Annotated in this window: 93 protein-coding genes and 3 pseudogenes (2 of these 96 running past the window's edge); 19 read left to right on the forward strand and 77 right to left on the reverse strand. The window is 38.2% G+C overall.

The features are described from left to right. From SCALIN_RS05215 to SCALIN_RS05245, 7 genes are all read left to right on the forward strand, one after another. A protein-coding gene (locus SCALIN_RS05215) for a chemotaxis protein CheD (protein WP_096893306.1) crosses the window boundary here: on the forward strand, nt 1-250 show its 3' portion. It extends 239 nt beyond the left edge of the window; the window shows 250 of its 489 coding nt (coding positions 240-489); its start codon lies off the left edge, out of view; its stop codon occupies nt 248-250. Between the two features lie 220 nt (nt 251-470). Beyond that, entirely contained in the window at nt 471-1,121 is a 651-nt protein-coding gene (locus SCALIN_RS05220) for a hypothetical protein (protein ID WP_096893308.1), read from the forward strand. Nucleotides 1,122-1,179: 58 nt separating this feature from the next. Continuing rightward, nucleotides 1,180-1,545, forward strand: coding sequence for a response regulator (locus SCALIN_RS05225; RefSeq protein ID WP_096893310.1), 366 nt, complete (start codon nt 1,180-1,182; stop codon nt 1,543-1,545). Nucleotides 1,546-1,666: 121 nt separating this feature from the next. After that, the gene (locus SCALIN_RS05230; protein WP_096893312.1) at nt 1,667-2,500 is read left to right on the forward strand and encodes a CheR family methyltransferase; all 834 of its coding nucleotides are present in this window, start codon (nt 1,667-1,669) and stop codon (nt 2,498-2,500) included. Nucleotides 2,501-2,579: 79 nt separating this feature from the next. Next, complete coding sequence (locus SCALIN_RS05235) at nt 2,580-4,106, forward strand: GGDEF domain-containing protein (RefSeq protein WP_096893314.1); 1,527 nt, start codon at nt 2,580-2,582, stop codon at nt 4,104-4,106. Nucleotides 4,107-4,129: 23 nt separating this feature from the next. After that, on the forward strand, nt 4,130-5,236 hold the full coding sequence (locus SCALIN_RS05240) for a protein-glutamate methylesterase/protein-glutamine glutaminase (protein ID WP_203415354.1): 1,107 nt from the start codon (nt 4,130-4,132) through the stop codon (nt 5,234-5,236). Then, complete coding sequence (locus SCALIN_RS05245; RefSeq protein WP_096893318.1) at nt 5,236-5,826, forward strand: response regulator; 591 nt, start codon at nt 5,236-5,238, stop codon at nt 5,824-5,826. Before SCALIN_RS05240 ends, SCALIN_RS05245 begins: the two co-directional genes overlap by 1 nt. 2 nt (nt 5,827-5,828) lie before the next feature. Here the strand turns inward: SCALIN_RS05245 and SCALIN_RS05250 are convergent, their stop codons facing one another. From SCALIN_RS05250 to SCALIN_RS22585, 8 genes are all read right to left on the reverse strand, one after another. Then, nucleotides 5,829-6,878, reverse strand: a complete 1,050-nt coding sequence (locus SCALIN_RS05250) for a hypothetical protein (protein WP_096893319.1) — start codon at nt 6,876-6,878, stop codon at nt 5,829-5,831. A gap of 537 nt (nt 6,879-7,415) precedes the next feature. Next, nucleotides 7,416-7,844 (reverse strand): response regulator, encoded by a 429-nt coding sequence (locus tag SCALIN_RS05255; protein ID WP_162532158.1) that lies wholly within the window; start codon nt 7,842-7,844, stop codon nt 7,416-7,418. Then, nucleotides 7,810-9,561, reverse strand: coding sequence for a hybrid sensor histidine kinase/response regulator (locus tag SCALIN_RS05260; RefSeq protein ID WP_162532159.1), 1,752 nt, complete (start codon nt 9,559-9,561; stop codon nt 7,810-7,812). The genes SCALIN_RS05255 and SCALIN_RS05260 overlap by 35 nt, the downstream gene beginning before the upstream one ends. After that, on the reverse strand, nt 9,527-9,754 hold the full coding sequence (locus tag SCALIN_RS21955) for a hypothetical protein (protein ID WP_162532160.1): 228 nt from the start codon (nt 9,752-9,754) through the stop codon (nt 9,527-9,529). Before SCALIN_RS21955 ends, SCALIN_RS05260 begins: the two co-directional genes overlap by 35 nt. A 73-nt stretch (nt 9,755-9,827) precedes the next feature. Next, entirely contained in the window at nt 9,828-10,916 is a 1,089-nt protein-coding gene (locus tag SCALIN_RS05265) for a two-component system sensor histidine kinase NtrB (RefSeq protein WP_096893326.1), read from the reverse strand. Nucleotides 10,917-11,074: 158 nt separating this feature from the next. Next, the gene (locus SCALIN_RS05270; protein ID WP_096893328.1) at nt 11,075-11,848 is read right to left on the reverse strand and encodes a succinate dehydrogenase/fumarate reductase iron-sulfur subunit; all 774 of its coding nucleotides are present in this window, start codon (nt 11,846-11,848) and stop codon (nt 11,075-11,077) included. Next, a complete protein-coding gene (locus SCALIN_RS05275; RefSeq protein WP_096893330.1) occupies nt 11,845-13,758 on the reverse strand; it encodes a fumarate reductase/succinate dehydrogenase flavoprotein subunit in 1,914 nt (637 codons plus the stop codon). Before SCALIN_RS05275 ends, SCALIN_RS05270 begins: the two co-directional genes overlap by 4 nt. Nucleotides 13,759-13,770: 12 nt before the next feature. Then, nucleotides 13,771-14,088, reverse strand: a complete 318-nt coding sequence (locus tag SCALIN_RS22585) for a succinate dehydrogenase/fumarate reductase transmembrane subunit (RefSeq protein WP_203415355.1) — start codon at nt 14,086-14,088, stop codon at nt 13,771-13,773. Nucleotides 14,089-14,249: 161 nt separating this feature from the next. Here SCALIN_RS22585 and SCALIN_RS23325 point away from each other — a divergent pair, with 161 nt between their 5' ends. Then, on the forward strand, nt 14,250-14,381 hold the full coding sequence (locus SCALIN_RS23325) for a hypothetical protein (RefSeq protein ID WP_261340989.1): 132 nt from the start codon (nt 14,250-14,252) through the stop codon (nt 14,379-14,381). A gap of 324 nt (nt 14,382-14,705) precedes the next feature. Here SCALIN_RS23325 and SCALIN_RS05285 read toward each other — a convergent pair whose 3' ends face one another. Next, on the reverse strand, nt 14,706-15,905 hold the full coding sequence (locus SCALIN_RS05285; RefSeq protein ID WP_096893332.1) for a cytochrome c3 family protein: 1,200 nt from the start codon (nt 15,903-15,905) through the stop codon (nt 14,706-14,708). A 274-nt stretch (nt 15,906-16,179) separates the two neighbouring features. On the opposite strand from SCALIN_RS05285, the gene SCALIN_RS22590 reads away from it, so the two are divergent. After that, entirely contained in the window at nt 16,180-17,439 is a 1,260-nt protein-coding gene (locus SCALIN_RS22590; RefSeq protein WP_203415356.1) for an SUMF1/EgtB/PvdO family nonheme iron enzyme, read from the forward strand. A gap of 482 nt (nt 17,440-17,921) precedes the next feature. Here SCALIN_RS22590 and hflC read toward each other — a convergent pair whose 3' ends face one another. The 5 genes from hflC to SCALIN_RS05320 all read right to left on the reverse strand — a co-directional run bounded on the left by hflC (nt 17,922) and on the right by SCALIN_RS05320 (nt 22,011). Continuing rightward, nucleotides 17,922-18,884: a protease modulator HflC gene (gene hflC / locus SCALIN_RS05300; protein WP_096893336.1), complete on the reverse strand. Its 963-nt coding sequence runs from the start codon at nt 18,882-18,884 to the stop codon at nt 17,922-17,924. Further along, the gene (gene hflK / locus SCALIN_RS05305) at nt 18,881-19,876 is read right to left on the reverse strand and encodes an FtsH protease activity modulator HflK (RefSeq protein ID WP_096893338.1); all 996 of its coding nucleotides are present in this window, start codon (nt 19,874-19,876) and stop codon (nt 18,881-18,883) included. The genes hflC and hflK overlap by 4 nt, the downstream gene beginning before the upstream one ends. Nucleotides 19,877-20,369: 493 nt before the next feature. Continuing rightward, a complete protein-coding gene (locus tag SCALIN_RS21960) occupies nt 20,370-20,543 on the reverse strand; it encodes a hypothetical protein (RefSeq protein WP_162532161.1) in 174 nt (57 codons plus the stop codon). 151 nt (nt 20,544-20,694) lie between these two features. Continuing rightward, nucleotides 20,695-21,459 (reverse strand): hypothetical protein, encoded by a 765-nt coding sequence (locus SCALIN_RS05315; RefSeq protein WP_096893342.1) that lies wholly within the window; start codon nt 21,457-21,459, stop codon nt 20,695-20,697. Between the two features lie 249 nt (nt 21,460-21,708). Continuing rightward, nucleotides 21,709-22,011: a hypothetical protein gene (locus SCALIN_RS05320; protein WP_096892957.1), complete on the reverse strand. Its 303-nt coding sequence runs from the start codon at nt 22,009-22,011 to the stop codon at nt 21,709-21,711. A 161-nt stretch (nt 22,012-22,172) separates the two neighbouring features. Here SCALIN_RS05320 and SCALIN_RS21965 point away from each other — a divergent pair, with 161 nt between their 5' ends. After that, nucleotides 22,173-22,334: a hypothetical protein gene (locus SCALIN_RS21965; RefSeq protein WP_162532133.1), complete on the forward strand. Its 162-nt coding sequence runs from the start codon at nt 22,173-22,175 to the stop codon at nt 22,332-22,334. Between the two features lie 110 nt (nt 22,335-22,444). Here the strand turns inward: SCALIN_RS21965 and SCALIN_RS05325 are convergent, their stop codons facing one another. The 9 genes and pseudogenes from SCALIN_RS05325 to SCALIN_RS05365 all read right to left on the reverse strand — a co-directional run bounded on the left by SCALIN_RS05325 (nt 22,445) and on the right by SCALIN_RS05365 (nt 30,390). Then, nucleotides 22,445-23,563 carry an IS91 family transposase gene (locus SCALIN_RS05325; RefSeq protein ID WP_096892569.1) on the reverse strand — a complete coding sequence of 373 codons (1,119 nt, stop codon included), beginning with the start codon at nt 23,561-23,563 and terminating at the stop codon, nt 22,445-22,447. After that, nucleotides 23,560-24,050 (reverse strand): annotated as a pseudogene (locus tag SCALIN_RS22595) (tyrosine-type recombinase/integrase). Before SCALIN_RS22595 ends, SCALIN_RS05325 begins: the two are co-directional and overlap by 4 nt. Further along, entirely contained in the window at nt 24,043-24,468 is a 426-nt protein-coding gene (locus SCALIN_RS22600; protein WP_203415357.1) for a site-specific integrase, read from the reverse strand. Before SCALIN_RS22600 ends, SCALIN_RS22595 begins: the two are co-directional and overlap by 8 nt. 294 nt (nt 24,469-24,762) lie before the next feature. Next, on the reverse strand, nt 24,763-25,056 hold the full coding sequence (locus SCALIN_RS05340) for a class II SORL domain-containing protein (RefSeq protein ID WP_096893344.1): 294 nt from the start codon (nt 25,054-25,056) through the stop codon (nt 24,763-24,765). A gap of 17 nt (nt 25,057-25,073) precedes the next feature. Beyond that, entirely contained in the window at nt 25,074-25,631 is a 558-nt protein-coding gene (locus SCALIN_RS05345) for a hypothetical protein (RefSeq protein ID WP_096893346.1), read from the reverse strand. A 455-nt stretch (nt 25,632-26,086) separates the two neighbouring features. Further along, nucleotides 26,087-26,482: a response regulator gene (locus SCALIN_RS05350; RefSeq protein ID WP_096893348.1), complete on the reverse strand. Its 396-nt coding sequence runs from the start codon at nt 26,480-26,482 to the stop codon at nt 26,087-26,089. Between the two features lie 241 nt (nt 26,483-26,723). Beyond that, the gene (locus SCALIN_RS05355) at nt 26,724-26,969 is read right to left on the reverse strand and encodes a hypothetical protein (RefSeq protein WP_096893349.1); all 246 of its coding nucleotides are present in this window, start codon (nt 26,967-26,969) and stop codon (nt 26,724-26,726) included. Nucleotides 26,970-27,032: 63 nt separating this feature from the next. Next, a complete protein-coding gene (locus SCALIN_RS05360) occupies nt 27,033-27,413 on the reverse strand; it encodes a response regulator (protein ID WP_096893351.1) in 381 nt (126 codons plus the stop codon). 589 nt (nt 27,414-28,002) lie between these two features. Beyond that, nucleotides 28,003-30,390: a sigma 54-interacting transcriptional regulator gene (locus SCALIN_RS05365; protein WP_162532162.1), complete on the reverse strand. Its 2,388-nt coding sequence runs from the start codon at nt 30,388-30,390 to the stop codon at nt 28,003-28,005. A gap of 1,020 nt (nt 30,391-31,410) precedes the next feature. Between SCALIN_RS05365 and SCALIN_RS05370 the strand changes: the two genes are divergently transcribed. Then, on the forward strand, nt 31,411-31,992 hold the full coding sequence (locus SCALIN_RS05370) for a c-type heme family protein (RefSeq protein ID WP_096893354.1): 582 nt from the start codon (nt 31,411-31,413) through the stop codon (nt 31,990-31,992). A gap of 203 nt (nt 31,993-32,195) precedes the next feature. Here the strand turns inward: SCALIN_RS05370 and SCALIN_RS05375 are convergent, their stop codons facing one another. From SCALIN_RS05375 to SCALIN_RS05390, 4 genes are all read right to left on the reverse strand, one after another. Further along, on the reverse strand, nt 32,196-33,188 hold the full coding sequence (locus tag SCALIN_RS05375) for an AsmA family protein (protein ID WP_133111680.1): 993 nt from the start codon (nt 33,186-33,188) through the stop codon (nt 32,196-32,198). A gap of 181 nt (nt 33,189-33,369) precedes the next feature. Then, the gene (locus SCALIN_RS05380) at nt 33,370-34,974 is read right to left on the reverse strand and encodes a hypothetical protein (protein WP_096892262.1); all 1,605 of its coding nucleotides are present in this window, start codon (nt 34,972-34,974) and stop codon (nt 33,370-33,372) included. A 639-nt stretch (nt 34,975-35,613) separates the two neighbouring features. Beyond that, nucleotides 35,614-36,135: a DUF2141 domain-containing protein gene (locus SCALIN_RS23025; RefSeq protein ID WP_096893358.1), complete on the reverse strand. Its 522-nt coding sequence runs from the start codon at nt 36,133-36,135 to the stop codon at nt 35,614-35,616. Nucleotides 36,136-36,151: 16 nt separating this feature from the next. Further along, nucleotides 36,152-36,757 carry a lysophospholipid acyltransferase family protein gene (locus SCALIN_RS05390; RefSeq protein ID WP_162532163.1) on the reverse strand — a complete coding sequence of 202 codons (606 nt, stop codon included), beginning with the start codon at nt 36,755-36,757 and terminating at the stop codon, nt 36,152-36,154. 897 nt (nt 36,758-37,654) lie between these two features. On the opposite strand from SCALIN_RS05390, the gene SCALIN_RS05395 reads away from it, so the two are divergent. Beyond that, nucleotides 37,655-38,524, forward strand: coding sequence for a tyrosine-type recombinase/integrase (locus tag SCALIN_RS05395; RefSeq protein ID WP_261340990.1), 870 nt, complete (start codon nt 37,655-37,657; stop codon nt 38,522-38,524). Between the two features lie 669 nt (nt 38,525-39,193). On the opposite strand, the gene SCALIN_RS05400 is transcribed toward SCALIN_RS05395, so the two are convergent. The 11 genes from SCALIN_RS05400 to SCALIN_RS05450 all read right to left on the reverse strand — a co-directional run bounded on the left by SCALIN_RS05400 (nt 39,194) and on the right by SCALIN_RS05450 (nt 52,741). Next, on the reverse strand, nt 39,194-39,562 hold the full coding sequence (locus SCALIN_RS05400; RefSeq protein WP_096893365.1) for a leucine-rich repeat domain-containing protein: 369 nt from the start codon (nt 39,560-39,562) through the stop codon (nt 39,194-39,196). A 158-nt stretch (nt 39,563-39,720) separates the two neighbouring features. After that, nucleotides 39,721-43,302, reverse strand: coding sequence for a chromosome segregation protein SMC (smc, locus tag SCALIN_RS05405; RefSeq protein WP_096893367.1), 3,582 nt, complete (start codon nt 43,300-43,302; stop codon nt 39,721-39,723). A 358-nt stretch (nt 43,303-43,660) separates the two neighbouring features. Then, nucleotides 43,661-44,023, reverse strand: coding sequence for a histone (locus tag SCALIN_RS05410; RefSeq protein WP_096893369.1), 363 nt, complete (start codon nt 44,021-44,023; stop codon nt 43,661-43,663). 49 nt (nt 44,024-44,072) lie between these two features. Then, a complete protein-coding gene (locus tag SCALIN_RS05415; RefSeq protein ID WP_096893371.1) occupies nt 44,073-44,807 on the reverse strand; it encodes an anaerobic ribonucleoside-triphosphate reductase activating protein in 735 nt (244 codons plus the stop codon). A 37-nt stretch (nt 44,808-44,844) separates the two neighbouring features. Beyond that, nucleotides 44,845-47,238 carry an anaerobic ribonucleoside-triphosphate reductase gene (nrdD, locus tag SCALIN_RS05420; RefSeq protein ID WP_162532164.1) on the reverse strand — a complete coding sequence of 798 codons (2,394 nt, stop codon included), beginning with the start codon at nt 47,236-47,238 and terminating at the stop codon, nt 44,845-44,847. A gap of 7 nt (nt 47,239-47,245) precedes the next feature. After that, complete coding sequence (nrdR, locus tag SCALIN_RS05425) at nt 47,246-47,740, reverse strand: transcriptional regulator NrdR (RefSeq protein WP_096893469.1); 495 nt, start codon at nt 47,738-47,740, stop codon at nt 47,246-47,248. Between the two features lie 125 nt (nt 47,741-47,865). Next, nucleotides 47,866-49,299 carry a tRNA uridine-5-carboxymethylaminomethyl(34) synthesis GTPase MnmE gene (gene mnmE, locus SCALIN_RS05430; protein WP_096893374.1) on the reverse strand — a complete coding sequence of 478 codons (1,434 nt, stop codon included), beginning with the start codon at nt 49,297-49,299 and terminating at the stop codon, nt 47,866-47,868. A gap of 35 nt (nt 49,300-49,334) precedes the next feature. Continuing rightward, a complete protein-coding gene (gene yidC / locus SCALIN_RS05435) occupies nt 49,335-51,080 on the reverse strand; it encodes a membrane protein insertase YidC (protein WP_096893375.1) in 1,746 nt (581 codons plus the stop codon). 66 nt (nt 51,081-51,146) lie between these two features. After that, entirely contained in the window at nt 51,147-51,317 is a 171-nt protein-coding gene (locus SCALIN_RS05440; protein ID WP_096893377.1) for a Trm112 family protein, read from the reverse strand. 15 nt (nt 51,318-51,332) lie between these two features. Then, nucleotides 51,333-52,061, reverse strand: coding sequence for a segregation and condensation protein A (locus SCALIN_RS05445; RefSeq protein WP_096893379.1), 729 nt, complete (start codon nt 52,059-52,061; stop codon nt 51,333-51,335). Nucleotides 52,062-52,108: 47 nt separating this feature from the next. Then, nucleotides 52,109-52,741 carry a site-2 protease family protein gene (locus SCALIN_RS05450; protein WP_096893380.1) on the reverse strand — a complete coding sequence of 211 codons (633 nt, stop codon included), beginning with the start codon at nt 52,739-52,741 and terminating at the stop codon, nt 52,109-52,111. An 898-nt stretch (nt 52,742-53,639) separates the two neighbouring features. On the opposite strand from SCALIN_RS05450, the gene SCALIN_RS05455 reads away from it, so the two are divergent. From SCALIN_RS05455 to cobA, 4 genes are read left to right on the forward strand one after another with little or no spacing between them, the layout of a single operon-like run. Next, complete coding sequence (locus SCALIN_RS05455) at nt 53,640-54,143, forward strand: KdsC family phosphatase (protein ID WP_230406559.1); 504 nt, start codon at nt 53,640-53,642, stop codon at nt 54,141-54,143. Beyond that, the gene (gene lptC, locus SCALIN_RS05460) at nt 54,143-56,116 is read left to right on the forward strand and encodes an LPS export ABC transporter periplasmic protein LptC (protein ID WP_096893382.1); all 1,974 of its coding nucleotides are present in this window, start codon (nt 54,143-54,145) and stop codon (nt 56,114-56,116) included. Before SCALIN_RS05455 ends, lptC begins: the two co-directional genes overlap by 1 nt. Further along, entirely contained in the window at nt 56,113-58,254 is a 2,142-nt protein-coding gene (locus tag SCALIN_RS05465) for a HEAT repeat domain-containing protein (protein ID WP_162532165.1), read from the forward strand. Before lptC ends, SCALIN_RS05465 begins: the two co-directional genes overlap by 4 nt. Nucleotides 58,255-58,309: 55 nt before the next feature. Continuing rightward, nucleotides 58,310-59,827, forward strand: coding sequence for a uroporphyrinogen-III C-methyltransferase (cobA, locus tag SCALIN_RS05470; RefSeq protein WP_096893386.1), 1,518 nt, complete (start codon nt 58,310-58,312; stop codon nt 59,825-59,827). Between the two features lie 212 nt (nt 59,828-60,039). Here the strand turns inward: cobA and SCALIN_RS05475 are convergent, their stop codons facing one another. After that, nucleotides 60,040-60,354, reverse strand: coding sequence for a DUF1360 domain-containing protein (locus tag SCALIN_RS05475; protein ID WP_096893388.1), 315 nt, complete (start codon nt 60,352-60,354; stop codon nt 60,040-60,042). 685 nt (nt 60,355-61,039) lie between these two features. Between SCALIN_RS05475 and SCALIN_RS05485 the strand changes: the two genes are divergently transcribed. After that, the gene (locus SCALIN_RS05485) at nt 61,040-61,351 is read left to right on the forward strand and encodes a hypothetical protein (protein WP_096893392.1); all 312 of its coding nucleotides are present in this window, start codon (nt 61,040-61,042) and stop codon (nt 61,349-61,351) included. Between the two features lie 295 nt (nt 61,352-61,646). On the opposite strand, the pseudogene SCALIN_RS23795 reads toward SCALIN_RS05485, so the two are convergent. The 13 genes and pseudogenes from SCALIN_RS23795 to SCALIN_RS05550 form a co-directional block, all read right to left on the reverse strand. Then, nucleotides 61,647-61,799: pseudogene (locus SCALIN_RS23795) on the reverse strand (type II toxin-antitoxin system HicB family antitoxin); the annotation flags it as partial. A 429-nt stretch (nt 61,800-62,228) separates the two neighbouring features. Then, nucleotides 62,229-63,131 carry a hypothetical protein gene (locus tag SCALIN_RS05495; protein ID WP_133111686.1) on the reverse strand — a complete coding sequence of 301 codons (903 nt, stop codon included), beginning with the start codon at nt 63,129-63,131 and terminating at the stop codon, nt 62,229-62,231. A gap of 178 nt (nt 63,132-63,309) precedes the next feature. Next, a complete protein-coding gene (locus SCALIN_RS05500) occupies nt 63,310-63,708 on the reverse strand; it encodes a hypothetical protein (protein WP_096893398.1) in 399 nt (132 codons plus the stop codon). Between the two features lie 131 nt (nt 63,709-63,839). Next, nucleotides 63,840-64,526, reverse strand: coding sequence for a Pycsar system effector family protein (locus SCALIN_RS05505; protein WP_096893400.1), 687 nt, complete (start codon nt 64,524-64,526; stop codon nt 63,840-63,842). Between the two features lie 130 nt (nt 64,527-64,656). Further along, entirely contained in the window at nt 64,657-65,100 is a 444-nt protein-coding gene (locus tag SCALIN_RS05510; protein ID WP_096893401.1) for a hypothetical protein, read from the reverse strand. A gap of 189 nt (nt 65,101-65,289) precedes the next feature. Then, the gene (locus SCALIN_RS05515; protein ID WP_162532166.1) at nt 65,290-65,643 is read right to left on the reverse strand and encodes a tetratricopeptide repeat protein; all 354 of its coding nucleotides are present in this window, start codon (nt 65,641-65,643) and stop codon (nt 65,290-65,292) included. Between the two features lie 277 nt (nt 65,644-65,920). Further along, on the reverse strand, nt 65,921-67,189 hold the full coding sequence (locus SCALIN_RS05520; protein WP_096893405.1) for a hypothetical protein: 1,269 nt from the start codon (nt 67,187-67,189) through the stop codon (nt 65,921-65,923). Between the two features lie 381 nt (nt 67,190-67,570). Next, complete coding sequence (locus SCALIN_RS05525) at nt 67,571-68,119, reverse strand: hypothetical protein (RefSeq protein ID WP_096893407.1); 549 nt, start codon at nt 68,117-68,119, stop codon at nt 67,571-67,573. A gap of 758 nt (nt 68,120-68,877) precedes the next feature. Beyond that, nucleotides 68,878-69,180: a putative quinol monooxygenase gene (locus SCALIN_RS05530; RefSeq protein ID WP_162532167.1), complete on the reverse strand. Its 303-nt coding sequence runs from the start codon at nt 69,178-69,180 to the stop codon at nt 68,878-68,880. Between the two features lie 134 nt (nt 69,181-69,314). Next, on the reverse strand, nt 69,315-69,485 hold the full coding sequence (locus SCALIN_RS05535) for a putative quinol monooxygenase (protein WP_203415358.1): 171 nt from the start codon (nt 69,483-69,485) through the stop codon (nt 69,315-69,317). Between the two features lie 73 nt (nt 69,486-69,558). Beyond that, nucleotides 69,559-69,942, reverse strand: coding sequence for an ester cyclase (locus tag SCALIN_RS05540; protein WP_096893409.1), 384 nt, complete (start codon nt 69,940-69,942; stop codon nt 69,559-69,561). Between the two features lie 76 nt (nt 69,943-70,018). Beyond that, nucleotides 70,019-70,465, reverse strand: a complete 447-nt coding sequence (locus SCALIN_RS05545; RefSeq protein ID WP_096893410.1) for a hypothetical protein — start codon at nt 70,463-70,465, stop codon at nt 70,019-70,021. A 413-nt stretch (nt 70,466-70,878) separates the two neighbouring features. Then, a complete protein-coding gene (locus tag SCALIN_RS05550; protein ID WP_096893411.1) occupies nt 70,879-71,901 on the reverse strand; it encodes a hypothetical protein in 1,023 nt (340 codons plus the stop codon). Between the two features lie 103 nt (nt 71,902-72,004). On the opposite strand from SCALIN_RS05550, the pseudogene SCALIN_RS05555 reads away from it, so the two are divergent. After that, nucleotides 72,005-73,555: pseudogene (locus SCALIN_RS05555) on the forward strand (IS1634 family transposase). A 14-nt stretch (nt 73,556-73,569) separates the two neighbouring features. On the opposite strand, the gene SCALIN_RS05565 reads toward SCALIN_RS05555, so the two are convergent. The 24 genes from SCALIN_RS05565 to SCALIN_RS05685 all read right to left on the reverse strand — a co-directional run bounded on the left by SCALIN_RS05565 (nt 73,570) and on the right by SCALIN_RS05685 (nt 112,847). Continuing rightward, nucleotides 73,570-74,280 carry a hypothetical protein gene (locus SCALIN_RS05565; protein ID WP_133111688.1) on the reverse strand — a complete coding sequence of 237 codons (711 nt, stop codon included), beginning with the start codon at nt 74,278-74,280 and terminating at the stop codon, nt 73,570-73,572. 1,629 nt (nt 74,281-75,909) lie between these two features. Further along, complete coding sequence (locus SCALIN_RS05575; protein ID WP_096893416.1) at nt 75,910-79,641, reverse strand: glycosyltransferase family 2 protein; 3,732 nt, start codon at nt 79,639-79,641, stop codon at nt 75,910-75,912. Then, nucleotides 79,628-81,739, reverse strand: a complete 2,112-nt coding sequence (locus SCALIN_RS05580; protein ID WP_096893417.1) for a CgeB family protein — start codon at nt 81,737-81,739, stop codon at nt 79,628-79,630. The genes SCALIN_RS05575 and SCALIN_RS05580 overlap by 14 nt, the downstream gene beginning before the upstream one ends. Nucleotides 81,740-81,826: 87 nt before the next feature. Beyond that, nucleotides 81,827-82,654: a hypothetical protein gene (locus tag SCALIN_RS05585; RefSeq protein ID WP_096893418.1), complete on the reverse strand. Its 828-nt coding sequence runs from the start codon at nt 82,652-82,654 to the stop codon at nt 81,827-81,829. A 17-nt stretch (nt 82,655-82,671) separates the two neighbouring features. Continuing rightward, the gene (locus SCALIN_RS05590; protein WP_096893419.1) at nt 82,672-86,760 is read right to left on the reverse strand and encodes a DUF6519 domain-containing protein; all 4,089 of its coding nucleotides are present in this window, start codon (nt 86,758-86,760) and stop codon (nt 82,672-82,674) included. A gap of 23 nt (nt 86,761-86,783) precedes the next feature. After that, on the reverse strand, nt 86,784-88,997 hold the full coding sequence (locus SCALIN_RS05595; RefSeq protein WP_096893420.1) for a hypothetical protein: 2,214 nt from the start codon (nt 88,995-88,997) through the stop codon (nt 86,784-86,786). Then, complete coding sequence (locus SCALIN_RS05600) at nt 88,994-91,843, reverse strand: putative baseplate assembly protein (RefSeq protein ID WP_096893421.1); 2,850 nt, start codon at nt 91,841-91,843, stop codon at nt 88,994-88,996. Before SCALIN_RS05600 ends, SCALIN_RS05595 begins: the two co-directional genes overlap by 4 nt. Beyond that, complete coding sequence (locus SCALIN_RS05605) at nt 91,840-94,479, reverse strand: putative baseplate assembly protein (RefSeq protein WP_096893422.1); 2,640 nt, start codon at nt 94,477-94,479, stop codon at nt 91,840-91,842. Before SCALIN_RS05605 ends, SCALIN_RS05600 begins: the two co-directional genes overlap by 4 nt. Next, nucleotides 94,479-94,841, reverse strand: a complete 363-nt coding sequence (locus SCALIN_RS05610) for a GPW/gp25 family protein (RefSeq protein WP_096893423.1) — start codon at nt 94,839-94,841, stop codon at nt 94,479-94,481. The genes SCALIN_RS05605 and SCALIN_RS05610 overlap by 1 nt, the downstream gene beginning before the upstream one ends. Nucleotides 94,842-95,021: 180 nt before the next feature. After that, nucleotides 95,022-95,342: a PAAR-like protein gene (locus SCALIN_RS05615; protein WP_096893424.1), complete on the reverse strand. Its 321-nt coding sequence runs from the start codon at nt 95,340-95,342 to the stop codon at nt 95,022-95,024. An 87-nt stretch (nt 95,343-95,429) separates the two neighbouring features. Beyond that, nucleotides 95,430-95,975, reverse strand: a complete 546-nt coding sequence (locus SCALIN_RS05620; RefSeq protein WP_096893425.1) for a phage baseplate assembly protein V — start codon at nt 95,973-95,975, stop codon at nt 95,430-95,432. Then, nucleotides 95,972-97,111 (reverse strand): hypothetical protein, encoded by a 1,140-nt coding sequence (locus SCALIN_RS05625; protein ID WP_096893426.1) that lies wholly within the window; start codon nt 97,109-97,111, stop codon nt 95,972-95,974. Before SCALIN_RS05625 ends, SCALIN_RS05620 begins: the two co-directional genes overlap by 4 nt. Then, entirely contained in the window at nt 97,104-97,466 is a 363-nt protein-coding gene (locus SCALIN_RS05630) for a LysM peptidoglycan-binding domain-containing protein (protein ID WP_096893427.1), read from the reverse strand. Before SCALIN_RS05630 ends, SCALIN_RS05625 begins: the two co-directional genes overlap by 8 nt. A 216-nt stretch (nt 97,467-97,682) precedes the next feature. Then, a complete protein-coding gene (locus tag SCALIN_RS05635; RefSeq protein ID WP_096893428.1) occupies nt 97,683-98,339 on the reverse strand; it encodes a hypothetical protein in 657 nt (218 codons plus the stop codon). Nucleotides 98,340-99,280: 941 nt separating this feature from the next. Next, nucleotides 99,281-102,898: an eCIS core domain-containing protein gene (locus tag SCALIN_RS05640; protein WP_133111690.1), complete on the reverse strand. Its 3,618-nt coding sequence runs from the start codon at nt 102,896-102,898 to the stop codon at nt 99,281-99,283. Nucleotides 102,899-103,050: 152 nt separating this feature from the next. After that, on the reverse strand, nt 103,051-104,292 hold the full coding sequence (locus tag SCALIN_RS05645; protein WP_096893429.1) for an eCIS core domain-containing protein: 1,242 nt from the start codon (nt 104,290-104,292) through the stop codon (nt 103,051-103,053). Between the two features lie 167 nt (nt 104,293-104,459). Then, nucleotides 104,460-104,633, reverse strand: a complete 174-nt coding sequence (locus tag SCALIN_RS21970) for a hypothetical protein (RefSeq protein ID WP_162532169.1) — start codon at nt 104,631-104,633, stop codon at nt 104,460-104,462. A 254-nt stretch (nt 104,634-104,887) separates the two neighbouring features. Then, nucleotides 104,888-106,906, reverse strand: coding sequence for an ATP-binding protein (locus SCALIN_RS05655; protein WP_096893431.1), 2,019 nt, complete (start codon nt 106,904-106,906; stop codon nt 104,888-104,890). Nucleotides 106,907-106,915: 9 nt separating this feature from the next. Next, nucleotides 106,916-108,286: a Pvc16 family protein gene (locus SCALIN_RS05660; protein WP_096893432.1), complete on the reverse strand. Its 1,371-nt coding sequence runs from the start codon at nt 108,284-108,286 to the stop codon at nt 106,916-106,918. Continuing rightward, nucleotides 108,283-109,239, reverse strand: coding sequence for a hypothetical protein (locus SCALIN_RS05665; RefSeq protein WP_096893433.1), 957 nt, complete (start codon nt 109,237-109,239; stop codon nt 108,283-108,285). Before SCALIN_RS05665 ends, SCALIN_RS05660 begins: the two co-directional genes overlap by 4 nt. A gap of 3 nt (nt 109,240-109,242) precedes the next feature. Then, complete coding sequence (locus tag SCALIN_RS05670; RefSeq protein WP_096893434.1) at nt 109,243-109,983, reverse strand: T4 family baseplate hub assembly chaperone; 741 nt, start codon at nt 109,981-109,983, stop codon at nt 109,243-109,245. A gap of 4 nt (nt 109,984-109,987) precedes the next feature. Beyond that, the gene (locus SCALIN_RS05675; RefSeq protein WP_096893435.1) at nt 109,988-110,515 is read right to left on the reverse strand and encodes a phage tail protein; all 528 of its coding nucleotides are present in this window, start codon (nt 110,513-110,515) and stop codon (nt 109,988-109,990) included. A gap of 11 nt (nt 110,516-110,526) precedes the next feature. Beyond that, a complete protein-coding gene (locus tag SCALIN_RS05680; RefSeq protein ID WP_096893436.1) occupies nt 110,527-112,146 on the reverse strand; it encodes a phage tail sheath family protein in 1,620 nt (539 codons plus the stop codon). 467 nt (nt 112,147-112,613) lie between these two features. Next, complete coding sequence (locus SCALIN_RS05685) at nt 112,614-112,847, reverse strand: hypothetical protein (RefSeq protein WP_096893437.1); 234 nt, start codon at nt 112,845-112,847, stop codon at nt 112,614-112,616. A gap of 519 nt (nt 112,848-113,366) precedes the next feature. Here SCALIN_RS05685 and SCALIN_RS05690 point away from each other — a divergent pair. After that, the gene (locus tag SCALIN_RS05690) at nt 113,367-114,545 is read left to right on the forward strand and encodes an ATP-binding protein (RefSeq protein ID WP_096893472.1); all 1,179 of its coding nucleotides are present in this window, start codon (nt 113,367-113,369) and stop codon (nt 114,543-114,545) included. Here SCALIN_RS05690 and SCALIN_RS05695 read toward each other — a convergent pair whose 3' ends face one another. Continuing rightward, nucleotides 114,546-115,343 carry the 3' portion of a sigma-54 interaction domain-containing protein gene (locus SCALIN_RS05695; protein ID WP_096893438.1) on the reverse strand. Its footprint extends 315 nt past the window's final position, so only the last 798 of its 1,113 coding nucleotides appear in the window; the start codon falls outside the window, past its right edge; it ends in the stop codon at nt 114,546-114,548.

Consider the following 115,343-nt stretch of genomic DNA (forward strand, 5'->3'; position numbering starts at 1 on the left):
CAAAGCAAAATCAAAAAAGAGTGTACTTACCGCAAAGATTTTTGGCGGAGCAAAGATGTTTAATGTCAGCAGCGAAATATTTGATATAGGAAAATCTAATATTGCTGAAGCACAAAAAATTCTGGCAAAATATGGGATCAGAATAATTGCCTCAAGGTTAGGTGGTACCAAAGGGCATCAGATAACACTTGATACGGAAACCGGCATTGTTCAAAGCCGTATATTTGGAGAGCAAACAGAGAAATACTGAATCTATTGTTAATTTCAGATTTGTAAATTACTGAATTTTTTTCTTTTAGTCATGATGAATAACCGGAGAAACTGAAGAATCTCTTATCAGAATAATGTAACTATCCTTGAAAATCATTTTGTAATTCTATACAGAAACTCTTCGCTTCCTTCTCCATCAATCTGAAATTGTGTGTGAGGTAAAAATCAAAAATCTTAAATATAATGGAAGGATTTTAAAAATGCGGATATCTAATGAACATTTAAAAATGTTGGATATTATTGTGAAGATCAGCATTGACAATGCCTCTCGTTCTTTTTCTAAGTCGATTAAGCACGCAGCATTGATTGAATTAGTTAAAACCGAACTGGTGGATATCAGCGAAATTACAGAAGAGATGAATAATGATTTTCGTGAAATGGTGGCCTCGATGTTACGTCTTGAAGGTTCACTGAATGGAAAAATAATGTTCATGATCCCCCTGGATGGGGCGCTAATATTACAGGATTTCTATTTGCAGGAAACAACAGGTACGGCAAAAGAGTTTAATGAACTTACTGAAGGTACTGTGCAGGAAATCGGAAACATTCTAGCAAGCGCTATAGGCAATACATTTGCTTCGGGTATGGGTTCAATGCTGCCAACTCCGCCGCAAGTATTATGCGATTTTGCAGGATCAATATTCAACCAGCTTATTTTTGAAGAATCTATTAATAATGACAAAATACTTCTGACAGAGACAAAATTCAGACTGCATGATACTGAGATAGATTGTTACTTTTTCTTACTTCCAGACTTAAGTACATTGGAACAATCATTAAGTAAATTTGAAAACAAGGATAATCTGAATAATTATACCAGAAATAAAATAGACGTAGAGAAAATAACTTAAATAATTATCTTACTTCGAAGTAAGGAGTTATTATACAACATGCTGCAGGAGAAAAATCATGAAAAGAGTATTAATAGTAGATGATGCAAGTGTTGTCAGATTACTAATAAAAAAGGTACTCAAGGCCGGTAACTTCGAATTTGCAGGAGAGGCCATAAATGGAAAAGACGCATTATCAAAGTATAAGGAACTGCGACCTGATATAGTAACAATGGACATAACAATGCCTGAAACAGACGGTATTCAGGCGACAAAGGATATAATAGCATTTGATGAAAACGCAAAGATAATAATGTTATCCGGAATTGATCAAAAAGAGATGTTATGGAAAGCGATGAAAGCTGGAGCGACTTCTTACATCGTAAAACCATTTGAAAATGACAGAATATTGTCAGCTCTGAATGAGATCACTGAAAGTAAATAGTTCGTACTCAGAGCCTGCAAAGCAAAGAAACTACATATTATTTATATGGAAACCCTGTTTGCTTAAGTCTGGAATTTTGTAGTTTTCTTTAATTCTGAAACTTGAATAATTGGAGTTAATTATGCAATATGTTTTATCAAACCAAGAGTTTGAGTTATTTAGAAGTTTAATTTATGACACATGTGGAATTAGTTTGACTTTATCCAAAAAGGAGCTGGTAAAAGCAAGGTTAACAAAACGTTTAATCAATACTGGTTTAAACACGTTTAACGATTATTATGATTATGTTACTAAAACAGATAAAACGGGCAGAGAGTTAATCCATCTGATTGATAATATTTCAACAAATAAAACAGATTTCTTCAGGGAAAAAAAACACTTTGATTTTTTGAATACAACTCTTTTACCAGCTCTTATTTCAAACAAAGAGCAGAGAAAGGATAAGAGGTTGCGTATATGGTGTGCGGCAGCATCTTCAGGAGAAGAACCTTATACTCTTGCCATGACCGTTTTTAACCATATAAAATCTGACAGTGAATGGGATGTTAAAATCCTTGCGACAGATATCTCTACAAGAATATTACAAAAAGCCATTGACGGTACATATAAAACAGAATTGCTGAAAGATATCCCGCCCAGGATTACTTCGGCGCATTTCTCTAAAGTATCGGTTGACAATATAAACTACTATAGGGCAAAAGATCATTTGAAAAAAATAATAACATTCAGAAGATTCAACTTGATGACAGAGAAGTTCCCATTTAAAAACCCATTTGATTTTATCTTTTGCAGGAATGTTATGATCTACTTTGATCCGAAAACCCAACAACGACTTGTCGCAAAATTTTATAATTGCTTACCGAAGAGAGGTTATCTTTTCATTGGACATTCAGAAACATTATCTAAAAACGATAATAAATTTAACTATGTACAACCTGCAGTTTATCAGAAATAACAATATGCGAATGCAGATTGAGGAGAAAAAGTTATGGATACAAATTTGAATAATTGGCTATATTTATAAGGAGAAAGTAGTGAAATACATAATAATTAGTATAATATTAATAATTACACTTTTGAGTAATGCTATTTACCTATTTCACGGTCCTGCTGCTGAACAAAAAGCTAATGAGAGTGAAAATATATTTACATACAAAACGCCCGATAATGAAATATGGATTAATAAGAACAAGCTGGCGCTGGAACGTATGAGGAACCACTACATAAGTGGAAGTGACAGTATAATCGATAGTTTAGAAGCTGAAAACCAGCACGTAACACCGCTACAACAGCTGGAACCTGAGGCAAGGAAGATGTTGACAGCTTCAAAAAACAATTCACCTTATTTCTTCATTTTTAACAGCTTGATTATAGTTTCAGGCTTTATTTTCATAAGCCTTGTAACACTTAAACGTAAACAAACTGAACAATCGGAAACGTCCTCTCACCGTCAGACTGAAAAAATTATTTCCAAAATACAAACGACAGAAAAATCGGAAAGAAATCAATCATGTTATAGCGAGCAGATCCTCAACAAATCAAAAGAAATTATTTGTGAGATACTTCAAATAATTAATGAGCATTCAGATAACAATATTTCGCCAAAACAAGGCTTACTTGATAATTTTGCAAAGGAACAAGTTAAAAAGATCAAGACATCTTCAACTATAGAGGATTTACTCACAATAGAAGAGGACATTAAAAAGATAATTCCAAAACACTTCGAAACCACAAAATGTCTTGTTAATACAAAATTTAATGAATTAAGAGCAATGTTAAATGAATTAGCTGAAGACTTTGGATCAATAACGGAAGACAACACAGACTTTTCAGAACAGATTAAAGACAGTATGTCACATATTGAAAAAGCTATGAAATTGGACGAAATAAAGCAGATAAGAAAAAAGATAACACTGGAAACATCCTCAATGCGAAAAGTAATCGCTAAAAAGCAGGAGAAAGATGCCATCATTATTGACTCATTAACACATAAAGTTAAAGCGATTAAAGAGGAGCTTGCCTCAGCGAAGAAAGAAGTATTGATAGATGGTTTAACTCAAATTTACAATAGAAAGGCATTTGATAAAAAAATAGGTGATTTCTTTAAAAAGAAAACGAACATGAAGCGCCCATTCACCCTTGCCATGGTTGACATAGACTATTTTAAAAAAGTAAATGACGAATTCGGGCATACAGTAGGTGATGAGATACTGAAAAAGGTTGCCAGAACAATCAAAGAAACTTTCAGGTTAAATGATTTTGTAGCAAGATATGGTGGAGAAGAATTCTCAGTTATGATTGACAGGATTGATAGTCACTATATCATGGACGTATGCGAAAGACTACGCGTAGCAATTGAAGAAATAAGTTTTATGGTTGACTCTGAAAGAATACCAACTTCTGCAAGTATTGGAATTGCGTTCAGCAAACATTCAGATACTCCAAAAACATTAATAGACAGAGCTGATAAGGCTTTGTATTTCGCAAAAGAGAGCGGTAGAAATACAATCAAATCAGAAGTTGATCTGTCTGAAACCCTACTGGAGACAGTTTCAAACTGAAATAGTATCTATTTGAGAAACTGATGATGAATAATAAAATTAAAGTATTAATTGTTGATGATTCTGCTGTTGTCAGAAAAATATTATCCGGCGGTTTAAGCAAGTATAATGATGTCGAAATAGTCGGAACAGCACCGGATCCGTTTATAGCCAGGAATAAAATTATTAAATTCAAGCCGGACGTACTTACGCTTGATGTTGAAATGCCAAAAATGGATGGAATCACATTTCTTAATAAACTGATGACACACTATCCTATACCCACAATCATGGTAAGCTCACTTACTCAGGAAGGTTGTGATGCGGCATTAAAGGCGCTGGAAGTTGGCGCTGTAGACTTTGTCGCAAAGCCGACAAACCACTTGGGCAGTGATGTTGAAAATGTAATAGATGAGTTATACACCAAAATAAAACATGCATCCAGGAGCAATGTAATAAGACTCAATCAAAAAAGAATATTAGGGTGCAATGGAAATAATAACCGTTCACAAATAAACAGATCTCAAATACATTCCGGATCTCGACCTGATAATGGAAAAAATTATACGGTTTTTAAAGGCACTAACAAAGTTATATTTATTGGTGCCTCAACCGGAGGTACTGAAGCCTTGAAGGATGTCTTAATAAAGATGCCTCCCGACTCTCCTGCCATAGCTATTGTACAACACATGCCGCCAATTTTTACAAAGGCATTTGCGGAAAGAATGGACTCATTATGCTCTATCACTGTTAAGGAAGGTAAAAATGGTGACAGCCTTTTACCGGGGCAGGCAATAATAGCGCCAGGAAACTATCATATGAGCATAAAAAGAAACGGAGCTATGTACAGCATTGCAACAAATCAGGATGCGCCCATACATCACCAAAGACCCGCGGTAGACGTTCTCTTCGATTCAGCATCAAAATATGTTGGGCCTAATGCAATAGGAGTTATTATGACCGGAATGGGATCTGATGGTGCAACCGGACTGTTAAAAATGAAAGAATCAGGAGCAAAAACTATTGCTCAAGATGAAGATAGTTGTGTTGTGTTTGGTATGCCAAAAGAAGCCATCAAATTAGGAGCTGCTGATAAAGTCGTACCATTACACAAAATCTCAGAGAATATACTATCTTTCTTAAAAAACTGATGAAAGGCCATAATCAATACCGCAGTGAAGTTGAGATCATAAAAGATGCACAAGTGAATATCACTGATGCTAACACCAATAATGACAAAACTTTGATAAGCCTTTTAAGGCATGAAATCTCACAACTCAAAGCAACTAACGCCTCTCTGAATGTAAAATTACAAAGCCTTCGTGAAAAGCACTTACCCCATGTCTTCTTAGTTGAAGATGATTATGACACTTCACAGATCATTGCTGAAATCCTTCATGATGATTACAACGTAATTGATGCTGGAAATGGAATTGAGGCACTAAGTATCTTACGCAAAGTAGGTAACGCTGGTAGTAGCGTCAAAAAAATTGATACAATATTATTAGATATTAATTTACCCGGCATGTGTGGGTTTACATTATGCCATGAGGTAAAAAAGAAAATGAAATTGAACATCCCCATCATTGTATGTACGGCAAGAAATACTAAAAAGGATGTAATAAGGGCAATCAGTTCTGGAGCAAATGACTATATTATCAAACCATTTCAGGAAAAAACTTTAGTAAGTAAAGTTAACAAATGGACAAAGGTAAACAAAAGATTACATATCAAATTATAATCCTACATTCTAAAAGGAATTAGCGAAGGTATAGTCTCAATAATTTTCCTGAAACTGGTATTCCTTACATATTTCCATTCCTTCTCATCTTGCTTTACTTCCGGTGTGGTAATATTATTTATAATTGGCAAACCTTTAAAACCCTTTGACAACTTAAAGGAACGGGTTCTCATAGACGCATCACCCCCGGGAATAACATCCATGACAAAGTCCATAACCACCTGGGTATTGTCAAAAAGTGCGGTTGTAACCTTTCTACCGGCTTTAATATTCCCTATTGTTGCATCAGGTACAGCCTCAACCGCGTTTAAACCCGCAAATATAATATCTTCTCCTACGTGTATAGCGCTCTTTGGTACTCCCTTAACAATATCACCAACTAACGCGTCTTTAAAAATCTTCTTAAACAGATGCTTAATTCTACCAATACCACCATGAGGCTTCGGCTCTCCGTCGGGGTTATATAGACCAAAGGACAAACCACTTGCAACATCTTTAAAGAAGTTAACTACTGTCCCTGCCAAGCCGACCTTTCTACCATCTCTTATATTACCATGTTTATCTACATACTTAATCTTTGCTCCAATACCTAAATCCTTGACCGCGTTCAGAAGGTTATTACCGGCATCCGCCAAATCTTTTCCAACCCTCATTGTAATACTTGAATGATCAAAATTTTTATCAATTACTTCATCTGACTTATTTAAAAAGAAATTATCACCACCCGGATTGGATAATAGCTGATCCTCTTTATACATCTTATATTGTTCAATTACTGAAGACTTAGATGGTTCGTTTACACCTTTACTTTCAAAAAAATTTTCTGGGAACGGATTAACTTTATATTTATTTAGTGGCATAAAGTGTTTTTGAGGATGTTTTAATGCACTACTATTTTTTACCCCTACTGTTTCATCGTAAAGAGCTTTACCGAATGGCAATTTCTTTGATGTGTTATTAAAAGCCAGAACATCAGAATTGTTAAGCTTAGACACTCCCTTTGTAAATGCTTCCGTGATAAACTGTGAGTTATTAATAGTATTAATATTCATAATAGTTTTTCTTATAAATTAATTACAATGCTGTGTTGGTTAATAAAAAAGATCCTCTCTCTAAACAGCCAAGTCTATTTAATGTCACATCAATACTGCCAGCACATACTAAACACAAACATATTTTTCGCAAATATTGTACCTCTTATACAACAAACTTGTCAATTTTCAAGTACCGTGTAAAGCATGAGATAATAACACATTACGAACAGATATCTCCAATTTCTTTATATTCTATGAAGAACAGCGCTGTATAGAGGAAGGGATTAACCAGCCAAAAGGCAATAATAGCTTATAGTATCATGATCAGTACATCTCTTTTTCAGATAATTTATAGTTGATTTAGCCTTTTATGTGAGAAAAAGTACAGTTTTTTTGTTTTTGCGTTTACCCGGCAAACCTATCTTGATGCAATTCTAAACATATTGCAGATAATTTAAATAGAATTTCCCAGCTGCTGTTGATTGCTTGGAATGATATAATTTGATAACGCCACAACATCTCAAAACTTCGTATCGAACCGTTTTAAGACTATTCTCATTTAGATATGTTTTCAGTTGAGCAGTCACTGATGATTTTATGTAGCTTATCAAGCTCAATTGGTTTATTTAAAATGAAATCTACACCTTCCTTCTTATAGTCTATATTATCCGCATCCAGCTCATAACCGGTAATCAGAACAACCGGAGTTTTAGTCCTTTTCCTTACGGCATCATACTCTTTAATGAATTTGGCTACCTGCCAACCATTTAGCTTTGGCATTGCCAGGTCACATAAAACAATATCGTATATATGATTTTCATACATCTCGATACCAACACTTGAATCCTGTGATACAAATACATTATGCCCTCTTGACTCCAGGAGAATTTTCATCATGTCCAATATTACTTCTTCATCTTCTATAACAAGTATGTTTGCATTATGAGCATCAACAACCCTGGTCTGAACATTTAGCTTTGGCATTGCCAGGTCCATAAAACAATATCGTATATATGATTTTCATACATCTCGATACCAACACTTGAATCCTGTGATACAAATACATTATGCCCTCTTGACTCCGGAGAATTTTCATCATGTCCAATATTACTTCTTCATCTTCTATAACAAGTATGTTTGCATTATGAGCATCAACAACCCTGGTCTCTTCCGCGTCGGATTGTTCTATTTCTGCATCAAACAGTGGTATTTTTAATAGTATCGTAGTCCCTTCACCAACGTAACTATCAACCAGGATTTCACCATCATGCCTGGCAATAATGCTGTATGACAAGCTCATACCCAATCCAGACCTTTTTACACCTTTAGTAGAAAAAAAAGGATCAAATATCTTATCTTTAATATCATCCTTTATGCCAATGCCATTATCCTTGATTGTAATTATCGCATTATTCTCATCTGTTTTTATTGACGTCTCAATCTTACCTCCATTTGGCATAGCATCAATACTGTTATTAACTATATTGATAATAACTTCACGTAATTCTGAAGGATTACACCTGGTGCGGTACTTTGACGAGGTAAAATTATTTTTAATAATTTCATATTCAATTCCTTTCGATTGAGCTTCGGTCTTCCATCTTGGCATGGTAAATTCCAATGCATCATTAACGACATCTATCAGATCAATAAGCTTCTCTTCTTTTTCATGTTCTTTCTTAATCCTGGAGAATTGCTGAATTTTATCAACAATTTCTGATCCATCGCGTGCTGCCTTTTCAATTACTTTAAGAGCATCCAAAACCTTTTCGCTAACGTCCCCAAGGTCCTGCTTCACTATTTCCAGGTATCCAAGTATTATCCCGAGAATATTATTGAATTCATGTGCAACTCCGCTTGACTGTAATCCTAATGCATTCAATTTGTCTATTTGAAACAACTTCTGCTCAAATTCTTTTCGTCCTGTAATATCCCTTACAACACCTTCAAAACCGGTTACATTACCACTACTATCATAACCAACATTGGCGTTCAGCTGGACATCTTTTACTCTACCATTGCCGGTCATTATTCTAAACTCAAACCCTTCCAGGAGTTCTCTATTACCGGCAAAAGACCCTTTGATACAATCTATAATTTTTTCTCTATCCGCTTCATATATTAAATCGTAAAAGTTCAAACCTTTAATTGCTTCGCATGAGTATTCAAAAACTCTCTGGCCGGCAAGATTAATTGAAATAATCTTTAACTCTTTGTCAGTTGTAAAGACCACATCAATCATATTATCAATCAATGTCTTGTATTTTAATTCAGACATCCTCAAATCATTTTCAACCTTTTCTTTTTCTTTTTTCAGCTTTGGTTCCTGAATCGCTCTATGTACAATTACTGACAATCTCTGTAAATAGTCTTCCGATTTAACAACATAATCAAAAACACCAAGTTTCATCGCTTCAACAGCAACGTTTTCATCTCCAAATGCTGTTACCATCACGACCGGAATATTATATTTTTTACAATGCATGCTTCTTAACACTTCTAATCCATTCATATCAGAAAGGCTAAAATCAATAATAACCGTATCATATTTTCCTTTTGACAATAAAAGTAGACACTCTTGGCCAGTACCTGCAAACACAATATTTGCCTCCTGAACAGATTGCATCAGAGCTTCTTTCATCAGTATTTGATGGTCCTCATTGTCATCAACAATTAATATGTTTGATTTCTCGATACTCACTACCACAACTCCTTCCATTACTTTTACTTCCATTCGTCGTCTGAAGTGTATCCAGAATAACCTGTTTCTCAATATCCTTCATCATTGTGCCTGATGGAATCAGGAATGCATCTTTTCTCGAACCCTTAGTATCGATTAATTGTAAAGCCTCATCACCCGTATAAACACAACTGATTCCATAACCATCCTGCAAAAAAAATTTCCATAAACCATTAGCTGCATTCTTGTCGTAATCTACTAATAGAATTTCCGGTTTGTTAATTTTATTAAGCTAAAGGTAATTCAATTATAAATTCAACACCCTTTTCCAGTTTTTCAAATCTTATATTACCACCATGTGCATGAATAATATTTTTTGTAATAGCCAGGCCCACTCCTGTACCACCGCTCTTTGTAGAATAGAAAAGATCAAAAATCTTACCACTCTGTTCATCCGGAATACCCGGCCCGGAATCTTTTATAGATATATTAAAATATCCAGTTCTCTTTGAAACATTTATTAATATAACACCCCCACTCATCATTGCCTCAACCGCATTCAATATAATGTTTAATAACGCCTGCTTGAGTTTATCCCTGTCCACTAAAATTTGTGGACAACCACTCAGTATTGTTAAGGAAATATTAACCCCGCTCAACTCCGCATGCGGAGTTATGAGAGAGAGCAGTTCTTCAAATATTTGAACAATATCCACCTTTGTACATTGTAAATCACCTGACTTTGAGAAACTTAAACAATCCTTAGCCAATTTATTTAGCCTGTTTATCTCTTCCTTAACCACTTTAACTACTTCAGTAAGCTCTTCCACAGAATCCCAATCATGTTTACCAATCTCCCTTTCTAATAGCGACATCTGTATGTTAATAGCATTTAAAGGATTCTTTATCTCATGTGCCAACTCATTGCTATATTGTCCAAGAGTTGAAAGTGTCTTCGTTCTGACCAATTCTTCGTTAAATTCCCTCTCTTCTGTTATATCATGCATTACACCAACCACAAATTCAACCATGCTGTTATCATCCCTAATTATAGAATAGTTGGTAATTACCCGTTTGCGTTTCCCGTCCTTAGTCTTGATAAAGTATTCGCGTGCTATTTTAGTACGTTTTTCTTCAAAGAGATCAAGCCCCGGACACACCGCAAGGCAATTCCCGTCTGAAGAGTGACAACTAAATATGTCTAAGCAGTTGTACTCATTATTTCTGATTTCTTCCGCAGAAAATCCTACAATTTGTTCACAAGCAGGATTAAACAGTACTATTTTTCTATCCTTATCAAAAACAAACACACCGTCATTCAGGTATCGTAACGCTATTTCCTGAATATTCTTCTTACCATTAATTACACTGTTCATTTTAGTACTAAAAGTGATCTTCTATCACTGATAAAAGGAAATTATGATTATTTCAGTTTTCAAGAACTGGAATAATTGAACTAAATATCGGTAGGAATTCAGTCATTATGTATATTTGAGAATTCAGGAAATTTGTTTAAATCTGTTTACCGCCGTAATTATTGTGAGAAGAGACCTGATTTTATAAACTCCCGGTTCATACGGGCGATGTTTGACGTTGAAATCTCTTTAGGACACTCTGCTTCACACTCTCTTTCATTCGTGCAATTTCCAAACCCCAGTTTGTCCATTTTTTTTACCATTGCAAGTGCCCGCTTTCTTGCCTCAGGATGTCCCTGAGGGAGCAGGGCAAACTGAGAAATTTTTGCACCGGTAAAGAGCATAGCAGACGCGTTAGGACATGCGGCTACACAAGCGCCACAACCGATACATTCAGCGGCATCCATCGCTTTCTCCGCTGTTATCTGAGGGACAGGTATAGTGTTTCCATCAGGTGCCCCACCGGTATTAACCGATATATAACCACCGGCTTGAATGATCTTATCTAATGCGCTTCTGTCTACAACAAGATCCTTAACAACTTTAAAGGCCCTTGAACGCCACGGTTCAATAACAACAGTATCATTGTTCGAAAAGTGGCGCATATGTAACTGGCAAAGGGTTGTTCCTTTTTCAGGACCATGAGCACGGCCATTTACCATAGCGCCGCACATACCACAAATGCCTTCCCGGCAATCATGATCAAAAGCGATGGGGGCTTGGCCGGAATGAATTATTTTCTCATTAACGACATCAAGCATTTCAAGAAAAGACATATCTTTAGATATTTTTTCTGCCTTGAATGTTTCGAATCTCCCTTTTGAACTCCGTGTTTTCTGGCGCCATACTTTTAATTTAAGATTGATACACTTTTCTCCATTTGCCTGTTTCATTTATAGCTCCTTTGTGTCAATTTTACATTCTCAAAAGTCAGTGGTTCTTTGTGGAATTTTGGTTTACGGTTGCCTCCACGATACTCCCAGGCAGAAACATGACAGAAAAGCTTATCATCACGCAGGGCCTCATGCTCCTTTGTCTGATAATCTTCATTAAAGTGTCCTCCACAGGACTCTTGCCTTTCAAGCGCGTCTATAACCATGAGTTCACCAAATTCCAGAAAATCTGCTAACCTCCAGGCCCTTTCAAGACTCTGGTTGAAATCCTGTCCAGAACCTCCAACTAAGACATTTTCCCAATACTCTTCACGGAGCTTTTTAATAAGTTTTCTTGCTTTTTTAAGGCTATTACTATTCCTTGACATCCCACAATATTCCCAGACAATGTGACCGAGTTCACGATGGAAATTATCTACTGTTCTCTTGCCTTCTATGGAAAGAATTTGCTTTATCCGTGCTTCCACTTTTAGAGAAGAAATATTGAACTCTTCATGATCTTCATTAACTTCCCCGGGAGCAACCTCCGCAAGATAACTGCCTATAGTGTAAGGAATAATGAAATATCCGTCTGCAAGGCCTTGCATCAAAGCACTTGCTCCAAGACGGTTTGAACCATGATCGGAGAAATTTGCCTCTCCCAATACAAAAAGTCCGGGTATAGTACTCATCAGGTTGTAATCCACCCAAAGCCCCCCCATTGTATAATGAACAGCAGGATATATCTTCATTGGAGTCTCATATGGATTATCAGCAGTTATCTTTTCATACATCTCAAAAAGGTTACCATATTTCCTGCTTATAACATTGTGACCGTGCTTCTCTATTGCACCTTTAAAATCAAGATACACTGCGCGCTTGGTCTCCCCCACACCCTTGCCAATATCACATTGAAACTTGGCATTTCTCGATGCCACATCCCTGGGTACAAGGTTTCCAAAGCCGGGGTACTTTTCTTCAAGATAATAATCCCTCTCTGATTCAGGGACCAGTTCCGGCAATCTATTATCTCCCTCAGCTTTGGGTACCCACACACGACCGTCATTTCTGAGGCTTTCACTCATCAGTGTCAATTTTGACTGATATGTACCTTTAACAGGAATACATGTGGGATGGATCTGTGTAAAACATGGATTTGCAAAAAAAGCACCTTTTTTGTATGACGCAAAGGCTGCTGAAACGTTTGATGTCATGGAATTTGTTGACAGATAGAAGACATTTCCGTAACCACCTGTCGCCAATACAACGGCATCAGCTGAATATTTCTCAAGATCACCATTTACTATATTTCTAACTATGATACCCTTTGCCTTCCCGTCTATCACCACAAGGTCAAGCATATCTCTTCTTGTAAAGAGCGTGATCTTTCCTGCTGCTATCTGGCGTGACAGCGCTCCATAAGCACCTAACAGGAGTTGCTGTCCGGTCTGACCCCTGGCGTAAAAAGTCCTTGATACCTGAGCACCTCCAAAACTTCTATTTGAAAGCTGGCCACCATAATCTCTTGCAAAAGGGACCCCCTGGGCGACGCACTGATCAATAATATTATTACTCAACTGTGCCAGTCGATATACGTTTGCCTCTCTTGACCGGAAATCACCTCCTTTGATAGTATCATAAAAAAGGCGCCATATGCTGTCGCCGTCATTCTGATAATTCTTGGCGGCGTTTATACCACCCTGGGCGGCAATACTGTGAGCACGACGTGGGCTGTCCTGAATACAGAATATTTTCACTTTATATCCCAACTCGGCGAGAGAGGCTGCTGCGGATGCTCCAGCAAGACCTGTTCCCACAACAATAATTTTAAATTTTTGCTTATTTGCCGGGTTCACAAGTTTTAACTGAAACCTGTGCCTGTCCCACTTTTCAGATAGCGGACCATCGGGTATTTTTGAATCAAGTTTCATTTTTTCAATTTACTAAGAAATCAACGAAATAAATACAGGGATAGAACCAAATCCAATCCCTATTATCATACTAAACATTGAGCTGACCTTTCGCAACATGGGCATATACTCAAGATTATTAATTCCCAGAGACTGTAATAAGCTCCAAACCCCATGATCAACGTGAGTCGCAACTGCAACCATTGATATAATGTAAAAGATAGCATAACCAGGGTTTGAGAATGTTTCTAATACAATCTGATAGATTGTTCTGTCTCCTTTATCTACAAAGTGGAAATCAATAAGATGAAAAATAATAAAGATGAGTATAAGGATGCCGGTATATGGCATGGTACTCGACGCAATTGTTCTACCACCGGCATTTTTCTTTTTTTGTATCTTACCTGCCTGGCACTAGAGTTTTGATAAAAGAGGTACGCTCCGATAGAAATATGAACTATAGCCATAAAAAGGAGTCCAATCTCAGCAAGAACTAAGAGAGGACCCAATGAATGAAGCCGCTCGGCATAAGAGTTAAAGGCACCGGCACCAACATATATTACCAGATTTCCAGCCAGGTGACTAATCAGGAAGAGGCAAAAGCCAAGTCCGGTAATCGCCATAATCAACTTTTTTCCGATTGAAGAGCTCAGTGTCAGCACCAGTCGGTTTGAATTCAACTGCATATCAATATTCTAAAAAGGGTAAATTAATAATCTAAGTAAAGCGCCAGGGTTAAATCGTTTCAGTTGATCTGACCACGGTCTCAACACTCATATAACACGTAAGTCAAGAGCTAATTACATTATAATAAATTATGTGAAAGAAGACACATTATTCCTCGTCTATAAAATACTGGTGTTACCGTTTTGTTGAAATTAAATTTTTCCAACAAAAAAGCCACCAACTAAGGTGGGCTTTTTTTGATACTTCATTTTATTACATGAGAAAAATCAATCAATAGCTAATTAATCAATACTTAACATACCAACATTTCTATTAAAATTGTGGTGGCTGTATGGATCACTATGACATGTCTGGCACTTTATTTCAGGTTTACCTTCTCTCCTGCGTGTTGCAAACAGATTACCATGCATAGATTTTGGTCCCAAATCAAGCTGTGCGTGAGATGGTCCACCAATATGACAGTTTTTACACACTTTCGAGTCAGACGCATTCTCTCGCGAGAATAAATGTTTAGGATGACAGCCTTCACAACTACCCCCTCCTCCTTCATCCCAAGGCTGGTTCAGGCCGAGCATGTGACACTTCTTACAGTCATCTCTCATCGTTACATCCTTAGTACTTGCTATTTCCGCTACTATGCGCCCGTTAAAATGCTTACTCTTGGCAAAATCATTATACATAGATTCGTGACACTCACCACACTTGTTTGGCAATACTTTTCCACCTCTTTCAACAATCACCCCATGATCATTTCCGTGGCACGCAATGCATGAAACCCCTCCTTTTGAGTGCGGACTAGCCGTCCACTCTTTAACGACTTTCGGCGTTGCATGTCTATGACAGGCATAGCAGTCATTTTCAACAAAAATACCAAATGGCGGGACTTTTTTCTCAGCATACTCCTTGTATACATCCGCACTCCAACTCGGATGAACAACACCTATGTGGCAATCAGTACAGAAAAAACCCTTAAGACTTCCATCTTCTCCCACTCTTTTTGATTGTGCAACAGACTCCATGTGAGTTGGGTCCTTTGTATACTCCGGATTATCGGTATGACATCTAGTACAATTACCATTCACAATGGGAACGCTGTCTTCGGCAATTGTAATAAATAAACCTGAATTTTCACTCGTAAGGTAAGTTTTCCTGGAATGTTCAAATGAATCATGAGCACCATCACTCAACTTCGCATGTAAAAAGCCCTTTAAACCCGGACCAATATGACATGTATGGCAAGCATGCACATGTTCATTATGATGATTTGAACTCATAAACGAGTCATAATGTACATCCATCTCATGGCAGCTTCCACAAAACTCACTGGACTCAGCATAATGCCAGAACTTCCTACCTCCAACAATGCCTACAGCAACCAATATAATTAAAAGAACACCTATTAATTTTTTCCGCTTGTTTATCTGCTCAAATACCGTTTTTATGGTATTTACAACTTTATCCGTTAAACATTCACAACTCATAGAGTCCCCCTTAAACTGTTAGCATTCGTTGGCATTGCCACTTTACTGATCTTTATACAATAAATGAATATTTTCGAGAATACTACCAAAAAACAGCTACAATATCAAGACCTTTTTAACATAAACAGGCCAAATCTATTTGACATTGATTTAACCTATTTTTGATTGTATAATGGGAAATTCGATAAATATCAAACTTTAACGTAAAATTTTACTAAATAAAAATATACGATTTTTACTTTTAGACTTATTTTGATTTCTAAGGAGGTTGTAATTGAAGAGGATTATTTTTTCCATTATTGTTTTAACACTATGTATATCAACCCTATACGCACAAACAGGGGAAAAACCGGCTGACACCACTAAAATAGAGGAAAGCCAGGAACAGGTTGAAAACAATCAGGATACCCTAAAACCATTAGATAAAGACACCATAGAAAAGATAGACAAATATATTCAAACTGCTAACTCGCTGCGTGAAGTCCAAAACGACTACAATGGAGCATTGGGTTATTACCAGAAAGCTATAGAGCTTGACCCAGGCAGGTCTTCGCTTCACTGGTATATAGCTGGCGTTTACTGGAAACTGGATAATCATACAAAATCTCTGGAACATCTGGAAACATGCAGGAAGCTGATGCCACAAGTCCCGGATGAGCTGGACGAAGTAGACGACTTTATAGGCAAGCTTATGGAATATCTCAACGTAGAGGAAAAAAGGAATATTGCTAAAAAGAGAGTAAATGATAGAAGGCTGATAATGGAAAGTTCTTTAAGAGCAAACAAAGACAGATGGAATGAGATGACACTTGTGCCATCCGGAGAATTTATTATGGGAAGCAGCGATGAAGACTTTATTCCGGAAGAGATGCCTCAACACGCGGTAATTCTTGACGCATACTATATTGATAGATACGAGGTCACCAACGCAATGTATTGGGAATTCCTCGATTATATACAAAAGACCGGTGACCACAGTAAATGTTCACCTTCAGAACCTATTAATAAGAACCATCTTCCCGGTAATACTTTCAGAGGTTACGAATATAAATACTATAATTATCCCGATTATCCTGTCACCAGGATTGACTGGTATGACGCTTACGCTTATGCCGCCTGGGCCGGTAAACGGCTGCCAACAGAAGCAGAATGGGAAAAGGCCGCAAGGGGTACAGACGGAAGAAGATTTCCCTGGGGCAATGTATGGGAGTTAAAATTCTGTAATGTCGGAACTGATGGTATTTTACCTGTTACAGTTGGAAGCTTTGAACAGGGAAACAGTGTTTATGGCTGCTATGATATGACTGGAAGTGTCTCTGAGTGGTGTAATGACTGGTATCATCCTGAATATTATTACGATAGCCCTAAAAAAAACCCTAAGGGGCCGGAAAAAGGAACTGGTAAAAGAATTATCAAGGGAGGCTCTCTCTTTGCCCAAAACGTCTACAAATTACGCTGTGCGGTAAGAATGTTTGGTGAGCCCAGCGACAGGAACAAAAGTGTCGGATTCAGGTGCGCAAAGGACGCTGATTAAGTAAGATTATAAAACAAGATGTCTGTCTAATACAATTTTGCGAGACAGACATCTTCTTCTTGCTCTCTTCCAAGAGGTTTCCAGTTTCCGAACTCCTCTCAATAGAGATAGGCAAAAAATATGAAAGTAATAATTGCTGGAAAAGACTTGAACCGTATTAATATCTGTCCGGCTTGTAGTTCAGGTAGGCTGGTGAGGATTAGATATAACTGACACTTAACAATGGCAGAAATTAAAAGATGCAGTAAAGTCGGGCTTCCTTGTCCTTTCCTAATGTCCTATAAAATATTTATGCAAACGCAAGCCTATGGCCTTTAGGTTCCTGGACAGGAGCTCCAAATTCTTTGGCTGTTCTTATCCAGAGTTTCATTGCCGATTTCAGGTTCGTCAAGGCTTTTGAGTGTGTTTCTCCATGGGCAATACACCCAGGCAATTCTTGCGCTTCAGCAATAAAAGCGTTATTTACACTCCTAATTGGATACTTACTTCTCCATAAAACTATCTATATACTTATAGTAATCACTATCTGTGCTTAAATACAAACGGGTGTTATCGTCAACGGTTTTCTCATACGTTTCAAGAGTCTTTGTAAAAGAGTAAAAATCAGGATCTTTTCCGTAAGCATCTGCATATATTTTTACTGCTTCGGCATCTGCTTCACCTCTCGTCTCAGTTGCTATTTTATAACCTTCAGATTCTATCTTCTCCAGTTCCTTCTTCATATACCCCATTATTTCCGCCTCTTCTCTCCTGCCCTCAGACTCATATTTGTTTGCAATCCTTATTCTTTCCGAACGCATCCTGTCAAATATCTTAGGTATGACTGCCGGAATATAATTAATATGTTTTATTCTGACATCAACCAATTCCATTCCATATCTATCTCTTAAGCCTTCATTTGCCATTTTATTTATTTCTCCAACAAGGCTTGCCCTGCCATGAGAAATATGGACCTTCTTATCCATTTCGGCCTTTTCCAACTCTACTGTCGTGTACTCAAGCTTTCGATTAGTATTTCTGAGCATCTCATTCAGAGGATACGAGCTTACAATATTTTTCACGGCTGAACCTATTACCTCATCAAGAACTCCCTGGCCTCTATCTTCCGTTCCTATTGATGTATAAAATTTTAAAGGGTCTACAATCTTCCAACGAGCCCAGGTATTAATGCCAATATTTTCTTTATCTCTTGTCAAGATATCACTCGGCTCACCATCCCATTCTATGATTCGTTTTTCAAAATATTTTGTTTTTTGTATAAAAGGTGTTTTTACCTTTAGCCCGGGTTCTGTTACAACTTTCTTTGGTTTACCAAATTCAGTAATCACACACTGTGATTTAATGTCGACTACGTAAAAAGAACTACTGGCTATGATAATTATTGCAACTACCGCGATTATGGCTACTGTTATATATACTTGCGCCTTTTGTTTCATTTCATTCATTTAATCACCTTACTTTCTCCCAGATTGAGTATCGGCAAAATCCCTTTCTGATCTTTGTCAATTATGTATATTTCTTCACATTTTGGTATCACCTTTTCCATTGTTTCCAGGTAAAGCCTCCTTCTGGTAACACCCTTTGCCTTCTCATACTCTTTCCATACGGCAAGAAACGCCTTTGTATCTCCAGTCGCCTCGTTGATTCTCTTTATCTTATACCCTTCCGCCTCTCTAATCGCCTGCTGCTGCTTACCCATTGCAGCCGGTATGACTTTGTTCTTCTTTCCTTCTGCTTCATTCGTAATCTGATCTCTCATCTGCACCGCCTTGTTAACAGAATCAAAGGCATCCTTAACTTCACCCGGAGGGTTAACACCCTTCAGGTTTACTACCTGTATATCAATCCCGCAGCCATAAGTATCCAGTACTGTTTCTATCTCCGTCTCCGCAATTTCCTCTATCTTCCTTCTGCCAATAGTCAGCACTTCATCAATAGACATGTCACCAACAATCCTTCTCATTACCGCTTCACTAACATCTCTGATGACACTCTTGACATCCCTTACACGAAAGAGGAACTCTTTCAGGTTCTTAATCTTGTATCTTACTACCCAATGTACCTCGGCACAATTCCTGTCTCCGGTCAGCATGAGAGAGACATCGCTTGCACCCCTGAAGTTGTAATCAATCATACTTTCTCTACCGGAACTAACGGTTCTATAGCCAAACTCTTCGTTATATATACGTTTCACCTCTCCAACATATACCTTGTCAATACCAAAAGGCAACTTAAAATGCAATCCCGGCCCGACAGTTTCCGTATACTTACCGAACCTTAACATTGCGGCTTCCTGATTGGCCTTTACCGTAAATACTGAAGAATACCCAAGTATGATAATACCTATAACGAACGCTATTGGTAACATATACTTCTTAAAAGGATCAAACTGTGTTTTATCAAACTTGAAATCCGGTTTATCACCGTAACCATTCATATTTTACCTCTCTTTCTTATTATCTAACTGAAATTACCCAGTTGGAGTTATGACTGGATTTACTTTTAATTGTATGGTTTATTGCGATTAAGGAAAAAGCAAAACAACCTATTTTACATAGCAAGATCCACAGCAGTTAAGAATTTTATTTTCTATATTTCCCCAAAGAACTTCTCCAGACTCTCCCTGCTGAACCATATCGTTAAGATGTTTTGTGAGGGCTGAACTCCTTTCATCGGTAAATGTTCCTTGGAATGGTATTCTATAAAGTTCTTTTTCATTAACATAAACCAAAAGTTTACCATAGTCTACATAATTCCCATTATCACGTCTGACTCTTTCCAGACAAATATATGCAAGATTAACAATATTTAATATATACGTTCAAATCCAAATCAACCACATCAAGGCAGCGGAGTTCAATACCCAGGGACACGTTTCTCAGAAAAACATCAGTAATCAGGATGTTATGATTATATTTCAAGTCTTTTTCCTATTCCGGCCCCATCTTGGAGCAGCACCCATCCACCCACACTCCAAACCGGAAAGGATCACCTTTTGAATGGTTCTCCTGCCCTATATAGGGGAAATACACGTCCCTGATCTGATAATCTAAGTCAAAATTAAGAAGAAGATAGCCGTTGCCTACCGGAATGTTTTTGGGCATAAGTTTATAAGGTGGCTATCGCACCATGGAGTAGAGGTTCAGTAAAATAATAGTCTGTCAAACTGCTGCAGTTTTCTGATATTTTGTGGCTGTCGATTAACTGATGATATACCTGCTTTTTCATATTCCATGAGATTTTCAATCATCTTTTCTATTTCCGGGCTTTTTTTATGGGTCTTCTGCCACCTCCTTTTTTACGAACACGTTCAACCTCTAAATCATAGTCCATAATTTCTTTTCGTCCTTTTGCAACGGTGTGGCAATCAATCCCTAAGAGTTTTGAAATTATTTGATCTCCGCCATATCCTATCTTTATTGCTTCCAACCCTGAATAAAGGCGTTTTTGCTTTTCATTGAGAAGGCTTGAAAACAATACTATTGCTGCTTCCAATTCATGTTGCAGCAAACCATCTTCAACCTTTCCTGATTTGCAATCTTGATCATACAAATATTCCCTTCTGCGAATCACTTGTTTTGTTTGAACATCTGAACTTATCGAGAAATAAACGTAAACACCAGCTATCCTTTTTCTACAAAGACACTTCCTCTTAAAAAGGTTAATAAGGGACTCTTTAACGGAAACATGAAGAATATCATCAAGCTCGATAACCGAATATCCCTTCTCAGATTTCATTACAAATACTTTTGTAGTCTCCAACAAGGTCCCGTAGGTTGAAAACCAAACAGATTGAGAAGACCACAAACCGAGATCGTCAAACTTGATAGTCTTCTCAAGCGCATAGTATTTCCCTCGGTGAGAATAACTTGTTCTCAAGGGCAATTCCCTCAACTTCCTAAATACCGTCATCCGAACATCCGTGCCCAATACTTTCTTTAAATCCTCCATCGTGGCGATTTTATACTGTTCAAGATGCATTTTTATCCTTGCTGACGAGTAAGTCCCTGTCTTTGCCATATTACATTTCCTCACATATTCTTATAATAAGATGAATTGTAATATGGCGAGGCTGTTTGGGCAAGCTTGACTATACCAATCTCTCCTGGTTTTTAAGCACTCATTACACATTTGAGCCAAATACGCGAAATCATATGCTTGTAACAGTTCTGCTATAGATTGTAAAGTTATTCTTTCTCAACCCTAAGATAGTGAAAAAAGAGATAAGAGCAGAGTACCGATTAATAACACCAATTACCCTTTATTTTTTTAATTCTGCAAATGCTTTTTCTCATATTTATGCATAAATGCCCTATAGTTAGAGAAAGATAGGTGAAAAATTTTATTCATCAACGACTTTCTAATATGAATTGTGCCGTTTTCAGATATATTATCTGAAAGCAACAGTTTAAATCCTTCAATGATTTCACTATCTTCACCTGCATCTACTAATGTCTCTATTCGTTGATGAATAGATTGAATAAATAACTGAAGAACATCCTTTTCAACAATCATCTGCTTCCTCCATATTTTGTCAAGTAAATGTATAAATATAAATAATACTTTATCCATCTTTCTCTTTTCAGGACTCCATATTTTTCATTTCTTTTGTATCGGGTACAATCCTTAAATGAAAAACAACACTATCAGCAAGCCCGCCGGATAGTTATGTGCTCTGTACCAAGCAACATGTTGTTCGGTGATCAGTTACATAACGAATAAGGTTAGATTGTGTGAGGGACGAACCACAATCTGAACCGTTTGTTGGACAAGCCCGTTGTTTGGGTGCTAAACATTGTATAAGAAAATATCTTATGAAGATTGCTTCTCTTTTTTACCGCAGAAGCTATGAAGCCAAAGAAGTGGATTTTTCAATTGCTGTCGTCATGCTTTAGGAGCTACAGAACATGGTTTTTCGGCCATTTTACCTCAAATTTGGGCAAACGGGGGCCATCTCGACCCGATAATGCCGTTTTTGCAAATCTTAGATGCATAGCGGATTCGATTACATAACCAGAACAGCCTCCTCTTTTGTTAACTTGTAGGGGAAAGACCTGGATTTGTGTGATGGAGGTATCATCGTTTTTATGATCTTCATTATTCCTCCACAGCATTTGCACGTAAGCTTTGGACGCTCTCTGAACCAGGCTGACGACTTATTCGGGTTGATACCGGTAAGGTACTGAAGCAATGCAATCAAGCGTTTGCTATTAGGGTGGAGGAAACCAAAGTTCCGTGTTCGCCTGAAACCTTTGGGTAGAACATGCTGGAGAATCAACCTGAGAAACTGCGGGCCGGGAAGTGTTCTTGTGAGCATTTTTTTGCTCTTACTATCCTGGTAACGAAAGGTCACCTGACCATCTTTGCACGTAATAATATCTTTCTCTTGAATGACCCCTTTGTAGAGATAACGACCAAGATAGACCAGTGCCTTTTCACCGTTGCCGACAAATTTGCAATCGACGACCCATGTTTTGGGATAATTAACTGGAAGCGTAAGAGCCGCTTTGTTCACGGCATCGAGCATTTTTGCTCGAAACACTTTAGCCAGCGCTTTGTGATTGAAAAGGTACCGCGTCTTTCCTTCGCTTTTTTTGAAGCTCCAAAGCTTTTTCTTCTGATTGATGGCCCCGGCTGGCATTACCAGATGGATATGCGGGTGGTAATCGAGAGAGCGAGAGTGGGTGTGCAAAACAGTGATGGCTCCAGCGTTTCCTTGTAATACGCTGTCATTTTGGACAAAGGTTTTTACGGTTTCCCAACAACACTGTATCATTATCGAGTAAAGCAAGCGTTGATGCTGCCATGCTAATGATCGAAGCTCTTTGGGTATAGTAAAGGTGAGCATAAAATAGTCAGCAGGCACTTCTTTTTTCAGTTGACGCTCCAACCACTGCTGACACTCATGACTCTGACAATGAGGACAATTGCGGTTACCGCAGGAGTGCGGTACAAAAACCTGTTTTTCACAGTCATTACATTGGACCAGCATGACGCGGCTTTGCGTAGTGCGACAATCCTTCATGGCTGCCAGGGCTTTGAATTGACTTGGCAGGATCGAACCATGATAAAGAGTGATAAAGTCAGCAATGAAGGTCTCAATTATAGAGGAGAGAGATATCATATAACATTCCCCCATTCTATGGAAAAACCATTCATCAAATCATTAATTAATTGCAAGGCATTACGATTTGTATGAGAGGTCAGGTGGGTATATTTGGCAGTGGTTAAAATACTGTGGTGGCCGAGGATTTTTTGTACTTCAAGCAGATCAACACCCGCCTCAATCAGATGGGTTGCGTAGCTGTGTCGCAGACTGTGTGGTGTAATTTTTTTTTAATTCCACACTCCCGGGCTACCTTACGCAGAGTGGCCTGAACGCCATTTCTATTCAGAGGTGTTTTTGCCAGGTGGGCTGATTTCAAGCCACCATGACGGCCTGGAAATAGAAAGACAGGATTGCGATGAACAAGCCAAAAACGGCGTAAGAGATTCAGGGTTACCTTTGGCAGGGGTACGAAACGGTCTTTATTGCCTTTGCTATCGCGGATATGCACCCGCATTCGCTGAGAATCGACATCGCTAACCTCAAGACGTAGTCCTTCACCCAGGCGGAGACCAAGACTGTAAAGAACATAGTAGAAGGGGTCGGTAACTGAGTTTTCTCGTCACCTGGAAAAGTTGGTGGGCTTCATTAATGGTGACAATATCGGGCAAACGTTGCGTTTTGGGTGGTTTAATAAGATTTACTTGCTCCCAACGCTTATGAAGCACATGAGTGTAGAAAAACTTTAGTCCGTAGAGGTCTAATTTGACTGCGCTCCATGAATGGGTATTGAGGAGATTGGAAAAATAGTCAAGTAGTTGCTGTTCAGATAGATCGTGTATCTGATTGTCAAAATAATCACCGATCCGTCGGATGGCACGTGAATAAGCCTCGATTGTTTTTGGCCGGAGTCCTTTCAAGCGTAGGTGCTTTAGATGCGTTTGGTAATTTTTGTTGAAATCGGATTGAGATAATGTTTTCATAGACCTGTAACCTCCTATTTGTTAATAGATTCACCCTCCCGTTGAGGGTGTGAGGTTACATTATATAATAAATTTCCGATTTTGTTCTCCGCGATAGCGGCTTCGTCCAACCCGTCCATCATTAACTTTAACGGTATATCTAACGTCGTTATCAGAAAAATCTATCATTGTATTAGTGACACCCCTTTTTTTTAAATGTTATGCAATTAAATATTTTGTCTATTTTTTACGATCTAAGTCCAGTATTACAACGTTCAAATTATTGCCGTTACGGCAAACAATTACTTTTCCTGCCTATTCTGTCTTTAACTGAAACTTACCTTCCCACAGACCGTGTAGATTGCAGTGACTTAACACCCTTAATGTCGAATCGAGTCCATGATGGCCCAGTTTTAGAGGAATTGTCACGTCGGGCTTTGTCATTACCGGCGCAAAATCGAATCTCGCCAGATATACATCTCCTATGTAAAATTCAATCCATTGTATAAAATGTTCATTCTCATTGGGATGTTCAATTTCTCCAACCGTAATCTTTACATCGTAAAATTCACCAGCCTTTAAAACCAGTGGTACCGTGACAAGGGACATGCGTTTTCAAACCGAAACTAACCTCCAGACTGTCTCATCCAGTCCGGCCAGTCCGGCCATGGGTCCCGAGAAATCGCATGGCAAGCAAAGCATGCCTTTTGCAACATTTCATCCAAACTTTTGTAGGTTTCCACGATATCCTTCTTTCCAGCAGTTTCCGCGATATTTCTTGCAGAATCAACAGTAATATTCAGATATTTTTCAAACTCCGCCTGCATTGCCGACGCAGTTTTTGCATCACCACCAGATTCTTTATGCCATTCCCCAGCCTTCCCATGCACTGAAAAGGACACCTCCATAACAATTTCACAGTTTTCCGCGACCGCATTGGCCTCTCGGGCAACGGCATGGAAATCACCAACCATTATTGCATCCAGTATCTTGGAAGTGTGTGCACTGATTAATTGCATCAGAGATCGAGTAGGTGTGGATTTGCTGATATGGATATCCTTTGCTTCCACTACCCTATTCACACCTCCAAACACTTTACCGCCATTCCAACCGTAAGTGATAGCTCCAGTGATGACAACGAACGCACAAAGTACAACGATTAAAACTTGGTTGTTTTTTCTCATTTAAAGTATCTCCTTTCTAAAAAATGTACCTAAAGATATCTTATAATCTAAATTTAGTACGGAATGAATATTTGCAACTGTTTTTATCTATAGAAATCGAAGTGTTTATTTCTACACAATTGATACTCTAAAAAATTACACCTTATCATGTAAATTTCTTCAGTTTATAAATGTTTTATTTCATACCTTGTCATTTCATATAATTTTCTTGATAACTATTAATATTGCTAGTTTAACGAGACAATAAGTAATATGTAATTGCAATGGAAATTGATTAACTAAAGACACTTCTTATGAAAGATATTTTCTATTTACCATCGCAAAAGACCTTTAGTCTTTCCAGGTTTCCTGTCTCGATAATAGTAAATTCCTTGAATTAAAGAACTGGCACTGTTACCTACTCCAATGATTGAATCTTGATTTTATCCATGCTTTTATTCTCCTTTTTGTGATTATCAAGTTTTTAACAATTTATCGAAAACTGTCTTACCACGTAGTGCCATGTTAATACTATGTGATAAAGTTTCCAGTTTTACCGGTTTATAAATGCAGTCATAAGCACCCATTCTCCTGGCTTCAGACACATCCATACTATCAGGATTTCCCGTGCAAAAAATTACTGGACATGTTGGATTTGTTCGTTGTACTTCTTTTAAAATATCAATCCCAGTTTTGCCCTCTCCCAGTTCAATATCTGTAAGTACTAAATCAAAATCTGCAATAGCCATCTTTGCCATTGCATCATAGTAACTACACACCGTAGACACATCAAATCCTTGTTGAGAAAGAAATCTTTTGAACAAAAATACAATCACTTCCCTGTCATCAATTACAAGCACTTTTCTCTTCATTCTGATTCCCTTCCATTAGATTTCAGTTAAAGTTGAAACGTATGGAAATGTATTCTACAAAAAAATCTTATTCCATATACGTCGCTCCATGAATCTGACAATTAATCTTTGGTGTACTCGTCCGAACGGCTGCTCTCTCTGCGTATTATTATCTATCAAAACCTTATAGTTAAGCCAACTTATGCAAGGTTCTATCTACATTTCAGTAATTAATAGAATTCAAATGTATTTCTTCTAACTTCTAAAACAATACATTGTCTTTGCAAATTTCAAACTTAACAGAGTATGTGTTTGCCCTTGTTCTTTCATTAATTAAATTACATTTATTGCATATACGATTATACGGTCCTTCACTATGAAATTTCTTTCCACATTTTAAGCATGATATTTCCTTATGACATCTACTCACCATTATCAGATTATCAGGTTTGTAATTTATTTCCTTTTCTTCTATATTCACGTTTGAGAGGTTATAGGAAGTTCTCATTTATAATTTCTCCTTTCCAGTATAATAAGCCTTTCAGGTTATTTTTGGCTAATGGTCACACTTTTAGTATTTCCACGTAGGCATCTTCAATCCCTTCGAAAGTAATTCTTTGATCTTATTTTTCAGCACTGTCAAATCTGAAGATTTAAAAACCAATGCATCGGCAATCCGGGCCATATAATGGTCTTTATAATTGCTATAGGCCGTATTCAGCAAAATAGGAATATACTTATGTTTATTAAAAAACCATCCTAATGCCTCAATACGATCCATCTCAGACATGCATATCTCCGTTATGATCAGGTCTGGAGTCTGGTTCTGCATTTTCTTAAAAGCATCTTTCTCATTGTTAGCCGTTATAACCTTATAACCCTCATGCTCTAATTCCTGTTTATAAAGCAGACATTGATTTATATTGTCCTCTACAAGAAGGATTTTAGTCATGGTTATGAACCTCCTTTCTTTTGATTCGGCAAAACACTTTTGATGGTAAGCTCACCACCTGGGCGGCCTTTCTCTAAAAATCTTAAGATACACATACCGTCAATTATTGTCAGATTAATATCTCATATATTCATCAATGCGTCCTCGTATTTTCCTTTTCTTTGAAGCGGGTAAAATACTATATAACAAAACACATACCAACATTGATAAATTTCATTTTCTGATATTAGTTACCGCTAAGTGATGCATGATACATTTAAATCTTAAGAAAAAATATATTTGTATTTAGGATAGAGATATGGATGAGTTGTATGTGGTGAAAAGATGAATAATATTTCTTAAGTCCAATAAAATAAAGCGTTAATTGACCAAGGAATAGTTTCAAGATATGAGGACAATCAGAATGTACTACGGTGAAAAATAGTCCTGAAAAACATCAGGATATACGAAAACAATTTTCATATTTCTCTGATTTTTCTATGATAATAATTTTACGTAGCAATACACAAGTGTAGCCTGCTACACTTGTGTATTGCTACGCTCTTGTAAGTGACTACACAAAAGAATGATTGGCCTGTTACCATCTTTATTATTCCTTTATACCAAACTTTTTCATCACCTTGTAGAGTGTAACCCGATGCATGCCCAGCAATCGCGCAGCTTTGGACTTGTTCCAACCGGCTTTTTCTAATGCCTGGACGACTTGCTGCCGATCGTTGATTTTACCTGTTTCTATACGTCTTTTATCTCGGCCTCTCAAACTATTAAATTCTGATGGCAGGTTATCTAACGTGATGACAGTATTACCACAAGTGATAAATGCGTATTCCATAGTATTATTGAGTTCCCTTATGTTGCCCTTCCAGGTGTAGTTCATAAAGATTTTTTGAACTTCTGCAGATAAAGACTCGACGTGTTTGTTTAATCTCAAATTGAGTTTTTCTATAAAATGCTCTACCAACAGTGGAATGTCTTCACGTCTATCCCTGAGAGGGGGAAGAGCTAATTCCACTATTTTAAGCCTATGGTACAAGTCTTCCCTGAATTTACCCTTACTGACATTTATTCGCAGATCCCGGTTCGTAGCCGCTATTATCCTCACATTTGATTTGATGGTCTTTGAATCTCCAACTCTTTCAAAGACTCTTTCTTCAAGCACCCTTAGTAAACGTAATTGCATAGTGCTGGATATGTCTCCTATTTCATCCAGAAAGATAGTGCCACCTTCAGCCTTTTCAAATCTTCCTACTCTATCACTGATGGCGCCGGTAAACGAGCCCTTAACGTGTCCGAACAGTTCACTCTCCAGTAAATTGTCAGACAAGGAGGAACAACTTACCACGACAAATGGCTTTTCCCCACTATCCTTTCCATGATAATGCAATGCCTCAGCAACCAACCTCTTTCCTGTACCACTTTCTCCCGTAATTAACACTGTAGTCGGTATGTCTGCTAACGTTTCAATCAAAGAGAAAACTTTCTGTATATCAGCACTTTTACCTATGATATTATGAAATTGTCGACGATCTTGCAAACTACTCTCAAGTACTGCAAGCTGGGTTTCATCTCTCACGACTATGACACAACCGTTAAATTGTTTATTGCTGTCAAGAAGCGGGTACGTGGTAACACTAACTAATACTCTGGACATCATAGCGTTGAAACATTCAAAGCGAATCTTTTCAGCAGGAAGTTTTGTTTCTGTTGTCTCCTTAAGGGTGGCAACACATTCCCCTTTACAACTTTTATGCAGTAATTCAAACTTTTCCCCCCTGGCTTTATTAATATCAGGAAGTCCACAAATCCTTCTGGCAGATTGATTGAATTCAACTATTTTTAGTTCTCTATCTAACAAAATAATTCCATCCCTAATAGTCTTGAAGATTGCTTCAAGGTTTTCTTTAAACCTCTGGATATCATTATCTGCCAGTTTATGTTTGATAAAGAGACCGACTTGACGGCCGATTGCCGCCATCATATTAAGCAAACCCTTATTGGGCTTTCTTATCTCGCGGTTAAAGAAGCAGATTGTTCCAAGCACTTCACTACCGATGATAATGGGAAAACCAAAGGCTCCATGCAACCCCACTTTATCTGCAACGGATGCTCTGAGAAAATCCGAATCATGAACAACATCTGCAATCCATAAAGGCTCAGCACTTTCCCGGACCCGGCCCGGAAGTCCAATTTTCGGAGGAAAGGTTATTTGTTTAGTAACATCTTTGAATTCAGAAAATTTTGAAGATGGTATATGCCAGGTTTCTGTATTACGTAAAATACGTTGTTGCTGATCATATGTCCAGATTTCACCATAATCCCACTCCAGGGCTTCACATATGGGTTGAAGAATTTTTGATGAAGCCTCTTCAAGTGTGATGGATTCTGCCAATATCCGTGTTATGGCGTGCTGAGCACTAAGACGTATTTCCGATTGCTTTCGCTTTGATATATCAGTTAATAGTGTTCTGCATTGTCTGACATTATCACCTGCATCATGCACTACAGAGCATTCAAGTTGTACATGGAAAACTGTACCATCTTTTTTAACCATCTTTAATTCACACGCATTAGCTTTTTCCCCATCATAAACAGTTCTAATGTACAGGTAGTATTTATCTTGATCTTCACTGTAAATGAATTTTGCTATGGGTTTGTTAATTAACAAACTTCGTTCGATTCCCAGCATTGCAGCACCTGTTAGATTGGATTCCAGGATCAACCCTGTTTCATCGATTGTAAAATATCCAAGCGGGGCAAAGTCAAACAGGTCTAAGTATTTCCGCCGAGACTCTTCAATCAGTAACTGGGCTTTGCGGAGTTCTTCATTCTGCATCTCCAGTTCGATCTGGTGTACCTGAAGCTCGTGTGCCAGTTTACGCACCTCTGCTTCTGACAATTTCGCTATTGGTATTATATCCGGCTTGAGTCTTTTCTCCGCCTCTTTGCGAAGGCCAGATACCTTTTTCTGTTTTTGCATTTCTTTCTTCATTTTCTAGAATAACTTGCAGCCACTAAGACACGAAGTAAGAACGAATATTTAATTAAATCTGTACCTTAGAAAGAATATGGGTCAAGTCTCCCCTTGAATCCATCTTTCCTTTAGCATTGTAAATCCCTTTATAGTCTCCCTACTTATCTTCTGAATAAGTCATCTAAAAACTTATTCTTCTTAAGTTCGGATTGCCACTTTTGATGCCTTTTCACAGATTCTATTTTCTTCTGGGGTGGAAACGATAAAAAATCAAGATCTTTTACTCTTCCAGTATAGTAACGGATTTTAATAGTATATCTGAATTGTTTCAAGTGTATTATTTTCAATCACATAGCTGTATAGTATATTTTTATGTCAACTATCCTGATACGATAGAATATTTAATATCAAAATCACACAATTTGTGATTAATATTTACGGCGGGATAAGTAGTTAACAATATATAAAAACTTATACTTTTTTAATATGTTTTTTTTACTCCAGGATGATCTCTTTTAAAAAAGAAACCAGAAAAAACTTTTTACAAATACTGCTATATCAAAAAATTATGGTTATGGAGAAAAACGAGCGATTGACTTTAAAAAAGATTTGGATAAAAGTACCGAATATTCATGGATGAGGAAATTATTAAGCCTCTGTCCTTGTAAATCGTAAAGCTTCATAATCATTTGTAATTGTTACATTTCCTATAGGAAGTGTAACAATTACAAATAAAACAATTCAATTCAAGGCGTAAAAATGTACAGAAAGGCGCATCTGGAAGATATATTTTGTTACAGAATACCGTATTCTGTAACATTGAGCAATTTAAAACAACATTATCAATAATGTTTCATCAATCGTGTATGTTCAGAATGAAATGATTGACTCGGTATTAATATACATAAGCATTTAAATAAATATTCATATTAATGGAAACGCTTTTTTTCATATACCGTGTATAATGGAAAAAAATGTTATCAGAGTATAGTAGACGCCATTCTAATTGTAGAAAGGAAAGACTGCATGTTTAAGGAATTTAGTATATGGGCTTTTATTTTAATAATAATTATTTCCTCGTCAAATACCGCTGCAATTGGCCGTGAATTAACGGGAAGAAGTACATCTGATTTTATAAAACCTGGTGATATTACAGCTGAAACATCACTGGCTTTAGCGGGAGATAGGGCAAGGCATGTATTATATATAATTGATGATTTATATAAATTATACATCACTCATACGGCAGGAAAATATGCAAGAGACACAGAAACCTTTTCTTCCATTGCCATAACTCAAGAGGTTTTTAAGATGATGGAAGAAAAGGGCTGGCATAAGGCCAGATTTTTAAGCATTTCCAAACAGCCGTTAAACCCCGAATCCTCAATAAAAGATGATTTTGAAAGAGATGCGCTCAAGGCTATAGTATCCGGTGAGGCATTATATGAAAGGTTTTATTTTGATGTTGAAGGTAACGATTACTTAAGAGCTGTTACTAGTGTATCAATGACTACAAAAAAATGTGCAGTTTGCCATACAGACAAAAAGATAGGGGATTTGATAGGTGCAATCTCATACATCTTTCCTCTTGAAAAATACTTACAGTAAATTATGATTATGCAAAGGTCATTATTCTTCACCTGCCTCTCGTAACTATTCATAACTACGGTTTAGGTTACACCTCAACAGACGGTCCGAGAATACATCTTTACAGGCTAAGTAATGAAAAGATAATATGATATAGTAAAAAATGTAAGCTCCGTTTTACTTATGATACTTACAGGCAGCCTTAAGAATCACCCCTGTCTTTTTTATTTCTTCAGGTTTCGAGTTATCTCGTGCAGGATACCGCCGGCAATCTTTGGCTTCGGCCAAAACAGTTTCCGGGCGGATACCTTTACCTGTGTCTTGTCTTGTTTTGTTTTTGTCAGCTCTATGCTAATGCTGCAACCGCTTGCCTTTCCTTTAATGACCCCGTTCTCTTTATTCTCTTTGCTCACCTCTCCCAATTTCCTTAGCGTTGCAACACAGGCTTCATATAATGCCTGAGAATCCTGATCAAGCTCTGTAAGGGCATGGTTTTTGCCGAAAAGAATAGCCCCTGCTGCCACAGGGATGGTTCCTATACCGGTTATCGCGGCAATACCGTAAATAGCTGCGCTCTTCAATCCTGCCCTGGCTGCCATAGGCTCCAAAACGGTCTGTAAAATTTTACCGGCAAATTGTTGCAGGCTGGTAATATTTTCGTATTTCTCGTCCTTGATTCCTATGTCAAAAGCTTTAATGACCGGCTTGTCATCCTGACTGTATTGTTTGTAGATAACCTTATCAATTGTAAGGATCATTTCATCAATCTGGAAAACTATCTCTGCCTTTTCATCCTGGACCTTGCTTTCCTCTTCCCGGGCAATTGTTAAAGCATCGACATTAAGATTTTCGTATTTATCCTTTATCAAGATTACCTCTTTGATATTCAAAACCAGTTTGGGAATATGAATTTTTTTTCTTAAAAGCGATGCTATCTTACAGGATCCACTGACTTCAGTGATATCAATAAATACACCTTCGGGAAATGATTCTGGCTGATACAGCCGCAAACCTTCTATGGAAACTGACTGCTTTATAATGCTCAGAGAAAACTGGTCGATAACCGTTTCAACACCCATAACCTGCTTGGAAGTTATCTCTATTGCGGATTTAATGATACGGTCTTGTACGTTTATCAGAATGACCAACAGAACAATCAGACCAAGAACGATACTTGTTGGTAAAATAACTATTTTTTTCATACCGAGTATAAACAATAGAGCCTCCGCATAAACTCGCACGAAAAGCGCTTGATGCAAAAATTTTTTTCAATCGTACTTCAAAATTACGTTAAAAGAAGACAGTATAAAACTGCACAGCACCAACAATGGAGATAATTTGCAAATTTGAAAACACCTCTCCTACGGTTTTTTGTTTTTTACTTTAAAAATCACCAATTTAATTCTGTAACAACAGATGAAAAGCAATCATCGTCTTGTCCAGGTATGCCTGAAACGCAAGATTCCCTCTCTTGCTTAAACGATCATCACCAATATCACACTTCAAGCGCTTTATCATCCGCTCAACTGAAGGACGACGTGTCATTATTGCCTTGAATCTCTTTGCCATTGGAGGATCTTCCGTGTCTATGTGGGGTAATAACCCAAATGATATATTAATCATCCTGCCAGTTAACGAATTGGGACAACACTCTACCTGATGCAAGCATGTTGAACACACCGGTTCACCATCTGTATCCGTTGGCGCATGGTAAATGAATTTTTCTTTTTCATAACGCATTCCTTTGTAATCCATCTCATGGCCACCATTGCATATTACCACACCATACGGCGTTATCTTCTCCATGCCACGCGGCAAACCATCTGTTATTCCATTCTTGCGCCTTGGATTTAAAGATGCCTTTAATTCTAAGCCGAGTTTGTCCATAAACTTATCTTTCAAATCTCTGCTATCACACGCGCTATCATACAACGCTCTTTTAACCGATTCTTCAATCACCGGATATGTATCAAATACCTTTTCTACATGTGGAAAATATGTCTCTCCATCATGTGTCGGTCCATCCAACACTGCTCTTGCATCCAGAGGCACGCCTTGACGTGGAAAACCTACAATACTTGCTTTGTGCCCCCAATACATCTTTGTTATGGATTTCACGATTGTCCCCGCTCCTTCATCTGCCAATACCCAGTCATGTTCACACTTGTCTCTGTCCTGACAGCGACACCTCTTAGTCAGCTTTGATTGCGACTTCTTCTGCTCCTTACCATCTTCGTCCTTATACTTTACTGTCTCAAACCCTGAATATGCATAATAGTGAGTTGTATCTCCTACTACTTCCTTTTCTATTTTAATCGCACCTGTCTCTATGTTCTCAGTTACCAGCGCAATCTTCATCTTATCCCATAGCCCCCACTCACTCATGATCTGGTCAAATTGCTGCAGTTTACGCTCACTTGGTATATGCCTGCTACAATACTCATCCCTTTCCCCCTTCGGTGCAAATCCACATACTCGCACAAAACTCGGATTACTCTTCAATAACATGGACACTTTTTCCGGCTCGCACGGAAATCCCATTAGAGCTGTACCCAAAAAACTTTTTAACAACGCAAAAAAACATTTTGGCCTCTTACCTCCCAATCGAAATGGCACTACCCCGGGAGATATACTCAGGGGACTTACCATCCGCTGCTTTGATTCAGCCGCTACTTCATAAAGCACATCACCTCTCTTCTCCTTGTCAACTTGCATTGTTGCTCTATTAAACAAAAGCTCCTGTCTTGCATCTTCTTTGCTCTGAGATAATACTACTTGCTTTTGGGGTTGATTTTTCAGCCTCTTTCTCTCTTCTCGTTTATTAAATTCATAAAGTGCATCGTAGTACTCAGCACCGAAATTACGGTGTTTCTCCCAGGGAAAATAATATAAAGCCCGAAACCATTCCGCATCTGGTGTATTAAGCAGTACTTTGTCATCTTCGTGAACAGTGTGAATTAGTAGCGGTTTTTGGTTGATTTGAATTTGTGATATTGGTAGCATTCTAGCGTGTCCTTTCTTGTATAGTAGTTTGTGTTATTGTGTGACTTCTATTATACAAGTTGGGCACCGTATTTTGTAATTCTACTATTGGATTTTGTAAATTATTTCACAAAACCCTTTAAAATACGGCTTACTGGCTCGTTGGCACATTATTCTTGTCGCTCCTTTTACAAAATATTGCCTCTAACTCTTTTTATAACTCTTTTACTATCAACATCTTTGTAAGTTTATGCGTCTGCTCAATAAGTAAATACTTACTATAACACAGCAAATCTTTCATTGATAAATAAAATGATAAAATCAGGAAAGAGAACTTAATCGATTTTCGTTGTCTTGAAAAATACTTTCCATCACAATTATTTATGAATTGGAACCACAACAAATAGATAACCAGTTTCTGAATAACACAACTATTACAATGAAATCGAAATGGTCATGTATTTCTAAAGCAAATACAACATAAGGAAAATTTGAAACAGAATGGCCAATAGTGTTTCAACACCGTTTGTAAGATCGCAAATTATAGGTAAAAACACTTAACGATCAAACTGGGGCACCTTGTCAGGCGCAGCAACCCTGAATGAGCGTGCAAAACTAAGTGAAGAAAATAGAAATATTCAATATTCATACAACGAGCACTCAGTAATTCAAGTTGATCGTCATATCTAGGTTTTGTCCGTCATAATGGAAGCTAGCAGCAGAAAACGCTGGCGCGCCGAGCACGCCTTTTACGTCGTTTGAAAAACCGTAACCTTCCTTTGGAACTCCCAACCAGCTAGTGTCAAGTTTGCCGTTCACATTTTCATCATGAATAATGGCAAGCGCATATGTTCCAGGCGCAATGTCATGAAAATCGAAACTCACCTGCTTATCGCGAACTTTTATTATCATGGCATTGGTTGCGCAGCGTAGATACTTAGTAGGAAAACCATCCGGAGATTCAAATAGCACGCACGCTACGCTTCCCTCACTGTTTCTTATGTCCAGAATTTCCACGTGAATAACTGGGGGGCATGGTGAGTCGGCAAAGGTGATGGTTGGAAAGTTCGCAGACATCATCAGTACTACAAACCATGTTACGAATCGAGTTCTCATGAGAACATGCATTTGCGTGCCCCTGATCGTCGAAGCCCACCTCTGACTTCCGAGTAGTTTACTCATTCATTATCCTCCTTATTTATGATGTTGTTTCTATTCTTCTAAGAATGTTTTCAGACGCTAATCGTAATTCCTTAAGACTTTCAGGTATCTTACCGATTGTATCTTCAATTTTAAAAGGTTCGCCAAAAACTATTTTTACCCAGTGTTTTTGTGTCAGCAAGTCAATTACCTTTCCGCCTAAAACATTTACGGACCCGTCAAGGTTTGACTCTATTTTAAGAGGCAAAATTAATTTGTCGCTTTTAGCGGCCACATACGATATTCCCCTGCGCGGCCTTCTCTTTACAGTTATACCTTTATTTATGCCTCCTTCTGGGAATATGACTGCCCTTTCACCGCGAGACAATAAAGTTATTAACTGCCTGCCGGAGAATTCCAAGTCCTTCCCCTGATGGGCGGGAACTGCTCCAAGAAAACGATAAAAGAACAATATGTCATAGAAATAATCATAAGCCATGTAAAAGAGTGGGAAATATTTAAAACGAAACGGCATGGCAAGGCAAACAGAAATGGGATCAAGATATGAAACATGATTTACCGCTAGAATAAAAGAATCTCCAGCTTTTTTCAGATTGTCAGTCCCTTTAACCTTAAAATCTAAGAGGATTCTAAATATAAACATAAGCGACAAATATGCTGAGAGTTGTACAATTTTTATAATGTTTCTAAGCATTCTCATAAAATCCGGGAACACAGCCGTACAAATAACATAGCTATTTCAATGATATTCAAATAAACCTGTCTTTTTAAAAAGATCACAACATAACACGCCCTTATCAGACGATAATAACTTTTAATTTGCAAGCGTACAAAGGCTTTATATCATACTCACGCCTGATAATTCAAAAGAATTATTGTATGATTTTTAATGTCATTTATATTATTAGTAATAATGTCGTACAATACATGTCTTACCAGGAGGGAGTGTTTTTGCTTACGAATTGAGTTTTGTCAGCTTTGCCGTCTTTTAGAATCATTTTTGATAGGACAGAATGCTTAATATAAAAATCGCTTAATTTGTGATTAATATTTTCGGCGGAAACATACTTTTCCATTTATTCTGGTAAACTCTGGAATATTAAATATTTGTTCAGAAAAATACAATCAATGTAGGATTTAAATGGATCAAAAGTTCGAATAAACTAATTCCGCCGGAATGTAGTTATCATTAATTACCGGAAGTTCAAAGAAATGAGTTATAATGTTGATCCTTCTAATAGATCATCTCCTAAGGGTGAGAAAACTGTTAATAAAATCATTGGAGACCTACAAGGTGAAGGTATATAATACTGCCGATAGCGACATACAGATGCAATCAGGCTTCGGGAAAGGATATATAAATGTTTAAACGAAGCGATATCTGGTGGACGTGTATTAGTCATAACGGCAGGAAGTTCAGAAGAGTCTTGAAACCTCTGACAAAAAGCTTGCACAGGCTATAGAGGCTAAGATCAGGACTGAGATTGTTGAGGGAAAGTATTATGAGAGATTGACAGGACAATGCAAAACCTTCAAGGACATGATGGATAAGTTTATGAAGGATTATGCTCCTACAGTCTCAATGAATACTCAAGAAGGGTACAAATATTATTTAAAAAATCTTAACAGGTTTTTTGGCAATCCTGCGTTGATGTCTATAACGCCTAAGATTGTAGCAAAATATAAATTGTATCGCAGAGATTACGGAGCAAGCCCTTCAACGGTAAACCGTGAGCTTTATATGCTTTTAAAGGCTTTCAATCTGGCAGTCAAAGAGTGGGAGTGGCTAAAGGATAATCCTGTTTCCAGAGTACAGAAGGAGCTGGAAAACAATGAAGTTGACAGGTGGCTGACAGAGGGTGAAGAGAGAAGGCTTCTTGGAAATAGTCCTGACTGGTTACGTGAGATAATAGCCTTTGCATTGAACACAGGTTTACGACAGGATGAATTGCTGTCCCTTGAGTGGAGCCGTGTAAATCTGCTCCGTAAAACTATTCTTATACAAAAGACTAAGAATAATAAGCCCAACACTCTTCCTCTGAATAGTCTGGCACTGAATGTCATTATGCAAAAGCATGAAGGTAAGGTGAGAAGCCTTAAGAATGATCTTGTGTTTATCAGTATGTCAGGTACAAAGATTGGTAAGCGTAACCTGATAAGGGCATTTGCCCAGGCATTAGAAAAAGCGGAGATTAAGAATTTTACGTTTCATTGTCTTCGCCATACATTTGCCACAAGATTAGCCCAGAATGGTGTAGATATTTACAAAATAGCAAAGCTCTTAAATCATAAAGACCTGAAGAATACGCAACGCTATTCTCACCATTGCCCGGAGAGTTTAATGGTTGGTGTTCAGATTTTGGAAAAGTTTGACTACAATCCTACTACAATGGCTCAAAATAGTGGTTGAAAGTAGTACTTGTTTTGTCGTAAGTCCTTGTTTGATAATATGGGCGATACTGGACTCGAACCAGTGACCCCTTGCTTGTCGAGCAAGAGAAAGAAGGGCAATAGTTCTTCGGTTTAGTAACAAGTGTTTAGGTTTGTGACCAGAATGGGGAGTGAGATTTACTCCCTGTTTTGATTTGCTTACTTGACAATTACTTGACAGTGCATAATTCTACATCTACTAATCGAAACTAGTTAATTATTTCTTTAGGTTTGTATCTCTTTTGCGGTATGTATTTTCCACTTTCTTAATCCTGTTATATAGTTTTTTACTAACTTTACAACTGGATCAGTTTTTGGGGAGCAGGTCATTCTGAAGTTGTGCCAGAGGCAGATCCACCTTTAGCGTGAGAGGAAAGACTGAAAAATCTCATCACGAGAGATTCTTCGATTCCTCCAGCCGCTCAGAAGATAACAAAGAGCAACGCACGCAAACACCTAACCGGTTACTACTGTTAAAAAATAAGATATTTAACACCCCAGGCGTAACTTCAAGCTTCTCTAAGCGACTATTCTTTTAAAAGATTTTTGTATATTAGGGAAGTAAGGAACACTGGAGTAAAGGCTCTGTTTTAAGAAAATCAAATTAAGAGCAGGATATATTCATCTCCTTTTCTACCCTGCTCTTAATTTACCAGTTTAAAATTACTACACTGTTACCACTATCACCATCTGTCATTCTGTCACCATCAGAATCCGCATTGTCGAGGTCAGTGCCCGTATCGTCTTCGTTGACAAATATACCCGTGTTCGTTTCTACTGTATTACGAAGACCATCTCCATCATAATCATTACAATCAAGCGATGGGTTTGGGTTAGGGTCGTAAGTAAAGTTTATTCCGGGATTGTTGCTAGTTATCAAAGGAATAGAGATGCAATATGCTTCTCTATTTAATGGATTGTTAAACAGGTCAACCAAAGTTAGATTTGTCATTCCAGATAATGGGGAGATATCTACTATTTGATTGCCTGCCGCCACCAACATATTCAGGTCTGTCATACCTGATACACCGTCAATGTTTTGGAAAAGTCTTGATATTAGACCACTTCTTATGAGGTGGATATTCCGCATAAATGTCCGGGGGACAGCCCCGGTTCTACGACTTCGTTTCGCTACGTCCGTAAACAGGGGCAGTCCCCCCTACGTTACCACATCACTCATGCCACCTGCTTCTCTACTTCTTCAAACTTGACAGATATTTTCTTTGATACTCCAGCCTCTTCCATGGTAACACCATAAATAACATCTGCAATGGTCATAGTTTGCTTGCTATGAGTTATTACGACAAATTGAGATTCAGATGCAAATTCTTTGAGTATCTGGATAAAGCGTGTAATGTTATTTTCGTCCAGGGCGGCATCAACCTCATCAAGCAGGCAGAATGGACTCGGTTTGGATTGAAAGATGGCAAACAAAAGAGCTATGGTCGTCATCACCTTTTCACCACCGGAAAAAAGCATTATTGATTTAAGGTCTTTTCCTGGAGGCTGAGCAATTATATCTATACCAGCATCCAGAATATCAACACCCTCCTCCAGGACAATGTCCGCCCTGCCACCGCCAAACAACTTTCGAAATAATTCGAGAAAGTGGTTCCTTATTTCATGAAATGTAGTTTCAAACAGCTCACGGCTTGTAACATTTATCTTATTTATAATGTCGTTTAAGTCCTTTTCAGACGTCTGCAGATCTTCCACCTGATTCGCGAGATGCGTCTCTCTCTCCTCAAGCTCTGTCTGCTCATGAATGGCTTCGAGATTGACACTGCCCATTTTATCAACCTTACTCTTTAGCTCATCAATCTCCCGGGACACATTATCCCAATCCAGGGACCCATCGTCTTCATCATTATGCTCTATTGCAAACTGAGAAAGTTCAACCTGATAATCATCTCGAATTCTCTCTTCCAGGTCGATAACTTTTATTTTGAACTCATTCTCCTTAAGTCTTAAATCATTTATTGCATGCTCATGGTTTTTATACTCTTCATTATACTCATCTACCTGTCTGATTTTTTCAGTCAGTTGCCCGTTACAAACGTCTTGCTTTTCCCTCAAGCGTACACCTTCATTCTCTAACGCTAGTTTTTCTGACTGAAGCTCTTCTAGTTTATTATTCAGATCTGTAATCATATTTTCACTTACAATAGTCTTTTCCCGGCAATTGTTTATTTCGCTATAAGCGGCAGTCAGTCCTTCTTTGTTTTCGACAAGTTCTTTCTTTAACTTATCGATAGAAGCAATGAGATTGTCGTTTCTCTCCTCTTTCTGTGCCAGCACGACCTTTAGTTCAGTGATTTCATTTTGCACATTGACCTTACCGGATTCCTTATGTATCCTGTCACCTTCCAAAACGACAACTTGCTCTTCCAATACTTTTCGATGATCATTTAAGTCTGCAATTTCACTGTTGAGGTTTGCTTCTCTCCGGTTAATATTTTCAATATGTTCGTTTATTTCCTGTATTTCGCTTTCGTTAACACCCTGTTCATCATTAAGTTCAACGTTTTTAAATTCTTCTTTCTGGAGGTTACTTTCCTGTGAAATTTTAATAGAATTTTCAGCATCTATCCCTCTCTTAAACTCATCGGCATTTTGTGTCAGGTGTACAACCTCAGATTCCTTAATTTCCTTTTCACCCAAACGCGTTTCAATTACTCTTAAAATATTTGCAAGTTCCAATTTAATGCTCTCAAGTTCACTCTTACGCGAAATAAGCCCAAGCTTCATATCACCCCTGCCAACAAGGATGGTCCCTCCAGGCTCAACAACCTCTCCATTTAATGTCACTATGCATTTGGCTCCACATCTCTCACCCGAAATTCTCAATGCGGTATCAAAATCATCAACAACAATCGTATCTCTCAATATATATTCTACAAGAGGTTTGAAACGGTCTTCGCTCTTTATTAAATCAACAGCCCTGCCAACAACACCCGGAATATTTAAATCTATAGGAGCATGCCCCCCCTCCACCCGTATATCTTCCAATGGAAGAAATTTGACATAACCCTTATCCTGCTCTTTTAAAAAACCGGACGCCTGAATCACGTCTTTTATCGAATTAACAACAATTATCTGTGCCCTGTCTCCTAAAACGGTTTCAATAGCAGATACATAAGTGGTATCTACCTTTATTAAATCCGCAACCATCCCATACACTCCGCTTATTACTCCATTATCTTTTCCAGACTCTTCGAGAACTACCTGTACACCTGAGCTTACCCCCTCAAAACGTTTTTCAAGGTCTTCAAGGGTCTCCAGACGCGATTCTTTACGGCCCTGTAATTGCCGTGAGTCATTTATACTGTCGCCAATAGTCTGAATTTCAGAATTTAAAACCTTAATCTGTTCGTTCGTGCCTACCAGAGAGAGTTCAAGGCCTTCAATTTTACTCAACACCCTGTCCCTCTGTTCCGTAAGACTCCTCCTCTGATATTCTATACGTTCGAGCTCTGATGATATCTCCTCCTGACGTTTCAGCAGTTTGCTCCTCCTGTTGCCAATCGTTTCTCTTTCCGCACTTAAACTACCAACCTCATTTTGAAGACTGGAACCTCTATGCAACATATCTATGACTTGTTTTTTATTATCTTCGATCTGTTGCTCAAGGATATCATACTCGTATACATACTGTTTTAATGCTGTCTCTTTAGTTGACAAACTACTATTTCCCTCTGTCAAGTCCTTCTGTATTTTTTCTAAATCCTGATTCAGTTCACTAATATCACGCTCCGCATATTCAATCTTATTTTTAAGTATATCGATAGATTTTTCATGTTTATCTTTCTGTATATTCAGATCTTCTATCGTATTATGATTAAACCCTATTCTATCGTGCGCACCTGTAATTTTTGCTGCCAGACTTGCCAGATTAATCTGACACTTTTCAAGACTGGAGGCAAGCTCATTTATGCTGTTTTGCAAACTATCTTTTTCCCCATTTAAATCCTCAATGATTGTAAGGGCTTCCTGACACCGCCCCTCTGCCTGTTGTATCTGTTCCTGAGCAATCTCTCTTTCATCCTTAAACGTTATATATTTCTTCAGTGACAACTTAATCCTTAACTCTTTCAGCCTGACAACACGCTCATTATATTTACGGGCCTTCGCCGCTTGAAGCTTTATAGAACGGAGCTGCTTCTGTACCTCTTCAACTATATCATTTACCCGAAGCAGGTTTTGTTCAACCTTTTCCAGCTTTAACACGGTTTCTCTTTTTTTTGCTTTGTATTTGCTGATACCAGCCGCCTCTTCAAATACAAATCTTCTCTCCTGCGCATTTACCTGCAACAGAGATTCAATCTTTCCCTGTTCCATGATAGAGTAACAACTCCCCCCAACCCCTGTACCCAGAAATAGCTCCTTAATATCCTTTAATCGACACGGCTGTTTATTAATTAAATATTCAGATTCTCCCGCAGCATACAGACGCCTCGTAATACATACCTCATTATATTCTACCGGTAACAAATCTTTGTCATTAAGAAACGTCAGTGATGCTTCCGCGTATCCCATAGACGGTCGTGAATTAGTACCGCTGAAAACAACATCCAACATCTCATTACCTCTGAGTGATTTTGCGCTCTGCTCACCGAGTACCCACTTAAACGCATCAACAACATTGCTCTTTCCGCATCCGTTAGGTCCGACAATACCGTTAATACCTCTGCCAAACTCAAAGTATGTCTTGTCTGCAAATGATTTAAATCCAAACAACTCTAATTTTTTAAGCAGCATAAAAATCTAGTTCCTTTCATTCGCCATTTTCCTGGTTTTTGCTTCGCAAAATAAAGATACTCTCGTCTTATAAGGCGAATTTGCTGTTGTATCCCAAGACAAAAGGCGCCAAGGACTTAAAACAACTCTCACCTTATCTATACAGCTTCACTTCTTTTTATTCAACAATCTATAATTGATAGTATGCCTATAAAAAAGGAGCGTCTCTTTACAGAGACGCCCCATTTAAACTCTTTCGATTCTGGTCCATAAATGTAGATTGAAATACTTTCCATTCACATACTCTTAAAACCTTTAGCTTGTAATATCAGTTAAAACCATCTACTCTAAGGCCTTCGTATCAGACCTGACAATCTTCTTATTTCTTTACCACTTTCTTCTTTGTAGTGGTTTTCTTTCTGGCCACAGGTTTCTTCTTCGCAGTGGTTTTCTTCTTAACTGTAGCTTTTTTCTTAACAACTGTTGTTTTTTTCACGGTTGCCACAGTCTTCTTCTTGGTGCCACAAACTTTCTTCTTCGGCACAGCTTTCTTCACTGCAGCCTTTTTAACAGTTGTCTTTTTAGCTGCTGTCTTTTTAGCTGCTGTCTTCTTTACTGTTGTTTTTTTTGCTACAGTTTTTTCAGCAACAGCTTTCCTGGCTACGGTTTTTTTAGCCGTTGCCTTCTTTGCTGCAGGCTTCTTAGTTGCACACTTTTTACGAGTAACTTTCTTTACTATCATTATATATCACCCTCCTTATGACAAAAATATGACCAAAATAATCGAAGAGCTACCAATTACAGCTCAAGGCCTTCATTTCTTCACCTCTAACGTAACAGTTTTTTACATATCTCCGAGCACTTTCAGCAAAATCCCTAATCTCATCTTCTGAATATGGTATGACATCAAACATCTTGTTATCCAAACAGTTTGTCGGCCTGAAAGATTGTAAAATATATCTACTCGCACCTGTTATACTCTGTGCTATTTCAACAATATCAGCTTTATTTAAGAAAGCCGGGCAAACTGTAGTACGGAACTCATACTCAATTCCACTCTCCATTATCAGCTTTATACTCCTTGCAATGTCCGACAGACTGCATGTAACTCCACCCACCTCATTATACTTCACGTCTCTCAAAGGTGCTTTTATGTCCATAGCGATACAATCAATCAGCTCTCGCTGTATCAAGTCCTCTATCTTATCAGGATTTGTACCATTTGAGTCCAACCTGACCTTTAAGCCCATATCTTTGAAGATTTTTATGAGTTCATCTAGGTCATCATGGAATGTCGGTTCCCCTCCGGAAATAACAACTCCATCCAGCCAATCTTTATTTTTCTCAATCCTCTTCTCTACCGCCTCTAAAGGTATGCTTTCAAGCTCATTAGGTTTCTGAACCAGATGGGTAGCATGACAGTAAGGACACCTCATATTGCAATGGGGAAGGAAAAGAATGGCAACAATATTTCCTTCCCACTCTATTAAGCTACTCTCAACAAAACCCTTTATCATTATCGACATTTTATCACCTGGAAAACAATATTTAATCAATATTCATCTATTTACAACTTTTATTTGGAGCTGCAACATTCTCTGCATGCCTGTTGACCAATTCCTGCATCTTAGTCATATCCCAATTGTTAACCCTGTCTTGTGAAGCACTTCTTTTTATACTGTAAAGATTTGATGCATCACAGTAAGAACACTGATCTACCAACCTTGGGATAACACGGTGACATTCATTACAGATAGTAAACTCCGGTGATATGGTTAATTGTGCCGCCTGTGTATTCTCAAAAGTTCTCTTAACAAGCTTCATAATACTGGAAGCCGGAGGTCTCTCTTCACCCACAAACGCGTGTATTATCGCACCCGACTCAATCATGCTATGGAACATACTCTGCACCTCTATCCTCTTCACCATATCCACAGGCGCATCAGGACGCAGATGAACGCTATTGGTATAGTAAAATTCGTCTCTCTCCATATGACCCTTAACCAGGTCCACAGCTTCAGGGAAATTTCGAACGTCAATCTTTGCAAGCCTTCGACTTGCACTTTCAGCAGGCGACTCTTCAAGGGAGAATTTCAGATTGTGCTTTTTCCCCTCTTCTTTCACTCTGAAATACATATGAGAAATAATGCGTAGCCCAAGCTTAAGCGCTTCATCATCATCGTGCAACTCTTTACCAATCATAAACTGCAGACACTCATTCAACCCTATAATACCGACAATGTAAGTCGCCGCTTCCAAGTCTACATACGGTCTTCCGTCATGGGCAGTTTTACCAATCTCCCACAATGGCATATTCGGAGAAGCCATAAGCCTGGCAATAAAGTGCTTCTTCTCAAAATGGGCCTTGATGGCGATATCCATACCCCTGTCAATTTCCTTGTAGAGTTTATCAAGGTTACCCCTGCCAGCCCTGTAAGCAGCCTGTGGAAGGCTTACGGTTATATTTTGAAATCCACAAAATCTCATACTCTCCGGATGGTCAATCATATAATTATCGTCAATAGTAGTACGCAATCGACAACATGCTGACAAGGTTATTTCATCCCTGTCAAAGACGAAATATGGCACCCCGTTTTCGCTGGCAATCTGTGCAGCATATTCCAGAAGCTCGTATTGTTTAGGTTCGGTATATGTATCCTGACTTATATGAAAATCACATTTAGGGAATGCAAACACATGACCATGACAGTCGCCATTTCGCCAGACATCAAGCAACGCCTTTGTAAACCTCTGGGAAGCCAATTCATAATCCCCATACGCCCTGCCGGTATACTTTCCTCCGGGGCCTACTGCCTGTATCTTCTTCAGATAATTTGGCACCCCCGTGTGTATGTTAAAATCGAGGAACAGTGTCTGCCCTCCACGTGAGAACGCGCTCTGAGAACCACTGAAGATTAAGTGTTGAGCTTCCTGCTTCATCTCTTCATGGCTCATATGCTCTACATACGGAGCATACATTATATTGACATAACCTATTCCCAGAGCTCCGGCATAATACGCCTGCATCGATGCAAGAAAAGTATTTAAATGACCCGTAAGTGTTCGGGCATGTTTTGCAGGAGCGGAAGATGTGTCAAGGTTTTCCAGCGACAATCCATATTTCTTCAAGTACTCAAGAGAGTGGGATGAACAATACACCCTGGTTGGATAACCAAGATCATGGATATGGACCATCCCGGAAGTATGAGCGTCCGCAACCTCTTTCGAATAAACCTCCTGAAGGGCATACTGTTTCATAGTATTCTCAGCAACGGCCAGGTTAATTGCTTCGGGGTTATTCGATGCTATATTACTGTTTTCCTTAACTTTGGAATAGATAAGCTCTTCAATATCATACTTTGGCATGCCGAGACTGGCCTGCTTTTTCAGCTTTGCGTTATAACCTCTCTCAAAAAGCTCATTATCCACTAACTCTCTGATTAAAGGAGTAGATATTTTGTTAAGTCCGGAAGCAAAGATGCGTCTCTCAACAGCAGCCGCAATTTCCTGAGATATGGAAACTGACAATTCCGCCTCTTTCTCCAGGGCTGTCGCTATTCTCGCCCTGTCCCACGGAAACGACTCATCTTTTGAAACAAGATCAACCATGAGCGCCGCATCTGTTGTGTCACCGCTTTTCGTAGTTTGTTTTCTCACGCGAAGTGATTTACGCACCTTCGCCCTGTCTTCTCTGTATAAAATGTAGGCTTTAGCCGTCTTTGCATGTCCGTTTTTTATTAAAACCTCTTCAACCAAGTCCTGGACATCCTCAATACCTGGAATATTTTCAACAAATCTTTTTTGTAAAAAATGGGTAACAACACTTGCAAGCTCCGCTGCAATAGACCGGTCCGCTCCACCAACAGCTTTTGCTGCCTTAAAAATAGCATCTGCTATCTTGCTCTCATCAAATGCCACCATCCTACCATCACGTTTTTGAATTGTTTCAACTGTCATTGTATTATTACCCTCCATTCTTACTTGTTTTTTTCTGTTTTATTTTCTTCGCTGAAGGCATCAAAGGTTTAAGTTCATTTATAAATTCGTTTATATCTTTAAACTCTCTATAGACCGACGCAAATCTGACATAAGCAACCTTATCCAAAACCCTGAGATGTTGCATAACAAGTTCACCAATAGATGTTGTTTCAACCTCCTTCTCAAATTTATCGTATATTACACTTTCTATTTCAGAAACAATAGTTTCAAGTATATCCGTTGACACTGGTCTTTTCTCACACGCCTTGAGCAAGCCTGACAAAATCTTATTGCGATCAAAATTAATCCTGCTACCATCTTTTTTTATCACCCTTACAGGGCTCTCTTCCACCCTCTCATATGTTGTAAAACGCCTGCCACAATTTAGACACTCTCTCCTTCGCTTTACACTCAACCCATCAGTTGATGCTCTTGAATTAATAACTTTATCGTCGTCAACTTTACAGAACAAGCACTTCATAATGGTATCAGAATTAAAAAAACACAAATGTAAAAGCAACAACCAGAGAACAACATCTGGGATGTGTGAGTAAGCTACCATACAACATATAGAATGTCAAGTGGAATTCCAGGGATTAATTTTTTTTATTTGCCAATACAAAATGTTGAAAACACGATGTCTAAAATATCTTCTGTTACTACCTCTCCGGTAACCTCACCAATAGCGTCTACAATCCTTCTCAGGTCAATTGCCACAAGTTCATGACTCATACCGCCTACCAGTGAATCCGAGATTTCCTCTATAATTTCAATAGCTTTACCGATTACTATTTCCTGCCTTACGGTGAAAACTATTTCTGATGCTGAAACATCAACATTACTTTCAAGGATTTCAGAAATGATTGTTTTTTTTAATGTATCCAATCCATCACCGGTAAGTACAGATGTTTTTACCACCGGAAAAGCGTTCATCTGCAAAGGAAGATTTTCATGACAAACATTTTGCTTAAGATCGGTTTTATTAATTACTATTATCTTATTCTTCGTGGTTATAGAGTCAAAAAGCGCTATCTGCCGGTCACAAACATCAACAGAACCATCAATAACAAATAACACAACCTGAGCGTCATCCATGGAACTGTATGTTTTCCGTACAATAAGAGATTCCAACTCGCCCTCGCTACATGTAACCCCAGCAGTGTCTTTCATGCGGAAATTTATACCATCTAAAAGCACATCAGCTTCTAACGTATCTCTTGTTGTACCATGGACTGGCGTCACTATCGCTTTTGAACGGTTTAATAATTTATTAAACAAACTTGATTTACCCGCGTTTGGCCAACCAATTAATACCGTGTTAATACCGTGATGAAATATTTTTGGTTTTTGTCCACCCCCACTAACCAGGCTTAATTTCTCTTTTACACGCTCAAGTTCTTTCTTGATTTCACCAGAAGAGACCAATTCAATGTCCTGGTCATAAAAATCAATAGAAGCCTCTACTCTGGCACAAAGATCCATCAACCCCCCTTGTATGCCATGCATCAACTCTGTCAGCTTACCCTTCAGGTTAGATACAGACATTAACAACTCAGAATCTGTCTGGGAACGAATAACGTGCATGACAGACTCTGCCTCTGCAAGGCTTATCCTGCCATTAAGAAATGCTCTTTTGGTAAATTCTCCGGGTTCCGCAATCCGAATATTTCTCGATACTTCATTATTGTCTTCTCGATTAGTATTTTCTCTTCCAGACGAAAGCAGCATTTTCATGAGCATCTCAAGCAAGGGAGGTGAGCCAAAGGTATGGATCTCTACAACATCCTCCCTGGTGTATGAATTTGGAGACTTCATGATATAAACAGAGACAGGAATGCGGACATTTTCCTTTTCGAGAGAGAGGATGCCATGACAGGAGCTGAAACCTTCATTGCTTATTTTCTCTCCGGTAGCATCAGGCACAAAGATACTTCTTAAACAATTAAAAACATCTTTGCCGCTAAGCCTGATAATCGCCCTGAGAGACTGGCCGGAGGGTGTGGATATCGCTAATATACTGTCATTGATACCAAAAGACATGATTTCAGTTTATCTACTGATGCTGTGGCAAAATATTATTTTTTCACCTTAGCCTTAGCGTCAATTACCCTCTTACCCTTATAATAGATATCAAGCTTTTTAACACTTCTTCTAATCAGTATCTGCTCACCTATGCTGATAATCGTACTTGTTGTCCAGTAAAGAGCAAGTCCTGAAGCAAAGTTATAAAGCATGATAGGAAACAGGAGCGGCATCATCTGCATCATTCTCTGCTGCATCTTTGCCTGGGGATCATCTCCTGCGGTATTCTTTGGTGTCAGTTTCATTTGTATAAATGACGCAATACCCATTAAGATCGGTAAAATATTCAACCATCCCCCGATAACCGGCAATGTGAATGGTAATTGGAATAGTTGATCAGGCGCTGACAAATCTCCGATCCAGGCTACAAAAGGAGCCTGTCTCATCTCGAATGAGGATTGAAGCGTCCTGAATAAAGCAAAGAATACGGGCATTTGAAGCATCATGGGGAGGCAACCGCTCATTGGGTTCACCCCATGTTCCTTAAACAACTTCATCTGTTCCTTACCCATCTTCTGCTTATCGCCCTTATGCTTCTCCTTTAACTGACCGATCAGAGGCTGTAATTGCTGCATTCTGACCATGGACATCTGGCTTTTTCTGGTTAAAGGGAAAAGTACTAATTTTACAAGAAATGTAAGCACCAGGATAGCAACGCCATAATTTGGAATAACTCCGTATGCCGTATTCAGTATCTTCACAAGTATCTTACATATCGACCTCATCATACCGTAGTCATAATCTAAAATCGACAAGAGATCTTCGCATTGATTTAAGGCCTTTGTCTCTTTAGGCCCAAGGAAGTAAATATAGTCATGTCGTTTTTCACCCTGTGGTGGTATCGCTATTTTTGTAGTATGAAGTTCAACAGTAAAGTCAGCTGATTTATTATCTATGTAAACAGGATCAGGATTATCAATTAACTCAGATGTCGCGACAGTCATTCTACAGCCTGCCTGAGGTTTTAACGCTACTGCAAAGTACTTATTGGTAGAACCGGCTAATGTAATACCGACTGATTCATTTTTATACGGCATATCTTTAATATCAGTATGCGCAATCTTCGTCTTACCCTTACCCACATCTATTCCGACTATTGACGAAAGACCGGAAGTTTTGTTTACCTCAGGATAAATACCATTTGCAGCCGTTATTGAATATGATGTACGGATCTCAGAATCAGTAGTGTTCTGCAGAGAAATGGCCACATCAAAATAATAATTCCCGCTTTTTAAAGATATCTCTTTCGTTATTTGAATTCCATTCTCTAATAAAGCAGCAAAAACAACCTTGTCAGGCCCTTTCTCAATCACCTTATATCTGCGGGTTTTTGATTGATAACTTTTATCATCCGCCAATTCAACACTAATTGGTAAAGAATCCGGTTTTGAAGACTTAAGCAATTCTAATGTCTCTGTTTTTTCAGGATTTTTGAATTCCGGTAATATCACAGACTTAAGCGCAGCCCCTTCATTTGTCCATACAGACCTCATCACATCGTTTTGTAGCAAAATGTAGTCCTGCAATTCTGCATCATTTTCAACGATTTCGACAACCTTTCGGTCATGTGCCACCACTTCAGTCTCTATTTCATCCTTTAACTCGCCCTGTTCAATGGTTTTTTCCGCAACCTCTTCCGGACCTTTTTCACCGGATTGCTCAGGTGGTTTCATCAAATTAAAGAAATAAAGCATTATTATTCCACACAGGAATAAAGCTATTAATGCTTTCTTATCCATTTACCTGTTCTCCAAACTTCCTTAAGAATAAAAAATATTTTATAAAATTATGAATATCAAAATCCGCTACTTATCATCTTTCGGTAATTCAGCTTCGTCTATTAACATAACGGGAATATCGTCCTTTACAGGGTACCGTCTCCCGCAATTAGTACATACTATTTTATCGTTTTCAAGTTTTACCTCAACTTTGCAAAGCGGACAAGCAAGAATTTCTAGCAACTCTGCATCAATCATCAGAACTTACTCCTTTCAATTACCAGCTTTTTTTATTCTAATTTCATCAAAATCCCTGGTCTGCTCCAGTTTAATCTTTTTTAATCGCACCAACTCCAGCAATGCAAGAAAAAAACCTATGATCTCTTCCTTACCCTGATTCTCATACAATAACTCATTAAGTGAAACCGTGTACGAAGTAGCCAGCCTATTTATGACCTTATCCATGTATACATGCACCGGGGTATCATCATAGACGATTTTCTGAATAACATCCCCCAGAGTCTGTTTCATAAAACCAGAGAAAAATTGTGCAAGTTTCCAAACATCAACGTCGTCGAGGTTTACCTTATCATCCTCTTCTTTTCCGTCATCTATAAGTCTCTCCTCAGGCCTCGAGAATCTATGGCTTCGCTCCTCAGATAACATCGACATTGTTGTAGTAGCTTCCTTGTATTTTTTATATTCCAGTAGCTGCTTTACCAACTCCAGCCTCGGATCTTCCCCCTCATCCTCATCGGTTACTTCCGTGCGAGGCAGAAGCGTCTGAGACTTTACATACATTAATGTTGAAGCCATAACAAGAAAATCTCCAGCCAACCCAATGTCTATACTTTGTAGCTCATTTAAATAAGCTATATATTGGTCGGTAATTTTGGCAATTGGTATGTCATATATATCAACCTCTTCCCTGCGTATTAAGTAAAGAAGCAGATCAAGCGGTCCATTATAGGTATCGAGGTCAATTTTATATTCTGTCAGCATTTGGTTATAGGTTTTTGTTAGTGTAAATCAGCGAAATCAGTACCTGATCAGTTAATCATAAATGTCATAAAAAGATTCGCAAAAAATACCGTTGGAGGCCAGATAACATAGGACAATATCGGTATATGAGCAAAATTTCCCATCAAAATTATCCCGAGTAAAATAAAAGGACTATACCTACAGATATTTTCGTACCCGGGAAGCATCTGACGAGGCAAAAACCCTTTCAGGACATGTGAACCATCCAAAGGATACAACGGAATACAGTTAAAAATTGCCAGTATCAGGTTAATCATAATTAACTGTTTCAATACTTCAAACAGATCCGATGAAACCCCGGTAATCTTATACAATATTTGAAATATTAAACCGAAAAGCAACGCCGAGACAAAGTTAGAAACTGGCCCTGCAGCTGAAACCAGGACATCATCACGCCTGGGATGCTTGAAATAAGCCGGATTTACCGGCACCGGCTTTCCCCATCCGAAATGAGCAAAGATGAAACATAATACTCCCAGAGGGTCAAGATGCGCTAACGGATTAAGGGTAAGTCGCCCCTGCATTCTGGCCGTTGGATCACCTAATTTATTAGCAGTCCAGGCATGAAAGAATTCGTGAATAGTTAGTGCGTATAATATTGCAATTGCAAAAGGTATTATACTCTTAAGATCAAGGCCCATTTAATATGTAGTAAATTTGTCATACTATCACGCTTCACATTGTATGTCAAGCAAAGAACATTACCAGATACACAACGTTCTTACACTGACAAAAACCCTGTTTTTTACTCCCAAATGATTTAACCTATCCGCAAACAAGGAATACTTATATAGTCGTTATTGGTAAAATGTGCATGAAGAAAAAAATAAATAGTTGGTAGAAAGGTATGTGGATGCCAAAACTCACTCGACGAAGAGTTTGTAAGCGCTATATTCCCTATTTTTTTACTGTAAGACATTTATAATAAATTGTTAAAGGTACGCTTGAATAAAAAATACTTGTACATATAATAAATTGCAACTATAATAAACCGCCGTTTTACATAACCCATGTAGAGAAACTACTTTAACAAATATTTATTAAGCGTGAAATAATCAAAACAGATACATATAAAATATTTTAATAGAACAAATGATACCGATATTATGCTTTAGTCAATGTAAGTACACTCACGATAGAGAATTGATATTCAGGATATGCCTGACACAGAAAACAAACTACTTAACTTATACAGTCCAAATCAAAACAATCCTGACCAGATATACCCATTACGAAGTTGTTTTAGGAATTTCAGGGCAGGAGTTTGCCTGAAATTTTGATTTTTCGATTGAACAAAACCAGAGGCTTAGCAATGCTAAGTCGAGGATTTTGTGATTGAGAAAAATCTATAAGTTCTGGTGAAATCTGGTAATGAAAACCGAAAACCAATTCGTGATGGGTATAATTAGTGGGTTACGACAATTCCCTTGTAGAAGCCAGAGTTTTTCTTCCAGACTAGTACTGTTTTACAGAAAATGTATAGTTATTTAAAGATCACAAACTACAATCAACATCAATCTTTTTACAGAGGGCAATATATTGGATAATTTAAAAATAGTTATCATGGATGTAGACGGTGTGCTAACTGACGGTAAAATAATATTAGACGCAAACGGAATTGAATCAAAAGCTTTTTATGTACAGGATGGCACCGCCATTACCTATTTACACCGTGCCGGAATAAAGACTGCAATTATCAGTGGTAGAGAAAGCAAAGTTGTTGAGCTTCGGGCAAAAGAGTTGTCTATAGAAGATGTATACCTTGGAATACATAAGAAATTAGATGCTTACGAAAAAATCCTGAAGAAACACAATATAAAAGATAATGAAATTTGTTATATTGGAGACGATCTTATCGACCTCCCAATCTTGAGGAGAGTTGGCTTCTCTGTTGGAGTACCTGGCGCGCCCTCAGAGGTAAAAGAAAGTGTTTCCTACATAACTGATGCCCCAGGTGGGTATGGGGCAGTCCGTGAAGTAACGGAAAAAATATTAAAATCACAGGGAAAGTGGAATGCTATAATCTCAAGGTATTACTCATAATGGCTGTAAACATAAAACAACGAAGGCTTTTTTATCTTGGAGTTATAATTATTTGCCTCTTATTTCTGGCATTATCAATCTCCGGTTTGTTTAGATTTACTACGTATGCAAAAAGAGAGAAAAACCCCATGATAAAGGATATCATTGACCAAGACACCAAAAAGAAACAGAAGCTCTCTCAAGTAACCGAAACAGGAGATGTCTCTCAGGAAATTTACGGTCTTTATCTGCCCAGCTACAATGAGCAAGGAGAGGAAATCTCAGTAATAAGAGGCGCTTATACCGTATTCCTTAATAATAAAACCTACAAAATCACTAAGCCTGAAATATATTTTGCAGGTGACAGCGAAAATGACGGTGATGGCAGACAGACAAAAGGCATTGTCATTACTTCGGACATCGGAGATGTAGATAAAGCAACTAACAGCGGGGTCCTTCGTGGCAATGTTGTATCCAGAATGGGGGAAGACCTTGAAATACATACAGAAGATCTAACGTATTCACCGGAAGATAATACAGTAAATACAGACGGTCCGGTTACAGTCCTGGGAGAACAGATGAAAATTACGGGAAACGGGTTTGATATAAGTTTGTCCGATGCAAAAGCAGCAATTAAGAATGACCCTGAAATGGAAATAACAAGCGATAAAGAAGGCGTCCTTTTGTTTTCGGATAAAGGAGCTGCCACAGATAGAAATATTGTGGAGAATATCTTTATACGAGCGAGTGGTGAGTTAATCTTTGAACATGAGGAAAAGCTTGCAACCTTTTATGATAATGTACGTATTACAAGAGGAGAATCTACCGTTTTTGCCGATAAATTATCAGTGCCTTTTGACTCTAAATTAGAAACTATGGAACAGGTTATAGCAAGTGGTAATGTTTTGGCATCAGATGGTAAAAAAAATGCTAAAGGAGAAACGCTTACCTGGGATTCAGAAAAAAAAGTTGCAATACTGGAAGACGACCCTGTCGCTGAGTTCTTCGACGACAAGATAACAATAACTGCCCCCAGGATCATGTTCTCTAAAGTTCAAGGCAGGATGGATGTTCCGACTGCCGGACAACTAACAACTGTCGTCAACTTAAAAAGCAAAAAACAGGAAGAAGAAAATACTAACGCAAAAACAAAAATAATATTTACCTCTTCTGACAAAAAGACAATCTATGACACTATTACAATAAACTGGAAAGGAAGTATGTCTTTTGAACAGAACAGAAATCTGGCAGTTTTTGAAGAGGATGTTATTGTAACCAAGGAGGACACAAAACTATACTGTGAAAAACTTGAAATTCATTTTGACGATGAAAATGATTCATTAGAAGAGCTGGAAGCTACCAAAGATGTCCATTTGATTGAAAAGAGAGAGGATTCTGTCAGAGAAGCGAGAGGAGACAAACTCACATGGGCCTCTACAAATAACTTTACAGAGCTGTACGGTAATAATCCGCTTGCCTCAGTAAACGATGGAGAGATTCAGATATTCGCTCCAAAGATTACATTCTCTGAAACTGAGGACAAAATGCTTGCCGAGGGAAAAGGGAATCTGATAGCTGAAACCAGCTCAAAAAAGAAGAGCAAAGAAGCGGAACACCTTATTATTAATTGGGACAAAGAGATGATATATAATGGACAGGACCATGTCGCAAATTTCTATGAAACGATTAAAGCCACAAAAGGAAAGGATAAACTTGATTGTGACAGGCTGGACGTCTTTTTCGATGACCAGGACAAGATAAAAAGTGCCACTGCGTTTGGAAATGTTTACGTTAACAGTCCAGAATCAGATAATACTGAAGGGTTAGGTACCCTGCTTGAATGGGATTTGATAAAAGACCTTGCAGTGCTTACGGGAAATCCTCTTGCAGAATTAAGGCGTTCGGGGTCTCGGACGTTTTCTAAAAAGATTATCTTTGACATAAGCACAAAAAGAGTACATTGGGAAGGAAGGCCACACTGGAAAATCTATTGAGAACAAATGTAAATAAGGTTGTTAATAAATTACCTTGCATAATTTCCATAACTTTACTAATTTTTATAATATCTGTAGAGGTTGCAATTCCCGAAGAATTATCACGTGATATTGTGATAATAGCACGACACGGTTCTTTAGAAGATACACCTGAAAACACTATCGCTGCATTTGAAAAAACAGCAGATATTGGCATAAGAGGATTAGAAATAGATGTAAGAAGAACAAGAGATGGCAGATTAGTTCTAATGCACGATGCAACGATTGATCGGACAACGGATGGCATAGGTTACGTCAGCAATTTACCATATGAGGAAATCAAATTGTATGATGCCGGCTCCTGGAAGAGTGAAGAGTTTACAGGTGAAAGAGTACCGCTTCTGTCTGAAGCCATACAATTTGCGAAAGAGAGAAAAATGAAACTTATTGTTAATGTACAGGAACATGGGATTGAACAGGAAGTGCTATCTCTTATTGAAGAATATGACATGATCAATCATGTTTATTTCAGTGGCAGATTACAATACCTTCGCGACAAGGACCTGGATATTAAAGGCGCACAACTTGTCTTTTTACCTCCGGACGAAGCGATAATTGATAACGTGGACCTTATCCACGAAAGGCATAATCATGTTGGGACCAGACTATTTGGTACAGATGATAGAGATAAAATGAAGAAGAAAATGTTTCAAGGTATTGATATCATTCTGACAGATTATCCAAGTGTCGCAATAGACCTTCTGCATTTCAGAACAATAAATAAACCGGAGAAAAGAGAGCCAAGAGAGAAATTAGAAACGAATATAGCCGGAAACACAGAGCAAATAAGCGCGCTGATAGATACAATTGCTTCAGGATCTCCTGATCAGTCAAGAATGGCGGCATTGGTGTTTAGCACTTTACCGGCGGGACTGGCAGTCCCCCCACTGGTAAAATGCCTGGATTACAAAAAACCTGTTAAACGGTTTTTACCTAAAATTAAATTCCGTATACCATTTATCAATAATGAAATACAGGAGGATAAGAACCTTCTCCCTACCGCTCAAGTACAAAAAAATATCGTATGGTCATTGGGTCTTATCAAAAACAGTAGTGCGGTTAAACCGCTTATAAAACGTTTTGAAACTGCTGATTCAGGACTGAAAAGAGAAATAATACAGGCGCTGAAAATGATCGGAGATAAACAGGCTGTTCCCGTATTAAAAGAGATATTATTAAATGATGAGGACCTTTATGTCAGATTTGATGCAGCAAGGGCCCTGGGAGACATTGACAATACAGATTCTGTTTTTACCCTCATAAGAGCAATGAAAACGGATAAAAGCTGGTTGGTCAAAGGGAGTTGTGCCGGAGCACTTGGAAAACGCGGTGACAACAGGGCCTCTTTTGCACTGAAAACACTCTTAGATACTGATGAGGGAGATAATGCGTCATGGGCACGCGATAGAGCTGCGTGGGCATTATCAAAAACAGGAATAGGCGGTACAGAAGCCCTTGTGTCTTCATTAGGCGCTACCGGAACAAGTACCCGAAGAAGGGCTGCCTGGGCGCTTATAGATATTGGAGATCCGGCAGTCCCATACCTGTTATCAGCACTTAAAGAGGTAAGTCCATTTGCACGCAAGAGAGCGGCAATGACGCTGGGATGGATCGGAAATAAAAAAGCCGTTTTACCTCTTACATGGGCTCTCGCAGATAAAGATCGGGAAGTAAAGAAAATGGCAGCCTGGGCGTTGGGGAAAATAGGAGACGACAAGGCAATCACCGCGCTTGAACGTACAGTTAATGACTATATTCAAATAGATGAAGATATTAATGAACAGATAATGTCATTAAACGAGCAAATACTGGTCCTGGAAGATCAGATTGCGGTTTTAGAAAATGAAATGACGCTACAGGAAACAGGTGAAGCAAATATAATAAGTAATAATTCCGAAGACAGAGAATACTGTTTTAACAAAACCAGAGAGGTATGGAATGTTAGTCATATCATCGCGCATATCGCCAGACTTGAAATTTACGAGGCAGAGAAAAATAAAATTCACACCTCTATCAAAAGTCTAAAGAACGTACTTCAGGAAAACGAAGAACTAACGAATCATGCAAAAGAAGCAATTCAAAGATTAAACTATAACTAAGTTTAGTCTTAATTTTACTCGAAATATAACTTGAAAAAAGAAATGGTAAGAAACTATGAAAAATAAAATTGTTTATCTCGTCGGATCTGGCCCTGGAGACCCCGGGCTGATTACTGTAAAAGGACTTGAGTGTATAAAAAAAGCCGATGTCATCGTTTACGACTATCTTGTAAACCCTGTCTTGTTAAAAAACTCCAAAAAAGATGTTGAAATGATCTATGTTGGAAAAAAAGGAAATCAACACACAATGGAACAGGAAGACATTAATCAACTGCTTGTAGACAAAGCCATGGAAAACAAGATTGTCACCAGGTTGAAAGGTGGAGACCCTTATGTTTTTGGCAGAGGTGGAGAAGAAGCACTTGTTTTAAAAGATAATAATATTGCCTTTGAAGTTGTCCCGGGTATAACGGCAGCTATTGCGACACCTAATTATGCCGGTATCCCTGTAACACATCGCACCTGCACGTCTACTTTCGGGCTTATCACCGGCCATGAAGATCCGACAAAAAACCAGAGTGATGTCGACTGGGAGAAATTAAGTACGGGTTTAGGTACACTGACATTCTATATGGGGATCAAAAATCTTCCCAATATAGTCAACCAGCTTATCAAACACGGACGTTCCGCGGACACTCCTGTCGCCGTTATAAGATGGGGGACCACAACTCAGCAAAAGACCGTAACCGGCACATTATCAACTATCGTGGAAATAGCAAAAGATATCAAACCCCCTGCTATCACAATAGTAGGAGAAGTGGTAAACCTCAGAGATCAGCTCAACTGGTTTGAATCAAGGCCCCTTTTCGGCAAGACAATAATAGTAACCCGTTCCAGAGACCAGGCAAGTGTGTTTTCAGACCAGCTCATTGAACTTGGCGCCAATGTTCTGGAATACCCGACAATAAACATAACCGTTCCAGATGATTTCGGCCCCCTCGACAGTGAACTGGAAAGAATAGACTCTACTGACTGGCTTATCTTTACGAGTGTAAATGGAGTAGATGCATTTTTTAACAGAATATTTGAATTGGGCCGTGACGTCAGGGACCTTAAAGGAGTTAAGATATGCTCCATAGGTCCGTCAACAACAGAGCGGATAAAAGGATTTCATGTATCAATTGATTGTCAGCCACCTAAATATGTCGCTGAAAGTGTCGTAGAAGCGCTGCAGGAAGTCGAGGAGATTAAAGGAAAACGTTTCCTGATGCCTCGGACTGATATTGCGAGAAGCTATGTCCCTGAGGAATTGAGAAAGCTGGGAGCTGAGGTCTCAGATATCATTGCCTACAAAACAGTGCTTGCAACTGATGGAGACAATATAGTCCTTGATAAACTCAAAGCGGGAGAAGTTGACATTGTCACATTCACCAGCGCTTCCACAGTGAAAAACTTTGTCAAGATCATTGGTGAGGACAATTTAACGGCATTTAAAAACAATGTTCAGTTTGCGAGCATAGGGCCAATAACCAATGAATCCGCGGAAGAGATGGATATTGACATCTCGATAAAAGCTACTGAATATACTATCCCCGGGCTGGTACAGGCGATAGTTGATAACGTAGGCCAATAAAAATAAACCATTAAAGCTACTACCCTCCCCCTCACATTTCATAAAAGAGGGAAAAATATAATCCCTCTTATAAAAGAGGGATTAAGGGTGGTTGTAGCTCCTTCTGCAATTAGAAACTTACAGAAGATTTTATCAGCTAAGGGATGCAGTAAACTCAGGAGAAAAGAAACAAAAAGCAACAGTCCTTCTTTAATTTGCCAAAAAGATTGTGTTTACTTGTCAGCGTTCTTCATGAACCAGCACATCAACACCCATTGAAAAGCGGCAAGCCAGGCAATAACTAATGCTGTTAAGAAACAATCTAAAATATGCCATAATTCAAAAAGCTTTGGTTGGTAGATCGCAACCAGTCCAAATGCAATCCAATGACCAAGGCAGTACCCACAGGATATTAATTCTCCAAAAAATGCATTCTTGCTTTTTGCCCATTCGCGTAGTGATTTAAAAACCTTTGTCTCTGTTATGGTAAAAGAGATCGAGGCGGTAACGAAAGAAAGACAGATAACATTTAACATTTCTTTGTTCATAGTAGAGTACGCAGAGAGAAATAATTGAAATCTCTTTCACTCTTCACTCTTCTCCTTTCACCTTTCCACATACATCCACCTCTGCAATGAGCCGCTGGCCGTAACATAAATTTTTTTGTCCATTTTGTCCAAACATGACCATACTTTTCTCCTTAAATCATATTTTCCTATATTTATTTGCTTTAATTTGTATAACAAAATACGAAAGGTTCAGTACTCTCAAAAAGTATTTTTAGCATTGAATCTCTGAGTGTATGTACCCTGAAAAGATTTCATGCCAACAACCAGATTAGTTGCTGGAGTTTCCTGTAGAGTATGATAATGGCTATGCATAAGCACTTAAGCATGAATAATCCATCCGGTTTTTTTCCATACTACCGTTAAGGTTAAAAAAAACTCTCACGGTTATTATCATCCCTTAAAATCGCCTTCTGTCTGTCACCACTACTCATTATATGATATACTGCTCCATCATATTCAATTTTTGGTTTCACTGTCATGAGGAAAAAAAATAGCAAAATTGAGTAACACAGCCAATGCTTATTTACGAATACTGACCCTAAACACAGTACTGAAAATCGAATATCAAATTTACAATCCACAATTCCTAACTGACAATTAAACATATTATTTTATTTGGAGCTAAGGGGAAATTTTACTTCCATTGTTTTGTTTTTTCTGTCGGTTGAAAAAAAGATTTCCGGTAAAAACTGGCACTAAAGTAGCAACTCTAACCCTTGATGAAAGATCTTATACCGGTGCTGTCCGTCACCATAAATACATGGAAGACCCTGGGCATCTAAAAGCATGTTCTATGCGTGCTGGTGCTGTGGCAATCGTAAGTGAGCTTGTCTTGGGTCATGGTGTTAGAAGATCACGACATCTGAATGAAGCACAAACTCGATTGCAGTTAATATTTTCTGCTATTGCTTGTAATGTCAAAAGACACATCAGGTATGGGCAAAAGTACGGTTATGCGATGGCAACAAACACGTAGAAACATGGTAATGGCCGAGTTTGTTTAGCAAAAGCGGTATTATGCTTACTCAAAACGATTTTGGTTGCTGTAAGCGTGCGTTAGTTTTAAAATTTAGAAAATGAGATTTTCAATTAGAAAATCGTGATATTCGACGATTTTTCAAATACGGATTAAATCAACGAAATCATATATGATGACTGCCAGTAACTCTTGCAAGATTCCATCCCTTCATCTCAGCCAATCTGGATAGTCGTTTACCAGAAACAGCTTTCATACAGCAAATTCTAGCACTGTTCCCGGCTCGTCTGTCTGGGCTACCCACCAACAACCAACCTTCAACAGCCTCTCTAAGATTAGACTTTATTTCATCCATTGTTTCACCCTGTGTTACACATCCCGGGAGTGCTGGAACCTCCGCCCACAAGCCACCTTCCTCTGCTTCGTGAATTATCGCTTTAATATTCATTTATTCACTCCTTTAGTCATCATTTTAGACACCAACCGAACATTCACTTCTATAGACTCCGTATAGAAACAGATGATATAAAATATTGGATATATTTCAAGTGTATTTTCACAAAAGCGGCAACCGCAGGACACTAATTTACCAAAAAATATATTCTTATTTTTTCCCATTCCCTTACCGGTTTAAAACCCTTTTTTCTGTAACCGTAAAAACGAGATTAATGTTATTGAGAAAGTGAAAGACAGATAACGTTTTTCGTTGTAATAGGAAAAACAATATAAATAAAAGTTGAAAATCCTACTGCCTTACTGTTAACTGTTTACTGTCAAATTATTAATATTTTTCATTACTCATCCACTCCTGCAATGTACTACCAACCTCAATATATTATTTCTTATTAATTGACAGTAGATGTTTTGTATAACAAAATTAATCATAATAGATGTCTGGTTTATATTTAAAATATGAAAATTTCAAGATATTCAACAAAGACCAGCGCCATTTTATTCCTGTTATCTTTCGTTCTAGGACTTCTTTTATCAATAGATATTTTTTATGAAGAATAGAATCTCTTATCTTTATAATATCTTTGCAACGTTTTTCATCAATTTTTTGATTGCCACGTCCATTTACAATTTTAATTATGTCGGTTTGATAATCTTCCATTTCTTTGCATAAATAAGCCCACATATCATTTAGTGCCATTTTAGAATATTTCACTACATTGTCTTTATCCTTATTATCTAAGTTTTCTACATTCTCATCTATAAATTTAATGAATTTTTTCTCTATTCTTGGAATCCTAAATTCATTTATTTTGCTATATGAAAAAAACTTTGGGAAAAGTTCCATTAAGATACTCACATTGAACCTTCTAATTTCTTCTTTTTGTGAAACTGACAAGTTACATTCTTCTTTCTTCAATTCTCCTGATTTATCTAATACTTCCTTAAGATTATTAAGTTCCATTTGCAATTCAGAAGAAAGTATAATGCCTTTACCAGCAACTTCTTCCTTATAAAATGTCAAGTTATCCGTAATAGCGTTATACGCAGCAACAATGTCCTCTTTCATCTGATCAGTTAATTGATTTACATCTATTGTTTTGAACTTTTCTAACTGATCAGGCTTCAGTTTAGATGTTATTAGTTTTGTCGTTGATGTTTTTGTTCCTACTTTCATTTCAAATAATAAGGCATCCCAATTTGAAACATTACCCACAGTTATTAATGAGGAACTATTTTTGTTTTTGATAATCTCATCATAAACTTTTTCCTCTAAGTTTTTTATTACTTTATCTTTATCTTTATCTTTATCTTTTACATCTTTCATGTCCTTTAATTTTAAAATGTACATCAGGTGTAATTCTATAATTGGTAATTAAATTTTTATTTTTTGGTTCTGGTATAATAAGCATGAATTTTAGAACCTACTGTACAACATTTTACTTTCCTATTCTATTACATTATCCTGCAAATCGTTTTTCAATTTGTCTATACCTCCATGTATCTCATTTTTTTCTAAATAATTTTTCGAATAATAGATCCGTTTTTGCAATAATCGCCATCACAGATTCACTCATCTCCTTTACAAGGTCAGTCTTTAATTCGAAACATTTTTGACGAATTTGTATATACATCAGAATAAGTGGAAAACCAAGTGATCCAAACATCAATATAAATAGTGGGTGCTTTATCATAGAAAAAAACCATTGATTATCATCACCGTTTTTAGGGTACTTAGGATTTAAATCAGTAAGTTTATCCTTCTGATTAATATTATTGATATCAATTCCTTCCTCACTCGGTGTTTTCTCTAAACCAGGCTTATTCGTATTTGCAAAAATAGCATCATTACCAATTATAAAAAAAATTGCCAATACAATTGCTATTAAATATATTATCTTCATTTTTTTCTTTCAGACCGAAATTCATGTAGTGATAGTATCAATAACGACAAATTCTACAAAAGCCGCTATGAATTTATAGAAGTAGTTTTCTAATGAAGTTCAAATTGACAATATTTCTGTTTGCCCTAACCTCATTTTAATATTTTGTATACACTCCATCCTATAATTATTACAATAGCTCCTAATATTGTAGGCCATAAATTATAGCTATTATCCATTTTATAACTTAACCTAATAAAGCAGCTCGTCCCTGCCATGAGAAAAAAAAATAGACCGGAAATAAAAAAGCTAAAACCACGATTGATCCATATATGTTTAGCTACAACATTTGTAGAGAGAAGTGATGTTTCTACCGCCATTGTATCCCGTTCAACATCTTCATTTACTTCACTAAGCATGGTTACATATTTCTCAGTCTCTATTTTACTTATATCAGCAAAAAACCATGTGGGACTCTTTTTTTCAAATTTCATACTTTCAGAAGCATGAAGTCGTGAACGTAAGCACATAAGTGCAGCAAACATAGAAGCAGCAACACCTAAAACCATAAAAGAAAGAAAACCTAGCGTTTCCAAACCAAAATATTCATTTATTTTTTCAATTTTATTCATATCAGAAAAAAAAGAAGAAGCAAGAAAACCGAGAAACACACCATTGAGCGTCAAAAGAATCTGTGCTTTATTATCAGCACTGGTATACCACGATTCAACGTTTTGATTGACTCGCCTTGTATATTCTAATGAATGTTTGACTGAGTAATTATCTTGTGATCTTAAATGATCCTGATTTTCTTCATTATTTCTATTCTTACGAATCATAGAATATATTCCTTTACTAATCTGTATTCGCTATTCTATTTAAAAATTTGAAAACAAATAAGAAATTTGTCATACCATTTAATAAAACACATGCAGAGCTTTTTATATAAAATATCATTCTTATGATTAATTAATTGTCTAACGGATTTCTGCTTAGTTTTTTCATTTTAATTTTATAGTAATAATATGTTATCAAACTAAAAGCTATACCTAGGCATCCTGAAGTAATATAAAATCCATTATTAGTAGATTTAGTAGTTAGAATGATACCGATAGCGCTACTGGCAGCAGAAAAGAAAATAGTTGACCAATAAATTATATATTTTTCTAAAGAGAAAAAACCTTGTTCTTCTGCTTTTTGAGCAAACACTTCATACTCGCTAAAGCCTTTCCTTCTCAGGTATTCCCCGATAACATGAATTTGCAGCCATAGATGTGTGCAATGTAAATCTACGTAAACACAAACGAAAGGTATTATACAGAGAATCAGGCAAGCACTTGGAATTGCAGAGTCTTCTAAACCTAGACCGGTTGAACCAAGGACCCCAACGAGTATCAGTTTCCATTTCAGCAATTCATTACGGGCTTTCTGGCTACTGATTATCTCTTCTCTTAGTTTGTCTTCAGAACTAATGCTAAATCTCTCTATTAATGATGCTTCAAGAAAATGCCATTGTATAAGGTGCTTTTGTTGTTTTGATCCTGGTTGATATGAGTTGCAGATTCAGCTTCACTGTTTTTTATCATTTCCTTTTTAAGCTTATTAGCTTAAAAAGGAAATTCCTATATGATCAAGATATTTTAATGATTCCCTGCACATCCAATCCTCTTTTCCTCTTTCAGCAAGCAGTGCATGCACCTTTGCAAGACCAAAATGAGCGCGAAATTTTTCTTCACTATTACTTCCCTTTTGATTGTTTTCTAATGCTTTACGATAGGCTTCTCCTGCCTGATGATACTTTTCTCTCTTCAGGAGAACATCTCCAAAATTGTTAAAAAAAGGGGGATACTTCTTGTCCATGGTGACCGCTTTACTCGTAGCTTCTTCGGCTTCTCTATATCTCTCACGTTTGAGTAACGTTATTCCCTTGTGATCCTTTTTATGCCTAGTACTCAACTTTTGATTCATTATATTCAAGACTTGTCACAAATGACCCAACAGGTGACACCGTTCCCCAATAGCTATTATTTTACAAGGTTTTCTGGTAATTAATTGTATACCGAGGATAGAGAAAAAATACATAGAGCTCAAGCAGCGTAAGGAACACAATGTTGCCAAAGTTGCTTCAGCCAGGAAGATGCTTAAAATAATATACCATGTACTAAAAGTACTAATACTGTTTTATTTCGATATGGAAAAAATCTAAAATCCAATGAGTCTTATGATAATGAAATCATTTAGTCTTACAATTTTTTACAATAAAATACAAACTCCCAAAAATTGTTATGGCACCACATATATAAGATATAAGGAAAATATTTCTTCCCAGAATATTAACTTCATCACTACTAAATGGAATGATAAATGCCGGTTCTGTGATAACAAGCAAGGACGAACGTATATATATGCCGATAATTATTGCAACACAAATTCCTAAAATAAAAGGATAGAAAATCGTAGTGTATGTTGGCAGATACCAACAATCAGCAAGACTTTTGATAATATTATCATCATTATCAGTCGTATTGTTCTTTTTTAATTGAACATTGAATATGCTTTGTAATTTCATTCCCTTGTAAAAAGTAACAGCAATCGTAATTATCAAGCCGACTAGAAGGATTGGAAACAGCTTCATCAACTCCGGAAGATCAACTGGTATTCTACCAAATGGAGATTCAAGTGAATTAATTCTCTTGTCTAGCTTTTTCTTAAGAGTTTGCGATTTAACCAGTTTTTTATCATTCTCTTCCAATTCAATCTTTACTATATTTAATTTGTTTTCTACTTCATTAACAAATTTTGAAACCTCTTTCTTCACTAATCCAAATGATTTGTCCACAACTTCCATAAGACCAATAGTTGCGGATTCCTTACTTACTGGACCAGAGTATTTTTCCCAAAATCCAGGATCTAACCCATTAAGAAACGTTTTAATATCAGTAATGGCCTGCTGGGCTATATCATTTAAATGAAAACCGTCATCATTATTTAATATGATTTTCGCCTGTTTAATAGGGATTACGATTTCATCCTTAAGTTTGTCTATCAGATTATTAAACCAGGTATTAACGTACCAGCTTACGGCAGGAGCAAATTCTGTTACTTCAGATGGTATAGATAATCCATCAACCTTAGCTGGTGCTGATTGTTGAAATGTATTATCAGTTGTTTGAGAAGAGAGTGTGTTTTGTATCTTTGGCAACACTCCTCGCAAATGCACAGGGTATTCTTTTATTTGAACCTGGGCATGTTTCAAGGCCTCACTTATTTTTTGGTTCAGCTTTTTAAGCATATCAGATTGCGAGGAAAGTTGTTCAAATTGCACACTCTTTTCTTTTAAAGATGCCGTTAATACAAACTCCCGCTTTTTGTATTCAAAATATGATTCCACGACATAAAAGTGAGCAATTAACGCAAACGTTAAACCTACACCGAGAAGTCGATTCATTTTCTTCCTGCTTGATCTTAAATCATTAAACAGAGTTTCGATTACATCAGGCATAGTGTGTTCCTCCAATCTGAAAAGTGAAAGGGGCTGTCCTCTCAATTAAGTATTTCAGCATTGAATCTCTGAGCGTATGTACCATGAAACCATTTAATGCCAACAACCAGATTATTTGCTGGAGTTTCTTGTAGAATATGACAATGGTTATCTATAAGCACATAAAACATGAATAACTCAACAGATCCTTGCACATACTTCAGTTAAAGTTTCAAGGAGCAGTCACGGTCAGCATTATCCCGGCATATCTCATCTACCCTGTTTCCTAGACTCATTAAATGATATACTGCTCCTCATAATCAATGCTTGGTTTCACTGGTATAATTGCAAATATACCAAACGTACAAAATAGTGCCATTACTTATTTGCGAGGACTGACCCTTAACACTTTATATTGGAATTTATATCTGTTTTACTATTTCTCTCGTTACCGCTCTTTCGCAACACAGTATCCTGTCGTGTTAATACATCATCTGTAATACTAGTGCGAAGAGAGCTGCCAAGTTTTTGCAGGTGGGCAACATTTTTTATTGGAATTGTCTTACACATCGGATCTAAAATAGATTCAGCAATTTGTAACAATGTATCTGGACATATCCAATCTTGAGGTCTTTCGAGATAGTCTTTCAATGTTACAAGGGGCGGTTTCTGACTATCAAAAGGCCAATTTTTTGCTTGTTTTTGTAAAAGAATTTTAAAACCGTCTTGTAAATCGAAATAGCGTTCTCTTGTTCCGGCAGACAAAAATAAGCCTCCACCTGTAAAATACCAATCCTTGAGTGATACCGCAAGCGACTTAACATTGTCATGAGTTAATGGTTCCGGCTCTGGATACTTCGCCAAAGGTTTTAATTCTTTCCAAAGCTCCTTATAATGCACAATTCTTTCCTTACGAAGCTCTTTGTCGTACTCAATTTGAAGTTCTTGCATTACTTTGAGTTAGCCTTGACGATATGAGATTACCCATGTTATTACGACGACTATTAAACCAATCACCGCGGCGATAATTGTTCCTGTATCATTTCCCATAGTCTACACCACTTTATTTATTAACTGTTGCGTCACAGAGAAACGAAAGCATCAAATTAAGAATCAATAACTTCTTTTTCTTTCTTTTGCCTTCTAATCCTCCACCACACATCTTTTAACTTTCATATTGTTTTTTTTCGCAAAAGAAACACCCTCCACTACAATGTGACACCTCAAGCATATACTTTTCTGTCCAAATGGAAATCATACTTATTCTTCTTCTACTACAAAAACAAATATTTATATTTTTACTATTGAAATATTGATTCTATCTCGACTCCTGCTTACTCGTTTCAAGGTTTTCTTGGTATAAATTAAACAATAGCGATAGCGTAGCAAGCTGCCAATGTCAATTTGCGAGGACTGACGCGTATTCTGAGAGATGATTCCTCACATATAATAATACAGCCTATAACCTATCTAATCCGAAAACTTCTATTCTTGTCTGGCGTCAACTATTTTTCCTGTCTAACGACAATTATTTTTCGGAGATACTTACCTAGGCTTTTTTTCATACCTTCTCCTTTTTTTGAATAGTTACATACTTATGAAAAAAACCAAGACTTATCGACGTGCTATTTTAAATATAATATTATTTCAATAACCCGTTCCCCCATTTGTTTTATACCTTCTTTTTTGCTTCAATGATGAAAGTTTATTTATTCTGATTGCGACCATACTGCATCGCATTTGAAGATCACGCAGAACTCTTCTAACCCAGGCCTAATGACCTTATCCCAATGCTGATAAGGATCATTCTTTTGATGTTCTTTAAAAGCATTTTCATCTCGATACGCTTCATAAACGTAAAGTACATATTTGTCATTCGGATCTGGATAAAACTCAAATCTAAGTGACCCTGATTCTTTGTCACTGCAGTATTTACCATCCCGCTTCAGGAATTCAACAAGTTCCTGATATTTATCTGGTTTGGATTTTACTCTAAACATAATCCCAAACATAATTCCTCCTACAATCAATTTTTGAACACCCACCTCAAAAATTAAATTCATGGGGTTAGGTGGTTCTTGTTTTGCCCAATGCGTCTTAAGCTTTTCTTTTCATCACTATGACCACAAATCTCCAGGCGATAGGTTCAAGCAATCTCTTTGATCTTTTTAAGTAAATCCTTTACATTATTTATATGAGCCAATAACCCCTCAGCATTAGAGTACCATTCACGACAATGCGCATTGTGCTTATTATGTTCATCAAAACTGAACCCATAATAAAGACAGCCTGGTTCTTTGCTCGTTCGTTTAACCAATTCTTAGCAAAGCTCTTTAAATTTATCAAGCTTACCGCTTAACAGTCCGAAATATGGTGCATTGGAACAACACTTACCCGGTTGCAAAAGGATTAGGCTGTTTCATCATCTCCTTCTTACTAGAATGTTCCCATCGCACGACTACTTTGCCATTGAGTACTTCGTCTATGATAATACCTTCACGTTGAATAAGATTTTCTTTACACGTGCCCTCTGCTATCCATCGAAAAACGTTCTTGTCGCCAGAAATAATTTGATCCTTGATGGCGAATTTCATCCCATGGAAATCGTCCAGATCTTTTTTTACCATATTTTTAAATTTTTCCAAATTAATTGGTTTTTGACTACCGTCGAGATAAAAATCACAATACTTATCAAATACTTCATCGGCAACCGAAATATCGCTTCGATTTAATCCGGCAATCCATTTTTTCTCATATTCAATCACGTTGTCCATTTGTTTTACTCCAATATAGCGAAATAATCGTTACGAAAAAAGCTTATGCTTTACAATAAAACCTAAATAAATATTCCTACCTCTTAAACATGCTAATTAACTCCTCAAAAAGGGTAATAGCGCTTTTAACATAAGGTACATTGTCAAGCAGATCTTTGACACTGCCTGTCACAATAGAAGCTCTTCCCAACCATCTATTTATATGACCTTTTGACTCCGTTGTACTCTTTTCTATAGTTTCTGCAACTTCTATAGCTCGTGGAAATGCTTTCAACTCCTTGATTAGGGCTTCACCAACTTCTTTTTGAGATATGTCAGTAAACGGTCTCCATGCTTCCTGAAGTTTATCAAGGAAATTTTCACTCTCCACAATCACAAAAACAGAATCTCTAAAGTCCAGGTACTGATCCAATGGACGATCATCCTGTTGTGGGACAAGCAGAAGTCTCACACTCTTTGTAAAGTTCATCCAGGCAATTTTAAACTCTGGGTAATTGATCTGGTTACTGTTTTCTTCTGGCATATCTAATTTCTCCTTTTTATGAAATTATCATGCAAAATTTCACTTCTTATACATTTCTCTTTAAGAAATACTTTTTTTCGTTTTGTCTTAATTCATTTTCCCTCCCAATCCACTAACCAGAACATCAATATCGACTGAAAGGCGGCAAGTCAGGCAATGACCAAAACAATACCCGAAGGAGTTAATTTTCCTACAAATGTGTTCTTTCTCCCTACCCATTCTCTCATTATTTTAAAATCTTTGTTAATAACAGAGTAAGCTGAGAAAAATAATTGACACATACCTTTTCCCTCTCTTCTATCTCAAGAAAGGAGTGATTAAAACTGGAAAAATCATCGTCCTGCTTGAAGTAGAGACGTTCATAGACGTGCCTAACTTTGAGCCTTCATCATTCATTTCTTAGTTCTCCAAAATTATTTTTTAACTTTCTTCTTTACTTCTGCTGCTAGTTTAGAGGTTGAAGAGCATGTCTCTGTATCAAACACCTTAGGCATAATTGCACTAATTGCGGAAAACATCTCTTTTGCTTTTTCCGGATTGGCAGATCTTATTTTGAACTTTCCATCTTGGTATGTTACGAAATCACGTGTCTGGTTGATAGCTTTGCATCGCATGATTGAAGCTACAAGTGGATCAGTGACAGACTTTGCCTTACCTTGACGTCTGTCAATAATAGCATTCAAAACATCCTCAGCGTCAGTTAAAACATCTGATCCTCCCAGGGCAAAGTAGTAACCTACATCCCACCTGAACAATTCCAGACCATCTTTTTCCTCTTCATCTGTTTTCGGATAAGCGATTCTGATCGGTAATATGCTTGATTTAATTGTACGGTATTCCTTCCGACTCTTTGGCCACGTAAATACGGCAGTAACATCATAATCTCCAGGCTCTACAAATGTAAAACCTGCCGATCCAAACGTAAGATTAACGTTTTCCACCAATTTACCGCCTTGAGGCACAATGTCAGCAGATGCCACATCCATATCAAAGCATCTCTGCATTATTGGCCTGAAAACATATCGTTTGCTTGAATCACCTCCACCTGCAGGAGAGGTACGTCTTTTGACCACCAGTTCTAGAAAACCTGCCTTTGGATCGAGAAGAAATTTTGGCAAATTCATAGTTCGCCCAGTATTATTAGAAAGCTCTACAGTTAAAAAGACTGGTTGTGCAAATTGGAACAGTGCTCCTGTTTGAGGCGGTGAGATCTTTATTCTAAAGTCATTCGAAGGTTTCTCAGGTATATAAGGCACATACCCACCATCTGTATTTTCCCAATATGGGATGGTATGAAATTCTGCGCCACCAGGAATAATATTTCCCCATGGCCCGTGCCTTAGAAAGGCTAGTTCATCAGGATCAAACGTAAAAGCAAAATCACGCCAAAACTTTGTTTTATTATCACCACCTAGGTATTTCCAGTCATAGTTCATAACCTGAATTGGAGAAATAGTTAATAACCATGAATTAATATTTGTACAATACTGTATATACCGTACTATACGGCTATTTACTAGTTATTAAATAGTTAATACTATGGCTTATACTGTAGAGCAGAAAATAAAAGGTAGGACATACCTCTACAAGGTAGAAAGTTACTGGGATAAAGCAAAAAAGCAATCACGTCAACGAAGAACCTATATCGGTCCAAAACGGAACGTAAATAAGGATAAAACCAAGCAAATCCGTTCCAGTTTGGTCTCAAAAGGACAAGGCAACGTCTTTTTGCTAAGATTTTTATCAGACAAGCTTGGATTGACGGAGATTTTAAAATCTCTCTTTCCTGATAACTATCAAGAGATATTAGCATTAGCATTTTATGAAATTATAGAAGCCTCGGCCTTGTACCTGTTTCCTTATTGGCTTGATGAGCATAATTTGCCGAGAGTTAAAAAGATGTATTCTCCTGACATATCAAAACTGTGTGATATTTTGGGAAGATCGCAATCACAAAGGGTAGAGTTTGTTCAAAAATGGATAGAACATTTAAAGCCAATCAGCGGGATATTTTACGATATAACTTCTATTTCCAGCTACTCTACAAACGTTGATTTTATAGAATGGGGTTACAATCGTGATAAAGAGAATCTACCTCAATTAAATATGGGAGTAACATTTTGCCACAATCACTCTTTACCCATTTATTACAATTTATACCCTGGAAGTATTGTAGATGTTACTACCTTAAAGAACTGCGTTGAGTATTTGAAAGTATTCAAGCTAAAAGACATTTTGTTTGTGCTGGATAGAGGTTTCTTTAGTAAAGCAAATGTATTGGAAATGAATAACAGCAAAAGCAAAGTGTCCTTTGTTCAGCCACTGCCTTTTAGCTTAAAAAAAGTAAAGACTTTAATAAAAAAAAATAAACGATTATTGTCAGATCTTTCCAGTGCCTTTAAATTCAATGAAGAGATACTGCATTACCAGCAAAGACCTTTTGAATTTGATGGAAACGAATTTGACGCACATATTTTTTTCAATGAAAAATCTGAAGTAGAACAAAAACATAATTTTTTCTCAGTATTATTCGAATACGAGGAGAAGTTTAAGGATAAAAGTTTTAAAGTGCTTAAGGAATACCTGAAATATAGAAAGTTAAATATTCCAGAAAAATACAGAGATTATTTTAAATAGAATAAAACGACATTGCGGATAGAAAAAAATGCAAAAAAGATAAAATCGTTTATTTATAAAATGGGAAGCTTTGTGTTAATAACAAACAAACAACAAATGGACAAAGCGGAAGTATTAAATCTTTATCGCCAAAAAGATCAGGTTGAAAAAATGTTTGATATATACAAAAATGAAATGAATGGAGATAGGTTGCGAGCACATAGTCAATATAATGTCGATGGCCGTTTATTTATAAAATTTGTTGCGTTGATTATCTATGCAGAAGCATCAAGAGTTATGAAGGAAAAGAAGTTATTTAACAAATACACAGTAAAAGAATTATTTGCTGAACTCAAAAAATTAAAAATCACTCACATAGAGAAAAACGATCCGATTCTCAGCGAATTATCCAAAAGACAAAAAATTATTTTTGATGCTTTCGGCATCCAGGAAGACACATTGCATAGTTATTAACTTTTTTCTCCAATTTAGGTCATAAATGAATTTGAATCTGCACGACCCACAACCCTTTCGAATCTATGTGCAAGGTTCAGGGCATGTCCAAGCTCATGTACGGTCGTCTGTATCAGTTTACGTTTCCAATCAGTTCGTTCCTTTATGGGTTTTTGGAATACTGCAACACCCTGTCTTGGTAGTTTATTTATATCGCGGCTACCAGAATCGAACAAAATCCCATACAATCCGTCCAGAGTAGATTCCTGCAGCATCAATAAGTGAAGGTTCCACGACTTTCTGTCAATTGGTTCCTGGGCAAACTGAGACATCAATCCGTGCAACTGAGAATTGTCCCATTTACCAGAGGTGGGACTTGGTATCTGATTACGTTGGCCAACGTTGAAGACCTCAAAACCTGCATCTTCCAGGCTTGTTTCTAACGTCATAGTGCGACCATTGATCTCCCAACCTGGCATTGGATCTGTTCCTACCTCAGTTTCCATTTCTATACCTAGTTCCCTCATAGTAGCTTCTTCGTATCTGCCGGCAAAAGTTATTGACTGATTAAGTGGCAAACCAAGGATTTGTGATTCAAGTATGAGATGCACCGTAATTTCTGTTCCTGAGACTGAGCTGACAAGTAATTCTCCTCGAGACCGTTTCCCATCTCTGTCTTCTGCAACTATCCCTAAAGGATTCGTTTGTGGAGTAAGACTTACACCGGGTTCACTTCTAAATGACACAAGATACTCACGATACTTCATATAATGTAACAAGATGTTTTCTTTGATATTCAAACATTATTCGAATTCAATGGGAAGATCAACTTTTCAATTGTCAATGGTCAACTCTTAATTCCCCTTAGCATGCAGTTCCACAATGGGCTATTGGCCTGGGCCTATAAGACGGCGTACAAATAATAATCACCATTTTCGGCCAATAAATATTCTCAACCTTAGATAAATTTCATTCAAAAAAATGGACCAACATTTGATCACTCCGCGAAAGCCATCAATACAAGTTTTTCCGTTTATTCTAGATGATCGATTACATTTAACTCTTCACTCATTTTGTTACTCCTTTCTTTGTTCTTGTAAAAAAAATGAAAAACAATAACCACTTAAGTATCAAATCACTCAATCATTTCCTGATTACTTCATATAATGTAACTTGCTACTTTTTTTGATATTCAAACATTCTTCGACTCCACTTGAATTATCAACTTTTCAATCTGCAATCGTTAACTTTTAATTCCACCTAGCATCCACTTCTACAATGTGCAACTGGCCTCAGCATATACTTCCTTGTCCAAATAATAATCACCATTGTTCTCCTAATAAATATTCAATCCTTTTAGATAAATTGACATTCAAAAAAATGACTTTTTCATTTGACCACTCCAGTTAAGCCATCAGCAGACTTGACCCGTTTATTCTAGATGATCGATTACATTTAACTCTTCACTCATTTTGTTACTCCTTTCTTTGTTCTTGTAAAAAAAATGAAAAACAATAACCACTTAAGTATCAAATCACTCAATCATTTCCTGATTACTTCATATAATGTAACTTGCTACTTTTTTTGATATTCAAACATTCTTCGACTCCACTTGAATTATCAACTTTTCAATCTGCAATCGTTAACCTTGAGTTCCACCTAGCATCCACTTCTACAATGTGCAACTGCCCTCAGCATATACTTCCTTGTCCAAATAATAATCACCATTGTTCTCCTAATAAATATTCAATCCTTTTAGATAAATTGACATTCAAAAAAATGACTTTTTCATTTGACCACTCCAGTTAAGCCATCAGCAGACTTGACCCGTTTATTCGTTTGCCCAAGTCCATGCAACATATCGCCCCTAGAATGAATGCTGTAAGCTACATCTAGAGGGTGCCGTTTGATATAGATGGATTTTTTCAAATCACAACGTCTAGTCTTAGCAAGTCGATGGCCTCCAAATAGCTGGCCCCATTTGTTGTAGTTTATCAATTCACCGGTCTCCGTTCGAAACAAGGTCTGCCGGTTTGGATCTGACGGAGTGCTTAAATCTCTTCCATTATAGAAATTAATGTAAAGTGAACCGCACAGAAAGTTAGTGCCTGAGCGACGGTGAGACCAGATTTTGATGATTGGATTCTGATATTTATTTTTATTATACACGTCCTCAAATATGATTAAAAATTTTTACCAAAGTTGCTAATTAGTGTATTAACGGGAATTTGGTGAGAATAATTTACTTTCTGACAAAAGCTTTAATTTTACTTTTTGCAGTGAAAAAGAATTCAAGCGTATATGGATTCTACAGATCTGTAAATATAAGAAAGTATTTTTCACTTGTGCTCTTTACCCATTGAATTACTGAATCCTCATACTACTTGCTCTAGACAATTAGTAATTGACTTTTTAAATCTATTATCTATTAATAGGTTAGAATATATTTTTTCGTAAATTTTACCAATAATCTCATAACTATGATAACTATCAACCCATTCCTTTGTATTTTTTGAAATTAAATGTAAATCGGAGTTAAGCATTTTTTCTATCGCGTTAGAACATCCATCAACTGTTGGTTCAAAATTAATAATTGCAATATCATTAAGCTTTCCACCTGCTTGCCTAATAGCAATTTCAGATATATAACTCATTGTTGGTATTCCATATTGTGCCGCTTCAATTGCAGAATTGCCATAAAAACCAACGTTACACTGATCCCAAAAAATTGTGCAATCTCTCTTTTGACTTAAACATTCTCTATGAGAAACACCTTCTATAATTTTAACATTAAACTTGTATCCCTTTTTCTTCAATTTCTTTAAAGCTGGTAAAAAAACTGAATCAGTGCCTTTTTTTCTTCTTGAAGATGGCGAATGGCCAATTATTGGTATTTCACGGGGTTTCCAAATATTCTTTAAAATTTTTGAATTAATTGCTTGAGGAACGAAAATGCTATCAAACTCGGGGTAGTTTAGGTCAGGAGTAAATGCAATACGTAAATCAGTATATTTCTTCATACGTTCCAATGAATATTTGGCTATCGAAAGTCCTTTCATGGAAGGATGAAGGTGCCTCCTGAATGCGCTTCCACCAACAGTTAATATTTTTGGTTTATTCATTGGAATTTTGAAATTTACTCCGTGAAATCCATAATTATGTGTAATTGGATCGTCTCCTTTAAAATGGAGTATATCTGCTTCATTAATTATTTGTTGTGCCTGTAACCATAATTTTTTATCAATTTGCCCATTCTTTTTTAAAACACATATATCATATTTATAATTAAATTTATGAGGTACAATTTTAATGAATTTTATATCATATTTATCACCACTTGTTTTCCTAATTGCTTCTGCAATACGATAGCCAGAACCAGCAAAATCATTAACTGAAATCAAAACAATTTTTATTAATTTGTTTATATGTCTATCTATTGTTGAATTTTTTTTTATAAGTGTCATCGAATGTATATAGAATTGATCTCCCTTTTTACACTTGCAAAAAAGAATACCAATATATAATTTCTTATAATCATTAGAATTAAAATCTAGTTTTATTGTTTCATATTTTTCGTTTAATTGATAACTCGAATCCCAAACAATATTTTTTCCTTTAATATCTCCAATCCATAATTTTACATATCCACCACTTTTACATTTTTTAAATCCTGAAACATTTAATGTATAATTAGTGTGAGGATTTAAATTTATTAATTTTTTAATTCCAGGAGTACTATTATTTTGTGAGTTAGTTACTTGTATAATGTTTTTACCATTTAGAATTAAATTATTAATCTTCACCGTTTGATTACTTTTAATATCATTAATAATGGAAGTATGATTTTGGTTTTGAGACGCTGTTGTCTTTTTTCTGTTTTCAAATTCCGAATTTTCATTAACCACCATATTCTTCTTAGAGATGTAATCTGTTTCAATATTAAATTTATTCTCTACTTCGACTAATCTGTGTCCTTTGTAAAATGGAACAGTATTGTTCTTATTTATATCAAATTCATTAAAATACCTAATGTATTCATGTATCTTATTTTTCCAGTTAACCTTAGAAGCAGCATTATTCAACTTATCGCTAATATCTTTCCTTACATGACTAAAATGATGCATCATTAATTGGCTTGCAGCAAACGAGTGACAAGTATTTATTGGTCCCACACCCCTAGCTGAATCCACATATACTGGAAACTTTGATGTTATCTTTGTATCAGGTCTTAATTTGCATATAAATGGTACTTCGTATCTTTCAATTGGCTCTAATCTATAGGTAGGTTTCTTGTAATATGTATACATCTTACAGGTGGTTGCATCAAAGTTATTTTCTAATATATAATCTTTAGCTCTTGCAAATTGCTGGGAATCATAATACTCATCAGTGGCCATAATTAAAAAATAATTGCTTCCTTTTGTTCTGGCAATATCCAGTCCAACGGAATGTTTTTTTATTTCATTCCTTTTTGCCGTTATCCTCAAATCAGGCTTATACTCATAAAGATGAAACTTGTCTTTCCCTTCATATTGCTTTATAAAGCTGACTATTTCTTGATTTAATTTTCCATAATTACTTATTTTTTGCCAAATGATAATAATACTGTTAACATGATCATATATCTGATCAATTGAACCATTTAATAACTCTACTCCATTATATATAGTATATATCGCACTTAAATTCATTGATAATGACTTTATATTTTCTAACTCATAAGGTTTAACAAATTTGCTTAACACTGATATATAACTCAAACTTTTTCCCTTAAAATCAGTTAATTTCCCCATATTAAACTTGCTTTTAATATCAACAATATATGCGCCAATCTTTTTTAACGATATTATTTCTTTTTTCTGTATGTTTTTATTTATGAGTGTCATCATTGATCTATCTAAACAATTATTCAAATTGTCATCCCATATCTTCCAATTGGATTTATCAAGTAATTTATGAGACAGTAATCTCCCTGCTCCAATACTCTCTTCAACTCTATGATTAGTATATCCACTCCAATATATACATTGATTACTAACTGTATCAAAAAAGTATGCATCCATAACACCTAAAAAATCATATCCTTTTTGACAATAAGGTAAATAAGCTTCCAATAAATTATTACTGATTAAATCATCAGACCCGAGAATCATTACATAATCAGGTTTCATCTTTTTACAAGCGTTGAGACCATAATTCCACTTTTTACCGAGAGGATTATTTTTAAACTCTAAATAATGAATACAGTTTGTCTCACATATTTCTTTAGTAATATCACCTTCGGAACCTACTGCTACAATTTCAATATCAAAATTATTATTTTTCTTCAATTCTTTCGACCTGTTAATAAAAGATTTGAAAATGTGATGACGTTTCCATAGAGTCGTTAAGATTATAAGCTTAATCTTAAATCTGCCATTTATTTGAGGGTATTTGTCTAATTTGAAAATAAAGCTTTCTTTGTCTACATGTTGCCATCGGACTCCCCTCTTAATAAAAGCTTCGATCATATACCAATCCCAACAAAGGTTGTTAAAGGGGATAGTATTCCTTAAATAAATATTGAACAGGTCTTTACGGAACAACGGCTGTCCTAAGTCTATATTTAATAGCTTTGGTATCGGTGAATTTAATATCTTACGTCCCGCATATTTACAAGAACTATAAGCAAAACCAATATCTGGATTTTTCTCTAATATTTCAACTAAGTCGTCTAAATGGTCTGGATTGTAACCATTATCATCTGATAAAAAGCATATGTATTTTCCACGTGCAAGTTGAAGTCCTATTGTCGCTGGCGCAATTCCCCAATTATTATATCGCTTCGTTAAATTTACAAATTTCATGCTGCCAACATCTTCTTGTTTAATAAGGTTTTTAATTTTTTTTGCCAACTCTTCAGGTGGTGAGTCTGCAACAACAATATGTTCATAATCTGTAAACGATAAGTTTTTCACTGATTTTATACAGTCTTTTAGACAACTAATCCTGTCGTAAACAGTTGTAACAATACTTACAATTGGATTAATCTTATTATTAGAATCATATAAAATCTTATAATCCATCAATCCGTTATCTCCTATACTGATGCTTTTAAAATTTTTCATTTTCTAATTCAGCAATAAATACATTTCTTAAGAAAGTTAAACCACCTTTAATTCCGAGGAAGGCATATCCTTTCTTAATTTTTTCATCATGAAATGAAAAAAGCAAAACATCATTATTGTAAAGAGAAATACATCTATCATTGAATACTATCCTGAACTTTTGCCAGGAATTCCGATTAATTGAAATTTCTTTAAAGATGCAATTGTGCCTGCCAAAATAATCACGTTTTTCATTGCACATCAAATGATAAGAATTTGTCATTTGATTAAATTTATCTATTTGGTGGATCTTTGCAATAAAACAGGATCCGCTATTAATATTTACTTCAAAATTTAACTCTACTTGAGAATAACAATTTTTGCTTACGAGCCCTCTCTCAGTTCCAGGTCTATCAACTTTTGTTTTTCTTAGAATAATACTATCTTTACCATTCATCTTAACTACATTTCCATATATCTCCCAATTATCAAGAATTCCCTCTTGTCTATTACTTAAAAGTACATCATCTTTGATCTTTTCCTTTTGTTCATTACGTTGTTTACATTGGAAACTCTTTGATTTATTGTGTAGCACAATTGATATGATTTTTTTTAAACGATCTATATATTTATGACCCTTAAGTCTTTGGTAACAATTTTTTTGAAGAGTTTCGTAGTCTTTTTCGTTATTCAAAAAGTATGTAACAATATCTAGCAATTGTGAACTATTGTTAAAAACCCGCATCTCTGGAAAAAACTTTTTAATTTCAGTTCGATACTCTGATACCACCAATGAACCACAGGCCAGAGATTCATATATCCTTGGGTTCATAGAAAAAGCAGGAATTTTCTGGGTATTGAAATGGTGTACCTCTCTGAAAACGTTAATGACTATCTTAGTCTGTCTATAAAGGTTTGCCGTTTCATGAGCTGAAATGTTTTTTGAAAGACATAACTGACGAAGTTTCGAAGATTTCCAGGGTCCACCTACTACATACGAAAGAAGTCCGGCTTCACATAGATTTAACAGATATCGCTCCCGGGTTTTATTATATCCCCCAATAAAACCAACATCGTACTTCTTCAGATGTCCGTTTTCATAATAAACCTGTGGATCGTAGCTCACTGGAAGGTAATACGCATTTTGATGTATGTCGATAGTGCTTGGATCATTTACGAAAACAGTATCAAAAAAACTTGACCATTTCGATGTGTCATCGACCTCGTACGGCTCATCGAGCAGCCAAACCGCTTTTTTTAATTTGCGGAATTGATTGTGCCATTTTTTCACAAAACTACGACCATGAATAACAAAGAGCAAGTCCGGATTAAATTGCATGACTTTATCAGGTAATTTATTGTCGTCCCAATAAGCCTCGGTAAACTCGATACCCAATTCTTCTGACGCGTGATTTAATCCATTCCTGAACACATCTCCACAAGACAGGAATTTATAGTTAACAAAGAATATCCTGGGTTTCTTATTTATTATTTTTCCATTTCCTCCAGCAAGACCATCATTAATATTTTGCAGGGAGTCAATACTACCCCATATAAATGCGGTCAAACGGCTTTGTTTGCTTAAATTAACAACCTCAATGTTTTTTTTTGTAATTGCTCCATTGATGACGCGATATTCAGCATCAATTCTAGAAAAATTGTTGGTAAGGTTATGTCGTCCAGTTTTGGCAAAAAAATGATTATTTGTGAAATCAACTCCGATCAGACCAATGCGTTTTGCTCCCATGTGAACGGCAAGACAAAGGGCCACATAAGGAGAGTTTCTAGTGTAATGCAATACATTTGGATCAGAAAATTCAGTACCACCGTAGACACCTAACCTAAAACGCACCACATTGGGGTGGTTTAGGCCTAGTTCAAACTGTGTAAATATTGCGTTTGCTTTGCTTTCTTGAACGTATTTAAAACGTCCATTTGCAAATTGGTGCTGATGGTTTATTACAACTAAATAAGTAGGCGTGAACAATCTCCCAACATCATTTACACCAATAGTAATAAAATGCTCCGGGTTTTTTAGTTCGTTAAGTGACGCACCACATCCACAGACAATAATTGTTCCGCCACTGTGAATGTTATGGTATGAGGAAAGTGTTCTCATGAGCCAACTTCAAATGAGGGCCTTGGTGTAATGTGAAGTGAATTTTTCCTGCAGTTTCTTAATTGGACAATCCATATATCCTCTCTTTTACCGAATTTTATTCTCTGATCTTTCCGTTTTACATTCAGCCATGTCATCTGATCTCTTACGTAGATCAGGTGGAGGAAATGACAATTCCTCTTCAAGTTCTCGTAAATCTTCAAGGTTAACCGTTGCCATTCGAGTAATGGCTGTATTGGCCTCTTTCATATTTATTAAGCGTAGTTTTACTAATTCCGCGTCTTTTTCCACACTGTCGCGCACCGATTTGCTCCCTTCCTTCCGGTCAATCAGCTCTGGAGCGCAAGGTACAAATATTGTTATTTTTTCAACTTTACCTGCCTTAATTTGCATATGCACTTCTTCTTTATAAACATGTTTTCCATTTTCCAGAAAAAAGGAAAAGTTTAAGGCCTGCTTTCTCTCCTCTCTTCCCTCTCGTTCAGTTTCTTCATCGAGTAGAATCGTGCCTGTAAAGTTGCCAAAATGGTCGGTATAGGTTTTTATTAGAACGTCTTCTTCATTCTTTGCTGTTTTTGAAATTTTTGTTAATAAACCCGGCAGCCCAATTTTACTTTCTTCATCTATGGCCTTTCCGGCAATAACAAAGGCATTTTCCTGTGTTGAAATGCAAGGATTTTTATCAAGTAAATTAAGGGCCCTATTTGTTGACCTCTCCTCCAGAGCCATATTATCAAATTCATTTTTGATCTCTTTTTCCAGGTCGTCGTTTAAATCCGCCCATGAGGTTTCTAAAGCCTTTAATCTCCCGATTGCCTCTTCATTTTCTTTTGACTTTGAGTCGATTATGTTTTTTAACCGTTCATCTATCAATGCTTCATAATCTCTTGTTTCAGGTTTTTCCTTTTCTAGCATCACAAACTCCTTTTTTATTAAAATGGCTCTGGCTCCGGAATATTAGCTACTTTCTCAATTTTTCTTCCGTTACGATATTGCAAAGCTCCTTGGTTATGATTGCCGGTGATAATCAAATCATATCCCACAACCTTAGTCCAATAATCAAAGACATTATTTGATAATTGAAGGATCAGGGACTTGTTGGGTTGTTCTTTCAGTTCATCTACTGTCAAATACGCGCCGGCAGCGCTTTGAGCAATAGCCGTCCAACCTCTAACTACTCTATTATTTGTAAAATGAATAATCGGTCGGTCCCGATGGGGATCAGGATTCCAGTGGTTAATTTTGAAGTTAGACAATACAGCTAAGACCTTTGGTTCAATTTCCGTCGGTGATGTGTATCTTGGCGGAATAAGTTTAGACAAAAGCATAAAGTTGTAGGTTGATGAATCGTGCTTAATTAAATTGTAATATATTGCTTCTTTAGAAATTTCCATTAATTCTTTTTTATGGATGCTCAGTGTCGATATAGGATCGGCCCCTACCATCACCGACCCTTCAAGGTAATTAGAGCCAATCGAAAAGTGTCCTGGATTTAATGAGGGAATTGCCAATGAGTAGATAGGCTTTTTTCTGCTGTCTTGATTAGGAACCCCTAAAACCTTCAGCGAGTTTCCCTCTACCTTTGCATTCAGGATTGACTGCCCTACCTTGGCGTTCATAAGCAGTCCTATTCGATCTGCCACAACTTCATTGTCCCTGACCTCGCCGGAAACCAAATGTAGAACAACTCCCCCATGGACCTTTCGATTATCGCTAAAGATACGGTTATGAACGACTCTATTTTGCAGACCGCTTAAATTGATTCCAAACCCCTCTAAATTAGATGTACCGTTTATTACCCTTGGGTTTAAATTAGCGACCAGATAATTCTTAGCATCTATGTCAGCAAGCGCTTTCATAACATAAACAGAATCAGCAAGCGCGTCTCCGTTATTATGTTTGTATGTAGAAAGCAGCTCCTCTTCAACTGCTTTAGAAAAGTTGACGGTATCAATAGAGTCGGGATCTTTTTCTATACGTCGCATCACTTCCTTGTTGTTAGCTCGCAACCCGGGAATATCATCGGCTTTAACGGCTTCCAAATAAGGGCTGAATTTGTATATATGGTCGGCAGCCAGAATCAATACATCTTTCCAACGCGCTCTGTCGACTTTTGGACTCAAGACGCGAATATCGTTCTTCTCAATCCGGACTGCTCCAATAGTTGCGCGAACGGCTCCTGAATAAACCTCAAATTTATTCTTCTCAATGAGGCGCACTTTTGTGTCTACAGTGGAAGCAAGAAAAAAGATATTGTCATCCGGTTCTATCTGTATTGCCACATCCTGGCAGCCTGTAAAAGTGTTATTACTGATACGAAAATTTATAATATCTTTTGTCCCTGACCATTCAATTCCAATCCTATCCGCATTAAAGATATTCCCTTGAATCAAAGTATTTTTGCATTTTCCGATTTTAAAATAAGTGCTTCTGCGGAATCTATGTCGTGACATGCGTAAATCAGTTCTGTTTCGTGATTCCTCAAGAATAACTTTTGATTCAGCGGTGTCAATATTTGCTCGCGCCAGCACTTTGACACCGAAAGTCTTTGCCACCTCTTTGTCACCGCTAATATCAGATTCAAACATAACGCCCTCATTTACATTTAGAAATGCGTTATCCAGTATTTCACAGTCAATGGCATCGCCCACAATCCTAAGCCCAACATTACAGGAGATGCTTCCGCGTGTATTGCCTTCAAAACTCTTTTCACCAATTCTGTTTCTCGTAAATAGCAGCCCATGGACTAAACCACAAGTCCCGCCAAAATTTCTTGTTATAAACTCATTGGAATCAATCTTGCAATTTTCAACAATTTCAGCGCTTATGCCAATGCTTCCAATTACCTGATTTTCAGAAAACTCTACATTAAACGAGCCCGACCCATTCAAAGCTATATAATCATAATTATTAAATTTCTTAGAAGACGCGATAAGTGAATCAATCAATCTTAAAATAGCCTTGGAGTCAGTCTCGTCTTCAGATATGGCTTGTTTTATTCTCCCATCCAATTCTTCTATGACACTGCCTGTAATCCCAATCCACTGGTTTCGTTTCATTCGAACATTAATGAGATTTACAAGATCAATGCCAAAGTCTGATCCAATCCAGATATTTTCAACAATGTCACTCTGTGCCATTAAAGAACCTTTTAATCCCTGTGAACCTAAGAAGACATTGCTCTTCAAAAGCCATCCATGAGAAGTTCTATCTATATTGGCTATAATTGGTTGAAGTATTGCTCTCCTTTGTAAGATAAATGACGAGTAGACAAACATCTTCTTTATTTCCAGGTGTTTTACGTTATTACAAAACCAAACTGATCGTGATCCTGAATTAAATATTGCAAAATTCTCAAATGATATATCAGTGGCATTTTCTAATATAAATGGCTGATTGTCTCCTAATATTTCAGATATATGTAATCGAGTAACCAGGCCAAACCCTTTAATTTGTATACTTGAATTACCAACCATTCTTATTGGCGCTGCCAAATTATGATCTCCCGGCAAAAGGCAAATGCAACCACCTCCTGTTTCAGCAACTTTATTTACTACCCCCAATAAATCATCTCCCGCCTTCACCACTACACAACACCCCTTATTAATTTCAGGCGGCCAAAGTTTTCGACAATCTGTAACAACTACATTGGTTTCCGGTGGCGATGTTACGAGTGGATACCTGACAATAGCAAGGCAACAATAATGGTGATGAATGCCATGTGGAGGAGCTTCTTTAAGTTCTTCAATCTCTCCGTCTGCAGTGCGCGCTGAAAAGTTCCAGTAATCCCCGGTTCTAAATTCACCACTTTCAGGTTTAGTATTAAATGTAATATTTATGCCTCTCTCAAGCAAAATAGATTGTCCTGCATCCGGTATTGTAATCACACCTCCGCTACCGGAATCGTTAAGGTCTACTATAATAGCCCCATCTGGACCTTGAACCTCTCCATTTTGATCCCATCGTCGCACGCGTGTGTTTCGTTCTTTAGCGCCGTCTGATGGCATGTCGCCGGGCAAAGCGCTATTTATGGATATAGTGTTGCTATCGGGATCAACGGTGATTGTTCTCATCTCGCCAGCCTTGCCTGAAAACTCCCTATTATCGTCTATAATCTCTACCCAGTCGCCGCTTTTAAAACTCCTCTCAGCATCACGTCCTATACTTTCGACATTTAATTCCACGCCACTAATAGCCAGGACCTTAGTCGCTACAATTCCATTATCTCTCGACCATTTAAAAGTGGCGGCGCCAGGCTCTCCTCCATCATGTATCTCTACTCGATATAACTGGTTTTCAAGACCACGGTACCCGCCTTTAGGTGGTAATAAGCAAGGATTCTCATTGTCATCTTCTCCGGTAGCTTCAGAAGTTAGGCGTCCACCTGAAGGTTGCAAATCCGGATGATTTTTCAAAAAATCATCAGCCTCGCTACATGTAATATCAGTAATTTCATCAGGGACTTGTAACAATTTTACCTGATAAACTGTTTGCCGTCTTGTAGTCGTGTCTACATTTACAGCCTTTTCTACGATTCCCGGATCTTCCAGGTAAGTAACTTCGCGATCCCATACATCGATATAAACTATATGAGTACCTGTAACAGGTAAATCTGGCGGATCAGGATAATAAGGCTGATCATCATAAGGAACAGGGATAATTCCTCTTTCCTCGGCAAGGGCCCTGTCAAACTCAGCATTGGATTCTGGAGGACTGCTTGGTGGGCTTGCATGTTTTGAATCACGTATTTGGTGGTTATCTGCAAGTATGCCATCCACATATATGCGTCCACAACCGAAAGTAAGCGTCCCGTTTGAAACTTCTATCTTAAATCCATCCTCAGTTTCTTTGGGTACGAAACAACGTCCGCCAATATCAATAGTTTCTACTCGTAAGCGTCTATTAATAATGTCATCCTGTTCATTCCAATCAGCGTCCAGCTGCACGCGGCCTTGCTGCATTAGCACTCCGCTGTAATCTTTTTTCGAATTGAATGTTTTACGACTATAATCACCTGGCATAATAATTCCCCTAAATTCGTTATTTAAGTTGCATAAAATATCCCCGCTTCCATCCCGAAGTGTAGGTATTCATCCAACCGTGCGCGCAGATTTGCTTCTCGCTGCGGTTGATAAAGGTCGTGGAAAGCTCCCATCTCTGCTTCGTCATCCGCGCCATGTCTAATTTCTACTGCACAATTTGTAGCCAACTGGCAATATCCGGCATCTCCATAATTCAAAGAAGTAAACAGAGGTAGGACACGAAATTTGTCCTTTGTGTTAATTGGATGACATTTATACTTCCTGGGTACCTTTGAACCTAACGGTATATAAGAAAAACGCACACAGCCATCTTGTAATCTATCAGCCATTACGGCGGCAGGCCACAAATCGAATTTCTCAAGACTTGATTTGAATATTGAGTTCGAAATACACTTAAACATTGCAGCGTATACCTTTCCTATGACAGTACAATTCTCTGCTGTCAATGTTGCTCCTGCTAACAGAGTTTCAAACGGAGGAGATGTTACCATATCATCAATATACCCGGAATAGGCTACGTTTGTATCCTCTTTAGCGTCTAATATACTATTTGTCATGTTTACCTGGGCTCCTTCTATTGCGCGTATCCCGCCAATAATACTTTTATCAATAAAAGTTTCTGTAAATCTAGACTCCACAATTAGCCTTGGCATTGCAGGTTGTGCCGGCACGCCATCAATTTGCTGACTCGACCCTGGCAATAACGTGCAATGCAATATACTAAGCTGGCTTAACAAATTGGCATTGTTATTACTATCTTTCATAGGCACACGAAGTCTTCCTCCACTCACTAATAGACCGTTCAAAATCAAATTGGAATGCTCACCACCAAAAATTTTCAGTTCGTCTTCAAGGACCAGAATAGGTCTTTTTTCGTTAGCAGCTCTGATTTCAATAGTCACCCCTGGCGCTAGTTTTATAACTGGAGACTCTATATAGTATTTGTTGTTAGTGATCAGCACTACACCACCGGATTCATTCAATTGATTTATTGCATCCTGAATTGTCCCAGAATCGTCAGGCAAATTATCGTCAGGCACTTTAATAATACGTTGAAAATTGTCAAACGTATTGGTCCTGTCGTATTCTCCTCCACCCATATCCGCGCTAAACCCGTAGTGATATGAAACCGTAACTTTATGATCACTTGGAGGGCTTGCAATACTTTCCGGCAGCGCTATACGTCCTAAGAAAGGATCGATTGCAATCATATTTAGCGGCATATGCACCCACAAGTTAGCGCCTTCATCAGATAAATCACAAACTATAATTTCATCCGCTTCTATCTCCTCATCATCCACAATTAAAAAGAGGCTTTTTCCCTTGCCATAATAAGTATTAAGATATTCATGAAGCACACGACGACTAATCGACATCGGCACGTTAATTGGCTCCGCCAGATGACTAATTTCACGTTCCGACTCCGGATTATTGTAAATGGCGCTGTCTATGCCCAATCCATTAAAACGGTAGCGTCTATTATCCAGTTTGTATGCCGGCGTTTTCGTAACCTGATAACTACGTAGTCGCCACAAAAATATGCCAATGTTTGGAATATTATATTTGCCTCGTCTTGTCTCAATACGACGCACATCTATTGTCCTGGCAATTTTGTCAAATGGTGTGTTAAAGAGTTCAAGTTGTTCCCAATCTCTTAAGCTAGCCATAGATGCATTGTCTGGTCTAATGTGGTTCATGTATTGAGTGGTTGCCAGCAACTGAAAATACTCAACTACACTGGCGGCTTCCCATCGTGTCACATCCCTGGCTAACTGTTCCAGCACAGCGGCTGTACCTTTTCTACGGCGGTATGCCAATGTATTTGCCACCTGGGCTCGTTGACTGAAAGGAGCGTCAGTATAATTAACCATGCCACGGACGCCAACAAGATTGCCGATATATGAAACAGCCCATTCAGCGCAAGTCTCTATGAATTGGTCGTCATAAAGTTGCTCAAGGTCCTCTTCAAACACAGCAACTTGATCAGATATCAACGAAAGCAATGCTTTCAACGGTCCTTGCTTTTTCTCTTCAATCTGGTGTCTGATATGTTTTGCTTCATTCCCGTTTTGGTCACTAAGCGTCGCCAGCTTATCGGTTAGATCTTTGATCTCTTTCCTGTTCTCATCTGTCAAAAGAGCCTTGCCCTGATTTATATCTTGTATACGATAAAAAGCAGGCAATAGAGAGTATATCTTTTCCACATCAAAGCTCATTGTATCACCTCTATTTCATTTGGTTTTGTTTCAAGCATAAGTAACTCAGCGGCTATAAAATTGTCATTTTCTATTCCAGGCATAGAAGCCTCTAGACCTTGTTTCAATATTTTGTCCGGATCATCAATCCTATATAATTTGTCTAAGTCTATCGCCTTGACTCCTTTGACAGCATGCATAACATCAAGCACTTCGCTAAAGTAAACAGGCTGAGCAAATTGTCTCTTATCAAACGAAAAATTATCAAACAGAGCTTGTTTTACTTGTTCCAAAACTTTCTCCATAACTTCCTCATCTAAATATTCAGGCAAGACCTCTATCTTTGCTTCTATTCTGAAAAAGATTTTTTGGTAGGACTTAATGATAATAGGAACAAATGGATCTCCATATTTATGTATTGTGTCTAACAGAGAATTACAAATAGCTTTTTCCACTTCAACCCCATTAGGTCCGGCTACAGTAATAAAGACTGTTCGCCTCAGACCATTCCAACTCCATGTGGCAAGCGCCTTGTCTATTCCCTCAAATGAGCGAGCAAAATCCTCATAATCTTTCAATGACACAATTCTATCTAATGTCAACACTGTCAAAGGAGCGTTGAGCCTGACGTTGTCGAGACGTTCCCTATCACTCGCACCGGTTGAAGGAATAGGATTCGTGACTCCTTTAACTCCAAGGGGTTTTGTCATAAGCTGTGTAAGTTGATCAGCTTTAACCAATCCTTTCAGTCCAATGCCTTTGCGGTACTTTGCCTTAATATTTTGCTGGCCAGTAGGTAGCAGCGAGCCGGTGATTCCATCGCCGAATATCACAGTAGTTTTACCATCATCATCAACTCGTGTTTTATATATTCTGTCATTTGGCCCTTGTCCGTAAAAAGAAGATGTCTCTTCCCATAAGATATCGTTAACTAAAATCTCAAGAGTTGTTTGTGATCCACTTGTTGTAGTCGCGCTGACATAAGTCAGAGGAGACTGTTTCAGCTCAAAGCTCTGAAAGGGTTGATTTGTGTTACCACTACCCAGGACCTCTGACACAGTTTCCCCATGAGTACCTTCTGCAATATTCGCGTTAATAGTAACAGTATTGCGTATATATGAAAAAGACAGTGAATTTTCAAAGTTCAAAACTGTAAAACCATTTTCAACAAACACTTTTTTTAACACCTTTGCTTCACTTGCATAAACACCTTTAAGATCGTCACGTTCTCCTGTAAGGATAATTTTTTGTCCAATCTTCAATCCGAGATACAAACTATCAAGAGTAATTATGTCACCCTCAACCAAATCTTCAATAGGAGTTTTAGCCAGCTCAAGCTGTTCGCTCTGGATACGAATGATGCTTTTGCGCACCTTAAAGTCCGGTGGCTTGTCAGTTGAATTGTCAGAGAGAGAGCTTCCATCAATTTTAGACAATTTTAATCCCGTAGTCTTTGCGCTCATGCCGAACCCGACTAGCGAAGCTTCGCTGACCGAGCTGATTTTGTAAATGTCATATGTTGGTCCATTAGCTGCAGGCCTTTCTATCAAAATCCAGGTTCCCTTAATAACACCTTCCAGGCTTCTTTCCAAATAAATATCGGCATCACTATTATAATAAGTACCTTTCATTGAATTTTTCCATATTTCCCACTCATTCGAGTCCCAATCGTGTGGATAAATATAATTATTTACTGGTGTGTTAGAATAATTGCCTTCAGACATAGTATTGGCATAGTTGCCAGTACTCTGGATTTTAAGAGGGGTATCTTTATCAAATGACCTTAAAAGACTTTTGTAATAAGGTGCGTTGTGGCCAAATATAGCGGCATGCTGAATGAATGCAAAAATTCCGGTGCCGTTAGTTAAATTTACAGATTCTACCTGTTTGACCATATTAGTCACAAATTTTTCTTCTGACCAACCCTGGCTCTTGATTAGAGCGGACAAATCTTCCTCACTCCATTTTTTCCCGATTATGTCTTCTATAACAATAGAATCTAGTTCAACCTTTTCGGCGTAATCACTGACATTGCCATTTGGCAGTGAAGGCCTTTCGAAATCAGCTGGAGATAGCCCCGGGTTTTCAAAATCTATCCGTGTTGTGTTTCTTTCTTCATCTGTCGTAACCTTCATGATAGTCCTAGTATCTCTTTCTGAATTTGCAATAATCAACAACTTATCTCCATTTTTCAAATTGGTTGCTATACCTGTAAGGATGACACTGCCCATACCAATAGAAATATTCTGTGGTTGTGTCAGGCGGGGTTTGATAGAGCTCCACTCTGGTCGTGCGTTAATTTCTTCAATAGTTTCATATATTTGGGCTATCTCATCAGGTCCCGGAACACTCTGTACTTTAACTCCTGCCTCAATCTTTATTGGTGGAGGCGAGGGCATACTCAGTTGGTTTTTATCAGGAATCAGCGCCTCGCCAAATGAGCCGGGTGCATCTTCAACTGTAAACGCAAAACAAGTATTGCCAGCAACTCCGGGACTTAGTTCATATCCAATCAAACGAGCTAATTCAAGGGCAGAAAGTCTTTCTGTCACTGTATTCAGATAGCTCTCATTTGCCAGGCGCTCCTGGTAAAAGGTCAGCACATCTAAAACAGTAGCCCAGCCATCCAGAAGCGCGATAGAGAAGTCATCATTATCACGTGTAGTTAAATTACTTAAAGCCGGTTTACTTGAGCCGGACAAGTTTGCCAGCATAGTTTGTTTAAAATAACTATGAACGCCAACACGGTAGGCAATGGCTGATAAACCTGGCCTGTTGTAAACTTTAGTCGGCGTTTTTTTTGCTATTCCTTCGCAGCAACCACAGTCGTTAAGATCGCGAAAGCTTTTGTTGTTTTCAGTTTTCATCGCCCTCCCCTTATGTCAATTTTCAAGACACCTCTTTCAGGATAGTTTGGATCATTATCAAGACGAGCAATCTCCAGTCTCTCCATCTCGATCTTACCAGCATCACGCCACTCATTGCTCTCTGTGCCCTGACGTTGAAATTTGGTAATCTTTGCAGATGAAACACCCTGTACCGCCTGAACCGCTGCATAAATTGGGCTTAGATAGACCGTTTGCCCAAACGTAAAATTGTCAGGATGAAACACTCCCTTTCTTCCGTCAAGAAGTGTTCGATTGCTTAATGTTTGCATTAAAGCCACTTTTAGATCACTTGCCTGGTAACCAGGTTTCACACATACGATCATCTCAACATCCAACGATACAAAATTGGGTGTATCAACTTGAACATCATGTCCTGTCATCCTGTATCTTTCAAGACAATTGCGTAACTCATTTTCAAATCTCTCATCTACCTCATAACCGCCAAGGCGGTCTGCGGTTAAAAAAACAGTGTGCCAGCTTCCCGTCCATCTAAAAGTTGCTTTCGCGCGTTGAATATCTGAATCACACCGTTTTGAAATATTTTCATAATCCTCAGCGGTAACAGCTCGCTCTTGTTTGCGGAACGCATACGGAGCGTTTTGTCTCACCTGTTCTATGGTTTCAGGCCCTTTTCCACCTTTAGCAGACATTGGGTTCCATGCTTTTGAAATTACAGGATTTTTAAGGTCTGTAACAATAGAAGGGTCGCTACTGACAATATGAGCGATTGTTTCTGCGCCAACATTTCCATAAGCGCCATTTCCGATTCGATACACTGCTTTAAACTTAGTTCCGGAATCAGGTCGTTTACCGTGTCTCGCATCTCCAAATCTAATAATTGCTGTTCCATCTGATTCAATCTCAGCGACAAACACTTTGTCATCCTGACTACTGTTTATCAAATCCCCCATTGGCAGCCATTTATCATTCTCTACGTCAAATGGATCATTAAAGACTTCTATCGAAGGAAATGAACTTTTGCCATGCAACTCCAAGGTTTCTTTTACTGATGCCGGCGGTTTTGCAGGATCATAAAACACTGTATGTGTTAACGGAATACCCTGCAGTTTTGGCCTAAACCTCTGAGGTGTTGGATCAGCTTGCTTTTTATCACAAATTCCTCCTTCTGCAGGTCCTACCTTTGTAAGCGCTGGATTTGGTTCTGGAACAACGCCAATGGTTTCATCCTCTATCGTCAGGCCATGATCGGCAAGGACAATATTCCCCAACGCCACGCTTATATTATCATGATAACCTGAATCTGTTTTAGCTGAAACGCAGAGTGGAAATGGCAGGGCATCATCATTGTGCCAACAGATTTCTGTAACCGGAATAGAGCTGCTTTCTGGTAGAGAACTTGCCGGTGGTGATCCAAAATATGCCTGTCCGACAGGATCTTCCTTATAGTTTATTTCAACCAGACGAACAGCATGACGTTTTGCGTGGTCCGCGTCTTCCAGTTTTCCTGTTTCCGGTCCGTGTTTCTCCATAAATACCAAAATATCGCCTATCTTCAGGTTATTATTTTTATTGAGCAAAGTAGCCTGTGTGGCCCCTTTAGGCAGGCAGCACTCCTGATCACCCCAGGTATAAAACTGCATTTCATTATGTTTACTGTATAATGTGGTGTCATGCATTAGTTCGAATATCACTGGCCTGTCTAAAAGAGCCTCTTGATACTGCTTTGAATTAAATTTAATAGTATGACTTGAGATTTTTGTTTTAGTTAGAAATTTAGTTTCATCTTTTATTAATTGCAAACCGGCGATGCCATCTTTAACATTTAATTGAATCAAGACACGCGCGTTTTTGCCTTCATCAATAAAGTAATCAACCAATCTCGCGTGACGTCTAATTGAAATGCGTTTTCTGGCTGTCCTTAGATATGCCTCAGTTGCGACCGCGTCTTGTTGGTAGCTTAGATGGTCGGCGACATATGAAAGCAATTCGACTAACGTTACGCCAAGGTCCGCAGGGTTTCGCTCCTTCCATTGGGGCATAATTGTTGCAAGACGGTCAAGAATTAACTGGCGAAAGCTTGCATAATCCTTTGCAAGGTAATTGATCTCCGGCAGTGATAACGGATCTGGAGGACATACATGTTTTGTTTTGCAATCAAAATCACTGGGACAAGCTACCTTGAAAGAAAAATCAACTGCTGATAGGATAGGATCAAAATCTTCTGGAGGATTTTTATGCTCTGAGCCTTTTACATTTTCTGGTGGCGATGTCAATGGCGGTGAACCGGTTACCTCAATGTATGTTTTAACCAGACTTAAGGTATATTTTGAAAAGTCACCAGGAGTTGATACCTCAACAATAAGAAGCTTTGAATCATTATCTGGGGGAGAAGTTACAGGTGGTGGTCCGATCCCATCTGGATAGACACGAACAACCTTTATGTTGCGAACTCGCTCTCCACCTTCGATCACTACATTTTCTTTTGTCAACTGCCCTGGGACCAGGTCTTTTAGAAAGTGGACAATCAGCATACGTTGACGTTGATCATTCGGATCATCTAGATTATCCTTTACTTCAATATAATCTATACCATTTAGAAAGGCATGATCCTTTACAAGATTACGCCTACGTTCATCACAGCAGAAGAAATTCATTAAGCCGATCCTCCCTGGGTAAATTGCGCAACATGCTGTTCTTGTGTAAAAAGTACAGTATACGATACTGTTACATGAAATTCTGAATCCTTACTTCTCACCTCTACCTGATTTACCTGTATAAGATCTCCAAGCCACTGCTGCAAAGACCCCTGAACAAGCATCTGTGTTGTTGCCGCCAGTTGTTCACTATTTGGTTGAAATACCAATTGGTTTAGGCCGCAGCCAAAGCTTGGACGATTGACACGCTCACCAGGCGCAGTAAACAGAACCTGCATAATCATATCACGAATATGATCATTAATATCAGTATCCGCAGTACGTTTCTGTTTATTGAATTTATAAGCAAAGTCTATGTTCAATTCTTATCTCCTGTAATAGCCGACAGCAATCAGTAGTCAGCATAAAACTACTAATGTAAGGCAAGATTCACTTATTTCGTTCTTCCTGATACCTGACATTTGGTTTCTGATTCCTATTATCCGACAACTTATACCTGAAAGCTGAAACCTGACAGCTTAATGCTGATCGCTGAAAGCTAATCATATCCCCGTTACTCGAGCCTGAGTCGCTGATATAATTAATGGCGTGCCATTTGGTGTACAGATCGCCTGACTGTCAAGCAACAAGACCGGCGCACCATTTGATAAGATACGCGTAGCGCCACTTACCCATTGTGCTGTAATACAGGGACTAGGACTGCCAGATATATTAAACGGACAACCTGCAACTGCATATGGTGCGGGTTGTGTTACTATTGGCTGACCACTAACCAGCACCCGCGGGTTGGGGGCAGTTGGCTGTGCCTGGCCAGCGTGCGAGCATGTTACTGTTGCACCCACATGTAATAAAAATCCTGGCATTTAAATCTCCTTGTTTCACTATCAGTATACAGGTATCTGCGTTCTGTTATCAGATAATTAGTAGCGACTGATTACTGACAGCAATATTTACGTAATTACTAAAGCCCCTTTATTAATTGTTACTGTAGGCCCTACCATATCAATTGAGGCCCCTTTGCCATTTTGTATATAAATACCGCTGTCGTTAACAACAATCGTAGCTCCCATAGGACTTTTGAGTATAATACCACCAGTTGCTGGAGAAGGAACCGCGTCGCTGAGAAGTAAGGTATTCTGCATAGTCGTTTGCACCGCTATGTTCTGACCAAGTGGCGTGGCTGGTGGTGGGGCCAGCGCCAAGGCTGGCACTTCACCTGCAGTGCCCCAAAATCCACCTGTCCAGATTGGGTAATCAGGATCACCCTGCTCAAACTCAATCCAAACACCAGCACCGACCTGTGGTACCATAAACACACCTTGTTGTTTACCCGCCATAGGCACACAGGGAAGAGCCCAACTTGAAGGCGTAATACCCAAAACGTCGGGCACCATAGCCATAATCCGACCGCGTTGTTCAGGATCGATATTGTTGAAGACCGTACCCCTGTATTTCCCATAATAACGTGCTTCAGTATCTTGATTCTGAGTACTCATGGCATGACCTTCGGGACAGTTGAAATAATTCCATTCCTGCTTAATTCAAAACTCTGTTTATATTCACCACGCTTAATTTTATGAGTTATACTTGTTACATAATACAAGCCATTGAAGGCTGGTCCTGCACCGCGAATACCCACTAACTTCCTCGCTTTTAAAACACGTCCATAACGAAGCACATCGAGCTCACCGCTTCCAGTCACTGCATCAGCCCATTGTGCGGCAGAAGCCAAACCAATCATAATGGCCTGAGGAATGGATCGTTTGGAAAGATCGTCACGTACTGGTTGCAAATCTGCAATACTGGTCGGCAACGGAGGGATCAATCCTAAAGGAGGATTTAAAGGTGTAATAGGAGGAATAGGAATCGGAATAACAACTTTGGTGATTTCGTTATAAATAAATACCGTTGGAATTTTGTTTTTTTGATTGTCAAACTGAAAACTAATACTCTCCACATTGGTATGCGCATCCATATCAATATTCAGCGAAGGTTGCGGTACACCTACCTTGATTTTTGGTCCCCAATAAGCCACATTGAGGCCGGGTTTTGGACCAGAATCAATGTAAAAAACATAGCCGACACGATCTGCCAAAGCCTTTATATAGGCAAGATCAGTGCCTCTTTGACTTGGTATACGTCCTGTGGGGAGAGGCACATCAATGAGTATGCTAGGCACAATCAATGGTACGATACCCAAGACCGCATATTTTGCCAACATCAATGCAACACGTCCTTCCGCAGGAGTTGCCGGGAATGGAAAACCGCTGAAGTCTTGCTGGTTCATTAAGGCGCTCACATCCTCCCCGGTAATCGTTAATGTTGATGGCGACCCATTACTGCCGGGTTTGAGCTCATGATGTGTGATGACACCGTCCATAATGACGTCCGATTTACCGCTTAGTACTACGATTATTATCACTCGCATAAATAACAAAGGTTGTCCGCTACTTAATAAAAACAAAATCTGCAACGGGGACTTTTTATCCAAACTAAAGGAAAGTTGAAAAACACTGGAGCCTTCATCGCGAACAGTAACTTCGATGTTAACCAGATGATCAATCACAACTTTCGAAGCCGGTATTGGCACAATGGGGCCAATCATCAGTGATAATTGAATACCCTTAAGCATTTTTAATCCCTGGTATACCCTCAGGCAATGTTATTACTATTTTATTTCCAATTGTCTCCACTAACTCATTTGGTCTTATTACATTATTAGCATCGCAAATTTGCCAGAACTGTTCAGGATCACCCAGATACTGATTAGCGAGATTATCCAATCTCTCGCCTTCTGTTACGGTATGTTGCTGAAGTGGAGCAAACTTTTCTGCCGCCGGTACAAAACGACGACGCAAATAAATGACACTCTTACCTGCTTCAGTGTCCATTATTGCAGTATCAATACCATGATACCTACTAGTCGGTGGAAACGATGTTGTTTTGACAATTCCCGCCTGTAAAATTGCTTGTAATGGATCATTCATAAAAAATCTCCTAAAAAGTTCAATTATTTTTAGACAGGATTACAGGATAAAACGGAGCTAACAGAAATTTGTAAATTACAAATATCAAATCACGAAACAAGGCAAGGCAGACAATACCTGCTCTACGTATCTATATTCCATGTCATTTTGATTAATTGGTTTTTTATTATTTCCATCCTGTTATCCTGTCTAAATTTTTTTAAATAAGGTGTACAATTAAATCTCTCCTATCCCAAAATCACTCAAATCCCCACCTTTAAACTTCTTAGAAAGCTGCTCTTTATTTTGCAGATAGCTCATAAATAGATTTCCTCCCTTATGATCAAATCCCAAATCATCCACATTTAGAACACGCATCCCCAAGCTTACCTTGGCTCTAATAGGGTTAAGGTTAGTGTCAAATGCCTCCTCAGTAACACTGAAATCAGTAAGGCGCACGGGCAGGATACGATTCTTGCTCCATATGAAGAGCGTCAGCAGAGTTTCCATAGGTACGATCTCAAGTATACCAGACCGTGCAAGCTGGTTATTAGCCAAAATCTGACTGCTTGCCGGATATATAATCGTCTCTAATACTGCCAATTGCGGCTGGATTCCAACCTCCACTGCATCTCTGTTTTGATCAGGGAACTCAAGTTGATCTGTGGCGTCTATCTCTGCGTCAAGTTTCAACGTCTCCACTGGCGGCCCGCTAAGTCGCAATGCATCAGAACGGTTACCTCCCTCACCCCCCACATCCTGCACCTGAAGGGTTCTGGAAAGATTGTCCGGATTGTACTGAAGTGCAATGATACGTTCCACATTTGAAGTCTCAGGCTCTATCAATACTATACCCCCTTTAAGCAATTTAGGTGATCCGGGGAAAGTTGTCATGAATTAAGTCCTTTCGGAAATTGCGGTCAGCTGTCAGACATCAGCGTTCAGCTTTCAGGAAGCAATTATTAATAATTAGTACCTTTGGTTGGTAAATATCAAATCACAATAAGACAAATTTTTCATCTTTCGAAACAAGGTTGGGTAGGTAAAGATAAACCAACGTTCTTTTTGGAAGGCTTGCACTACTTTGTTTCGATATTAGAAATTGAAACATTGGAATTTATTTGTAATTTGGTGCTTGTTTTTTTGAATTTCTATTTATTAATGATTCTTTTACATTTCACTATTCACTTCTTACTTTTTCCATTTTCACCATATAAACACATCCACTTCTGCAATGTGCTACTGGCCTCAAAATATACTTCCTTGTCCAAATAACCATCATTGTTCTCCTATTTTAAATATCCAATCCTTTAAGATAAATTGAGGTTTTAAAAGTGACTATTTTTTACTACTCCAGTTAAGTCATAAGCAGACTTGACCCGTTTACGGGTCTATCAGTACTATTCCGCCTTTGAGCAAGCGAGGAGGGATTCCGCCTTTAATTTGAAGCGATAAGTCTGGGCCATTTACCATGGATAAAGTACCTCATTCGATTGAGAATAAATATTTGTTAGTTATTATCTTTCAGGTATCAGCTGTCAGCAATCAGGATTCAGTGATCAGTAGTCAGGTATTAGATGAGTGAAACTCTCTTTTCCCAAACATCAAGTCTCTTATGGTTCAAATTCAACATCGTTCTTCTTCTTACACCATTGACGTTTCTTCCGTCATGTATCACCCTTTCCCTTTTCACATTTCACCATTAATAAAGAATTGCCTTCAATACCTCATTGTTTGTATTGGCTTCTCAACCACAAAATTATCAAGCGCCCCTTAGATCACTTAAAGGCCTAACCCCTCTTGTTAAGCTAAAAACAGACTTGACTGTATTGTCTCTAATTAATGCTTTGGGCTTTTATTTTGAATTCCAACGTTATTTTCATAGTCGAATTTGCTTTTGCAATAATGAATTCATTTCCATTTTCGTCATACAGTTTTAGATCTCTAGTAAATTTAATTGTCAACTGATCTTTGATTTTTTTTCTTTGACGGACTAATTTTTGAACTTCAAAATAAACCAAGCCAACTCTTTTTTGGCTTTTTTTATTCCCAAGCCCCAAAACCTTTCGTCCGTTCACTACATCTCCCTTTTTAAGTTTATCCAGATCATTAATGAAAAATCCATTTCTCTTTAACCGCCTAGCTTTAATTAGTTTTTTAAACCTCTCATCAAACTCGCCGTTTTTTAATCTTTGGACAAGATCATTTTTTGTTGAAGTTGTAGAACTTTGGCCTGACGATTGAGTACTTTTTTGTTGGCTGGTACTTCCCGAACGCGGCTTGGTGGCATTTTCATTAATTGCATCCAATACTGCTTTTAGTTTAACCAGTTCTTTTTTGGCCTTCTCCTGTTGTTCGGCATTTTGGTTAGTGAATTTCTTAATATCTGAAGCATCAACATCACTTTCTTCTAGAAGATCTCCCATTTCTTCGATTTTATCTAAGGGCATAGGAGCATTTTCCGGTAAGCCGAGTTTTTTTATCATTTCAACCAGTGCCTTGAATTTATCTTCACCTATTCTTTCCTGTAGATCCAGTAAGGCTTGTTGTTGAGGAGTCAGCTGACCTCCATCACCCCCTTTTGGGCACTTGATATCACTTTTTTCAAATTCGACCTTTTCATCGATCTTGGCAAAGACATCTTTAACCGGTTTGGGAAGGAATCCTTGTATCTTTTCTTTAATTATTTTAGCCAATTCTAAAGATAGTGTACCCAAAATGGGTATCCCTTGGATGTGTGGTGCGATTTTCTTCATGAACCAGCAGGATTGCACTACTTTGCTGGCTAGATATTCAATAGCAGGTGTGATAATGCATCCGACCACAGGAGGCGACGTGGTACAGGCAATGGCCCGAGCTCCCCATTTTACCAGGTTGATGATCTTCTTGATCTTTCCTAAAGTGTTGGCAGCAGTCTTTATTTTATCGATGATCTCCTGATAGGGTTCGATGATATCTTTTACTATTCTATCGATCTTTTGGGTGGCTTTCTGTTTGATTGAGTTGATCTGCATATTTAGCTCATCCGCCTTTTTCTGTAGTTCTCCGAAACCTCCAGCCGGGATCAGGGATTTCAATTTTTTGGTAAGTCCCTTTGTAAAGGATTCTTTAAGCCGACTTATTGTTTCATTTATAATGACCGTGCCGGCAATCTTAATGAGCCTGAACGCTGACGTTATGGCAGCCCCTGCAATTCCTCCTCCCTCTGGTTTTTTGACCTGGTTTAGCCTGTTCTGAAACCGGCTTTTGACCCGATTGTAGACTTTGGCTATATTAACAAAAAGGGTACCGAAGACGTCTCTAAACCTTCCAAAGATAAGAGCTTTTTTGCTTGTCCAGAACTTGAGCTGGTTGAACTTCTTGACGAATAATTCCTGGCTCTTTGAGAACTTAGATTTAAAACCTGACTTTACCCGGGCCTTTTGATCTTGCAGAGCCAGTTCTTGCTGTTCTGCAGTTTTGAATTCAGTTGTTTTTTGAGCACTCTTGAACTTGTCCTTATATTTTCTATATGGACCTTTCCGCCATTTGGAAAAATCGAACCAATCTTTGTTGGGCAATTTCTTGTCTGGGGTTCTTTTTTTTATACGTTGGATCTTATTGCCGGTAAAGGGGTATTGGCTTTTAAATTTTCCGGATAACTGATGATTATCTAACGGTGATATAAAAACCGGCTTCCTTACTTTTTCTTCTACCTCATCACCCAAGTCTTTTACACTTTCAGGCAAAGGATCGGTAAACTCTTTATCGGGTTTCCAGGTATAGTTCCAGATACCCGGATTGCCTGGATCTTTATTGACGTAAACCCTACCTGTTGATATGACATTTGGTCTAATTGTTTTGCCTTTTATCTTAAGGACTATTGGCTGGGATTCAACTGGGCTGTTCGGCTCACTCATACCAGAGGGAACAGCGGTAGAAAGTTTTGTTGGTTTTATCAGTTTCCATTTATCGGTAGTTGAAATATCATTAACGTCTTTTGCCGCTAGTTCGAATCCACCTATATAATTTTCAAGTTGTTCGGTACCTTCCAAGGCTTCAATTGTGCCATGACTTGGCTTCAGATCCCCAACCACGATAGATTTAGGAGCATCTGGGATCTTAGTCAGGTTTTGCAGGGAATCGACTTGAGGTGCCGCATTGTTATCATGATTAAAATGACCTTCGTCTTTTAACACTCTTTTACCACGTTGGGCCTTAAGTTTTTTGGGGACACCATGTTTTAGGAAGTAAACACCCACGGTAGTGCTAGCGTCGTACATATCTGCTGATCCTTTTTTACCATGCCCAATATTAGTTTTACTCGCGTTTGGAACCGGTGCTTCACTGAATATTTTCAATTCCTTTGAGATCAATGGCAAGAGAAGGCTATGGTTTTTATTACCGTTAAAATCCTTAGGTTCCCAATAGGGTGCAAACATTTGTATGCTTTCTTCATTGTGAGACACCTTGGCATGGGATAATTTATTTTGTTGAATCACATGCGTCAGCTCATGCGCCAGCAACTTCTTCCCGGTAGAAGATCTTGGACTATACTCCCCTAGATTAAAATAAATATTCGAACCATAGGTTAAGGCTTTTGCATTTAATCCCTGATTCATTTGAACCGCATTACTATTTGTATGAACACGGACACCACTAAAGTCTACGCCAAAAAACGTTTCCATGGAAGTTCGAATATCTTCCGTTAAAGGTGAACCAGAACCTTTGGAGACATTGAGTTGGCTTTGTAAGTTGGACGATGCAGCTTGAGAATGTACACTAGATTTGGTCATGATCTCAGGCCCTTCCCCTTCTTCGTCCGGTTCTTCAACTTCCTGGTGTTGAATCAGAGACGTAATTCCTTCTGAGATTGGTTTTGTTTGAATCTGTCCGCTTTCCTCATCTTCCTCTTCTTCAGCTTGTCTCTGAATTAAGGGCGCAATCTGGTTAGAGATCGGTTTGGTTTGTAGCAATTCTTTATCCTCCTCTTCCTCCTCTTCTTCTTCGGTTTGACGTTGAATAAGCGGGGTAATTTTCGAAACAAGCGGCTTTCGCTGGATTTCTTCTTCTTCCTCCTCGCATTCCTTACATTTTCGTTGTACTTCCTGGGATAACGGCTTTGTTTGAATCAATTCTCCTCCTTTCCTGACCGCTGACCGCTGACTACTGATAGCTGTATTGTCTTGCATCCTCATCACTTGATCCGCAACCCGATCTGCCTCCTGCTCATATTTATCGCCGGGTTTACCAATTTTTAGTTTTGTTTGTATTCCGGGGAGAGTAAATGGTGTTGAAGAATGGCCACCCTCCATCCGAACATTACCAAAGTTATGTCCGAATCGTGTGTTCGGTACATCATGAATCTCATTTGCGGATTCTATGGTAAAAGACCGATCTGTCTTTTTACCGAATAAAGATGAAGACGTTGTTGAATTCTTGGTTTTTGGTTTAGCAAATGTTTGATTGCTCAATTTTGATCCTTCTCTGAAAAGCTTATTCTCTCGCAAAGACGCAAGGGCCGCAAAGAAAAGATTTTAAATCACTTTATTATCTTTGCGATCTTAACGACTCTGCGAGATATTAATCCATTTGCAAAGATTATATATTATTTACAAAAAGTCTTTCAGCTCGTCTGCTGCACAACATGCGACAATTCGTGAGCCAACAATCGATTGCCTTCGTGTGTGCTCGAAGCCTGTCCTGTACCAATTACAATATTGTTTCCAACGGTATAGGCCCGTGATTTCATATCTTTTGCCGATTGCACGGCCTTCCCTCCCCTATGCACCCGAACTTTGCTGAAGTCATGCCCAATACGAGACTCCATAGTTCTCCGTGTCACAGGGTCTAACGGTTGTCCTGGGGAGCTAATCACATCATGCACTAAAGGAGATATACCAGTCGATCCCCCACGCGAATTTATTTCCTTACGCTGGAGGGGTACGTTTTCTTCCTCCTTTTTTTTCTCAAGCTCGGGAGCTTGCTTCTTAGGCGCCAATCCAGGAATAAAAAGTGGGCTCGTTGGATCATTTGTCTTGTTTACGATCTGACGTGTCATAAATGCTTCATCTCTGGCCTTCTGTTCCGGGGACTTCATCGATTCTCTGAACTCAAACTGCTCACGTGCAAGACGCGCTGTTTCTCCACGGAATTTCTCACTTTTAGTTTTGCCCTGTTTCTTCCCGCCTCGTTTTGCTGCCCAAAATTTGTAGGTAAACGTAATAGAAGCAGCACTCGGCTTTCTTACCTGCCCTTTGTATGTGATTCGCATTGAGAGACCGGGCGTAACCCTATCCAATGGAATAGCAGGCAGCTGGATCGGCAGTTCAGCGTTCTTTGCGACGATGGCAGTCACTGCACCCGCTGCAGCTGCACCGGTGATCACTTTGCCCGGTAGTGTAGAGAGAAATTCTTCCCCCATCTCCTTTGCTTTGTCTGTAATACGTTTTCCTAATGGAGTCTCAAGGAAGGCTTCCCCGGTCTTTTTGGCCGCTTCCTTATATTTTTCACCTTCCGTCGGTGGTTTTTTTGCCTCCTGCCGTTGTAAGTTATAATTTAATCCGACCTTTTTTGATAGTTTCGGCGCTGCTGTCGCTTCATTCATTACATAAGCTGACATTCGGTCTGCTTCCTGCTCATATTTATCACCAGGTTGACTAATCTTCAGCTTTGTCTGTATGCTGGGTGTACCATTTGGTTGAGATGATTGGTCACTCTCTATCTTAACGTTACTAAAGTTATGTTCCAAGCAAGAGTTTGTTTCGTGATGGTCACTCTTTGACCCAGATGTAGACGTCAGATCAGACACCTTTTTCCCAAATGCCGGAGAAAATGTTGCTGACTTTTTTATTTGCTTAGATCTCATAAATCTTAGAATATTTATTTAATTAGCTTTCAGCCATCAGCGTTCAGGTGACAGCTGTCAGGTTTAAGCTAACTGCTTTTATTTAACCATCTGTTAAAAAACATTTTTCTCGGAAAGGCGTAAAGCTTACAAAAATTAAATATTTCGATTTTTAGATAACTCTTTTCTTAGCGTTCCTGGCGTCTTTGAGAGACATTCATATTTTTATAAACCGATTGCGCTACTTGAGAACCAATTGTCTCTGCCTTGGAACCTTGTACAATGTTAAATGATCCACCGTACAGGTGGGAATACTTCCCACCATGGGATAGTGATGCGGGCATACCCTGTTCGGTTAACATTTGTGTTAGCTGTCGCTCCACAGCCTCGCCTATTCGGTAACGGTCGTGAGGAGAAAAACCGTGGAGGACGAGTTTGTCAATGTGTAGTTCGATATTTTTAATAGCCATTAGCAGTCAGCTTTCAGCCAAAAAAACTTTTATAATATTTATTGACAGGATTAACAAGATTTACAAGATATTTTCTATCCTGTGCATCCTGTAAATCCTGTCTAAATTAATTAACTTTGCGTTCTTTGTGTCTCTGCGAGAAATATCTATATCCAACCTTTCGTCTCATTCCCGGTAAGCGGTTTCTCAATCTTGCTGTATTCCCTTTGTGCAGCTTTCAAAAGATGCCCCATACGTACCGAATCTCCCATATCTGCCGCGTAAAAAGCTGCTTTAAGAGCAATGTTTCTGATATTGCCTCCTGCGAGATTCAGCCTTGCAAGTTTATTGACATCCAGCCCTTCAGTTGGTGTATCCGATGGAAAGATACGTTGCCATATTTCCGCACGCTGTGCAGAATCCGGAAATGGGAACTGTACTACAAACCTGATGCGACGCAGGAATGCCTTATCAAGCGCGCTTTTCATATTGGTGGTTAAGATTGCCAGGCCACGATAGGACTCAATACGTTGGAGCAAGTAACTCACCTCAATATTCGCATAACGGTCATGGCTATCCCTTACATCACTTCTTTTACCAAAGAGGGCATCCGCTTCATCAAAGAGCAGGATAGCTCCGCCTTTTTCAGCTTCGTCAAATACGAGGCTCAGATTTTTTTCCGTTTCGCCAATATACTTGTTCACAACCTGACTCAGATCAATACGGTAAAGATCCAGATGTAACTCTTTCGCCAGCACTTCAGATGCCATCGTCTTACCGGTGCCACTTTCACCCGTGAAAAGAGCGCTAATTCCCAATCCACGCGAACTCTTATCAGCAAATCCCCACTTTCCGTATACTTTTGCCCGCTGACACAGGTGTATGGCTATTTCCTTTAAAGTCTGTTTTTGATAGTCTGGCAATATTAAATCATCCCAGGTTGCAGAAGGCTCTAGACGCTGTGCCAGGCTGCCCAATTGAGGGCGTGTCAGTTCCCGACATACATCCCATAAAATGTTTAATGGCACTTTGGACTTTTCCTCTTCTTCCAACTCAGTCGTTGTCAGCTTTCCAACCAACACGGAACCTGCTGACCGAATAGTCCGTGAACTCATATTGAACTGAGATATAACTGCATTGAGATTACCATTCATCCTGGTTATTTGATTACCAAGAACGTTTTTCCAGACCGTGTATTGCTCATCACTAGTAGGATTTTTGACATCAAAAATAATCATGGATTGCTGTAAAAAATCTATCCGTTTTCTGCTACCGATAATCAACGTTCCTTTAAAATGCTTACAAAACTGCGTAATAATACTTAGCCTGGCAGAATCGTTTGTATATTTTTCGTTACAATCAATAAACAGAGCGCTGGAACTCAGGATCATCTCTCTCTCTAATAATCTCATCAGTTCATAAAGCTCTGTATGGTTCACAGGCAATAGATGAGTAGATATAGCGTATAAATTTGAACCTAACGTATCACAGGCTGTTGCAGCAATATTGCGTTGCGTATTAACATCTTCACCGCATAGATGTATGATAGAGGAAGATATTTCCACATTTTTATGAGTCCAGATCTTTATCAGACGATCAACCAGATTGCAGTGTGAGGTTACCAAATTGTCAGTCAAGAATATAGGTTCGATAATTCCCATAAGTCGCTCGTCCATTTGCTGTATACCTACCAGATAGTGCAATATTCGCTCATCAATTCTAAGGGAGGCTGTCGTGATCAGTCCACCCTCCGATATATTGATTAATCTCCAGTATCGGAGAGCTGCATCTGGCGTAAGCGCATCCCAATGTGCATCTGGAAAAGCAGCTAGTGCAAGGCTAAATGTTGGATAGTTACGTTTTACATTCTGGATAGAACCGCACAAGTCTGCATATGATGAATCAAGCTCCATACCCGCGCACACAAGTAGAATATTTTTTTCAAAATTTGACAAACTAAAAATCTCAGTTAATGTATCTAATGCTGATGGGGCAGTTAGTTGATCTGCCGCTTGTTGTAATTTTTTATTGGCAATTGAGGCTTCAGCATTGATTTCTCCTTTTTCTGAACCATTCTCTTCAATGCTTTTCTTATAACGTTCCAACCCTTCCCGCACTACCTCTAATGCGGCCATCAGATATTGTTGGTTTGCTTCGTGCCAGTTATTAGCCGTTGTAGTGGTCATTATTATTGTTCAGGGAATATCCGCCGTAGGTGAGTTATATTTACCGTCTGCATCAATCCCCAATGGACTCTCCGCTCCATCCACCTGTACACGTACCAGATATGTTCCCAAAAGCACATTACTGACACTGAATGTAAGATCTTCGATTGGCCAGGTGGGTCCCGGGTCTGTATCTGGTGACATCTTGAAACTATATGATAACGGCGGGTCTGACACAAGAGAACTCGAAGGATTCAGATCAAATTCGTTCAATAACAGTATTACACGCTGAGATTCCCCTACTGCCGGTTTTACTTTCAACAGTACTGTGTCGGCTGCTTCCACCGCCGCTGCCACGTTTACAGTTACAGGTCCAATTATTTGAGGTTGAAGGACAAAGGCTTTAACATTGGATTCTACTCCCTGATGCGGTACCTCTGGTGTACCCATAGGTATACTGTGAGTAACCTGTACTCCTTGTATACCGGCGCGTAAATCTTCATCTGTGAGCGGAATAATGATCTGAGTATCTGTCACATTAACGGCCGCAGGCTTTATCTCAATACCACTTACATTTACGAGTAAACCATCAATTACCTCAACGCCATCAACGATTATGAGTTGACCATCACTCCTGAGATTTTTCCCTGTAATTACCAGGTTGTGACCGGCTAGAATGGGCAGATCTTCAATAATGGGGCCACCTGATGTGGCCTGAGACATGATCTTCTCAATCACAGGGTTTCTGAACGGACGCGCATAGATATTACGGGCGCGTACCGGCAGTGCGGACTTAGTTGAATGGTTACTTTCTATAAGAACAACTGAGGCCACATAAGCCGAAGATGGCCTGAATTTAGCCTGAAATGCAGTCCACAGTTTTGATATCTCCTCCGTATTAAGAGATTCGGATGTTATCTTAATCTGCTCAACCTGTTCAGCTAACTGAGAGGTGGCAAGGGCTCGAAGTGCATCTGGTAGTCCACCGCCTGCAGCTGCACTCGTTAAGGACCTCCGGATTGCGTCCCGTACTAAAACAGGTGTTTCATGTAACAACTGCATTCCATAACCTAGCAATATGTCTGTATGTAAATCATTTGCTCCATAAGCTGTCAAAAGATAATGAAGGTCAATGGCAAGTGGTGGATTATTTCTACGTTCACCTTGCCCATCGCGAGATGGTAATCCCACATTACTCCAACCTGGATTTGGTGTTGTCTGATACATGAATAAATTCAATTGGCTTTGTTCATTTGTTGGTGTTGTATCAATCCGATCAGGTGGCAAGGCTGTTACTGTCACGTTTCCAATAGCATTAGTTATATCTTGATCAATTAGACCGTTATTGAGCAAATCCATGAGTACATGTGTAACAGAAGCTATAGAGAGTGCTGTACTCATTGCCGACCTCCACAACGTTGTTTAAGATAATCATCTAATGTTAATTTTGGCTTTGGAGGTGTTGCGCGTCGTCTTGGTTGTTGCGTTTGTTGTGTAACAGCATGTACATCGATACGACCAATTGTCACTTTAATCATAGGAGTTGTTGAATTAAGTCCTTTTTCTGTAGAAAAGTTATCTCTTATGTTCGGTCTAGTTTGTTCTATTATAGAAGATGGTACATGCTGATGAAAACCATTGTCAGTAAGAGGTGTTAAAGACTGTATTTCCTTACCATGATTCTGAAAGTTTTTATTTAGTATAGGCTGATATTCTGAGTGTTCTGAAGTCGCTTTTTGAAAATTTCTATCATTAGATAAGCTATCGCTACCAGATTGTTTTTTGGGTTTCAAGTGTAATTTCTGTTCTTTATTTTCTTCAGTATAAGCATGAGTTATAGCTGAGTCAGGTGTTTCAGGTAAGATAATATTTTTAGATGTTTCGACATGTTTCGGAAATACTCTCTTGATTCTGGGTCCAGTGGACAAAACATCATGGCTTTCTGATTTCATAGGGAAACCAGACATTTCTTTTACCATCTTGTTTTCAGGAAGTAGAGGATTATTATTTATGAGCTTGTCTGCTTCTGAAGCACCATTATCCTTCGAGTTAGTCTGCCGGCCAAAAGACCTGTCGAAAGGGGAAGATTTCCCAGTAATGGTAGTCCGAGTAAATTCACGGTTCGTATGATGAATATAAGCTTTAGATGTTGTAGATTCTTCTCTGTCGGTAAATTTGGTATCCTCTGCCTTTTCATCCAGATCTAAAGTCTTGTCATCCACTTGGGGTCTATTTGGAAAACTATATCCAAAAGTCACATCATTGGCAAATATCGGCTCAACTAAAGGTTGAACTACTTCATGTGGTCTCTGTGTTCGACTTATAAGTCTTGTTAGAAAATTGCCATTTGTCATCGGTTACGTCAGCATTTCCAGATAATGTCTTCTTCTTACAGAGGACATCGTAAGAATATCTTTTTCTCTCCATTTATAGGAGAAAGCAAGAGCATGAACCTCCTGCAGTAAGCGTTTTGCGTGAACGGATATATCGTTCCATAAAAAAGTTTCAATATCAAAATTCATTTGCCACTTATGGTTGCACAGCGCACACTGAAGATTAATGAGAATCTCTTCCTGTAATCCGCTTTTAGCCATATGCTCAGCGAGTTTATCAATATCATCATCAGATAACTGATTTATCGTGATCTCTTTTTCGTTAGAAGCAACTTTCACTAAACATCTTTCAACTAATAGGTTATATGCACTCTTTGCCTCTTTACATTCAGCCACTGCGGCTAAATCGATACTATTTGGTAAACGATAATTAATCTTTATATCACCTATATTATATTCTAGAGTATTACCATTATTGCCAGAACTTGAAACTTTCAGATCTTGTAATTCAGTTGTGGAGATATCCAATTCCAGATGTTCTGAACAGTGAGGGCATTCAGCAAAACCCTTAAGCTTTGAACCAAAATTCCGCTCACGCATTTCAAGCAGGTATTTATCTCTCTGTCCAATAGAAAGCGATGCTAATTGATCGTGAGTCATCCTAGAGTGTTCTATAGATAGAATTGTTAAAGCCCTATCCAATGGGTGCTGATTCTGGCCCGTCTCCCAGATTTTTATGATATCATGTGGAGATAAAGAAATCATATATTTAAACCACTGGTTCAGTAAAGGTTGGTTCGTCAGGTTCAGTTACTTCATAGTCACGTTCCCATCCTTCATTTTGTAAAGTAAGTGTCTGAATAGCAACAGCGTTTGCGCTGGCATCAAGTTCCGGCATGGCTTGAAACTCAGATACCCAGCAGCGATAAACTTTATAAGAAATGGCTAACTGGCCAGCTTCGTTATAAACATCTATAATTACATTTTTTCGAAAGTCTTTGAGTGATACCTCCAGGCCTAAACCTGATCCGTAGTTCCAAACCTTGTTGGCCCATTTTTCAAATTCAGTATCATGGGTCACTCCTCGTTCAAGGGTTATTGCTTCAAACTTTGTTTGTCCTGGAGATTTCCGTACGGAACTTGGATCTCCACCTTCTCGATGCTCAACGGCTTCAACTGTTCGCTTTAGAGCGCCGACTTTGCTTACTCCTGCGACATATTTACCGTCCCATTTGACGCGAAATTTAAAATTCTTATAAGGATCAAAACGCTCTGTATTTACAGTAAACTGTGCCATAATTCCCTCCTTTAGACCTCGATTTGCCCTGCCAACTGCTGAATCTTTATGATCACAAATTCAGCCGGTTTAAGGGGCGCAAAGCCTACCAAAATATTGACAATTCCTAGATTAATATCATTTTGAGTAGTAGTCTCTTTATCGCACTTAACTAGATAGGCATCCTTTGGAGCTGTACCCTGGAATGCACCCTGGCGAAAGAGATTATGCATAAAGGCTCCGACATTAAGACGTATCTGCGCCCACAATGGCTCATCATTAGGTTCAAATACTACCCACTGGGTCCCTCGATATAAGCTTTCTTCAATGAAAAGCGCTGTTCGACGGACGGGGACATACTTGTATTCATCTGCCAGTTGGTCAGCACCGCGTAAAGTACGTGCTCCCCAAACGACTCGGCCGTTAATGGGAAAAACTCGCAAGCAGTTGATGCCAATTTGGTTTAATCGTCCGTTTTCATCGTCGGTGAGATTAACCTGCAGGCCTTGAATACCATTCAAAGCAGCATCCAGACCCGCTGGAGCCTTCCATACACCTCGATTGGTGTCTGTGCTAGACATTACTCCGGCAATGATGCCACAAGGAACAAAAGTATCTGGCTGTCCATCACGTTCCGGATCTGGCTGGCGAACGCGAGGGAAATATAATGCCGCATTCCGTGCATCTTTGCCTGACAATCCCAATGTACTTAACCCTGAAAATGCATTACTGGCAGCATTTGCTGGCGATGCACCCCAATTGAATGGAGGATCAACAATAAGCATGGCTCGTCGCGTCGTACAATACGCCATTGCTTCCTGGTAGACAGAAGGGTCTGTGTCTTCTGTGCGGATTGCAGGCGGAATACACAGCAAATTAAAAAGATCCGCCTTTTCAAGAGCATATAACCCCGTTTTATCTGATTCACTCTCCAGATAATCATTAGTCTCGATTGGACCACCATCATCACCTCCGGTAGCTTGAATTTCACTAATTGTTACCTGTGGTGGAGCAATTGGAACATCCCAATCTTCACCGTCTTTAGGAACAGTTACGAGTGTAGAACTCTGTTCCAGTACACGAGGTAGATAACGTCTGTCAGTAGGTATAAGCGTAACATTCAAAAACTTCTCACTCTGCTTCTCTTCACCATCAACCTTTTCGGTTATCGTGAGATTAAATATTTGTGGGTCAAGCTCTGCTGGGGGAGATGTTGGAGCTTCCGTTGGATCTCCTGTTTCATTATCTACCTCTGCATACAAATTATTACCCCAAGCACCAGGACTTGAGGCATCTAAGTTAAGAATGTCGTCTGGAGGACTTGTTACAATAGCTGGTGGACTTGTTACGATAGTTGGAATCTCAATGCGAGCAGTGTCTGCGTCATCGTGTACAACACGCACAATTATCGCCTGACTACCACGATTAAGATAAAAGTCTTTTACTGCGTAACTCATAGTACTTTCTGTCCACAATCCTCCAAAATGACGTTCATAGTCACCATAATTAAAAATAGTAGTCGGTTCGTCCACTGGCCCCTTTAAAGCACGACCAATGAATGCTGTAATGGAAGTTGCTACTCCCGTAATAGTGCGCACTCCACTGGGAATTTCTTCGATATATACGCCTGGATAAGTTGGTGATACTGGCATAAGAATCCCTCCTTTTCTAGATTATTAAATTTTTATCTTCTATTAATAATTTTAGGTTGAAATGTCTATATTTTTGCTATCAAACAAACTGAGAACCATAAAGTATGTTTACAATTTCAGAAATGATTCAATCACAACCTTTTTTACTTTGTTGTCTATGGAAATGTTATATAAAATATCTTGCAAGCTATTACATATAAAGATTTGAGTAGAGCATTGTTTTGAAAAGTGGGCACAGCTCCGCCATGTGGGTTACATTTAATTCATATAAAAACCGAATTAGATAAATGTAACTAGTACTAGTAGATAATGGTTTACTAAAAAAATCTTATACCTACAAAATGGTGCTCTTTAATTTAACTTGCTTAATGAGTATTAATGTGCACAGAGTAGCGATAGAGTAATTTAGCTTTTTTTAATATAAAAAAATTACTTACTTAACCTTTTCTTATGTTTTTAAGAGCCAATTAATCCTCTTTTACAAATGTATAAATTGTCTTATTTCCACTACTTAAAAGTTTCTTAACTTTAGCTTCCTTTATCAGTTTTTCTAATACTCCTGTAATCTCATCCACCGTAACATCAATCTTTTCAAAATTTAACCACCACTTCGAGATTCCTTCCAAAGTATCACCAGCTTTTGGATTCTTACGAAGATAATTAAGTATTATTCTGTCAATGTCATCTTTGTTATTATTCACTGTTTCATTAAAGTTTAAAGGGAAACGTGAAAGATAAAATGTGAAACTTCAAAAAATATTTTCTGTATTTATCGACTCAGATTTTAAATTATTAGAAAAACTCTAAATGCTATTCGCAAAGAGCAGGCCAAACACTTAAGCCATTAATATATTAGGAGTTTCATGGTTTACTGAATGAAAATCGATGTATAACCGTCATGAATTTATGACGGTTATTTGATAAGAGAATGAATATGTGTTGGTTAGAGCGTCATAATTTTATGACGATTGCGTTATAGTTTAGTGACGGTGGTAAGGATAGACACGAATTACAAATAAAATTTAAGGATTCCCGCCTAACAAACTGGCCCCCGCCCGTGCCGGATCGGACGGGGGCAGGTAAGAATTATGGAATTTAGGTATTAAACAGTTCAGAGACACAAATTAGCACGAATTGGCACGAATTTTTTCTAATGATTATTTAACCATGATATTTCTTTTGCAAATGCAGATATTTCATGTTTAAATATACTCATGGAAATTCAAAGAACAAGGGAAATAGCGTTCGTCAAGGAGCAATTAAAGAGCAATCCCGTTGTTGCATTGCTTGGACCGAGGCAGTGTGGCAAGACAACCCTTGCACATCAGTTTTCTACTAAACTTACATCTTCGCGCATCCTCTTTTTTGATTGCGAGGATCACCGTGATCTTGCCAGGCTCGACAACCCCATGATGACTCTGGAACCACACAAAGGAATTGTGATAATTGACGAAATCCAGAGACGACCAGAACTATTTCCAACCTTGCGGGTACTTGTTGACCGCTATCAAGAAAAACGGTTTCTAATTCTTGGAAGTGCCTCGCGTGACCTGATTGCGCAAAGCTCTGAAACGCTTGCCGGTCGAATCAGTTTTATAGAACTTGGAGGTTTTGGGTTACATGATATCAAAAGCAGGGACTACAAAAAATTGTGGATCCGGGGAAGCTTTCCACGCTCTTTTCTGGCCAGGAGTGAAAGAGAATCTGTAATGTGGCGAGAAGATTTTGTCAGGACATTTCTTGAACGTGATATTCCCAATTTAGGGTTCAGCATACCAGCCCGGATGATGCGGAGGTTTTGGATGATGCTCTCACACTATCATGGACAGATATTCAATGCTTCTGAGTTGGGTAAAAGTCTAGGGGTTTCTGACACTACTGTTAAAAGATATCTTGATATCCTTTCCGGAACATTCGTTGTGCGGCAACTTCAACCGTGGTATTATAACACAAAAAAACGCCTGGTTAAGCGCCCTAAAATATTTTTTCGCGACTCTGGTCTGCTCCATTCACTAATGGCGATTAGTAGCGAAGATGAGCTTACTAACCATCCCAGGCTGGGTGCATCATGGGAGGGTTTTGCGCTGGAACAGGTATTAATTCTACTGAATCTCAGAGAGGAAGAATCCTTTTTCTGGGCGGTGCATACCGGCGCTGAACTGGATCTTGTTTTTCAGAGAAAGGGTCAACTGTGGGGAGTTGAAATTAAATATAATGAAGCACCTGGAGTGACACGTGCAATGAAGTCCGCATTGTCAGAACTAGAGCTGAAGCATATGTTGGTAATTTATCCGGGTTACGATACTTATCCCATGGAGAAAAATATAACGGCTGTAGGTCTTTGGAAGCTAAAAGAGTCTATCGAAAACCTTAAACGATCTTTTCCGGTAAAAACGTAATTACCGAAATTGCTTTGGAGAGAGGTTCTGCTTTTTAAGGAGGTTCCAGAAAGCCGTACGGCTCTTACCTGCTCTTTTTGAGGCACTCACCATATCACCTTTACATGCTATGAGTAATTGAGTGAGATAGGACTGTTCAAAGAGGTCGTTGACTTTTTTCTTTGCCACATTAAAGGTCTCAATCTCAGATTGGTTAATTATTTTTTCCTTAACGGCGTTAATTTTTTCAATAACTAATTCTTCCGAAATTGGCACTCTTGTTGTAAGTTGAATGTCTTTTGCGCTTATTACAGAAGATGTAGACATTACAACCATCTGTTGGATCTTATTCTCTAATTCTCTAATGTTTCCCGGCCATGAATAAGAGACAAGGACATTCAAAACGTTTACCGGTAACCCTTTAATTGTTTTATTATATTCTCCTGTATATTTTTTCATAAAGTGACTTATAAGTATAGGAATATCATCTTTACGCTCTCTTAATGGTGGGATAAGAAATGGAACAACATTCAATCTGTAGAAAAGGTCTTCTCTAAATCTGTTTTCCTCAACTAGAAGTTGAAGGTCCATATTAGTAGCAGCAATTAGTCTAATGTCTGCTTTAATATTTTTTGAAGAACCTAGCGGTCTATACTCACCCTCCTGTATTAATCGAAGAAGTTTTGTCTGTATGTAAGGGCTTATTGTCCCTATCTCATCAAGAAAAAGAGTGCCACCATCAGCTTCCTTAACCAGGCCATTTTGTTGAAAACTAGCGTCTGTATATGCTCCTTTTAAGTGTCCAAACAGTTCATTTTC

The sequence above is a fragment of the Candidatus Scalindua japonica genome, assembly GCF_002443295.1.
Taxonomy (GTDB): Bacteria; Planctomycetota; Brocadiia; order Brocadiales; family Scalinduaceae; genus Scalindua; species Scalindua japonica.

What these genes read in the sequence shown, in the direction of transcription:
- SCALIN_RS05220 (WP_096893308.1), top strand. Translation starts at nt 471, where the DNA reads ATGCGGATATCTAATGAACATTTAAAAATGTTGGATATTATTGTGAAG.
- SCALIN_RS05225 (WP_096893310.1), top strand. Translation starts at nt 1,180, where the DNA reads ATGAAAAGAGTATTAATAGTAGATGATGCAAGTGTTGTCAGATTACTA.
- SCALIN_RS05230 (WP_096893312.1), top strand. Translation starts at nt 1,667, where the DNA reads ATGCAATATGTTTTATCAAACCAAGAGTTTGAGTTATTTAGAAGTTTA.
- SCALIN_RS05240 (WP_203415354.1), top strand. Translation starts at nt 4,130, where the DNA reads ATGATGAATAATAAAATTAAAGTATTAATTGTTGATGATTCTGCTGTT.
- SCALIN_RS05245 (WP_096893318.1), top strand. Translation starts at nt 5,236, where the DNA reads ATGAAAGGCCATAATCAATACCGCAGTGAAGTTGAGATCATAAAAGAT.
- SCALIN_RS05250 (WP_096893319.1), bottom strand. Translation starts at nt 6,878, where the DNA reads ATGAATATTAATACTATTAATAACTCACAGTTTATCACGGAAGCATTT.
- SCALIN_RS05255 (WP_162532158.1), bottom strand. Translation starts at nt 7,844, where the DNA reads ATGCCAAAGCTAAATGTTCAGACCAGGGTTGTTGATGCTCATAATGCA.
- SCALIN_RS05265 (WP_096893326.1), bottom strand. Translation starts at nt 10,916, where the DNA reads ATGAACAGTGTAATTAATGGTAAGAAGAATATTCAGGAAATAGCGTTA.
- SCALIN_RS05270 (WP_096893328.1), bottom strand. Translation starts at nt 11,848, where the DNA reads ATGAAACAGGCAAATGGAGAAAAGTGTATCAATCTTAAATTAAAAGTA.
- SCALIN_RS05275 (WP_096893330.1), bottom strand. Translation starts at nt 13,758, where the DNA reads ATGAAACTTGATTCAAAAATACCCGATGGTCCGCTATCTGAAAAGTGG.
- SCALIN_RS22585 (WP_203415355.1), bottom strand. Translation starts at nt 14,088, where the DNA reads ATGCCATATACCGGCATCCTTATACTCATCTTTATTATTTTTCATCTT.
- SCALIN_RS23325 (WP_261340989.1), top strand. Translation starts at nt 14,250, where the DNA reads ATGAAGCCGCTCGGCATAAGAGTTAAAGGCACCGGCACCAACATATAT.
- SCALIN_RS05285 (WP_096893332.1), bottom strand. Translation starts at nt 15,905, where the DNA reads ATGAGTTGTGAATGTTTAACGGATAAAGTTGTAAATACCATAAAAACG.
- hflC (WP_096893336.1), bottom strand. Translation starts at nt 18,884, where the DNA reads ATGAATGAAATGAAACAAAAGGCGCAAGTATATATAACAGTAGCCATA.
- hflK (WP_096893338.1), bottom strand. Translation starts at nt 19,876, where the DNA reads ATGAATGGTTACGGTGATAAACCGGATTTCAAGTTTGATAAAACACAG.
- SCALIN_RS21960 (WP_162532161.1), bottom strand. Translation starts at nt 20,543, where the DNA reads ATGCCCAAAAACATTCCGGTAGGCAACGGCTATCTTCTTCTTAATTTT.
- SCALIN_RS05315 (WP_096893342.1), bottom strand. Translation starts at nt 21,459, where the DNA reads ATGGCAAAGACAGGGACTTACTCGTCAGCAAGGATAAAAATGCATCTT.
- SCALIN_RS05320 (WP_096892957.1), bottom strand. Translation starts at nt 22,011, where the DNA reads ATGGATAAAGTATTATTTATATTTATACATTTACTTGACAAAATATGG.
- SCALIN_RS05325 (WP_096892569.1), bottom strand. Translation starts at nt 23,563, where the DNA reads ATGATATCTCTCTCCTCTATAATTGAGACCTTCATTGCTGACTTTATC.
- SCALIN_RS22600 (WP_203415357.1), bottom strand. Translation starts at nt 24,468, where the DNA reads ATGAAAACATTATCTCAATCCGATTTCAACAAAAATTACCAAACGCAT.
- SCALIN_RS05340 (WP_096893344.1), bottom strand. Translation starts at nt 25,056, where the DNA reads ATGTCCCTTGTCACGGTACCACTGGTTTTAAAGGCTGGTGAATTTTAC.
- SCALIN_RS05345 (WP_096893346.1), bottom strand. Translation starts at nt 25,631, where the DNA reads ATGAGAAAAAACAACCAAGTTTTAATCGTTGTACTTTGTGCGTTCGTT.
- SCALIN_RS05350 (WP_096893348.1), bottom strand. Translation starts at nt 26,482, where the DNA reads ATGAAGAGAAAAGTGCTTGTAATTGATGACAGGGAAGTGATTGTATTT.
- SCALIN_RS05355 (WP_096893349.1), bottom strand. Translation starts at nt 26,969, where the DNA reads ATGAGAACTTCCTATAACCTCTCAAACGTGAATATAGAAGAAAAGGAA.
- SCALIN_RS05360 (WP_096893351.1), bottom strand. Translation starts at nt 27,413, where the DNA reads ATGACTAAAATCCTTCTTGTAGAGGACAATATAAATCAATGTCTGCTT.
- SCALIN_RS05365 (WP_162532162.1), bottom strand. Translation starts at nt 30,390, where the DNA reads ATGCAAAAACAGAAAAAGGTATCTGGCCTTCGCAAAGAGGCGGAGAAA.
- SCALIN_RS05370 (WP_096893354.1), top strand. Translation starts at nt 31,411, where the DNA reads ATGTTTAAGGAATTTAGTATATGGGCTTTTATTTTAATAATAATTATT.
- SCALIN_RS05380 (WP_096892262.1), bottom strand. Translation starts at nt 34,974, where the DNA reads ATGCTACCAATATCACAAATTCAAATCAACCAAAAACCGCTACTAATT.
- SCALIN_RS23025 (WP_096893358.1), bottom strand. Translation starts at nt 36,135, where the DNA reads ATGAGTAAACTACTCGGAAGTCAGAGGTGGGCTTCGACGATCAGGGGC.
- SCALIN_RS05390 (WP_162532163.1), bottom strand. Translation starts at nt 36,757, where the DNA reads ATGTTTATATTTAGAATCCTCTTAGATTTTAAGGTTAAAGGGACTGAC.
- SCALIN_RS05395 (WP_261340990.1), top strand. Translation starts at nt 37,655, where the DNA reads ATGATGGATAAGTTTATGAAGGATTATGCTCCTACAGTCTCAATGAAT.
- SCALIN_RS05400 (WP_096893365.1), bottom strand. Translation starts at nt 39,562, where the DNA reads ATGACAGACCTGAATATGTTGGTGGCGGCAGGCAATCAAATAGTAGAT.
- smc (WP_096893367.1), bottom strand. Translation starts at nt 43,302, where the DNA reads ATGCTGCTTAAAAAATTAGAGTTGTTTGGATTTAAATCATTTGCAGAC.
- SCALIN_RS05410 (WP_096893369.1), bottom strand. Translation starts at nt 44,023, where the DNA reads ATGATAGTAAAGAAAGTTACTCGTAAAAAGTGTGCAACTAAGAAGCCT.
- SCALIN_RS05415 (WP_096893371.1), bottom strand. Translation starts at nt 44,807, where the DNA reads ATGTCGATAATGATAAAGGGTTTTGTTGAGAGTAGCTTAATAGAGTGG.
- nrdD (WP_162532164.1), bottom strand. Translation starts at nt 47,238, where the DNA reads ATGACAGTTGAAACAATTCAAAAACGTGATGGTAGGATGGTGGCATTT.
- nrdR (WP_096893469.1), bottom strand. Translation starts at nt 47,740, where the DNA reads ATGAAGTGCTTGTTCTGTAAAGTTGACGACGATAAAGTTATTAATTCA.
- mnmE (WP_096893374.1), bottom strand. Translation starts at nt 49,299, where the DNA reads ATGTCTTTTGGTATCAATGACAGTATATTAGCGATATCCACACCCTCC.
- yidC (WP_096893375.1), bottom strand. Translation starts at nt 51,080, where the DNA reads ATGGATAAGAAAGCATTAATAGCTTTATTCCTGTGTGGAATAATAATG.
- SCALIN_RS05440 (WP_096893377.1), bottom strand. Translation starts at nt 51,317, where the DNA reads ATGATTGATGCAGAGTTGCTAGAAATTCTTGCTTGTCCGCTTTGCAAA.
- SCALIN_RS05445 (WP_096893379.1), bottom strand. Translation starts at nt 52,061, where the DNA reads ATGCTGACAGAATATAAAATTGACCTCGATACCTATAATGGACCGCTT.
- SCALIN_RS05450 (WP_096893380.1), bottom strand. Translation starts at nt 52,741, where the DNA reads ATGGGCCTTGATCTTAAGAGTATAATACCTTTTGCAATTGCAATATTA.
- lptC (WP_096893382.1), top strand. Translation starts at nt 54,143, where the DNA reads ATGGCTGTAAACATAAAACAACGAAGGCTTTTTTATCTTGGAGTTATA.
- cobA (WP_096893386.1), top strand. Translation starts at nt 58,310, where the DNA reads ATGAAAAATAAAATTGTTTATCTCGTCGGATCTGGCCCTGGAGACCCC.
- SCALIN_RS05475 (WP_096893388.1), bottom strand. Translation starts at nt 60,354, where the DNA reads ATGAACAAAGAAATGTTAAATGTTATCTGTCTTTCTTTCGTTACCGCC.
- SCALIN_RS05495 (WP_133111686.1), bottom strand. Translation starts at nt 63,131, where the DNA reads ATGAAAGATGTAAAAGATAAAGATAAAGATAAAGATAAAGTAATAAAA.
- SCALIN_RS05500 (WP_096893398.1), bottom strand. Translation starts at nt 63,708, where the DNA reads ATGAAGATAATATATTTAATAGCAATTGTATTGGCAATTTTTTTTATA.
- SCALIN_RS05505 (WP_096893400.1), bottom strand. Translation starts at nt 64,526, where the DNA reads ATGATTCGTAAGAATAGAAATAATGAAGAAAATCAGGATCATTTAAGA.
- SCALIN_RS05520 (WP_096893405.1), bottom strand. Translation starts at nt 67,189, where the DNA reads ATGCCTGATGTAATCGAAACTCTGTTTAATGATTTAAGATCAAGCAGG.
- SCALIN_RS05525 (WP_096893407.1), bottom strand. Translation starts at nt 68,119, where the DNA reads ATGCAAGAACTTCAAATTGAGTACGACAAAGAGCTTCGTAAGGAAAGA.
- SCALIN_RS05530 (WP_162532167.1), bottom strand. Translation starts at nt 69,180, where the DNA reads ATGTTTGGGATTATGTTTAGAGTAAAATCCAAACCAGATAAATATCAG.
- SCALIN_RS05540 (WP_096893409.1), bottom strand. Translation starts at nt 69,942, where the DNA reads ATGGACAACGTGATTGAATATGAGAAAAAATGGATTGCCGGATTAAAT.
- SCALIN_RS05545 (WP_096893410.1), bottom strand. Translation starts at nt 70,465, where the DNA reads ATGCCAGAAGAAAACAGTAACCAGATCAATTACCCAGAGTTTAAAATT.
- SCALIN_RS05550 (WP_096893411.1), bottom strand. Translation starts at nt 71,901, where the DNA reads ATGAACTATGACTGGAAATACCTAGGTGGTGATAATAAAACAAAGTTT.
- SCALIN_RS05575 (WP_096893416.1), bottom strand. Translation starts at nt 79,641, where the DNA reads ATGAAAAATTTTAAAAGCATCAGTATAGGAGATAACGGATTGATGGAT.
- SCALIN_RS05580 (WP_096893417.1), bottom strand. Translation starts at nt 81,739, where the DNA reads ATGAGAACACTTTCCTCATACCATAACATTCACAGTGGCGGAACAATT.
- SCALIN_RS05585 (WP_096893418.1), bottom strand. Translation starts at nt 82,654, where the DNA reads ATGCTAGAAAAGGAAAAACCTGAAACAAGAGATTATGAAGCATTGATA.
- SCALIN_RS05590 (WP_096893419.1), bottom strand. Translation starts at nt 86,760, where the DNA reads ATGCCAGGTGATTATAGTCGTAAAACATTCAATTCGAAAAAAGATTAC.
- SCALIN_RS05595 (WP_096893420.1), bottom strand. Translation starts at nt 88,997, where the DNA reads ATGAGCTTTGATGTGGAAAAGATATACTCTCTATTGCCTGCTTTTTAT.
- SCALIN_RS05600 (WP_096893421.1), bottom strand. Translation starts at nt 91,843, where the DNA reads ATGAAAACTGAAAACAACAAAAGCTTTCGCGATCTTAACGACTGTGGT.
- SCALIN_RS05605 (WP_096893422.1), bottom strand. Translation starts at nt 94,479, where the DNA reads ATGAATTTCTTCTGCTGTGATGAACGTAGGCGTAATCTTGTAAAGGAT.
- SCALIN_RS05615 (WP_096893424.1), bottom strand. Translation starts at nt 95,342, where the DNA reads ATGCCAGGATTTTTATTACATGTGGGTGCAACAGTAACATGCTCGCAC.
- SCALIN_RS05620 (WP_096893425.1), bottom strand. Translation starts at nt 95,975, where the DNA reads ATGAGTACTCAGAATCAAGATACTGAAGCACGTTATTATGGGAAATAC.
- SCALIN_RS05625 (WP_096893426.1), bottom strand. Translation starts at nt 97,111, where the DNA reads ATGCTTAAGGGTATTCAATTATCACTGATGATTGGCCCCATTGTGCCA.
- SCALIN_RS05630 (WP_096893427.1), bottom strand. Translation starts at nt 97,466, where the DNA reads ATGAATGATCCATTACAAGCAATTTTACAGGCGGGAATTGTCAAAACA.
- SCALIN_RS05635 (WP_096893428.1), bottom strand. Translation starts at nt 98,339, where the DNA reads ATGACAACTTTCCCCGGATCACCTAAATTGCTTAAAGGGGGTATAGTA.
- SCALIN_RS05645 (WP_096893429.1), bottom strand. Translation starts at nt 104,292, where the DNA reads ATGAGATCTAAGCAAATAAAAAAGTCAGCAACATTTTCTCCGGCATTT.
- SCALIN_RS21970 (WP_162532169.1), bottom strand. Translation starts at nt 104,633, where the DNA reads ATGTTAACCGAACAGGGTATGCCCGCATCACTATCCCATGGTGGGAAG.
- SCALIN_RS05655 (WP_096893431.1), bottom strand. Translation starts at nt 106,906, where the DNA reads ATGACCACTACAACGGCTAATAACTGGCACGAAGCAAACCAACAATAT.
- SCALIN_RS05660 (WP_096893432.1), bottom strand. Translation starts at nt 108,286, where the DNA reads ATGAGTACAGCACTCTCTATAGCTTCTGTTACACATGTACTCATGGAT.
- SCALIN_RS05665 (WP_096893433.1), bottom strand. Translation starts at nt 109,239, where the DNA reads ATGACAAATGGCAATTTTCTAACAAGACTTATAAGTCGAACACAGAGA.
- SCALIN_RS05670 (WP_096893434.1), bottom strand. Translation starts at nt 109,983, where the DNA reads ATGATTTCTTTATCTCCACATGATATCATAAAAATCTGGGAGACGGGC.
- SCALIN_RS05675 (WP_096893435.1), bottom strand. Translation starts at nt 110,515, where the DNA reads ATGGCACAGTTTACTGTAAATACAGAGCGTTTTGATCCTTATAAGAAT.
- SCALIN_RS05680 (WP_096893436.1), bottom strand. Translation starts at nt 112,146, where the DNA reads ATGCCAGTATCACCAACTTATCCAGGCGTATATATCGAAGAAATTCCC.